The sequence below is a fragment of the Shewanella sp. 38A_GOM-205m genome, assembly GCF_000518445.1.
GTDB classification, from domain to species: Bacteria; Pseudomonadota; Gammaproteobacteria; order Enterobacterales; family Shewanellaceae; genus Shewanella; species Shewanella algae.
The window spans coordinates 1-100,274 of record NZ_JADP01000019.1 but is presented as its reverse complement, the minus strand read 5'-3'; the positions used below and the strand labels follow the sequence as shown (position 1 = coordinate 100,274).

The 100,274-nt window shown below is 52.7% G+C and carries 92 protein-coding genes, 1 rRNA gene and 2 pseudogenes; 42 read left to right on the top strand and 53 right to left on the bottom strand.

Features of this window, described 5'->3' with window-relative positions:
* Positions 1–221, bottom strand: a 16S ribosomal RNA gene (locus N512_RS0112920); the annotation flags it as partial.
* A 530-nt stretch (positions 222–751) separates the two neighbouring features.
* On the opposite strand from N512_RS0112920, the gene N512_RS0112915 reads away from it, so the two are divergent.
* Positions 752–1,201, top strand: coding sequence for an RNA recognition motif domain-containing protein (locus N512_RS0112915; RefSeq protein ID WP_025010662.1), 450 nt, complete (start codon positions 752–754; stop codon positions 1,199–1,201).
* Between the two features lie 5 nt (positions 1,202–1,206).
* Here N512_RS0112915 and murI read toward each other — a convergent pair whose 3' ends face one another.
* A complete protein-coding gene (murI, locus tag N512_RS0112910) occupies positions 1,207–2,010 on the bottom strand; it encodes a glutamate racemase (RefSeq protein ID WP_028780601.1) in 804 nt (267 codons plus the stop codon).
* Between the two features lie 165 nt (positions 2,011–2,175).
* Here murI and trmA point away from each other — a divergent pair, with 165 nt between their 5' ends.
* Positions 2,176–3,279 carry a tRNA (uridine(54)-C5)-methyltransferase TrmA gene (trmA, locus tag N512_RS0112905; RefSeq protein ID WP_028780600.1) on the top strand — a complete coding sequence of 368 codons (1,104 nt, stop codon included), beginning with the start codon at positions 2,176–2,178 and terminating at the stop codon, positions 3,277–3,279.
* Positions 3,280–3,508: 229 nt separating this feature from the next.
* Positions 3,509–3,847, top strand: a pseudogene (locus N512_RS24830) (transposase); the annotation flags it as partial.
* Here N512_RS24830 and fabR read toward each other — a convergent pair.
* A complete protein-coding gene (gene fabR / locus N512_RS0112900) occupies positions 3,787–4,401 on the bottom strand; it encodes an HTH-type transcriptional repressor FabR (RefSeq protein ID WP_025010659.1) in 615 nt (204 codons plus the stop codon). The pseudogene N512_RS24830 and the gene fabR sit on opposite strands and share 61 nt — an antisense overlap.
* A gap of 143 nt (positions 4,402–4,544) precedes the next feature.
* On the opposite strand from fabR, the gene N512_RS0112895 reads away from it, so the two are divergent.
* The 3 genes from N512_RS0112895 to mnmH all read left to right on the top strand — a co-directional run bounded on the left by N512_RS0112895 (position 4,545) and on the right by mnmH (position 7,939).
* Positions 4,545–5,651 carry an acyl-CoA desaturase gene (locus tag N512_RS0112895; protein ID WP_025889498.1) on the top strand — a complete coding sequence of 369 codons (1,107 nt, stop codon included), beginning with the start codon at positions 4,545–4,547 and terminating at the stop codon, positions 5,649–5,651.
* A gap of 132 nt (positions 5,652–5,783) precedes the next feature.
* Complete coding sequence (gene selD / locus N512_RS0112890; RefSeq protein ID WP_028780599.1) at positions 5,784–6,827, top strand: selenide, water dikinase SelD; 1,044 nt, start codon at positions 5,784–5,786, stop codon at positions 6,825–6,827.
* A complete protein-coding gene (gene mnmH / locus N512_RS0112885; RefSeq protein WP_028780598.1) occupies positions 6,824–7,939 on the top strand; it encodes a tRNA 2-selenouridine(34) synthase MnmH in 1,116 nt (371 codons plus the stop codon). The genes selD and mnmH overlap by 4 nt, the downstream gene beginning before the upstream one ends.
* 67 nt (positions 7,940–8,006) lie before the next feature.
* On the opposite strand, the gene N512_RS0112880 is transcribed toward mnmH, so the two are convergent.
* The 17 genes from N512_RS0112880 to gspC form a co-directional block, all read right to left on the bottom strand.
* On the bottom strand, positions 8,007–9,878 hold the full coding sequence (locus N512_RS0112880; protein ID WP_028780597.1) for an MFS transporter: 1,872 nt from the start codon (positions 9,876–9,878) through the stop codon (positions 8,007–8,009).
* Complete coding sequence (locus tag N512_RS0112875) at positions 9,869–10,483, bottom strand: TetR/AcrR family transcriptional regulator (protein WP_028780596.1); 615 nt, start codon at positions 10,481–10,483, stop codon at positions 9,869–9,871. Before N512_RS0112875 ends, N512_RS0112880 begins: the two co-directional genes overlap by 10 nt.
* 325 nt (positions 10,484–10,808) lie before the next feature.
* The gene (locus tag N512_RS0112870; protein ID WP_028780595.1) at positions 10,809–11,246 is read right to left on the bottom strand and encodes a GNAT family N-acetyltransferase; all 438 of its coding nucleotides are present in this window, start codon (positions 11,244–11,246) and stop codon (positions 10,809–10,811) included.
* Between the two features lie 4 nt (positions 11,247–11,250).
* Positions 11,251–12,063, bottom strand: a complete 813-nt coding sequence (gene cysQ / locus N512_RS0112865; RefSeq protein WP_025889493.1) for a 3'(2'),5'-bisphosphate nucleotidase CysQ — start codon at positions 12,061–12,063, stop codon at positions 11,251–11,253.
* Positions 12,064–12,124: 61 nt separating this feature from the next.
* Complete coding sequence (nudE, locus tag N512_RS0112860) at positions 12,125–12,688, bottom strand: ADP compounds hydrolase NudE (protein ID WP_025010652.1); 564 nt, start codon at positions 12,686–12,688, stop codon at positions 12,125–12,127.
* A gap of 215 nt (positions 12,689–12,903) precedes the next feature.
* Complete coding sequence (locus tag N512_RS0112855; RefSeq protein WP_028780594.1) at positions 12,904–13,665, bottom strand: type II secretion system protein N; 762 nt, start codon at positions 13,663–13,665, stop codon at positions 12,904–12,906.
* A 9-nt stretch (positions 13,666–13,674) separates the two neighbouring features.
* Positions 13,675–14,154 (bottom strand): type II secretion system protein M, encoded by a 480-nt coding sequence (locus tag N512_RS0112850; RefSeq protein ID WP_028780593.1) that lies wholly within the window; start codon positions 14,152–14,154, stop codon positions 13,675–13,677.
* Positions 14,155–15,345: a type II secretion system protein GspL gene (gene gspL, locus N512_RS0112845; protein ID WP_028780592.1), complete on the bottom strand. Its 1,191-nt coding sequence runs from the start codon at positions 15,343–15,345 to the stop codon at positions 14,155–14,157. It lies immediately after the preceding gene.
* A gap of 48 nt (positions 15,346–15,393) precedes the next feature.
* Positions 15,394–16,386: a type II secretion system minor pseudopilin GspK gene (gene gspK, locus N512_RS0112840; protein ID WP_028780591.1), complete on the bottom strand. Its 993-nt coding sequence runs from the start codon at positions 16,384–16,386 to the stop codon at positions 15,394–15,396.
* Complete coding sequence (gene gspJ, locus N512_RS0112835; protein WP_028780590.1) at positions 16,386–17,123, bottom strand: type II secretion system minor pseudopilin GspJ; 738 nt, start codon at positions 17,121–17,123, stop codon at positions 16,386–16,388. The genes gspK and gspJ overlap by 1 nt, the downstream gene beginning before the upstream one ends.
* On the bottom strand, positions 17,104–17,487 hold the full coding sequence (gene gspI / locus N512_RS0112830; RefSeq protein ID WP_037467875.1) for a type II secretion system minor pseudopilin GspI: 384 nt from the start codon (positions 17,485–17,487) through the stop codon (positions 17,104–17,106). Before gspI ends, gspJ begins: the two co-directional genes overlap by 20 nt.
* Positions 17,474–18,049, bottom strand: coding sequence for a type II secretion system minor pseudopilin GspH (gspH, locus tag N512_RS0112825; RefSeq protein ID WP_051472800.1), 576 nt, complete (start codon positions 18,047–18,049; stop codon positions 17,474–17,476). Before gspH ends, gspI begins: the two co-directional genes overlap by 14 nt.
* Position 18,050: 1 nt before the next feature.
* Positions 18,051–18,485: a type II secretion system major pseudopilin GspG gene (gspG, locus tag N512_RS0112820; RefSeq protein WP_025010647.1), complete on the bottom strand. Its 435-nt coding sequence runs from the start codon at positions 18,483–18,485 to the stop codon at positions 18,051–18,053.
* A 49-nt stretch (positions 18,486–18,534) separates the two neighbouring features.
* Positions 18,535–19,758: a type II secretion system inner membrane protein GspF gene (gspF, locus tag N512_RS0112815; RefSeq protein WP_028780588.1), complete on the bottom strand. Its 1,224-nt coding sequence runs from the start codon at positions 19,756–19,758 to the stop codon at positions 18,535–18,537.
* A gap of 3 nt (positions 19,759–19,761) precedes the next feature.
* Positions 19,762–21,327: a type II secretion system ATPase GspE gene (gene gspE / locus N512_RS0112810; protein WP_025889487.1), complete on the bottom strand. Its 1,566-nt coding sequence runs from the start codon at positions 21,325–21,327 to the stop codon at positions 19,762–19,764.
* Positions 21,320–23,443 carry a type II secretion system secretin GspD gene (gene gspD, locus N512_RS0112805; RefSeq protein WP_028780587.1) on the bottom strand — a complete coding sequence of 708 codons (2,124 nt, stop codon included), beginning with the start codon at positions 23,441–23,443 and terminating at the stop codon, positions 21,320–21,322. Before gspD ends, gspE begins: the two co-directional genes overlap by 8 nt.
* 25 nt (positions 23,444–23,468) lie before the next feature.
* The gene (gene gspC / locus N512_RS0112800) at positions 23,469–24,383 is read right to left on the bottom strand and encodes a type II secretion system protein GspC (protein ID WP_025010644.1); all 915 of its coding nucleotides are present in this window, start codon (positions 24,381–24,383) and stop codon (positions 23,469–23,471) included.
* A 258-nt stretch (positions 24,384–24,641) separates the two neighbouring features.
* Here gspC and hslR point away from each other — a divergent pair, with 258 nt between their 5' ends.
* The 21 genes from hslR to N512_RS0112695 all read left to right on the top strand — a co-directional run bounded on the left by hslR (position 24,642) and on the right by N512_RS0112695 (position 45,585).
* Positions 24,642–25,040, top strand: coding sequence for a ribosome-associated heat shock protein Hsp15 (hslR, locus tag N512_RS0112795; protein WP_028780586.1), 399 nt, complete (start codon positions 24,642–24,644; stop codon positions 25,038–25,040).
* Positions 25,041–25,059: 19 nt separating this feature from the next.
* Positions 25,060–25,923 (top strand): Hsp33 family molecular chaperone HslO, encoded by an 864-nt coding sequence (gene hslO, locus N512_RS0112790; protein ID WP_028780585.1) that lies wholly within the window; start codon positions 25,060–25,062, stop codon positions 25,921–25,923.
* A 166-nt stretch (positions 25,924–26,089) separates the two neighbouring features.
* Positions 26,090–27,631 (top strand): phosphoenolpyruvate carboxykinase, encoded by a 1,542-nt coding sequence (locus tag N512_RS0112785; protein ID WP_028780584.1) that lies wholly within the window; start codon positions 26,090–26,092, stop codon positions 27,629–27,631.
* 362 nt (positions 27,632–27,993) lie between these two features.
* Complete coding sequence (locus N512_RS0112780) at positions 27,994–28,290, top strand: Flp family type IVb pilin (protein ID WP_025010640.1); 297 nt, start codon at positions 27,994–27,996, stop codon at positions 28,288–28,290.
* A 70-nt stretch (positions 28,291–28,360) separates the two neighbouring features.
* A complete protein-coding gene (locus tag N512_RS0112775) occupies positions 28,361–28,663 on the top strand; it encodes a Flp family type IVb pilin (RefSeq protein WP_025010639.1) in 303 nt (100 codons plus the stop codon).
* A gap of 38 nt (positions 28,664–28,701) precedes the next feature.
* The gene (locus tag N512_RS0112770) at positions 28,702–30,087 is read left to right on the top strand and encodes a Tad domain-containing protein (RefSeq protein WP_037474985.1); all 1,386 of its coding nucleotides are present in this window, start codon (positions 28,702–28,704) and stop codon (positions 30,085–30,087) included.
* Positions 30,087–30,935, top strand: coding sequence for a hypothetical protein (locus tag N512_RS0112765; RefSeq protein ID WP_028780582.1), 849 nt, complete (start codon positions 30,087–30,089; stop codon positions 30,933–30,935). The genes N512_RS0112770 and N512_RS0112765 overlap by 1 nt, the downstream gene beginning before the upstream one ends.
* A gap of 2 nt (positions 30,936–30,937) precedes the next feature.
* On the top strand, positions 30,938–31,594 hold the full coding sequence (locus N512_RS0112760) for a hypothetical protein (RefSeq protein WP_028780581.1): 657 nt from the start codon (positions 30,938–30,940) through the stop codon (positions 31,592–31,594).
* A gap of 1 nt (position 31,595) precedes the next feature.
* Positions 31,596–31,787, top strand: a complete 192-nt coding sequence (locus tag N512_RS0112755) for a hypothetical protein (RefSeq protein ID WP_025010636.1) — start codon at positions 31,596–31,598, stop codon at positions 31,785–31,787.
* 14 nt (positions 31,788–31,801) lie between these two features.
* Positions 31,802–32,710: a Flp pilus assembly protein CpaB gene (gene cpaB / locus N512_RS0112750; protein WP_028780580.1), complete on the top strand. Its 909-nt coding sequence runs from the start codon at positions 31,802–31,804 to the stop codon at positions 32,708–32,710.
* Positions 32,707–34,008 carry a type II and III secretion system protein family protein gene (locus tag N512_RS0112745; protein WP_028780579.1) on the top strand — a complete coding sequence of 434 codons (1,302 nt, stop codon included), beginning with the start codon at positions 32,707–32,709 and terminating at the stop codon, positions 34,006–34,008. Before cpaB ends, N512_RS0112745 begins: the two co-directional genes overlap by 4 nt.
* Positions 34,009–34,017: 9 nt before the next feature.
* Positions 34,018–35,724 (top strand): ATPase, T2SS/T4P/T4SS family, encoded by a 1,707-nt coding sequence (locus N512_RS0112740; RefSeq protein WP_025010633.1) that lies wholly within the window; start codon positions 34,018–34,020, stop codon positions 35,722–35,724.
* Positions 35,717–36,568 (top strand): type II secretion system F family protein, encoded by an 852-nt coding sequence (locus tag N512_RS0112735; RefSeq protein WP_028780578.1) that lies wholly within the window; start codon positions 35,717–35,719, stop codon positions 36,566–36,568. The genes N512_RS0112740 and N512_RS0112735 overlap by 8 nt, the downstream gene beginning before the upstream one ends.
* 14 nt (positions 36,569–36,582) lie before the next feature.
* On the top strand, positions 36,583–37,446 hold the full coding sequence (locus tag N512_RS0112730; RefSeq protein ID WP_025010631.1) for a type II secretion system F family protein: 864 nt from the start codon (positions 36,583–36,585) through the stop codon (positions 37,444–37,446).
* Positions 37,447–37,448: 2 nt separating this feature from the next.
* A complete protein-coding gene (locus tag N512_RS22995) occupies positions 37,449–37,796 on the top strand; it encodes a DUF192 domain-containing protein (RefSeq protein WP_037437059.1) in 348 nt (115 codons plus the stop codon).
* Entirely contained in the window at positions 37,781–38,248 is a 468-nt protein-coding gene (locus tag N512_RS0112720; protein WP_025010629.1) for a tetratricopeptide repeat protein, read from the top strand. Before N512_RS22995 ends, N512_RS0112720 begins: the two co-directional genes overlap by 16 nt.
* Positions 38,245–38,925: a TadE family protein gene (locus tag N512_RS0112715; protein ID WP_028780577.1), complete on the top strand. Its 681-nt coding sequence runs from the start codon at positions 38,245–38,247 to the stop codon at positions 38,923–38,925. Before N512_RS0112720 ends, N512_RS0112715 begins: the two co-directional genes overlap by 4 nt.
* A 24-nt stretch (positions 38,926–38,949) precedes the next feature.
* Complete coding sequence (locus N512_RS0112710) at positions 38,950–42,984, top strand: IPT/TIG domain-containing protein (RefSeq protein ID WP_028780576.1); 4,035 nt, start codon at positions 38,950–38,952, stop codon at positions 42,982–42,984.
* A gap of 49 nt (positions 42,985–43,033) precedes the next feature.
* Positions 43,034–43,447, top strand: coding sequence for a hypothetical protein (locus tag N512_RS0112705; protein WP_025010627.1), 414 nt, complete (start codon positions 43,034–43,036; stop codon positions 43,445–43,447).
* 36 nt (positions 43,448–43,483) lie between these two features.
* Positions 43,484–45,223 carry a hypothetical protein gene (locus N512_RS0112700; protein ID WP_028780575.1) on the top strand — a complete coding sequence of 580 codons (1,740 nt, stop codon included), beginning with the start codon at positions 43,484–43,486 and terminating at the stop codon, positions 45,221–45,223.
* Between the two features lie 20 nt (positions 45,224–45,243).
* Entirely contained in the window at positions 45,244–45,585 is a 342-nt protein-coding gene (locus N512_RS0112695; protein ID WP_028780574.1) for a DUF5713 family protein, read from the top strand.
* A gap of 62 nt (positions 45,586–45,647) precedes the next feature.
* Here N512_RS0112695 and urdA read toward each other — a convergent pair whose 3' ends face one another.
* The 5 genes from urdA to N512_RS0112670 form a co-directional block, all read right to left on the bottom strand.
* The gene (gene urdA, locus N512_RS0112690; protein WP_025010623.1) at positions 45,648–47,402 is read right to left on the bottom strand and encodes a urocanate reductase; all 1,755 of its coding nucleotides are present in this window, start codon (positions 47,400–47,402) and stop codon (positions 45,648–45,650) included.
* Positions 47,403–47,444: 42 nt separating this feature from the next.
* Positions 47,445–48,209: an outer membrane protein OmpK gene (locus tag N512_RS0112685; protein ID WP_028780573.1), complete on the bottom strand. Its 765-nt coding sequence runs from the start codon at positions 48,207–48,209 to the stop codon at positions 47,445–47,447.
* Between the two features lie 278 nt (positions 48,210–48,487).
* The gene (locus N512_RS0112680; protein WP_028780572.1) at positions 48,488–49,699 is read right to left on the bottom strand and encodes a sensor histidine kinase; all 1,212 of its coding nucleotides are present in this window, start codon (positions 49,697–49,699) and stop codon (positions 48,488–48,490) included.
* Positions 49,700–49,701: 2 nt separating this feature from the next.
* Positions 49,702–50,364: a response regulator transcription factor gene (locus N512_RS0112675; protein WP_025010621.1), complete on the bottom strand. Its 663-nt coding sequence runs from the start codon at positions 50,362–50,364 to the stop codon at positions 49,702–49,704.
* A 1-nt stretch (position 50,365) separates the two neighbouring features.
* Positions 50,366–51,106, bottom strand: coding sequence for a helix-turn-helix transcriptional regulator (locus tag N512_RS0112670; RefSeq protein WP_037474981.1), 741 nt, complete (start codon positions 51,104–51,106; stop codon positions 50,366–50,368).
* A gap of 343 nt (positions 51,107–51,449) precedes the next feature.
* Here N512_RS0112670 and N512_RS0112665 point away from each other — a divergent pair, with 343 nt between their 5' ends.
* Entirely contained in the window at positions 51,450–52,145 is a 696-nt protein-coding gene (locus N512_RS0112665; protein WP_028780570.1) for a hypothetical protein, read from the top strand.
* 67 nt (positions 52,146–52,212) lie between these two features.
* Here N512_RS0112665 and N512_RS0112660 read toward each other — a convergent pair whose 3' ends face one another.
* Complete coding sequence (locus N512_RS0112660; RefSeq protein ID WP_028780569.1) at positions 52,213–53,865, bottom strand: HAL/PAL/TAL family ammonia-lyase; 1,653 nt, start codon at positions 53,863–53,865, stop codon at positions 52,213–52,215.
* A gap of 443 nt (positions 53,866–54,308) precedes the next feature.
* Here N512_RS0112660 and N512_RS0112655 point away from each other — a divergent pair, with 443 nt between their 5' ends.
* Complete coding sequence (locus tag N512_RS0112655) at positions 54,309–56,129, top strand: M14 family metallopeptidase (protein WP_028780568.1); 1,821 nt, start codon at positions 54,309–54,311, stop codon at positions 56,127–56,129.
* Between the two features lie 32 nt (positions 56,130–56,161).
* Positions 56,162–56,578 (top strand): GFA family protein, encoded by a 417-nt coding sequence (locus N512_RS0112650; RefSeq protein ID WP_028780567.1) that lies wholly within the window; start codon positions 56,162–56,164, stop codon positions 56,576–56,578.
* Between the two features lie 75 nt (positions 56,579–56,653).
* On the opposite strand, the gene N512_RS0112645 is transcribed toward N512_RS0112650, so the two are convergent.
* From N512_RS0112645 to N512_RS0112575, 14 genes are all read right to left on the bottom strand, one after another.
* Positions 56,654–57,991 carry a coproporphyrinogen III oxidase family protein gene (locus tag N512_RS0112645; RefSeq protein ID WP_028780566.1) on the bottom strand — a complete coding sequence of 446 codons (1,338 nt, stop codon included), beginning with the start codon at positions 57,989–57,991 and terminating at the stop codon, positions 56,654–56,656.
* Positions 57,992–58,248: 257 nt separating this feature from the next.
* Positions 58,249–59,835 (bottom strand): methyl-accepting chemotaxis protein, encoded by a 1,587-nt coding sequence (locus N512_RS0112640; protein WP_028780565.1) that lies wholly within the window; start codon positions 59,833–59,835, stop codon positions 58,249–58,251.
* Between the two features lie 428 nt (positions 59,836–60,263).
* Positions 60,264–61,244, bottom strand: a complete 981-nt coding sequence (locus N512_RS0112630; RefSeq protein WP_028780564.1) for a formate dehydrogenase subunit gamma — start codon at positions 61,242–61,244, stop codon at positions 60,264–60,266.
* Positions 61,245–61,297: 53 nt separating this feature from the next.
* Complete coding sequence (gene fdh3B / locus N512_RS0112625; protein ID WP_025010615.1) at positions 61,298–61,867, bottom strand: formate dehydrogenase FDH3 subunit beta; 570 nt, start codon at positions 61,865–61,867, stop codon at positions 61,298–61,300.
* Between the two features lie 29 nt (positions 61,868–61,896).
* Positions 61,897–64,749: a molybdopterin-dependent oxidoreductase gene (locus tag N512_RS0112620; protein WP_025889567.1), complete on the bottom strand. Its 2,853-nt coding sequence runs from the start codon at positions 64,747–64,749 to the stop codon at positions 61,897–61,899.
* Positions 64,750–64,767: 18 nt separating this feature from the next.
* A complete protein-coding gene (locus N512_RS0112615; RefSeq protein WP_025010614.1) occupies positions 64,768–64,965 on the bottom strand; it encodes a twin-arginine translocation signal domain-containing protein in 198 nt (65 codons plus the stop codon).
* Between the two features lie 371 nt (positions 64,966–65,336).
* Positions 65,337–66,335, bottom strand: a complete 999-nt coding sequence (locus N512_RS0112610) for a formate dehydrogenase subunit gamma (protein WP_028780563.1) — start codon at positions 66,333–66,335, stop codon at positions 65,337–65,339.
* Between the two features lie 45 nt (positions 66,336–66,380).
* A complete protein-coding gene (gene fdh3B, locus N512_RS0112605; protein WP_025010613.1) occupies positions 66,381–66,977 on the bottom strand; it encodes a formate dehydrogenase FDH3 subunit beta in 597 nt (198 codons plus the stop codon).
* 27 nt (positions 66,978–67,004) lie between these two features.
* Positions 67,005–69,854, bottom strand: a complete 2,850-nt coding sequence (locus N512_RS0112600) for a molybdopterin-dependent oxidoreductase (RefSeq protein WP_028780562.1) — start codon at positions 69,852–69,854, stop codon at positions 67,005–67,007.
* 18 nt (positions 69,855–69,872) lie between these two features.
* The gene (locus N512_RS0112595; protein WP_025010612.1) at positions 69,873–70,070 is read right to left on the bottom strand and encodes a twin-arginine translocation signal domain-containing protein; all 198 of its coding nucleotides are present in this window, start codon (positions 70,068–70,070) and stop codon (positions 69,873–69,875) included.
* Between the two features lie 75 nt (positions 70,071–70,145).
* Positions 70,146–70,802 carry a TorD/DmsD family molecular chaperone gene (locus N512_RS0112590; RefSeq protein WP_025889566.1) on the bottom strand — a complete coding sequence of 219 codons (657 nt, stop codon included), beginning with the start codon at positions 70,800–70,802 and terminating at the stop codon, positions 70,146–70,148.
* Between the two features lie 10 nt (positions 70,803–70,812).
* The gene (locus tag N512_RS0112585) at positions 70,813–72,477 is read right to left on the bottom strand and encodes a 4Fe-4S binding protein (RefSeq protein ID WP_025889565.1); all 1,665 of its coding nucleotides are present in this window, start codon (positions 72,475–72,477) and stop codon (positions 70,813–70,815) included.
* Between the two features lie 150 nt (positions 72,478–72,627).
* On the bottom strand, positions 72,628–73,254 hold the full coding sequence (locus N512_RS0112580) for a DUF3306 domain-containing protein (protein ID WP_028780560.1): 627 nt from the start codon (positions 73,252–73,254) through the stop codon (positions 72,628–72,630).
* Positions 73,254–73,712: a DUF3305 domain-containing protein gene (locus N512_RS0112575; RefSeq protein WP_025010609.1), complete on the bottom strand. Its 459-nt coding sequence runs from the start codon at positions 73,710–73,712 to the stop codon at positions 73,254–73,256. The genes N512_RS0112580 and N512_RS0112575 overlap by 1 nt, the downstream gene beginning before the upstream one ends.
* Positions 73,713–73,990: 278 nt before the next feature.
* On the opposite strand from N512_RS0112575, the gene N512_RS0112570 reads away from it, so the two are divergent.
* Positions 73,991–74,821, top strand: a complete 831-nt coding sequence (locus tag N512_RS0112570; protein WP_037474977.1) for a formate dehydrogenase accessory sulfurtransferase FdhD — start codon at positions 73,991–73,993, stop codon at positions 74,819–74,821.
* Between the two features lie 24 nt (positions 74,822–74,845).
* Positions 74,846–75,751, top strand: a complete 906-nt coding sequence (locus tag N512_RS0112565) for a helix-turn-helix transcriptional regulator (RefSeq protein WP_025010607.1) — start codon at positions 74,846–74,848, stop codon at positions 75,749–75,751.
* 42 nt (positions 75,752–75,793) lie between these two features.
* Here the strand turns inward: N512_RS0112565 and rlmF are convergent, their stop codons facing one another.
* Together rlmF and N512_RS0112555 are read right to left on the bottom strand one after the other, a co-directional pair.
* The gene (rlmF, locus tag N512_RS22990) at positions 75,794–76,873 is read right to left on the bottom strand and encodes a 23S rRNA (adenine(1618)-N(6))-methyltransferase RlmF (protein WP_081737164.1); all 1,080 of its coding nucleotides are present in this window, start codon (positions 76,871–76,873) and stop codon (positions 75,794–75,796) included.
* The gene (locus tag N512_RS0112555; protein WP_025010605.1) at positions 76,866–77,273 is read right to left on the bottom strand and encodes a flagellar basal body-associated protein FliL; all 408 of its coding nucleotides are present in this window, start codon (positions 77,271–77,273) and stop codon (positions 76,866–76,868) included. Before N512_RS0112555 ends, rlmF begins: the two co-directional genes overlap by 8 nt.
* 105 nt (positions 77,274–77,378) lie before the next feature.
* Here N512_RS0112555 and N512_RS0112550 point away from each other — a divergent pair, with 105 nt between their 5' ends.
* A complete protein-coding gene (locus N512_RS0112550) occupies positions 77,379–77,957 on the top strand; it encodes a chorismate--pyruvate lyase family protein (protein WP_028780558.1) in 579 nt (192 codons plus the stop codon).
* 62 nt (positions 77,958–78,019) lie between these two features.
* Here N512_RS0112550 and N512_RS0112545 read toward each other — a convergent pair whose 3' ends face one another.
* The 4 genes from N512_RS0112545 to N512_RS0112530 form a co-directional block, all read right to left on the bottom strand.
* Positions 78,020–80,839 carry an immune inhibitor A domain-containing protein gene (locus tag N512_RS0112545; protein WP_028780557.1) on the bottom strand — a complete coding sequence of 940 codons (2,820 nt, stop codon included), beginning with the start codon at positions 80,837–80,839 and terminating at the stop codon, positions 78,020–78,022.
* Positions 80,836–81,123, bottom strand: a complete 288-nt coding sequence (locus tag N512_RS24380) for a hypothetical protein (RefSeq protein ID WP_156029207.1) — start codon at positions 81,121–81,123, stop codon at positions 80,836–80,838. The genes N512_RS0112545 and N512_RS24380 overlap by 4 nt, the downstream gene beginning before the upstream one ends.
* Before the next feature lie 99 nt (positions 81,124–81,222).
* A complete protein-coding gene (locus N512_RS22980; protein ID WP_037474974.1) occupies positions 81,223–83,352 on the bottom strand; it encodes an MGH1-like glycoside hydrolase domain-containing protein in 2,130 nt (709 codons plus the stop codon).
* Positions 83,353–83,385: 33 nt separating this feature from the next.
* Entirely contained in the window at positions 83,386–83,973 is a 588-nt protein-coding gene (locus N512_RS0112530) for a YhgN family NAAT transporter (RefSeq protein ID WP_028780556.1), read from the bottom strand.
* A 186-nt stretch (positions 83,974–84,159) separates the two neighbouring features.
* Between N512_RS0112530 and N512_RS0112525 the strand changes: the two genes are divergently transcribed.
* Both N512_RS0112525 and N512_RS0112520 read left to right on the top strand, forming a co-directional pair.
* Positions 84,160–85,794, top strand: a complete 1,635-nt coding sequence (locus N512_RS0112525; protein WP_028780555.1) for a hypothetical protein — start codon at positions 84,160–84,162, stop codon at positions 85,792–85,794.
* Positions 85,795–85,872: 78 nt separating this feature from the next.
* Positions 85,873–86,652 carry an NRDE family protein gene (locus N512_RS0112520; RefSeq protein WP_028780554.1) on the top strand — a complete coding sequence of 260 codons (780 nt, stop codon included), beginning with the start codon at positions 85,873–85,875 and terminating at the stop codon, positions 86,650–86,652.
* On the opposite strand, the gene N512_RS0112515 is transcribed toward N512_RS0112520, so the two are convergent.
* The gene (locus N512_RS0112515) at positions 86,615–87,184 is read right to left on the bottom strand and encodes a Tll0287-like domain-containing protein (protein WP_028780553.1); all 570 of its coding nucleotides are present in this window, start codon (positions 87,182–87,184) and stop codon (positions 86,615–86,617) included. The genes N512_RS0112520 and N512_RS0112515 overlap by 38 nt on opposite strands.
* 62 nt (positions 87,185–87,246) lie before the next feature.
* A complete protein-coding gene (locus N512_RS0112510; RefSeq protein ID WP_025010598.1) occupies positions 87,247–87,672 on the bottom strand; it encodes a YybH family protein in 426 nt (141 codons plus the stop codon).
* Between the two features lie 446 nt (positions 87,673–88,118).
* Here N512_RS0112510 and N512_RS0112505 point away from each other — a divergent pair, with 446 nt between their 5' ends.
* Together N512_RS0112505 and N512_RS0112500 are read left to right on the top strand one after the other, a co-directional pair.
* Positions 88,119–88,676 (top strand): lysophospholipid acyltransferase family protein, encoded by a 558-nt coding sequence (locus N512_RS0112505; RefSeq protein WP_025889547.1) that lies wholly within the window; start codon positions 88,119–88,121, stop codon positions 88,674–88,676.
* Between the two features lie 64 nt (positions 88,677–88,740).
* Positions 88,741–89,361: a LysE family translocator gene (locus N512_RS0112500; protein ID WP_028780552.1), complete on the top strand. Its 621-nt coding sequence runs from the start codon at positions 88,741–88,743 to the stop codon at positions 89,359–89,361.
* Between the two features lie 30 nt (positions 89,362–89,391).
* Here the strand turns inward: N512_RS0112500 and N512_RS0112495 are convergent, their stop codons facing one another.
* Together N512_RS0112495 and N512_RS0112490 are read right to left on the bottom strand one after the other, a co-directional pair.
* Positions 89,392–90,672: a mechanosensitive ion channel family protein gene (locus N512_RS0112495; protein ID WP_025889546.1), complete on the bottom strand. Its 1,281-nt coding sequence runs from the start codon at positions 90,670–90,672 to the stop codon at positions 89,392–89,394.
* 129 nt (positions 90,673–90,801) lie between these two features.
* A complete protein-coding gene (locus tag N512_RS0112490) occupies positions 90,802–91,236 on the bottom strand; it encodes a hypothetical protein (RefSeq protein ID WP_028780551.1) in 435 nt (144 codons plus the stop codon).
* Positions 91,237–91,747: 511 nt separating this feature from the next.
* Here N512_RS0112490 and N512_RS0112480 point away from each other — a divergent pair.
* Positions 91,748–92,431: a DUF3157 family protein gene (locus tag N512_RS0112480; RefSeq protein WP_037474971.1), complete on the top strand. Its 684-nt coding sequence runs from the start codon at positions 91,748–91,750 to the stop codon at positions 92,429–92,431.
* Positions 92,432–92,560: 129 nt separating this feature from the next.
* Here N512_RS0112480 and hutH read toward each other — a convergent pair whose 3' ends face one another.
* Genes hutH through hutC form a run of 3 tightly spaced genes read right to left on the bottom strand, consistent with a single transcriptional unit; the run spans position 92,561 to position 96,542 of the window.
* Positions 92,561–94,102, bottom strand: coding sequence for a histidine ammonia-lyase (gene hutH, locus N512_RS0112475; RefSeq protein WP_028780549.1), 1,542 nt, complete (start codon positions 94,100–94,102; stop codon positions 92,561–92,563).
* Complete coding sequence (gene hutU / locus N512_RS0112470) at positions 94,102–95,772, bottom strand: urocanate hydratase (protein ID WP_028780548.1); 1,671 nt, start codon at positions 95,770–95,772, stop codon at positions 94,102–94,104. Before hutU ends, hutH begins: the two co-directional genes overlap by 1 nt.
* A 47-nt stretch (positions 95,773–95,819) precedes the next feature.
* Positions 95,820–96,542: a histidine utilization repressor gene (gene hutC / locus N512_RS0112465; RefSeq protein WP_028780547.1), complete on the bottom strand. Its 723-nt coding sequence runs from the start codon at positions 96,540–96,542 to the stop codon at positions 95,820–95,822.
* A 146-nt stretch (positions 96,543–96,688) separates the two neighbouring features.
* On the opposite strand from hutC, the gene hutI reads away from it, so the two are divergent.
* The 4 genes and pseudogenes from hutI to N512_RS0112445 form a co-directional block, all read left to right on the top strand.
* The gene (gene hutI / locus N512_RS0112460) at positions 96,689–97,915 is read left to right on the top strand and encodes an imidazolonepropionase (protein WP_028780546.1); all 1,227 of its coding nucleotides are present in this window, start codon (positions 96,689–96,691) and stop codon (positions 97,913–97,915) included.
* Between the two features lie 373 nt (positions 97,916–98,288).
* Positions 98,289–99,077 carry a hypothetical protein gene (locus N512_RS0112455; RefSeq protein WP_028780545.1) on the top strand — a complete coding sequence of 263 codons (789 nt, stop codon included), beginning with the start codon at positions 98,289–98,291 and terminating at the stop codon, positions 99,075–99,077.
* 132 nt (positions 99,078–99,209) lie between these two features.
* Complete coding sequence (locus N512_RS0112450) at positions 99,210–99,782, top strand: hypothetical protein (protein WP_156029201.1); 573 nt, start codon at positions 99,210–99,212, stop codon at positions 99,780–99,782.
* Between the two features lie 248 nt (positions 99,783–100,030).
* Positions 100,031–100,274 (top strand): annotated as a pseudogene (locus tag N512_RS0112445) (IS110 family transposase); the annotation flags it as partial.

The following is a 100,274-nucleotide window of genomic DNA, read 5'->3' as shown; positions in this document are numbered from 1 at the left end:
GCAAGGCCCGAAGGTCCCCTGCTTTCCCCCGTAGGGCGTATGCGGTATTAGCAGTCGTTTCCAACTGTTATCCCCCACAAATGGGCAAATTCCCAGGCATTACTCACCCGTCCGCCGCTCGTCATCTTCAAAAGCAAGCTTTTGAAATGTTACCGCTCGACTTGCATGTGTTAGGCCTGCCGCCAGCGTTCAATCTGAGCCATGATCAAACTCTTCAATTAAAGTTTTGGTTGAACCCGAAGGTTCTGCTCAATGAATTCTGTTCGTATGAACACTCTTCATCGAGTTAAATCGTTTGTCGATTTCTCAATGCCTGTGAGTGTCCACACAGATTGCTTGATAGATTGTTAAAGAGCAGGACCGCGATGGAGCCCATCGGGTCAGGGCTGCGTATTCTACGCTTTCCCTTAAGTTCGTCAAGAAGTTTTTTATCACTATTTTGACGCCAACCTTGGATTATCTGGGAGTTAACTTCCATCGTCCCGGTCAGTGGATGCGCATTATAGGGAGGCCAGCCGATAGCGCAAGTGCTTTTTGACAGCTTCGGCGCCAAGCGTCCACCTTTTAACCGTAGCGGCTATTTACTGGTCTTTTCCCATTAAAAACTTGCTTTAAAGGCCCTGCTTATGTTGAAAAATGAGAGCAAAGGTCATTTTTTCGGCATCAGTCTGGTTTAAAGGTAAATAATTCATTACCATGGTTGCCGCTGTTAACAGTAATTTATCAATTCTTCTTCACAGAGAACATTTTTATGCAAAAGTCATTTTTGATTGTGCTGGGCATCGCCATTCTGGGCGCGCTTGCGATATACCAGCTCATGCCTCAACTGCCTGCATTTTTGGCCTTCCCTGTTGGCGCACTCCTTGCCGCTGCAGTTTATGCCTTCACATCCAGCCCAAGTCAGGTTCAAGCTAAAACACAAGAAGCTTACAATGGCCCAACCATGACTCTCTATGTAGGTAATCTGCCTTATAGAGCTCACGATACTGAAGTTAAGTCATTGTTTGAGGAATATGGCCCGGTGAATTCGGTTCGCTTGGTCAGAGATCGCAAGACCGGCAGACGTAAAGGATTTGGTTTTGTGGAAATGTCAGAGTCCGGCGCTCAAAAAGCGATGACCAAATTGAATGACTTCATCTTTCAGGAGCGCACCCTGAAAGTTCGTGAAGCTAAATCACAAGATTCAGATAAGCAGGAATAATAGTTCTATGTCATCACGCTGGTCGAGGCCTTGGCCGTTTGAGTAAAACCATACTCGGCCAGCGTTGATTTCAATCCTTCGGTAATTTTCTCACTGGTGTAAAAGGCCCACTCACTATCTGCTTGTTGTGAGGCAGTCGGCTCCTGCTGATATTGCAGCAGACTCTTTACCCGTTTCGCTATCGCCTCGCCGGAGTCCAATAGTTCAATATCATCACCCAGTATTTGTTGTAGCTCAGGCTTCAGCATAGGGAAGTGCGTACAACCAAGCACAAGCACATCCAGTTCACTGTAAATAACAGGTTGCAGTAACTTCTTTATTGCTGCGACATCTATAGCCAGCCCAGCTGCCTTGGCCTCCGCAAGCAGCACCAGTTCAGAACAGCCAAAGAGCTCTACCTGGCAATCACAGGCAAAGTGGTTGATCAACTCTTTGGTGTAAGCCCTTTTGACCGTGCCAGGTGTGGCCAACAAACCTATATGCTTGCGTTTGGAGATGGCTGCCGCCGGTTTAATAGCCGGGACAACACCTACAACCGGGATTGTTAGCTGAGCTCTCAACTCGGGAAGTACCAAGGTACTGGCTGTATTACAGGCAATGACCACTATCGCGGCATCTATCTGCTTGGCCATGGTCACAACCAAATCCACGCATCCGCTTATCAACTCGGCTTCCGCCAACTCGCCATAAGGCAAGCGCGCGTTATCAAACAGATAGCAATACTGTCTCTGTGGTAATAGCTTGCGGATCTCCCCAAGCACAGACAAGCCACCTATGCCTGAGTCAAAAACCAGTATGGGTCGCGACAAATTGAGCCTCTAAGCGATATACAAAGGGTGTCGTGGCTTGAAGCCACAACGGCGGATGAAACGCTATTTTTTCATAGCTTGGACAAAAGCACAAAGGTGCGAAACTGGACATCAGCGCCACGTAGTATAATATTTGCGCCCCGTTTGAAGCCAAGAGTGAATATTATGAATTTAGAAGCAATGGACCCAAGTCAATATGATGCGCAGCTGGAACAAAAGCGCCTCAAACTGGAACAGGCCTTTGCCCGCTTCACTCCACCGGCACTCGAAGTGTTTCCCTCAGCGCAGCAACACTACCGCATGAGAGCAGAATTTCGGGTTTGGCATGACGGGGAAGATCTCTACTACTATATGTTTGACCAACAGCAAAAAGCCAAGGTTCGTTGCGATCAGTTTCTGCCCGCCAGCGCTTTAATCAATCAGATGATGCCCGCATTGATGGCCGAGCTGCGCCCCAACAGCATACTGAGACACAAGCTGTTTCAAGTAGACTTCCTCTCTACTCTGTCTGGCGAGATTTTGGTGTCACTGCTGTATCACAAGCAGTTGGATGATAACTGGCTCGATGAAGCCAAGGCGTTGAAACAGAGACTCGGGAAAGCGTTCAAGGTCGACATCATAGGTCGAGCCCGCAAGCAAAAGTTTGTGTTGGACAGAGATTTCGTCATCGAACGTCTGCAAGTCAACCAGCAGGAATACATCTATAAACAAGTGGAAAACAGCTTCACCCAGCCCAATGCCCAAGTGGCAACCAAGATGTTGGAGTGGGCGATAGACTGTACCCGTCACAGTAGTGGCGATCTGCTTGAGCTTTATTGTGGCAACGGTAACTTCTCCATCGCCCTGGCACAAAACTTCAACAAGGTGCTGGCAACCGAGTTAGCTAAACCCTCGGTCGATTCCGCTCAATACAATATTGAGCAAAATGGCACAGAGAACCTGCAGATCATTCGTATGTCGGCCGAAGAGTTTACCCAGGCCATGACGGGGGAGCGTAGCTTCAGGCGTCTGGAAGGAATTGACCTCAAGAGTTACGACTGCAACACCATCTTTGTTGATCCACCGCGAGCCGGCCTAGATCCCGATACTGTCAATCTGGTGCAGGGCTATGAGTCCATCCTCTATATTTCCTGCAACCCGCAAACCCTGGCCGACAATCTCGAACAGTTGAGTCACACTCACGAGATCAAACGCTTTGCCCTGTTTGATCAGTTCCCTTATACCGACCACATGGAAGCGGGCGTATTGCTTTCCAGGAAAAGCCTATAGATTAGGATGAGACTGGTGTAGCAAGCCCAATAAGACACTAACCGATAGGATAAAAGACTCCAGAACCTGCAAAGCTACTAGCAAAACGGCTTTGCTGGCGCTGCATAAGCGTCACCTTCCAGTTCTCCTCTCCTTTTTAACTGCAGTTAAATAGGGGAGGACTACCAAAGCAACTCAAAGAGATGTGGGACAGCACAGATGAAGCTGACGCCTAGCTCAATGGAACCTCTGGCGGCAACAAGTCAGAAAGAGCGGTATCAGGCCGTTACTCCAATTTGGCCAGTGTCTTAAAAACCATCTTCATGGCATAGTTGCTTCTGCGGCTCATCCGTTACACACCTGCCAACTGGAAGGTATGAACAACAAATCAAACTACGGAAGCGAATGGGCTATGGCTACCGGGATACCGAATACTCCTTTCTGGAAGTCAGAGTGGCATTCCCCAGAGATCCGCGATGAACCAAACAAAAGGGCCCCGAAAGGCCCTTTTGTTTTGGCAAATGTTTATCAGCGGCTATCACGCTTTTGCTGCAACGCTTCTGCGCCCGTTGCCACCATTCGCAGCTGAGTCACCAGTCGGTCGGCCAGAATCTTGCGATCGGCACGTTTCATATCCAGGGCGGCGGCGCCGGCATTGAACACCAGAGTCACCAATGCCTCGGCCTGTGCCCTGGCCAACTCAGGGCTGCGGCCGGCGGTGTCCTCGGTGTAGTGTGCCAGTTCCGAGATAAAGTGTTCAATCTCCCGCGCCACAGCGGCACGAAAGGCGGCCGAGGTGCCCGAGCGTTCATGCAGCAGGATCCTGAATACGTTGGGGTTGGATTCCAGTACTTCCATAAAGGTGTCGACCGAGATGCGGATAACACTGCCGCCGGCTTCGGCGCGCTGACGTCCCTTACGCATCATCTGTCTCAGCGTCAGGCCACCTTCATCGACCATGGTCAGCCCCAGTTCATTCATATCCTTGAAATGACGGTAAAAAGAGGTTGGCGCTATATTGGCTTCCCTGGCCACTTCCCTAAGACTCAGGCTGGAAAAACTGCGCTCGGCACTCAGTTGATTGAATGCTGCATCCACCAAGGCGCGGCGGGTTTTCTCTTTCTGCTGTGCTCTGATACCCATCTTTATTCCATTCACTGGATCTGTTGCGCAAATAATACAGGCTTTACTCAATAATCACATCCTCGGCTGGTGTCACTGTGATTGTGCTCCAATAGCAACTTAGCGTACACTTGTTAGCTTAAAGCGTTTTGGAAGTCATCATAATGAAAAAACCTCCCCTCATCTGGACCAACCTGATCCTCTTCCTGCTGACGTTTGCCGGTGCCTGTATTCTGGTGCCTTGGCGAGGCATCAGCCATGGCTTTGAGCTCAGCGAGTGGCTCACCTTCGTACTGTTGGCCTTCGCCAGTGGTTTGTCTATCACCGCCGGTTACCATAGGCTGTGGTCACATAAGGCTTATAAGGCTCACCCGGCCGTGCGTTTCCTGTTTGCCTTGGGCGGTGCGCTGGCGTTGCAGAACAGTGCGTTGCATTGGGCTTCGGATCACCGTATCCATCACAAGCATGTGGATGACAATGACAAGGATCCCTACTCAGCGAACATGGGTTTCTGGTACAGCCATATTGGTTGGATGCTCAGGGAATATCAGGCACAACGTTATCACGACTATAACAACGTCAGAGATCTGCAAAACGATGCCATAGTCATGTGGCAGCATAAGCATTATCTGCTGCTGGCGCTATTGATGAATGTGGGCCTCCCCGCTCTGCTTGGTTGGTTGAACGGCGATATCCTGTCGATGTTGCTGCTGGCTGGGCTGCTCCGCTTGGTGGTAGTGCATCACTGCACCTTTTTTATCAACTCGTTGGCGCATATCTGGGGTAAGCAACCCTATACAGACCGTAACACCGCCCGAGACAACGGTGTGCTGGCACTGTTTACTTATGGTGAGGGTTACCATAACTTCCACCATATCTTTGAAAACGATTACCGCAATGGTATCCACTGGTGGCATTACGACCCCACCAAGTGGTTGATCCGTTTCCTGTCCTGGTTTGGCCTGACCAAAGACCTGCGCAAGAGCCCTCAGGAGCGCATCGAAGCCGCCAAACTGCAGATGCAACTCAAGCGCGCCCAGAATAAGGTGGCCCATCTGCCCAATTGCGAGGAAATCCTGGAAAAGCTGCAGGCAGAATACGAGGAATTGAAGAGCCACTTGCTGGCCTACTTTGAAGCCAAGAAGGCACTGCTTGAGGCCCGCAAGCAGCAGTTGGCGGATAAGCATCTGCTGTCTCAGGTGGCGGAAATGCGTTTACGTTTTCGCGCCCAACGAAAACAATGGCGCCAACTGCGAGCCAGCATAGCCTAAAACCTTGTCATAGCCTCCCAAGGCCTGGCGATCGGCTTAACAGAATTTACCTGAGTTGTGAAACGGTCGGCTTGTACTGCGGCCGTTTCTGTTTATGATCAGGGGTTATTTCAATCACTCAGGGACCCGGCTATGTCAAATCAGTCAGTAAAACTCACGGAATACAGCCACGGCGCAGGTTGCGGTTGCAAGATTTCTCCCAAAGTCCTCAGCACCATTTTGGCGTCTCAACTGCCGGACTTTAAAGATCCCCGCCTGTTGGTCGGCAACCAGAGCCGGGATGATGCGGCCGTGTATCAGTTGGATGATCACACGGGCATTATCAGCACCACAGACTTCTTTATGCCGATAGTCGATGACCCTTTCACTTTCGGCCGTATCGCAGCCACCAATGCCATCAGCGATATCTATGCCATGGGCGGCAAGCCTATTATGGCAATTGCCATTCTGGGCTGGCCGGTGAACAAGCTGTCACCCGAGATTGCCCAGCAGGTAGTGGATGGCGGACGCCAAGCCTGCATGGATGCCGGGATCATGCTGGCCGGAGGCCATAGCATAGACGCGCCTGAGCCTATTTTCGGCCTGGCAGTCACAGGCACAGTGGCGCTGGAGCACCTCAAGCAGAACGATACCGCCAAGGCAGGTGACAAACTCTATCTCACCAAGCCTCTGGGAATTGGCATACTGACCACGGCACAAAAGCAGAAGAAGCTGGCGCCACAGGATGTCAATATTGCCCCCGAAGCCATGTGCCAACTCAATAAGATAGGTGCCGAAGTCGCCAAGATAAGCGCGGTTCACGCCATGACAGACGTGACGGGCTTTGGTCTGGCAGGCCACCTGCTGGAAATGTGTCAGGGTTCCAACCTCAAGGCCAGCATAGATACCGCCAAACTGCCGTTGCTGGAAAAAGCCTCCGAGTATCTGGCTATGGGCTGTATCCCGGGCGGCACCCACAGAAACTTTGACAGCTACGGTGAGCATCTCCCCGAGGTTTCCGAGCAACAAAAAGCCTTACTGTGCGATCCGCAAACCAGCGGCGGCTTACTTATCGCTGTCGGCGCCGAGGGGGAGGCAGAACTGCAGCAACTGCTGACCAGCCAAGGGCTGGAGCTACACTGCATAGGTGCGCTAGACTGCCGCGACGACAGTCAGCAGTGGGTGGAGCTTATATGAGTCGACAGATAATCGCGCCTGCAGAGTACCGTGAGATCTTCCTATCCGATCGTCCCCTGGTCGATCTGCGGGCGCCGGTTGAGTTTGCCAAGGGTGCCTTTCCTGCCAGCACCAACCTGCCATTGATGAACGACAGCGAAAGGCAGAAGGTGGGCACCTGTTATAAAGAGCATGGACAGGCTGCCGCCATAGAGCTCGGCCATTCGCTGGTCAAAGGTAAGATCAAGGCCGCACGTATTCAAGCCTGGCTGGATTTCTTCAGCGCCCACCCTGGTGCCAACCTCTACTGTTTTCGGGGTGGTCTGAGATCTCAGCTGACCCAGCAATGGATCCGCGAGGCCGGTCTTGAAGTGCCCTATATTCAGGGCGGCTACAAGGCGATGCGCCAATACCTTATCGATACCATAGATAACACCCCGCAGCAGCAACAGCTGTTGATCCTCAGCGGTATTACCGGCTCTGGCAAGACAGAGTTTATTCTCAGTCGCAGCGAGTCAGTGGATCTTGAGGGCACTGCCAATCACAGAGGGTCGAGCTTTGGCAAAAATGTCACGCCACAGCCCAGTCAGATCAATTTTGAAAACAGCTTGGCTCGGGAACTGTTGCGGCATCAAGAGAGGCAAGAGTCCTGCCTGCTGCTGGAAGATGAAAGCTTCCTGATTGGCCGCCGCGCCATACCCAAAGTCTTCTTCAGTGCCATGCAACAGGCGCTGGTATTGGTGTTGGAAGAGCCACTGGAGGCCAGACTCCCTCGCCTTCTGGATGAGTATGTGCACAAGATGCAGCGAGGTTTTGAACAGCATTATGGCGCCGAAGAAGGCATGGCGGCGTTCGGCGCCTATCTGCGTCAGAGTGTCGAGGGCATACGTAAGCGCCTTGGGCACCAGCAAACTGATCAACTGTTGCAGTTGGTCGACTCAGGCTTGCAGACCCAGCTGCAGCGCAACACTACAGAGCAACATCTGGAGTGGATCTCACTGCTGCTGGAGAAGTATTACGATCCCATGTATCAGTACCAGCTGGAGAAAAAGGCCGAGCGGATCATCTTCCGCGGTGACCGTCAGGCCATTCATCAGTGGCTGGATGAGAGGCGGTCAAACCGCTCCGAATGAATTCAAAAGCAAGAGAGATTCAATCCGAAGAGCCCGGCAACTGCCGGGCTCTTTCGTTGACATTACCTCAGCTGTCGGGTTTGGCCAGCAGATCGGCTACCCGCTGCTGCAGTGAGTGACGGCTCTCTTCTGCGCCGGGTACCTGAGATGCGATATTGACCTTAAGCCTTGACCAGAAACGTCTCGGTCGGGTCGTCAGGGCATGTCCATCTTTGTGGCTAAAGAAAGATCCCCACAAACCTTTGAGCGCCATAGGCACCACAGGCACAGGATCCTTTGCCAGTATCTGTTCGATACCGGGCCGAAACTCATGCAACTCACCATCGGGAGACAACCTGCCCTCAGGGAAAATACACACCAACTCTTCGTTGGCCAGCGCCTGGTGGATACGCTCGAAGGCCCGGGTATAGGTATCAATGCACTTTTTCGGTGAGCAGATAGGGATCACCCCGGCGTGGCGGAACAGATACTTGAGCAAGGGCATTTCACTTATGCTCTTGTCCATCACAAAACGCACCGGACGAGTGGATGCTCCCAGCAGCACCAAGGCATCGACGTAACTGACATGGTTACACACCAGCACGGCGGCTCCCTGCTTGGGAATGTTTTCCCGGCCTTCCACCTTGAGACGATACAACAAGTGGCTCAGCAGGTAACTGATAAACCTCAGCGTAAACTCAGGCACCTGGCTATAGACATACAAAGCCACCACGGCGTTGAATATCGCCAACAGAGTAAATAACTGAGGAATCGATAGGCCGACCAGCTCCAGCAATATTATCGACAATATCGCCGAGCACACCATAAACAGGGCATTGACTATATTATTGGCGGCTATGGCCTGGGCACATTCACCGGGGGCCGAACGCGACTGAATAAAGGCATACAGAGGCACAATAAACAGGCCGCCACTGACCCCCACCATAAACAGTGCGAACATCAGCCTGAAGTGTTCACTGCGGCCGACAAACTCGGCTATGTCGTAGAGATATCCCGCCGGCAGTTGGCTATAGTCAGGAATGGCCCACAGCAGATCCAGGCCAAAGAAGGTTAACCCTGCTACCCCGAAAGGCAGCAACCCCAGCTCTACATGACCAAAGGAGAAGCGTTCGCAGACAAAGGAGCCGACCGCAATACCTATGGAAAACAGCGCCAACAGCAGCGACACCACAGTGGCGTCCGAGTGCAGCGAGCCTCTGGCAAAATTGGGGAACTGGGTCAGGTAGGTGGCACCCAAAAACCAGAACCAGCTGATCGCCAGAATCGCCATCCAGATTGACGGCGTTTGCCGTACCCGCTTGATACTGGCCAAAGTACCGGACAGGGGGGCAAAGCGTACCTTGTCTATCGGCAACGGCGCCGGCAGTGATGGAATCGCCCGGCTGGAGAGGAAACCGGCCAAGGCCAGCATACATACAGTTATCGCCGCCCACATCAGGCCGTTGTCACTGGTTACCAGCAGCCCGGCACTCAGGGTGCCTATCAAAATAGACAGGAAGGTGCCCATTTCCACCCAGGCATTACCGGTTACCAACTCATCCTCTCTAAGCGCCTGCGGCAGCAGCGAGTATTTTACCGGACCAAAGTAGGCCGATTGGGTGCCGGTAAGAAACAACAGCAGCAACATCAACAGATAGCTTTGCGCCATAATCGCCGCGGCGGCGCAGGACATGATGATAAGCTCCAGCAGCTTTAACCTGCGGATCATCAGCGCCTTGTCCATATTGTCTGCCACCATGCCCGCATGGGCGGAAAACAGAAAGAAAGGCAGGATGAAGATCCCCGCCGCCAGATTAACAAACAGATCGACACTCATCGGCAGGTTATCGACCTGGCTGTAGGTCACCAGCAACAGCAACACATTCTTGTAGATGTTGTCGTTGAGCGCCCCCAAACATTGAGTGGCAAAATAGGGTAAAAATCGTTTGCTCAGGAACATGCTCCCTCCTCCTGTTGCATTGCCGTCCACCACAAGTGCACCTGAAATGTCAGTAACTGCAACCAAGAAGCCTGACTGAAAAGCTTATCGTCCAGCGCCAGGCCGGTCAGCCCATGGATACTGCTCCAGAAGCTGCGACTGGCGAGTGCCAGCTTGGATGAGGACAAGTTTGGCAACAAGTCACCGAGTTGCTGCTCGAGTAAGCCTATCAGCTCGGCAATCAACTGTTGTTGCGATTCGGGCAGAGGTTCTTCCGGCCCCAGATGTAAGGCAAACACCAAGCGAAATGCCTGTGGTTGGATATGGGCAAACTCAGCATAGGCCTTACCTAACGCCAACAGCTGCTGCTCACCGGATGTGAATGTTTGTTGGCACACCAACTGCATTTGCTCAAGCAGACGCCCCAAGACCCTGGCGGATACACTCAAGAGCAGATAGTTATAGCTACCAAAGAGGTTGATTAGGGTACTGGGGGCATAGCCCACTTGGGAGGCGATCCGCCTAAGACTCAGGCTGGTATATTCCTCCTGCGTCAACAACTGTTCAACGGCATCCAGTGCCATGAGGCGGATCTCTTGATGACTGTGTTCCTTGCGTCTTGCCATAGTGTCCATTCCTGAGAAGAGATGGCAGCAGACTAACAGCCTCCAAAATAAAAAACAATGTTCACAATATGATATTTTTTAGACACCCGTGCTGAATACCATTAATTAACCTTGGAAAATATCTTCAAAAAAAGCTAACGAAAATCGGGCGATCAGCCTCTGGAGCACAAGAGCCCCAAGCGTATCAGGGCTCCGGCACGAAGGCGCACTGTGCAAAACAAGCAGGAAATGGATTCAAAGGTTTGGGAATATGGCTTTATATTGAATCGAAGGGCGTTTTCAACCACGGCCCAGGCGTGTTCACTCAAACCACAAGTGCCAGCGCCTATTGACCTTGCCAGCGCAGCAGCAACCTGTGCTCACCGACGCCAAAATAGTCGGCTTCCATCCCCAGGTTTTCAAACCCCATGCGGCTGTAGAGATGGCGGGCGGGATTATCCGGCGCTACCGTCAGTAACAGTTCATCGACACCATGGCGGCAGTCTTCCAGGCACGTACTGAGCAAGCTCTTGCCTATCCCTTGGCCCTGCTGCGCAGGAGACACCGCCAGTGACAGCAACCAGTGTCGCCCCGGCTGTTCAGCGCTCACCCGCAGCAGATAACCGGCCAGTTTCCCGTCGACAAAGGCCCCCAGAAAACCTGTGGGCCAGGCATCCAGTGCTTGACGGAAGAAGAAGTCCGGGTAGCAGTGCTCACCGAAGGTTGCCAACTCCAAGGCCAATACGGCATCCAGATCGGCTCTGGATATTGGTCTTATCTGCATCCGATTAATCTCCGGCCAGTATCTTGTCCCACTCGAGGTTAGGGGAGCCGACCACGATAAAGTTGGGGTTTTCCAGCGATTCGCGCTCGTTGTAGGTCAAGGGCTGCAGCTCGGTATCCATCAACTGGCCACCGGCTTCTTCTATGATAATCTGCGCCGCACCTGTGTCCCATTCACCCGTGGGGCCCACCCGCACATAGCAATCTGCCCTGCCCTCTGCAACCAGGCAGCTCTTGAGTGCCGCACCGCCGAGCACCACGAGTTCACAATGCTTGGGTTGGTTGAACAGCTTGAGCACAGACTGAGGGTCCTGACGCCGACTGACCGCCAGGCGCAACGAATTGTCCTGCTCTTTCGGCAACTGCTTACTGTGAATTCTCAGCTCTGCCTGGAGGGTACGTTTGTAAGCGCCAAGACCTGCTATGGCGTAGTAACATACTTCAGTCATGGGCACATAAACCACACCCATGATGGGGCGGTTATGCTCAACCAGGGCAATGATGACCGAGAAGTCGCCGCTGCCGGCGATGAACTCTCCGGTACCATCCAAGGGATCTACCAGCCAGTAGCGGCGCCACTGGCTACGCTCAGAGAGGGGAATATCGGCAGCTTCCTCGGACAAAACCGGGATCTCCGGGGTCAGCGCCTTTAAGCTGCTGCAGATAATCTCATGGGCCGCGATGTCGGCCGAAGTGACAGGGGTGTTGTCTTCCTTGGTTTCCTTGCGGAAACTGCCTTGTTGGTAGATCTGGCGAATTTTCTGTCCCGCTTCCGTTGCAATGACAATAACGTGATCTATCAACTCTTCTGGCTTCATAACTACTCCAAACGCCTTCCATCGGATAAGCAAAAGTCAGTGGCCGGGTGTGGCCAATTTTTTAGGGTGACTCAGTCAGTTTCAGCTGTTTCATCGCCAAAAACAAGGCGCTGACGCTGCGTCCTTCTGAAAAATCATTCATATCCAGCAGTTCTTGCCAACGCTCCAGGGGCCAAGGAACCAGTTCTATCGGTTCAGGCTCATCGCCTTCCAGGCGACTCTCGTAGAGATCTTCGGCCAGGAAAATCTGCATCTTACTGGCGAAATACCCGGGAGCCAGGCTTAACTCTTTCAGTTTAGTCAGTTTGCGGGCGCCATAGCCTATCTCTTCCTGCAATTCACGGTTGGCGGCTTCGGCGGCTGTCTCTCCCGGGTCGATCAGTCCCTTGGGGAATCCCAGCTCATAGTTATGGGTACCCGCGGCATACTCGCTGCCCAGCAGTAACCATTCACCATTGAGAACCGGCACCACCATCACGGCGCCGCGGCTGGCGCCTTTCATCCGTTCGTAGTGGCGTTCCTCTTGATTGGAGAAACGCAGATGTACCTGTTCTATTTGAAACAGACGACTGCGGGCAACAACTTCGGTGTGCAATATTTCCGGCTTCTTCTGCCGCTCTGTCATAGAGGCCTCTGACGCTGACAAACTGAAAATGTGACTCAGGCTACAATGTTATACCAATTCACACGAAATAACAGAGCCGCAGAGTTTGTCTGGGCGGTGGGAATTTTCAGATTAGCCGACTTGGATGCAAGCGCTGGCGGGTTACCGCAGGGGTTTTAAATGGGAAAGCTCAACTGAACAAACGGCAGCCGAGAGAAACCCGGCTGCCAGCCTCTTTAAAGGCCCGGGATCTTGCCGTTGTAATTGATAGGGAAATATCCCTGAGCATCTCGCTTGCCCAGAAATGGCAAAGCTTTTTTCAGATCTTCAGACTGAGCCTGAGTCTCACGAATGCGGGCCTTGACCTCAAGTTGTTCATTGGCCTTGAGTAGCAAGGTGCCGGCCACGCCTATGGCGTTTTTCTCTTCATCGGTCGCCAGTTGCACCTGACCGGCAACACACTGCAGGCCGAGTTCTATGTCTCCCAAAGGATACTGGCCAAACTGATTCCTGATGCCGACCCGGTTGAGAAAGACTTTGCCGCTGAGCGCCTCACACCAAGGCTGGCCCTGCACCAGAGTGTCCAGCAACACTGAGAGTTCACCGCTTACCTGAGTACTAAATGGCAGACGACTGCCGGCCATTAAAAACTCGGCCGGAGCTTCAAAACGCAGCTTCTCGGCGCTGATACCGCCGGTAGCCAAGGTGACTTGCCCCTTGGCATTGACGGCACTGGCGCGGCTGCCCAGTTGGAAATCCAGTTTGGCTCTGCCGGTCAGCAGCGCCCAGGGGCTGAGCTCCCAACTCAGTTGCTCCAACTGACGTTGCTGCAACTTAATCACATCGATACTGCCACTCCAGATGGTGCCGCTGACACCGCCAAGCTGCAAATTGGCCGGCAGCGGGGCCAGCGAAACCGCCAAGCGTGCAGGGAAGAGTGCCAGCATAAACACCAGGTAGATCAGCACACAGAGTATTATTTTACTAATCAGTTTCAAGACAACACCTTACGACTGAGACAACTGGATTCGTCTGACTTTCACCATGCCAGGGCTATCACCTTCGGCCAGATCCAGGCTATCCAGCGACAAGCCTTGTTTCTGTACCAGATCACCAAGATAGGAGATCAGGCTATCGAAGGGCACTTCATCCATCCAGATCTGGATCTGTTTACCCTGCGGTGCCATGCGGGTGATCTCCAGGTCATAGCTGGCGGCGCTCTGGGTCACCACAGTACTGAGACTCCCCTTGAGAGCCGGTCTATTACCGCTCTGTTTGATACCGGCAATCTTATTGGCCGTCTGTTTCACAAAGCTGAGCATCTGGGTCTGAGCATTGAGGCTATTCTGCGCCTTCTGCTCGGCATTACTTATCGGTGTCCAGATCCCCCAGTAAAGGATGCCAACAGCCACTATCACCGCCATGGCAGCGATCAGCTGTTGCTCCCTCTGTGCCAGTGATTCCCACCAGTTACGCAAATTTTCCATTTATTTGCTCCTTAGGGTCAGGGTACTGGTGACCGCATTTTCAGTACTGTTCATCGCCCCGCCCTCGAGACGGAATTTACGCCCGGCCAGCTCTTTAAACTGTTCTATCTGGGCATAGCTCTTGGCCGTCACCTGCATACGAATTTCACTGCGTCCGGCATCAAACCTCAGGCTGTTGGGCTTGAGATCCGGCACTTGTTTGAAGGCACCTTCGAGCCCATCCAGCATGGCAAAGAACTCACCACCCGAACCACTGCCCTGCAGGGTTCTGAGTTGAGATTCCAGCTGCGAGCGCAAGTTAACTATCCGCGAACTGCCGGGAACCACCTGACGATAAATACTTTCGCTCTGGGCCCTCAGTTCATCGGCCTCTGTCTGCATCTGATGTATGTTCAGCCCCTTGTTGACCAGACCAAGCAGCAGGGCAATGGCGGCGACGATAGCCACCCGCTTCCAAAGCAGCAGGTGCTTGCTGTATTCACGCTTGGGAACATAGGGGCCGGACAGCAGATTGATAGGCGACTTGTGTAGCCCCTTAGCCAACACCAGCATGGGCATCTCCAGTGGCATCTGCCGACACTCAAGCTCTGGCCATTGAAATTCGGTATAGCAGGCCAGACTCGGCGCCGTTTGCTGCTCTTCGAGCAACCCGGGCAGCAAGGGCTGCAGCCAGTCTTTGGGCATACTCATACCCATGCCTTCGCCGGTACGCAACAGCAGCTGATCTTCATAGGCCATCAGGGCCCAGTCACAGTCTTCCCGTTCCAGTGCCAGACAATCCGGCACCATTTTACGCACCTTGAGCCCGGCCTCATCCAACCAGGAGAGCCAGTTTTGCATCTGCTCATGAGCAACCACAGCCACACTCAGGCTCTCGCCATCGCGGGGACCAACCACAAAGTGCAGTTCATCAACATTTTGGGCCAGGGTGTCTTCAAGCAGGAAAGGCAGCGCCTTGAGAGCCTGGCGTTGCCCCTTCTCCGGCAGATTAACCGAAGTGAGCTGAAGGGCACTGGCCGGCACCAGTACGTCGACCGGGCGATTACCGGCTCGCTGCGCCAGAGTCTCCAGTGACCGCGCATCAGCCAGCTCTCCCGAGGCAATAATCTCCTGTTCCTGCTCAGACCATACGACCCAGGCGCAGGGCGAGCCCAGGTTTTTGCCTAAACGGATAAATAAGCGTTCACTCACTATTATTCTCCACAATCCCTGGCCTTGGTGGCTTAGGGGCTTGTCCTGTTATTCTTGTCCGCCATATTGCCGGGTCAACACTTCGAGCTGATTACCACCCACTATGTGCAGCATGCTCTCCAATCGGAACAGGGCATCATCCACCCTGGCCTTGGCCTCCAGTTTGAAAAACTTACTGTCGACCACGAAACTGGACTTAAGCTGATCATTCTTACTGGCAATAGTGGTCAGCGATCCCAGCGCCCAGAAATCTTCTATCTTGTCGAAGCCCCCCGCAGGGCGCTGGTTAATAATACTTTCGGCCTCGCCTACCGAGATTTGATTTTCCAGCATTCCCGCCAGCAGCGCTGCCTGCTCGACCTTGATGGTGTTGACGTTCAGCAACTGTCGGTCATTTCCCGGTATGGCGCAAACATAGGGCCTTAAAATGCGATAAGTCTCTTGGTTAAAGCCAAAAACGGCCCGTAACTCACTGCGGTGACTCATTAAGGTATTGGCCGCCCGATAAGGAACCACCCTTGCTTCATACTCGGCATCTTCGGCACCGAAGGGCGAGGCTATCGAGTCCTCGTCCAGATAATCTTTCAAGGTATGGGTCAGACGCTCGGCGCCGAACTCATCCATCCCCAAGGATTCCAACAATCCCTTGAACTGTCTGGCGGCCAGCGGCATCTTTTGCGGCTGACCATCTGCCGCCTCTTTGCTGCTGACACTCAAGGCATTGAGGTTAAAGCAGCTGCGAAGGTCGGAAATGGTGCCACCAATCTCGCCGTTCTCCGCCGGGAAAACCACATCCGCCATGGCCCAGTATTGCTGCAGATGCACCCGACCTTCCGAGTCATCCAAATCCTGCTTCAATACCTTACGCGCCAACTCTTCAGCCGAAATAGCGTACCAATAAGCCTGGTCATACTGCGCCAGATTCAAGGTTCTGCGCACCGACAACTGGTTGCGCCCGGAGATACTGGTAGCCAGCACGGCCACTATCGCCACTATCAGCAATACCACTATCAGGGCGACGCCTCTTTGCTTGCCTCCCATCAGAACTCCTCCTTGCCTTGGCCTGAGTTATTGCCGCCCTGGCCGTCGGAGTCCTGCTTGTCGTCGTTCTGATTGCCGTTGTTGTCACCCTTGTTGGTGTCGCCACCATTGTCGTCCTGTTTGTCGACCGCAGGTGCCCCAACAGGCAACAGGAATTTGCGGGTGATAATACCTCTGTCCTCTGTCTCTATCTCTATGGCGATCGCCTTGGGCAATTTGGTGGCCTCAACCTTGCGTTGCCACTTGTCCTCGACAAAAAACGCGTATTTGACCGATAACACCTTGTCCATCAATACGGTTTTAATCGGTTCGGCACCAAACTCCGGCTCGGGATAAGGGTAGTACCAACGCTCTAGCCGCCCCTCCTGCACTACATAGGCCACAGACTGCAGACTACCTCTTGGCAGCAAGCCACCCGGATTGAGCCACCCCAGGCGGAAAAACACCAGCGCCTCGGACTCAGAGTCCAGAATATCTGTACCGGTCTGAAACACTGTGCTGCCACGGCCGCCTTCCAACAGCCTGGGAGTACGGGCAACCATCTGCCCCAGATCCCGCTCCAACACCCCAAAGCCCTGCTGCAGGTACTTGAGCTGCTTTGAAAAGTCGCGGGTGACCTCGTCATTTTTCAGCACAGTTTGCAATACGGCGTTGGCCGCCAGGCCCAGCATGGCGAAGATCGCTATGGCGATCAGCATCTCCAGCAGGGTAAAACCGCTATTCCTGCTTGAGTACATACGAATTCACCTGAGCGATGATCCGCCCGAATCTGTCATCATCACTGACACTGATACGGATCATCCGAAAATTATCATCTGTGGTCTTGACCACTTCTTTGCGCCAATACCAGGTTTGGCCGGCCAGTTCACTGCGACCATCTTTACGGCCAAGGGCCGGAAAACCCTTTTCCAACCTGGCATCTACCATCTGGTTATCTGCTACCCACTGCGCCAGGGTGCGTTCTTCCAGTATCGGCATATTGGCAATCTGATCGCCTATGCTTTTGGTAATTGCCACGGCCGCAATAGCAAACACAGCCAAGGCGACTATGACTTCCAGCAGCGTCATCCCCTTTTGCCGGGCAGGTTTATTCAAAATCATCGAACCTCCCCAGTTTGAGGCGACCCAGGCTATCCCCGCTGACCAGTACCTCGACGGTTTCGCCTTGGCTATCACGGGCGATAAAGCTCAGCTCGAAAGCGGTCATCTCGCCACTTGGCAACAGCATGATCTGCGGCTCGGGAAATTTCTTTTTGTCCGCGTCCGATTCCTCAATAAAGGGCTCGTCGAACCAGGAGTCATGCTCTTCATCTTCCTGCACCAAAGGCAGGCCTTCGAGCTCGACCGACAGGCTGATGCCTTCCGGCAACTGCTTTTCGGCCAGCAGTCTGTCCTGTTCCAGCGGTTGCCATTTGTTCTCTTTAAACAGCACAAAGTGGTACTTATCCTTGTCCACCACTATGCCGATAAACTGACCACTGAGCACAGTTTCATCCAGCACTGTCTCGGTAGCCGCCATAAACCTCTGCGCCTCACGGGTTAACTGCTGCTTGGGGCCACTGTTACCCATGGTCATGGTCACAGCCGTAGCTGCCAGCCCCATCAGCAGCACCACCAACATCACTTCCAGCAGGGTAAAACCCCGTGAGTGCCTGATTTGCATCTTATTGGAAGTCTTGCAGATTCCAGTTGCCTATGTCGTCTTCTGTGCCGGGTTGGCCATCAGGGCCTGAGCTGAAGACGTCGATCTTGCCGTGTTCGCCCGGGCTCATCAGCAGATAAGGGTTGCCCCAGGGATCCATAGGCAAGCGCTTAACGTAACCGCCGTCACGATAGTTGCGTGGCTCAGGAGAAATGTTGGGCTTCTCGACCAGAGCTTCCAGCCCCTGTTCGGTTGTGGGGTACACGCTGTTGTCCAGCTTGTACATATCCAGCTGGTTTTCCAGTGCGACTATGTCAGACACCGCCTTTTGCTGGTCGGCCTTGTCCTTGTTACCCATCAGATTGGGCACCACCATGGAGGCCAGGATCCCCAGGATCACTATCACTACCATCACTTCCAGCAGGGTAAAACCTTTCTGTCTGTTGTTGCTTTGCATTAACTTACTTCCTCCTAAAAAACCTCAAATGGCTGCGGTGAAATGAGACTCAGCCACTAATCATATTGTTGAGCGCCAATATCGGTTGCAAAATCGCCAGAACAATAAACAACACTATCCCGGCCATACTCACCACCAACATGGGTTCAAACACCCCCAAGGCGATATTGACGTTGGACTCGAACTCCCTGTCCTGGTTATCTGCGGCGCGCTCAAGCATCTGCTCCAGCTCACCACTCTTCTCGCCCGAGGCTATCATATACAACATCATGGGCGGGAACAGCTTGGTATTAGTCAGTGCCGCCCCCAGACTGGTTCCCTCACGCACTCTGGCCGTGGCCTCTTCCACCGCCTGACGCACCCGCACATTCAACAAGACCTCACTGGCAATCCGCATGCCATCGAGCAGCGGCACTGAACTGGCACTGAGGATACTCAAGGTTCGGGCAAAGCGTGACGTATTCAGCCCCTTGCTGACCTTGCCCACCACAGGCAAACGCAGCAACAGCTTGTGATACTTGAGTTTGAAGGCGGGCTTGGTAAGCATCTTCTGAAACAGCAGCGCCAGCAATACTATGGCCCCAAGGACGAACAAGCCGTAATGTTGAACAAAGTCAGAAGCGGCGATCAAAAACTGAGTGGTACCGGGTAACTCCTGGCCCATATGTTCAAATTGGCCAACCACCTTGGGCACCACGGCCGCCAGCAGCACGGCGATAACGCCGATAGCCACTGTGGTCAGCACTATGGGGTAGATCATCGCCTGGGTCAGCTTGGTCTTGAGTTGTTGGCGCCGCTCCGTGTAGTCCGCCAGGCGATTGAGTACGATTTCCAGATGGCCGGACTTTTCTCCCGAGGCCACCATGGCGCGGTAGAGATCATCAAATACATGGGGAAACTCGGCCATGGAGTCGGCCAGAGAATAGCCTTCCACCACTCGCGAGCGTACCGCCATCACCATGGAGGCGAGACGGTCTTTTTCGCACTGTTGGCCTACGGCCTTGAGGGCCTCTTCCACCGGCAAACCAGCGGCGACCAGAGTCGCTATCTGGCGGGTGATCAGCGCCAATTCGGCCACGGAGATCTTCTTGCGCCGGGCCAACCAGCTGCCACTGCTGGCCTTGGCTTCCTTTTCGGTAACCGGGGCGATATCCAACGGCATCAGCTTCTGCTCACGCAGCTGACTGCGGGCCTGTCTGGCGGTATCGGCTTCGATAACCCCTTTGACCTGCTTACCGGCTTGATTGAGCGCCTTGTACTCGAATGCCGCCATGAATTACTCCTCGCGGGTCACGCGCAGCACTTCTTCCAGGGTAGTGATCCCCGCCAGCACCTTGACCATGCCGTCATGGCGAATGCTGGGGCTGTGCTGACGAATATATTTTTCAATCGCCAGTTCGCCACGGCCGCCGTGAATGAGTTCGCGGACGTTGTCGTCCACCAGCAGCAGTTCATGGATCCCGGTACGACCACGATAGCCGTTATGGCCACAGCTCTTGCAGCCCTTGGCGCGATAGATCACCGCTTCCTCATCGCCTATGCCCAGGAGTTCACGTTCGCGGGCATCCGGGGCATGGGCTTCCTTACATTCGTTGCATAGAGTTCGCACCAGGCGCTGGGCCAACACCCCCAGCAGACTGGAAGACACCAGGAAAGGCTCAACGCCCATGTCCTGCAAACGGGTAATGGCGCCGGAAGCCGTGTTGGTGTGCAAGGTAGAGATCACCAGGTGGCCTGTGAGTGAGGCCTGCACCGCAATCTGGGCTGTTTCCAGGTCACGGATTTCCCCTATCATCACCACATCAGGATCCTGACGCAGAATGGCCCGCAATCCGCGGGCAAAGGTCATGTCCACCTTGGTGTTGACCTGGGTCTGGCCTATGCCTTCCAGTTCGTATTCTATCGGGTCTTCAACTGTGAGTATGTTGATGTCGTTGTGATTGATTTCGGTTAGACCGGCATAGAGGGTAGTACTCTTGCCCGAACCCGTAGGGCCGGTAACCAGAATAATGCCGTGAGGTTTACGGATCAGCTCATCAAACTGGCGGCGGATGCTGTCTTTCATCCCCAGCTGTGCCAAGTCCAGATTACCGGCGTTCTTGTCCAGCAGACGCAGTACGACCCGCTCGCCGTGGCTCGATGGCATGGTCGATACCCGCACATCCACGGCGCGGCCACCGATACGCAGTGAGATCCGGCCATCCTGCGGCACCCGCTTCTCGGCGATATCCAAACGGGCCATGACCTTGATCCGCGATACCAGGAGTGAGGAAAGCTTTCGGTTCGGCTTGAGCACTTCCTTGAGCACGCCATCGACCCGGAAACGCACCACCAGCTGCTTCTCGTAGGTTTCAATATGAATATCCGAAGCCTCTTCTTTGATGGCTTCAGACAATAAGGCGTTGATCAGCTTGATGATAGGTGCATCATCTTCCCCTTCCAGCAGATCTTCGGTCTGCGGCATCTCTTCTGCCAGGGTAAAGAGATCCATCTCATTGCCTATGTCTTCCATCAGCTGCTGCGCCTCGGAAGAGTTACTCTGATAGGCTTGGGTCAGGTAGCGCTCAAACTCATTGGCTTCCAGTTTGTGCAGCGGTAACTCCTGACCGGCATAACGACGCACCTCAAACAGCACAGACAAAGGTGTTGCCTGGGTGTAATACAGAGTCAGCCGTTCATCTTGGTCTTTGCTGAGCACTAGGTTGTATCTGTGGGCAAAGGCAAACGGCAGCCGCTCACGGCTGTTTGAATGAAACAGTTCGTCACTCTCGGCCTCGGCGACCAGCGCCAGCTCACTGGAAACCTGAGCCAGCTCTTCTGTTGGCGGCTGGACTTCACTCATCGGCTTCGCCCTGTTTGTTCTCATCCAATGTCTTCAGGGTGGAGTCCGTCTTGCGCATCTTGGTATCCAGCCCCTTACCTTGCTTATAGCGCTCGAGGATCTCATTGACCTCGGGTGGCAGATACTCTTCCTGGCTCCATTCTTCCAACATAGGCACATTGGTGTTTGGCATCAGGTTAATGCCGCGCTTCTGCTGCTCGAGCTGCAAGGCACGGAAGTAGTTGTACTTACGGCCGGCAATGCCTTCCATGGTGACACCGTCACGGATAATGGTCGGCTTGATAAACACCATCAGGTTCTTTTTCTTCTTGCCGCTGCTGGACGATTTGAACAGGTGTCCCAAAATTGGAATATCACCCAGGAAAGGCACTTTCTGTACGCTCTCCTGCACCTCTTCATTGATCAGTCCACCCAGCACCACGATTTGGCCCGAGTCGGCCATCACAGTAGTGGTCAGGCGGCGGGTGGCAAAGGTCACGTCCACATTGGTCTTGCCGTTGATGCCGGACACTTCCTGCTCAATGGTGAGCTTAACCGCGTTGCCTTCGTTGATCTGTGGCACCACCTTGAGCTTGACCCCGACTTCCTTACGTTCAACGGTTTGGAACGGGTTACTGTTGCCATTGGTAGAATTTTGCGCACCTGTGAGGATAGGTACTTCGTCACCGACAATGAAGGAGGCTTCCTGGTTATCCAGGGTGGTAATAGAAGGCGTCGCCAACACGTTGGAGTTGGTATCGCTGGACACAGCCTGCACCAGAGCGCCAAAGTCGCCCATGGTCACGCCCCAGGCCATACCGTTCACCTTACCGAGTGCCTGAGCCAACAGGGTGATATCACCCTTGGTGTCAGGGTTGTCAGTACAGGTCATGTTATCACCCGAACCGGTACAGGTCTGGGAAGCCTTCTGATCCTGCGCCGCCCAGATACCCGCACCAATTTCACCTATGGTGGGGCCAAGGTTATTGAATTGAGTACCACCACCGGCCTCGGTGGCCCACTGAATGCCGAAGCCAACGTCATCCCCTTCGGCCACCTCGACTATGATGGCTTCCACCAGTACCTGGGCGCGGCGGATATCCAACTGGTTGATCACACTCTCAAGGGTGCGCATCTGATCCGGCTCGGCGCTGATCACCAAAGCATTGGTGTCTTCATGGGCCATGATATTGATTTCGTTGCGGCGTTTGCCTCCGGCGCTGCCGGGGGCTGGTGCGGCACCATCTTTACCTTCCAGTTTTTGGGCAAAGCCGGTCAGCACCTCCACCAGGTCTTCGGCCTTGGCATAACGCAGATAACGCACCTTGGTGTTACCCGTGCTGGCCTGCTCGGCGTCGAGACGATGAATAAGTTCCACCACCCGCTGACGGCTGCGTTCATCGCCACTGACCACCACGGCGTTGATACGCTCGTCGGCCACCACTTTGGGCGCCTGGCCCGGCAGTTGTGCCTGGTTGGCACTGGCGCGATAGAGGGTATCTATAATACGTACCATTTCACCGGCAGAGGCGTATTCCAAAGGCACCACCTGCACTTCGGTGTCACCCTGTTTGTCCACCCGGCGTACAATCTCCACCAGCTTGTTGACCACATTGGCGCGGCCGGTGATCATCAAAACGTTGGAAGGATCATAGTTGACCACGTTGCCGCCACCGGCGTTGTCATTGAGCTGACGCAGCAAAGGCGCCAGCTGTTTGGCTTCTGTGTTGTACAGCGCAACAATGCGGGTCACCATCTCATCGCCAAGTCCCGGGGTATTGTCATCGGCAACCCGAATGGAAGAGGTCTTGGCGTCTTTGTCTTTAATTACCTTGATGACATTGTTTTCCAGCTCGACCACGGCATAACCGTAGACCTGCAACACGTTGAGGAAGAACTGGTAATACTGCTCATCGTTGAGCATGTCATAGCTGCGGACATTGATTTTGCCGCGAATAGTAGGATCGACAATGATGGTCTTATTGAGGTTCTTACCAACTATATTGATAAACTCCTGAATATCAGTGCCTTTAAAGTTCGCCGCATATTGCTCAGACCAAGCGCTTTGTTGGGTCAGCAAGGCCGCTGTGGCTACCAGACCAGCGATAAGCTTGGTTCGAATCCGTTTGTTGTTCATTATTGTACTTTCCCCTAAACCTGCTTTATTGCGGCAAACTGAACATGATTTCAACCAACTGACCTTCGCGCTCTACCATCACAGAGACCTCGGTCAGATCCGGCAGCTGGCCCATCACCTCCAGCGCCTGGCTCATATCAGTTAAATCATAACCATTGATGGATTTTGCCAGGTCATTGGGCTGGAACCCGGCATCCTTGAATAATCCGGCATCTTTACCCGGGTTGAGTCTGTACCCTTGTACTTCACCATCCTTTTGTACCGGAGAGATCGCCAAGTAATCGGTAATCTTGCTGGGATCGGCCAGCAACTCATCGCGGGAGGCCACCAACTCGCGGCCAATATCGGCATCACGGCGGTCAACCTTGGTCACATCACCACCGCTGCGGGCCTGTTGCAGTTGGGCGTTGGCTTGTGACTGAGTGGTATATTGCAGGCCGTCGAGCATCAGAGTCTCGTAACGGCCGGCATTGGTAATAATGATGCGGTCGGCATACACCTCTTTCAGCGATGCAGAGGTCCCCTTGATCTTGTCGCCCAGGCTGTAGGTTTCCTGACTGCCTTGAGACTCGATGATAGCCAGGCCTTTCTGCTCGGCACTGGATGCCACCACCCCGGTCAACAAAATCGACAGTGAAGTTTTTGGGGCATCTGTGATCATTTCGGCGGCTGGCTCAGACTTGGGCTTGGTGCTGCTGGCATCTTTCTTGCCGAATAGTGCCAAGCCGTTGATAGTGCCGATATCGACATTCTGGGATTGGGTGCCAGAAACCGGGGTTGGTGTCCAGTTGGCTGTCGGTTTACCTGTTGGGATCAGCTTCCAGCTGATCTGTGCCATCAAATACAGAACCAACAGCATCAGTAGCCAAAACACGGCAGAGCTGGCGGGTTTTTGCGGTATGCTGCCCGTCTTGGCGATAATCTTATCCAATAAATCCATATTTTCCGGACCCTCTAATCAGGTCTCTGTTCTGATTATGATAGTGATTGAACCCTTCGCCATGCTAACCCACACTCTTGTTTGCAACAAGACCATAACAGGGAGTAGATTGGCGAAAATTGTACGATTATGCTACCTTTGCGCGCCTGGAAAGGGTGTGAAGCGCTCCACTGTTTAACCCCGTATCGACGGCTTGGACAAGGGATTTATCCCCGAGTTGTGAGCTCATCCCCTTTTTCATTTATGACAGGAGTATCCATGGCCAATAGCAATGACAACGCCGAGGCGATCCGGCTCGATAAATGGCTCTGGGCAGCGCGTTTTTACAAGACCCGCGCCTTGGCCAAAGAGATGATCAACGGCGGTAAAGTACATTACAACGGCCAAAGGACCAAATCCAGCAAACTGGCAGAAGTCGGTGCGCGCATTAAGTTACGCCAGGGATATGACGAAAAAGAGATCGTCATAAAAAAAGTTTCCGGTGTCCGTCAGGGGGCGGTTATCGCCCAGAGCCTGTACGAAGAAACACCGCAGAGCATACAAAAGCGGGAAAGTAATGCAGAAGCCAGAAGGCTCAACATACTGCATAATCCGGCGCCCGATACCAAGCCGGACAAGAAACAGCGGCGGCAAATCATCCGCTTCCGCGAGACCTGAATTAACAGTGAGAAACCCAATGAACCAAGATACTCTCCATCGCTATCTGTTTGATAACGCCGATGTAAGGGGTGAACTGGCCCAGCTCAGTGATAGCTACCGCCAGATAGTTAACACCCACGATTACCCGGAGCGCCTTAAGGTACTGCTGGGTGAATTGCTGGCCGCCACCTCGTTGCTGACAGCCACCCTGAAATTTGAAGGAGATATCAGTGTGCAACTCCAGGGTCAGGGCGGCCCCGTGTCACTGGCAGTGATCAATGGTAACAACCGTCAGGAATTGAGGGGCATTGCCCGTTGGCAGGGCGAGATTGCCGCCGATACGCCACTGGAACAGCTCTTTGGTCAAGGCTATATGGTTATCACCCTTACCCCGACAGAGGGCGAGCGTTACCAGGGCGTCGTGGCTCTGGATAAGCCCAGCATCGCCGAATGTCTGGAGAGCTACTTTGCCCAATCTGAGCAATTGCCCACTGGCATCTGGTTATTTGCCGATGGCGAACATGCCGCCGGTATGCTGCTGCAAGTATTGCCGAGTGAGCAGAGTGAAAATACCGAGTTTGAACACCTGACTCAGCTGACTGCGACTATTAAGGCCGAAGAACTGTTCAGCCTGCCGGCCACCGAAGTCTTGCATCGCCTCTACCATCAGGAGCAGGTGCGGCTGTTCGATCCGGTGAGCGTCAGCTTCAAGTGTACCTGCTCCCGTGAGCGCAGCGCTGCAGCCATCCGCACCCTGGCAAAAGAAGAGATAGACGCCATCATCCAGGAAAAAGGCCTGGTGGAGATGGGCTGTGAATACTGCAACAGCCACTATCGCTTCGACGCTATCGATATCGAAGCCATCTTCGCCAACGCTCAGGCACCGGATACTCCCCAATAATGGGGCGATAAATCTGTCGTTTTTCAAGAGGGCGAGTGATCGCCCTCTTTTTTTCACCATTTTCCAGATCTTGCTCACACTTCAGCCAGCGCTTAAGTTACAATCGCGCCAACCCGGCAGCAGACCGGGACCATACCAGACCTCACAATAGATGGAGACCTTACCTATGGCGGCAGAAGCAAACCGCATCCAACTCAATCTCAACAGTGCCCAACTGGTCGAGCAGGCTATTCTGCGCGGCGAAGGCACTCTGACAGCCAACGGCGCCCTGGTGGCTCAGACCGGCGAGCGCACCGGCCGTTCACCCGCCGACCGTTTTATTGTCAAGGAGCCGGGTACCGAGGCCGATATCGAGTGGGGCGCGGTCAACCAAGCGTTTGAACCTCAAAAATTTGCTGCCCTATGGGAAAGGGTCGAGGCCTATCTGGCCGACAAGCAAGTATTTGTCTCTGAGCTGGAAGTCGGCGCCGACGCCGATCACTACCTGCCTATCAGAGTCACGACTGAATACGCTTGGCATCAATTGTTTGCCCGTAACCTGTTTATCGTGCCAGAGCACTATAACCAGAGCCACAAACCCGAGTGGCAGATTATCAATGCCCCAGGCTTTGTCTGCTCACCCGAGCGCGATGGCACCAACTCAGACGGCACAGTCATCATCAACTTCGCCGAGCGTAAGGTACTGCTGGCCGGTATGCGCTATGCCGGTGAAATGAAAAAATCCATGTTCTCGGTACAGAACTTCCTGCTGCCGGCCAAAGACGTACTGCCGATGCACTGCTCGGCCAACGTCGGTAAAGATGGTGACACTACCCTCTTCTTCGGTCTCTCAGGCACAGGCAAGACCACACTGTCTGCCGATCCCAAGCGCTTCCTTATCGGTGATGACGAGCACGGCTGGGCCGAAGGCGGCGTCTTCAATATTGAAGGTGGCTGTTATGCCAAGTGTATCGATCTCAGCCAGAAAAATGAGCCGGTGATCTGGGATGCCATTCGCTTCGGTACTGTGCTGGAGAACGTGGTGCTGGACGAGCAGCGCGTGCCCGACTACAAGGATGCCAGCCTGACCGAAAACACCCGCGCCGCTTACCCACTGGAGCACATCGCCCAGCGCAAGGAGGACAACCGTGGCAACGAGCCGCACGCCGTGGTGTTCCTCACCTGTGACGTTTCCGGTGTCCTGCCTCCGGTAGCCAAACTCAGCAAGGAGCAGGCGGCCTATCACTTCCTCTCAGGTTATACCGCCAAGGTGGGCTCCACCGAAGTAGGCTCAACCGCCGCGATTCAGTCAACCTTCTCCACCTGTTTCGGTGCCCCCTTCTTCCCTCGCCCTGCCGGGGTATACGCCGAACTGCTGATGAAGCGTATCCAAGCCTTCGGCAGCCAGGTTTACCTGGTGAACACAGGCTGGACCGGTGGCCCTTACGGCGTGGGTAAGCGTTTCGACATTCCTGTCACCCGCGCCATTGTTGATGCCATCGTCAGCGGTGAACTCAAAGAAGTGCCGACCGAACATATCGAGCAGTTGAACCTGGATATCCCGGTTGCCGTCCCCGGCGTCGACAGCACGCTGCTGAACCCTGTCAACACTTGGGCCGATAAGGAAGAATATGCCAAGTACGCCAAGCAGCTGGCAGAATCCTTCCAGAGCAACTTCGCCAAGTATCAGGTATCTGATGCCATCAAGGCCGCTGGTCCTAAAGCCTGATAACGACAGTTGATGATGAAAACGGCTCCATTAAGGAGCCGTTTTCTTTTCCGAGAATTATATGTTCAATACCAAACCTAAGAGCCACAATACATTAATCGTTTCATCATCCATTAGGCATTAACTTAGTATCAGCATAAGTTGAGTTATCAAGTTAATCAGCCTGTCTTATTACTGTCATATATATACTTTAAGTTGCTCACTCCTGATTAATCATTAAACAATTCCCATATAAAAATAAGGGTATAACCAGTTACCGTACGACGATACAAATATACACTTTTGGGTAATTGTTATGACTAATATGTAACGGGAAAATTACGCGACAATTTTGTCTCAAGCAAATGCATCAAGGAGTGATAATGTACAAGGGTAAAATTCGCGGTCAAGGTATGACCGAATATATCATTATAGTAGCGCTTATTGCTGTCTCCGCCATTGGCGTATACAGCTTCTTCGGTAAAACCATTCGAAATCAAGTGGCTGGTCTGGCAACAGAGATGTCCGGTGTTGATTCGTCAGCTCAGATTGGTGCTGCCAAAACTGCTGCGGGGACAACCTCTACTGTTGCCAACGGTGATTATAACTTGGGTAACTATAACGCTGCTGCAAATAAGGCTGCGGCTGGTGGTTCTTCTGGTGGTTCAGGCGGTAATTAATACCTCTCTTACTTATAAAATGGGGAATACGTCTGGTGATTCCCCTTCTCATTCGTTAAAGGATTAACTCATGGCATCTAATAAACAGATGGGCCAAGGGATGACGGAATATATCATCATAGTGGCTCTGATCGCGATTACTGCAATTGGCGTATACAGTTTTTTTGGCAAAACAATACGCAACCAAGTCGCCGGACTTTCAAGTGAAGTTTCGGGGCAAGACTCCTCTGGACAAATATCCAATGCCAAGACAGCTGCCGACGATGCCAGCAATACAGCCGATAGCAACTACAACCTGAGCAACTATAACGAAGGGGCCAATAAGGCTGCCGGTGGTTCAGGTCAAGGCGGTGGCGACAGCGGAATCGACTAAACCAACACCAAGACCAGAGAGCAGGCAGGAGCAAAGGAATGATGCCTTCCCGTCAACAGGGGCAAGCCATGATAATGTCATTGATTCTTATGGCATTTGCACTAATGGTAATCCTCTTTAGTTTCAATGTGTCCCAACTGAATATCAAGGGCACTAAATTACAAAATACCGCGGATAATACAGCCTACAGTGTTGCCACTCTTGCTGCCAGGGACATGAATTTCAAGGCGTACACCAATAGAGCTGCGGTTGCCAATCAGGTCGCAGTAGCCCAACTCGTTGGCCTTTCATCTTGGTTCAATATGGCTGAAGTATTTTCACAGAATGCTTGCCGGGTATTGTGTGCAGTTCCCTACGTTGGCCAAGTGGTCAACGGTATCGCGCAAGTGGTAAAGGGGCTGAATCAAGGTGTGCAGCCTGCCATCAAAGTACTGGTCAATGTAGAAAATACCGTACTTAAAGCCATAAGTATCGCTCAGCAATCCATGCACTATGCAGGGGTAACGGCAGCGTTCGATAGCGCTGGCGATATAGTCAAAGCCAATGATCCAAATGCTCGTATGGATTTGATGCAAAACCCGCTATTGATACAAGATCTAAAGAATGTATGGGTAGACTTTCAAACTCTTCAAAAAAGACAAAACAGAAATAAGGGTGGCAGTCAGTATAAGGACTTTATAGGTGTCACTCTTAAATCCCGAGATCCTTTCAGCAACAAACGCACCTACAAACTGCCTTTCCCTTGGTCATTCCACTTTTTTCCGATCAAAGCCAAGACTTATAAAGCCGGCGGCAGCGAGCTTGTCAGCAACGGGAATCGTCCAGAATCATGGACATCCATGGATACCTTGAGTGTGCACTTTTCCAAGTTCAGATGTAAACGTTGGCGCTGCAAATGGCGTACCAGAGAAATTCCTGCCGGTTGGGGTGGAACCGTGTCCGACAATAGAGCCATTCTCAGCAGGTTGAACGATAGAACTTACTGGGGAAGCAGCAGAGGACATAATAGAAGCGCATCCAACTTTGCAGCCGCCGATCAAGTGACCCGTGGCAGCTATGATGGCGTACAACCTTTTTATTCCCTGTCGAATTCCGCAAAAGGGAAAAGTGAAACCAGCAATATTCTGGTCGTGGTATCCAAAAAACAAGACAAAGTGAGAACCAGCAACAGCGTACCTCTCGGAGGGGACATGGTTGACCCTGCGACCAATGAAAAAATGCTGGGTGACAGAATGACCGCATTGGCCGCGGCACAAGTCTACTACTCGCGGCCGAGAGATCTGATGAAATCAGGTTCTGCCTGGGCCAGAAAAGATAGTAAGCATGAGTACGGCAACCTCTATAACCCATTCTGGCAAGTGCGCCTGAGCCAATCTACTCAAGGGGAGAGGGCCGCAGTTCAGGCTCTGACAAGGTTACTCTAATGCAGTTCATTCATCGACAACGGGGCCAGGCCCTGGCTGAATCAATCATAGGGATGAGCTTTGTGATAATCCCATTGCTACTGTTGCTACCTTTCGTCTCAAAAATAACCGGGGTCCAACACAGGGCTAATCAGGCGGCTCAATATGCTGCTTGGGAACGCACGGTATGGAAGGAACAGGCACCGTCACGCATGGTCACTGGCAAGGGAATTTTCCTGGCAAAAAAAACGGAACAACAGTTATCAGCCCAACTACCATGGCGCTTTTATCAAGGAAAAGGCCAGGTAATAGATAGTCGTCCACCTAAGCAATGGAACTGGGAACAGAATGTTCACCCCTTGCTGAAACACCAGACTCGCCATGATGGTTCTCTATCTGGCTTGATCAAGGATAAGGGGGAAGGAAAGAACCGTCTAAGCTTCACCGAGCCGAGCTCCAAGATACCAGGTACGGTGAACTCTTTGATAGGCAAAGCACTTGGGGTGCTGGCCTATACCGGCTTCTCCCTTGAGCAAGATCAGTTCTACCACACTCGCGTGGAAACTGACCTGGTACAGATGCACCTCGAGCCATTCGACAGTATGCAGCTGACTTATAAGGGCAACAGCGCCTTACTCGCCTCAGGATGGAATGCAGCTGGCCCTGAGCATCTGCGTCGTAGAGCCGAACGCCTGGTACCAACCAACTACGCAGATGTCAGTTGGGTGAGAACCGCCCAAAAGGTTGCCAGCTTCATTCCCTTTGGTAAAGAACTGCACCCCAACTCCCTGAAGCTGGGCCATGTGGAAACTGAAGTACTGCCTGCCAACCGTCTTTGTAATTATGGTTCTAAAGGATGTGGAGGTTAACTATGAAACAACTCCTTTTGGGCTGTTGGTTTCTCAGCCTTCCTCTGCTGGCAACTGAATGGCCTGAAATACAGTTTCCCGATTCCGCCACGGTGGAAGTGGTAGCTGAAGAAATGGTTTATCAAGGCACTCCCATGGCAACTTGGGTGATGCGGGATAAAAGCAATCAGATGATGACCGCAGCCTTCTTCAAACGCCAATGGCAGGGCAAAAGTGAACGCTTTGATGAACAGATGTTTGGCCAGGATTACATCATCAATAGCTTGCAACCACCTTTCCTGTTAACGGCCCGAATAAGGAAAGACTTTGATGGTGTTCTAGCTTACATAGGCATAAGTAAAGATCCCGGTAGCCCAGTCCATAGTAAGTTGGCATTTCCAATGCCGAGCGGTAGCACTGTGTTGTCTGATGTCAGTTCAAAGGATCTCTTCAAGAGTGGCCGAACCTTGGTTTTCAACAGCAACCGCACACTGGCAGATACCTTCCATTACTACCAACGTCACTTTCAACGTCAGGGTTGGAGCGAAGTTGGTACCTATCTGGATAGCGAAATCGGCACCCTGATGCTCACCCAGGGAAGCAACACTCTGGACATTAGCATAAACCGAAAAAATGGCTTGGTTTACGTGGTCGCTAACCAAGTTATGGAAGGGATTTAAGGTGTTAAACAAAAACCAAAAAGGACAAGCAAGCTTTGAGTATCTCGTGGTGTGCGGTGCCTTGGTCGCCGCACTCTTGACCCCAATAGAATCTCAAGGCGACCAGAATGTGGTCGAGCTGTGCCTGGAGGCTCTCAGAGCTTGGTATACCGCATTCGCCTATGCCAAATCACTGCCTGCATTACCTCTTTAGTATTGAGACAAAAGATGAAACTGAAATCGATAGACTTTAACTGGATCCTGCTGCTGGTTGCCATCGCCTTGGGTGGTGTCGCAGCCTTTGCAACCAAATCATATTTCGAGCAGCGGGAAGCCGAGCTCAGAGCTGAACTCAGTGACAGTGATGTCGTGATGGCTGACGTGCTTGTAGCCAATCAACCTCTTGAAAAAGGTATGATCATTTCTGAGCAGAATATGACCGTACGGCAAATACGAGCCGATATAGTCCCCTTGGAGGCCTACCATCCCAGTCAATTCGGTGAGGTGGTCGGCAAGATGCTATTACACCCGATGGCTCCCGGCAGACCCCTGCTTACTGCTTATGTACCCGGTCATGGTGTCAGTAAATTTTCCGACATGCTTGATGAAGGCCAACGTGCAGTGACTATCGAGATTGATGTCATTAACTCAACGGCCGGAATGTTGGTTCCATCTGATCATATCGATCTATTGTTGGCGTATGACGAACCGCTGGGTGACAACAACAACAATCGCAAGAAGTTACAGCTACTTCTGGAAGACGTCACTGTATTGGCAACCGGCAGACGCAGCCAGGAAGTACCTGATGAACTGGCAGACACCCTATTTGAAGATCCCGCCTCCTACAATACTGTGACCTTGGCTTTATCCGTGGATGATGCAGCCAGGGTGTCCTTGGCCCGCAACAAAGGTTCATTTGTCACTCTATTGCGTAATCAACAGGAAACTTTGCCACTGGAGTTTGCTTCCCTGTATCAGGATGAAATATTTGAAAAATCAGCTTCTGACAATAGTCGCCTGGTAGAGATTATTGTCGGTGGCGGCGGCGTTCAAACCCAATATCAAGAATACCCAAATCCAGATGCAGCCGAGCCTAAGCTGCAAATCACCCAACAAGAGACAAGAACCGCATTATGAGAAGTTTCATCCTCTTTCTGGCAGCCTTGCTGTTGCCATGGCAGACCTTTGCCCATAACAACCCTCCTCTCTCGCTTTATGTCGGCGCAGTGGAGCTCTATAAGGTCAACAATGTTGAACGCGTTGTGGTCGGAAATGGTGCAATTCTCAGTGCCAAAGTCATTGATGATAAAGGAGTATTGTTAATAGGTGAGTCTGAAGGTGTCTCAGACCTTCAGCTGTGGCAAAAAAATGGGAAACTCATCAAGCGCAGTGTCACTGTTTATGCCAAAAACCAACTGACCAGCATCCAGAATATCCAGCACCTACTGGCTTCTTTCCCCAAGCTAAGCGTGACTCAATCCAATGAGCTACTGGTCGTTCAGGGAGAAGTCGATGAGAAACATAAAGGCGTCGTTGAAAAAATACTGGCCAGTCACCCAAACCTGATTTCACTTGTTGAGTTCAAACAATATGCCCCGGACATGGTTCCCATGGTGAAAATGCAGGTGCAGATAGTCGAGTTCAATAAATCTCGTCTTAACAACATTGGTATTCAATGGGATTCAGTTATGTCAGGCCCAGCCTTTGGTGCAGCTAAAGCCTTTACTGCCAACCCCATTTTCAGTGTGACATCTCCTGGCAATTATGTCGGCACCATCAGTGAGGCTATTTCAGACAGCATTGGTGTTCTGGATACCAGAGGATGGAGTTATTTCGGCATAGTTACCGGAATTGGATCCAAGATTCAGTTGATGGCCGAAAAGGGGGATGCCCGCATGCTGGCGCAACCCAACCTCACCACTCGAAGTGGTGAGGCTGCCAGCTTCCTGGCCGGAGGCGAGTTCCCCATTCCTATGACCTCAGCCCTGGGCGTCGTCACCGTAGAATTCAAGGAATATGGGATCAAGTTGGATATCGAACCTGAGGTGGACGAACATCAAAACATCATTAGCCGAGTGCGAGCCGAAGTCAGTGCGATTGACCCTTCAGTTGCTATTGATGATGTTCCCGGCCTACTCACCCGTAAAGCAGAGTCCGTAATCAACGTCAAAAACAAAGAAACCATGGTGATTTCAGGGCTGGTCAACAGCGAAATGTCAAAGTCCGTTTCCCGTTTTCCACTGCTTGGTGATATTCCCATCCTGGGAGAACTATTCAAGTCACGTAATTTTAGGGAAAACAAGACCGAACTGGTTATTTTCGTTACCCCTACAATAGTTTATCCGGGTCATGAAGAGCACGAAGCACAGTTGGCCCGGGGTAAAGAACTGGCGGCAGAAGCTGACCAGCTAGAAGCCTTCTACATCCTGGACTAGGAGCGGTATATGTTCAGTATTATGGTGAGCACCAATAAAGGTACCCGGGTCGGTGAGTTTCAATGTATTCATTCCCAGTGCCAAATAGGCAAAGATCCAGACAACCTTATCGTCTTGAGAGGATTCAAAGTTTCACGCTTGCACGCCACGCTCATACAGGATGAAGAAGGCATCTTCGTGGAAGACAACAAGAGCCGCACCGGTATCAGGGTGAATGACGAAAAGCGGCAGCGTTTCGGTCCACTCAAAACAACAGACAGGATACAGGTAGGGGATTATCAGCTTCGCGTGATTAATCAAGATCCCGAATACCAGTTCGACAATAAAGATTCGTCAGCAGAATGCCCACCGGAGAATCCTGCTGACAAGCAGGTTGCAGACGTTGAAAGCACTAGGAACATGAAACCACTGGCTATGACCAATGCCAAGCTGGATCATATTCAATTCAGAAATGAGTGGCGCCGACGGGTACACAGAGAACTGCTGAAACAGATGGATCTTCGCAGGGTCAACGTCAACGAGATGAGCGACCAGGAGCTACGCCAGCAGAGTGAGTCTCTTATCCAGCAAATCATTAGCCAAATGCAGCTTCCTGCAGAGATTGAAGTCAACTCTCTAATAGAAGAAGTTCTGGATGAAACCATAGGGCTTGGCCCCTTGGAAGGCTTGGTTGCAGACCCTGAAGTGTCTGAAATCATGGTTAATAGTCATGATCAGATCTTTTATGAAAAAGCCGGCCAGCTGTTTCTTTCAGACGTTGCCTTTTCAGATGATCAGGCCGTATTGGGCGCCATAGAGCGAATAGTTACACCAATAGGCAGACGCATAGATGAAAGCTCACCCATGGTGGATGCGCGTCTTAAAGATGGTTCCCGGGTTAATGCAGTAATACCACCTTTGGCTCTTAAAGGCCCATGCATCACCATACGTAAATTTATGCAGCAGCGACTGAACTGTAGTGATCTGGTGCGCTTTGGTTCTATGAGTCAGGCAATGGCTGACTTTCTGGAGATTGCGGTTAAGCAGAAGCGAAATGTCGTTATCTCTGGTGGTACAGGTTCAGGGAAAACAACCCTGTTGAATGTTCTCTCCAACTTTATTCCGGAAAGCGAACGCATTATCACAGTTGAAGATGCCGCCGAGTTGCAACTCTATCAACCAAATCTGGTTTCACTGGAAGCTCGTCCAGCCAACCAGGAAGGTAAAGGCGCCATAGAGATCCGTGATCTGGTCAAAAACTGTCTTCGGATGCGTCCTGACAGAGTCGTTATCGGTGAATGCCGTGGAGGTGAGGCACTGGACATGCTTCAGGCCATGAATACGGGGCATGACGGCTCGCTGACTACAGCCCACTCAAACTCACCACGAGACTGTATCTCAAGGCTGGAAGTCATGGTGATGATGGCTGGCATGGAATTACCGGTACAGGCCATTCGTGAACAGATATCTTCAGCCGTCAATATCATAGTCCAGCAATCACGTTTCGCCGATGGTTCTCGTCGCGTTACCAGCATTTGCGAGGTTACCGGCATTGAAGGCTCCATAGTGCAACTCTCGGAGATATTCCGTTTTCAACAGACGGGTTTCAACGAGCACGGCAAAGTACAGGGTTACTATACGGCAACCGGTTCTGTCCCGGAGTTTTATGAGCGCTTAAGGCAACAAGGTATCAAGGTCAAACTGGATATTTTTGAGCGGGAGTCTCGCCATGAGTAGTCCGTTGTTCATCATAGGTTGCATTGGTATCAGTGCGGTGCTGCTGGTGTGGTCATTGAGGCACCTGTCGTCTAATTGGGCCAGAGAATATCAGGACAAATTCACCACATCAGCCAGTACAAACCTTGCCGATATGTTCATGTTCATCGAACCGCAGCAACTGTTTTTGATGAACATTATTACTTTGGTATCAGTGCCATTTCTAGTTTGGTTGCTGTTTGGTTCTTTGATACTGGGTATTGTCATCAGCATAATATTGGCTCTGCTGCCACGCTTTGCATATCGCTATCTACGTAAGCGTCGCCAACGTAAGTTTGTCGAACAGTTGCCTGATGCACTTAATATGATCGCCTCTTCAATGCAGTCCGGCGCCAATACCACCTCAGCCATTGAATTTATGGCTGAGGAAATGGATGCCCCCATACGGCAGGAATTTCAGTTGTTTCTGCGGGAGCAACGCTTGGGGGTAGAGTTCAATACCGCTCTGAACAACATGTATGCTCGAATTCCTGAACCCGAATTTCAGTTAGTGATTGCTGGTATGCAAATATCCCGAGAAGTAGGGGGAAACCTGGCTGAAGTACTGTCAAGGCTGTCCAGTACACTGCGAAAAAAGCTGGAGATGGAAGGCAAGATAGACGCGCTAACATCACAAGGTAAGCTTCAGGGATTAGTGATGACCTTGCTACCAGTGTTTATCGGGGTAGTACTCAATCACATGGAGCCGGATGCCATGGGACGCATTTTTACCGAGCCCTTGGGCTGGCTCACCATCGCAGTCGTCGTATTGATGCTGTTCTGCGGTTACATATCCATTCGTAAGATAGTCACTATCGATGTGTAGTAGGAGCCGCAATCATGATTAATCTGATCATCCTCTGCTACGCCTGTGCTTTGGGCTTCACCATTATCAGTTGCGCAAGGATTTATCGCCGGGTTCCTCCCGATAACAGGGAGTTCATGGATCCGCTTTCACCAGGGTTAAAAATAATTTGGCCACTGGTGCAAGTATTGGCTTTCTACATCAGTGAGAAGCTCAGTGTCGACTATCTGGAACGGGTTTCCAAGAAACTACAGATATCCGGCCTGTCATACATCATGAGTGCCGAGCAATACTTCGCCATCAGGATCCTCAGCACGCTATTTGCAGTGGGACTGATGCTGGCAGCAACCGCGATGCTGGGAGAGGTCAACAGCCGCTACCTGCTCTTTGCTGCCATTGTTGGCTATTTCCTCCCCGTGATGACACTGAACGATCTGCGTAAGAAGCGTCAGCTAGACATTGTTAAAGTGCTACCTGTGTATCTGGACTATCTGACCATGTCCATCGAAGCCGGTTTGAATATGACTGGTGCGCTGACCCAAGCGGTTGAACGCGGTCCAGAAGGGCCTTTAAAAATTGAAATTGAAAAGGTTATCCGCGATATGCGCGCCGGGATGTCCAGAGCTCAGTCTTTTAGGAATATGGCCGAACGGGTACAAATAACCGAAATCAACAGCTTGGTAAGTGCCTTGGCTCAAGCAGAAAGAACCGGAGCAAGCCTGGGTAAAACACTTAGAATTCAAGCAGACCAGCGCCGAGTAGAACGTTTCCAACGTGCCGAAAAGAAAGCCCTGGAGGCTCCAGTAAAGCTGGTATTCCCACTCATAGTGTTCATCTTCCCTGTCACCTTCATGATTCTTCTTTTCCCGATAGTTATGAAGTTTATGTACGAGCTATGAAGATGGAAACCAAGACACTTATTACAGCCTCAGGCTATGAATTAGGGCAAGTGTTTCTGGCCAACAATCCCTGGCTGCGTCTAAGAGGGTTACTGGGAAGGCCAAAATTAACACCTTCTCAGGGAATGTTAATCAGCCCCTGCAGCTCGGTACACACTATAGGAATGCGTTATCCGCTGGACATAGTGTATCTGGACGCCCAGCACACAGTCCTCAAAGTGGTTTCCGAACTCAAACCCTGGCGCAGCAGTTTTTGCCATGGCGCCCATCACACACTTGAGCTGGTAAATGGAACAGCAGCCAAGGCCCAAATCCATGAAGGAGAAACACTCAGATGGAAAAGTTCCTAATCACGCTTATGTGCACCCTGATGTTGATTATGCAAGGGTGCGCTTCTCAGACACAGCACCAGGGCAATCAGGCTATCATGGAGATACAAGCCAGAGCTGAACATGCCTACAAACTGGCGATGATGGATCAGGCCGAAAGTCTGTACCTCGAAGTGTTGAGATCTGTTCCCAATTACGCTCCCGGTTGGTTTCGTCTGGGCAACATCTATACCCGAACCGGACGTCAAGATGCTGCCATAGCGGCCTATCAACGTTGCATTGAGCTTGAGCCAGACAATCAAAAAGCTTGGTATAACATGAGCCTGGTACGCTTGAAACAATCTGCTCAGGTATTGGAAATAGCCCAACAGCATGGTGACACTAGTTCTGTGGTTCATAGGCAAATAAAAGCGTTGCTCCAAGCCATCTACGAACTGCAACGTGAACCCAGCCCGGAGCAGGCCGCGAGATGAAACGGTTAACATCGCAAACAGGCCAAGCGATGATGGAGTTTAACCTCGCTCTGCCCTTTCTGATGCCACTGGTATTGGTTGCCATGATGTTGCTCGTTCAATGGGGATTTATCTATTCCGCCAAGAGCACCTTGGATGCTGCAACTGTCAAAGCCGTGCGCTCAGGAGCCCTCAATCACGGTAGTTTGAGTGCCATACGTAAAGGGCTGAGCGAAGGTATGATGCCCCTTTACAATCAGGATCCCAGCCTGACAGGTACCTTAGGAGCGTTAGCCAAAGCCAGGATTGCGGTGACAACCCAAGCCAAGATAACCATTCTCAGCCCGGATAAGAAGGTCTTCGATCGCTTTAAAGTAAGGTCTACCTACCAGGGCAAGAGTCTCTATGAAATCCCCAACAATAACCTTATGTACCGTAATCCGGCGTTACAAAACCTTGGGAATAACCGACAACTGAACATCCAGGATGCGAATCTTCTACAAATAGAAGTTCGCTGGTGCCAAAAGTTAATCGTTCCCTTTGCCAACTATGTACTCAGAGAGATTGTCAGTTCGCCACTATACATGCCCAGCAAGGAGCAACTGGAGTGCAACCTGCTCAGCCGAGCTACCGGGGATATTTATCTTGCTATGGTCTCTGATGGCCTTATGCGTATGCAAACTCCTTTCAGGATGTAACCAACACTTATAGGGAAGTAAATCATGTCCAAAAAAACTTACCTGGCTCTGCTGATAGCCGGGATAATGCTGACCGGTGGTTGTAATGGTGAGCTAGAGCCAGATGAAGGCCCGGGTCAGGAAGTTCCAACTGACCCAACAGATCCAACCGACCCGACGGATCCAACTGACCCAGACCCGGTTGACCCACCCAGCCATGAAGGTAGCTGGGAAATACGTGATGAGGACAATGACGGTATTCTGGATGAGAGGGATGATTACCCTTTTGATCCAACAAAACATCAATTTCCTCAAATTATTGAGCAAGAACCCAACGATAACCCCTCAATCGCAACCCAGGCAGGAATGGCTCCCCCATTTACGGTGCGAGGAGCCATTTCTCAAAAATCAGACAATGGCGATCTGTTTTCCTTTGAAGGAGAAGCCGGTCAATTCTACACCTTGATGCTCAGCTATGAGGATCCGGATTTCAAACCCAATATCTACTTTTCTGATGCTCAGGGTAATGCACTCAACTTTGGTGAGTTGGAAATAGATCCTGTGCTCAAGAAAGTCGCTATCAGCGTTGAAATTCTTAAAGATGGCCTTTATCACATTGGCATCAACGATATTAACTTTGATGGCCGTCCTAGCTTCAGCTACAGCGCCCGTATTTTTGCTGATCGTGACAGTGATGGAGTTTATGACCAGCAAGAACTGGCATTGGGCATGGATCCAGAGAGTGATGACTCAGACCAAGATGGTATACCCGATACTCTGGAGTATCTGTATGGTTTAGCAGCCGATGACTTTGATCCAGATGGCGATGGTATTCCCAACTGGTATGACACAGATAGTGATGGTGATGGCCTGAGTGATGGATTTGAGGGTGGCGCCGATGCAGACGGCGATGGTCAGGGTAACTTCCTCGATTTGGATTCCGATGGCAATGGCATCGCTGATGCCATTGAGGCCGGCGACAATCCCAAGCACCCTTTGGACAGAGATCTTGATGGAGTCCCTGATTTTCTGGACTTGGACGATGACAATGATGGCGTCCTGGATATCAATGATCAGGACAGGCTGACCGCCGTCAGTATCAGCTCCGTAGCTATCCTGGGGCAGGCCTATACAGTCCATGACGATACCAAAGTCAGGTTTTTCCGCGAAGGCGATACACTGAACGTAGAATTGGATTCTCCCATATCTGCCGGTCAACACTTTTTGGTTATCACCCGGGAAGGCTTACCTCCAATCAACTTACCTTTAACTCAAGCCTCAGGTCTTATCACTACAGTACTGCCCAAAGGTGCCAGTGAAGTTTTTGTCTCTGATGGTGCTCTGCGCACCAATGCGAGAGCCTTGAAACTTCAGCCTGCAGGCACCCCGGTTATCAGCACAGCCGGCGCAGTGATGCTTGACGAAAACGCCCAAGTGACTCTCTATGGTGACAGCCTAAATGGCAATATCACAGTGACAGCCAATGGAATACCTTTGGAGGTCATTTCAAATACAGCCCATTCTGCGAGAGTGAACGTCCCAACAGGACTTGTCGACGGTACGCTGCAAATCAACAACGCTCAGGGACAGAGCAACCAAGTACAATACTATGTACTCAAAGAAGCAGAAGTTACCCTCACCTCTGTAGGCGGTGTTGATCCCTTAGGTGTACGTGTAGAAACACTGCTGAATACCACAACGACACTGGATTATAACGGTCGGGCAAACATTAAAGTCTTTAAGAATCGGCTGACTCCTGTCACAGCCTTTGTTCCTACTGCAGATAATAGTCAGGGATATGTTTATCTAAACAGTTACTTGTTACCAGGCGAACAACAACTGACATTGGATATAAACAGTACGACTTTTAAGTACGTGCTGGACTTTATTGGCGTTGACAAGATCCCACAGGCTTCGTTGGTTAATTTTCGCGACACCATAGTGACTTATCCTGAGTTCATAGAACTGCAGGAACACTTCGCTGGCATGCTGCAAAGTTCTCCAATGGCACTGGAGCAATTATCTCAAGCAACAAACCTGTTGCTAATAAGCAACAGCAACAAGATATATCAGCGCTATAGTCAGAACCAGGTTGGCAAGACAGCCAAAACCCAGTCATTCAATGCTTCTCCAATGGCTATGGCCATGGTCAAGAGAGCTTCAGCAACCGGAAGCATTAAACCAAACATCACCAATTATGGTACGGCTTACTTTGACTATAGTCTTGCGGCCACTAACTTCCTCGATAATTGGCTACCGTCGGACCCAAGCTGTCCCAATAACAGCGAGATCACCAAAGAACAGAAAAACAAACTCCAGTACGATGGCTGCTCAGAGCTGCAAAATCGTACCCGGCTTTATTTGAGTACCATGATTATCCCTCTGGGTGAAAATGGACAGTATGATGAGTCCAAGCTGGATAGTCCGCTGCGCAAGCACGCTCAATCAGCTTGGGATGGCAATATAATAGGACCGCAATCTGGAACATACTTTGGTCTGGAGTTTTGGTCCAAAGATCAGTACTACAATGTTTGTCCCTATCAAGATTGCCTTTACCAAGTTCTCGCTCCGGGTGTAGATACTCCTTTGGGGCCTTCACCATTTAGCTTTCGTAATCAGTCTGCCTATGATGAGGCCAACCTCAAAGCTCGCCAATACTTGGCAATTCGCACCGTCATAGACGGTATCTTGCTTAAGTTTTTTGACCTTATTTTAATCGGGGTAGGTTATGAACCGGCAGGATTCGACCCCGTGGTCATCACCAAGTTAGTGATCCAGTACTCACCCAAGCTGATAGAGGAAACTGAAAAACTTTATAAGGATGACAATGTTACTGGAACCGACCTTGCCAACTTCCTGGAACAGCTTGCGATAGAATTCTATAAAAATGAAATAGAAGTCTTCTACGATCCTGCCAATAGAGGCAAATTGGGCCCCATCACTACAGCAGTGCTGCAAAGTATGGGAGTAAAGCCCGAAGACCTGGCAGCCTTGGCTGCCGGAGCCGCGTTACGCAAATGGGCTCCTTTTATTGGCCAAATGGAAGCGATAAAAACTGGCGCCCAGGTAGCAGACATACTGATCGACCAGCTCAAGACCATTACAGATATGGTCGGCGTACCGGTGAAGTCTGACTTTACCCTCACTTGGGGGATGCAAATTGTCGACATAGACCCTGCCATTATGAAAGCAGAGCCTATAGACAAGCCGTTGTCTATCATCGGCACAGGGTTTGGCATTAACGAACGTTGGTATTGGTTTGATGAAGAACCCTTAACCGAACTGAAAGATGAGGGCAACAATGCTTATGAAGAGCGTGAATATGAATCTGTCTCCGAGGATGGCACTCTGCTGAAAATAAGCGTTCCAGGCTCTATGTTGAAAAACGCTGTCGGTCCTATCGCCGTTGCTGTTGAACACAGAGGGCAGCGCGCTGAGTCACCTGTAAAAATCAAGATTGGTGATGGCCTTGAGATCATACGTTTGAAAGCAAGTAGCGGCCAACCCGGTGACTTAGTCGTCATCGAAGGCTTGGGATTCAGCCAAACCAAAGCTGATAATAGAGTCACATTCGCCGGTAAGAATGGTGAACGTATCGTTGCCTTTATCAACAAGGTCGAGCCAGGGAAACTAACGGTGAAAGTCCCCAATAATGTTGTCTCGGGTAATGTCACTGTGGAAGTAGATAACGAGCTCAGCAATGGACTCAAGTTTGAAGTCCCCCATCTACTGGAAATCACTTTCGGTGATAACGGCAACTTCAACGACGATATCTTTAAACTGGTTGTCGATGATAAAGTACTGACCGATGGCAGTAGCCCGCAACGCCAGGTTGGCCCCTTATCAATACCGCTTACCTCAGGCACCCACACAGTAAAACTGGTAGGGATCCGGGCTGAAGATGAGATAGGCACCTATTACATCCAGTTTGAAGGCGATGTTCTCTCTGTCTCGGGGGATGAATTGGAAGGCCGTGACCTATTGAAAGATAGCGTCAAACAATTCCAGGTCGAAGTCGGAACTCCCCAACAGAAGGCTCGTAGTCAATATCAGCCGTTGCGCAATCTGCAGCAGGAATAAAATCAAGGGAAGAGCCGTAAGGCTCTTCCCTGTTTCAAGGAGTTGAACAATGAAAATTCCATTTGCATATCTTTCACTTGGAGTAACCCTTTTCACGCTGCCAGTGGCGGCCAAACCAAATGAGAAGCTGACTCAACAGTGCTTGGATAGTTTTGAAATCATCAAAAACCAGGATGTACAAGCCTTTGTGGCACTAATGCCCTACGAAGCGAGTGCCAAGGAACAAGAGCATGCGGCCCAAATACTGGCCCGTTCACACAAGCGTTGGTATCAAGATAAGACTCTCGGCACCATTACTCCCCAAGATGTGAGTTACAGCGAACCCAGCAAAAGCAAGCAACAGAAAGGTGCGCTTCAGGAAGCGCGGGTTAAGCTACTGATAGAAGGAGAAAACTACCGTTCTTCTGTCAGCTGCAAATTTCTCCAAACCGATAAAGGCTGGTTTCTTTCCAAGTTGCCTTAACCCGTTTTGACGAACTTAACTCAAGGATGAATCAATATGCGTAAACTTTCCCTCCTGTCGGTAGCACTCAGTGCTACGCTGCTCTCTGCCTGTGGCGGCTCCGATTCAGATGACAATCAACCACCTGTTACGACTGATATTAGTGTTCAGGGCCAGGTTAGTTATTTGGGTGCTGTGCCGGGGGCCGATGTCTGCGCCGATCTCAATCGTAACCTGTCTTGCGATGCTGATGAGCCCACAACAACTACCGACAACGATGGCAAGTATCAGCTCGATTGGCGCAGCGATGACCCAACGCCCGACTATTATCTGCTGGCCAGCTGGTTACCGCAGGCCAGTGACAATACCTCAGCCAAACAGCAACACAACAAGCAGAGTGTCGCTGCCCAAACAGCTAATGACGGCAGTCTGGTACTCTTTGCCCTGAACCAGCATACGGGTGCCATCAACCTAGTGACCCATTTGGAATTCAGTCGTTTACAGCAGATGTTGCAAGCGGGCATTGGTGACGCCCAGCGTGATAACCTGCTTCAGGAACTCAGGCAGCTATATTCCCAGCTGTTCGCCCCGGAGAGCGAGAACCCTTACCAGCTTGCTGCAGATGTCACAGCAGCGCCGGCCTTTGTCGAGGCATTTTGGTTACTGCAGCACATTCACGCTTTGACTGAAGCTCAGATAGAAAAGCTACTCGGTGAAGGCAATCATGAGGCCATTCTGGCGGCCGAGCAGACCCTCGCCATGACCCTGAATGAGCTGCGACAGTTGATCGCCGCCAGTGGTCAAACAGCAGCGACATTCCTGGCCACAGATCCCCAAGAGGTGCGTAACAAGGTAAACAACGCCATGGTTGCCCTGGGTTACCTGGAACCTCTTGATGACAAAACCATGAACGACAATGATTGGGTGATAGTACTCAATGGCTTGATGGAAGATGATGAGCAAGCTCATCTGCTTGATCTGGGGCTGACTGGCGGATCGGAGGTGTTCACCCTGCAATATGGCGCTCCCTCCAAGTTTCTGACCGGAAGTGTCAACCAAGGCAAGGTCCTGGCCCAGGATGTCACTCTGGGAGATGAGGTCGCCAACGAGTGCTGGAATACTCAAATGGAGCGCTGGATAAATGCCGATCGCAAGGATCAGGGCTATAACTCAAGCGCGCCGGTTATCGAAGGCAATCAACTACATACCTTCTATGATGGTACTCAGGTACCAATCACTATGCAGGTGGATAAGTACCAGGCCGGCGCCGAAGACTGGCAAACCTTGCTGGCAGGTACCCCGGCCGCGCTGCAGTTGGCCAAGCTAGAATGGCCTGGGCAGGTTTACCGCATCTGGACGGCGCAGCAAGCCGATGTAATGTGCCGGAATGAAGAGTTTGTTTCCTGGGAGATGCCGGTTGCCAACGCCGAAGATCTCGACTCCAGGGCGCTGATTACCCTCTTCTGGCCTATAGCAACAGAGGATGAAATTACCCTGGATGGCGAGCAGCGTTTCACGCTGAACTTTGGCGATACCCCTGAAAGCTACGAGTGGCAGCTAATCCAAAGCCCGAGTGGTGCGCCTTTGTTGCAGATCACAGAGCTGCTGGACAATCCAGAGCTGGCCGACAAGGTTCTACCCAGCCAATATCTGATCCAAGGTGACCAACTCATTGAAGTGAATATTTACCGCGCCTTTGATTTCGATGCCGGCAGGCAGCAATTGCGACTCACCTACGAGCAAAGCTTCAGCGATTCCCTGTATCAACATCTGAAACAACTGGCGCAGGCCAATTGAGCAAGTAATGAGGAAGACTAATGTCTGTTACCAACCCCGTCATCCAGCAGCGGCAATTGTTGGCGCCTATGTATCTGGACGGCTATTTTCCGGATTTTCTGGTCGATAAACTCAAAGACGTATTGCTGCAACTGTGCAGCGAGATAGAAGCCCTTAAGCCCGAGGATGAAGGCGCCTTGCTGCAACTGACTCACGCCGCTACCCTGGCCATCAATGAGCTGCAAGATGAGTTTGAAGCCAACGGCAGTGAACTGGAGACAGTCGCCCGGGATTGCATCGCCGATGAGTTTTACATCATCAGCCGTGCTTATGGCTTCGATAGTCTGGATATCGAACAAGCCATCTCCCCCAGAGATTGGTGATAAAAAAACGGCCCTTGCGGGCCGTTTTTGTTTTCAGGGGAGATTATGAGTAGCTCGAAGGCTTAGTTGGCGGCAGCCTGCTGACCGGCGATACGGCCAAAGACAATGATGTCTGTATAGGCGTTGCCACCCAGGCGGTTGGTACCGTGAGTCAAACCTGTCACTTCACCGGCGGCAAACAGACCTGGGATCACCTTGCCTTGTTCATTCAGTACGTGGGTCTTGGTATCTGTTACCAGACCACCCATGGTGTGGTGTACCGATGGCGTGGCTTTCAGGATCCAGTATGGGCCCTTGCTCAAGTCCACCAGCCCGGCTCTGTGATTGAAGGCTTCATCCTTACCGGTTTTCGCATAGTGGTTCACATCTTTGATGGTCTTCTTGAGGTTTTCCAGCGGAATGTTGAACACCTTGGCGGCTTCTTCAATGCTGTTCACTTCATACATCAGACCACGGCTGGTGAAGTCTTTGTATTCACCTTGGTGCATACCAATGGTACCGGCCACATCGTCGATGTCCTTGTTCCACAGCACATAGGTGTAACGACCGGGTTGTTCCAGAATCGCATGGGAGATCACATCGCGACGTTCCAGCTCTTCCACAAAGCGCTCACCGTTTTGGTTAACCAGAATCGCACCGAAGAAACGGGAGTCGGCGATCAGGGCAATGGCGCCAGTCTCTGGGTTACAGATAGGATAGGTTTGGATATAGCCCAGGTTGCGGGTGTCGGCGTGGATCTTCTCACCCATGACAATACCGTCACCTGTGCCACCTGCAATACCCGTAGTACCGTAACGCTCATCCAGCTCTGGGTTGTATTGCTTACGCATGGCCACGTTGGCAGAGAAACCACCGGTAGCGACAACAACACCGCGCTTGGCATGATAAGTGATCTTCTTGCCGTTTTTGGTCGCTTCAACACCGACGACCCGACCATTGTTGTCCATCAGCAGACGCTCGGCGGTAGTGTTGGTGTGAATAGGCAGACCGACTTCTTCGGCCTTCTTGGCAAATTTGCCAATCACTTCGGCACCCGTGTGTCCTTTGGGGATCAGGGCGCGCTTGACGCTGTGACCACCAAACTGGAACAGCTGGTTGGGGTAGTACTCAACCTTGACATAGTCACGCAGCCATTCTGCGGCATCGACGGCATTGTCTACCATCACCTTGACCATCTCAGGATCACCCTTGAAGTCGCCCCCTTTGAGTGTGTCCTGGATAAATAGCTCTTTGGAGTCGGTAATTCCCATGCTCTTCTGTACCCAGCTACCGGCTACGTTCATCTCGGCGCCGGAGATCAGCGAGTTACCACCTATGATAGGCATCTTTTCGATGATGACGGCAGAAGCACCGGCTTCCATGGCCTCCAGACCGGCACTAAAACCGGCACCACCTGAACCTATCACAACCACATCATAGGTGTATTCGGCCGGAGTCAGGGCTTCACCATGCTTGGCGGTGGCCGTTGCGGCCACCAGAGTCACACCTGCGGCTTCAACACTGGCAGCCACGGCTTTTTTGAGGGCATTGGAAGTCACGGTCGCACCGGAAACCCCGTCAACATCTACAGAGTTGTTGTCTATGATGGCCTGTTTCACATCTTTGAATGCGGCGGCGGCCAACACAGGGTTTTCTTTCTGCTTCAGCACATCGATAGCCACAATACGGCCATCCTGAATGCTGGTTTCTACCTGGATCTCACCATGCTTGCCCTGGGCAGTCCCCTGACTCTTGATGATCTCATGGGTCACCTGACAGCCGGTAATCACCACGGCAGTGGATACGGCCACGCCCAAAACGGATTTGTTCAACTGCATATTCAGTTCCTGTCGATTAAAAAAGGGAGCCTGGCTCCATTGTTAAAACTGGTATCCAAAAGCCAACCCATACTCGATACCGTCGTTGTACTGTGCACCCCAACTGTCGTACTGAGTCAGGTGCAACTTGCCGTAGAAGGCATCGGTAAATTGGGTCTGCCAACCCAGAATGATCTGGTGCCCATAGCTGTCGTAACTGAACAGCTTTTGGTGGTCTTCATCCCTGTCTATCTGCGCTTCGTAGTTGACGGACAAGTTGTGCTTCAATCCGGCAAAACTCAGCGGGTATTTGGCATTGAGCACCAGGGCATAACCTGAAATGTCATTGAAGTTCTCATCTGTTGGTGAGAAATGACCAAAGGTATAGTTAAAACCAACCCCGTAGTTCAGCGCCAAATCGCCAAACTTACTGTTGTGCGTAACCCCCAGATACAGGTTGTCTTCGACCAGAGTCTCACTGGCAGAGATAAAGTTCTGGGCCCAAAAGTTAAAACCGCTTTCACCCAGCTTATGCTCTATGATTGCCAATGATTTTAAAGTGGTTTTACCATCTTCATTCTTCTGGTTTTCCGCGACTTCACCCGGGTTTTCCAGCTTGATATTGGCGAAATAACTGCCCCAATCGGCCAAACCCAAATGATTCAGCTTGAGAAAGGGTTGGTTAAAGACGCCAGGGTTATCATCCTTGGCATCACTGGTATAAAACTTATAACCAAGATCCAGACTTGTTTTGGTTACATCGGCCTGCACATTGGCAGAAAATGCCATAGCCAGTGCCACCCCACTCAACAACCATTTTGAGCTCATAATATTTCCTCAGACAAATACAATGCCAAGTAATTGAAAACTTTAAACACATGAATTGGACGAGAAAATAATAATTAATTGCCACCAATAGCAGCTGTGATCTTGGTCGATTACAATCCTTAAAAAAATAAACTCTGTGGTTTAAGGAAGTAGATAACAGGAGACCATAAGTTAAGTGAAAATTCCGTCAAACAAATTAAAAAGAGACAGACCAAGCCATCTCTTTTTAAAATATTAATAGCCAATCTATAAATATAAGCCTAAGCTCACACTTTCCTTTAATCTGTAATTTCTATCTCGGCAATAAACATCTGCGGTGGCCGATATTCCTTGAACTGCCAACCCAGCTGTTTCGCCAGTCGCTTGACCAACATTAGCCCCAGACCAAAACCTCCCATGCCATCCTGTAAGCTTGAGTTGCTGACTCGGATGCACTTGCCCCGCTGCTCCACCTTGACTTCGCCGGTGCCATGCTCGAGCGCATTGCGCAGCAGATTATTGAGCATGATGCACAGAGGCTCTTTCAGCACCAGTAGTTGGGTATCGTCACAATCCAATTGAATAACCCCCTGCTTGCCCTGAGCGTGCTCCTGCTCAGTTGCCAGCTGCCGCAACAACTCGGCCGGAGTCAAGCGCTGTTTTTCCAGCCGAGTGCTGCTCTTGTTGGTGAGCCACAACAGGGTTTCTATGATGGACTTCATCTGCGCCGTCGCCTGGCTGGCAGCCAGTACTGGCCCGGTCAACTTGCCCTTTTGCAAGGTGAGCAGCTCAAAGGATGACTGGCAGATAGCCACAGGAGTGCGCAGCTCGTGGCTGGCAAAGCGCAGGAAGTTGAGTTCCCTCTGCTGGGCCTTTTGTAGCTGCTGCAGCGAAGTATTGAGCGCATCCACTATCGATTGCAGCTCGGCATAGCCTTGTTTGGGAAAACTGAAGCCATTCATGCTTTGCCAGTCGTGTTGCTTGATCGCCTGACTGATTTTGTGCACCGGGGTGATCACTTGCTTTTGCATATGAAACGCCAGGCTGGCCACCACCCCGAAGGTCATCACTATCAGCAGTAAAATGGCGGTCATGTTCTTGGGTGCAAAGACAAGATCATGGGTGGCATCATAATGCAGCCACAGATACAGCGGCTGGCCTGAAGCCGTGTAATGCACACTCAGGGCATCGATATAGGGACCATCAAGATGCTGATAACGAATACCCGTTTCTGCAGTGGGAGGCTGAAAGTCATTGATGGCTTTGATCTTATCCGGTACCCGCTGCCAGTCGGCAAACACGCTGATGTTGTCGGTATCCAGCTCTGTGCTGCCCTGAAGGAACACCGCTTCAGCCGCCTGCCCTGCGTTACGCAGGGTGATCTCATGCATGGAAAACATGCCGGTGCACATCATGCAAAGGGGGATGATGCTATTGATGGCCAGAGTGACCGCCAGAAAAATAAGCCCGTAAATTTGATAGCTGCGCTTGAGGCTGAACTTGGGCATCATCTTCAGTCACTCCTCAGGCAGAGTCCTACCCCGCGAATGGTGTGGATCAGTTGACTGTCGAACGGCTTATCCACCACCCGCCGCAACAGATGCAAGTGGCTGCGCAGGCTGTCGCTGTCAGGTGGGCAGTCGGGCCAGAGCATACGCTCTATCTCTTCCCGCTCCACGGTTTCCGGGCTGCGGCGAGCCAGCAAGGCCAGTATCTGCCAGCCGGTGCGGCTCAGGGACAACAACTGCCCTTGGCGATAGGCCTCGTGTTTGCCAAAGTCCATCTCCAGCTCACCCAGTTGTAATCTTGGTGGTGCCGGACGGCGCTGAGCCACGACTCTTAGACGGGCCACCAGCTCCTCCATGGCGAAGGGTTTGATCAGATAATCATCGGCGCCAGCATCGAAGCCGCTCAACCTGTCATCCAAACCGCTGCGGGCGGTCAGCATGATCACCGGCGTGGTCATACACTGGGCCTTCCAGCCCTGGCATGCTCGAACACCGTCCCCGTCGGGCAAGTTGAGATCCAGCACCACCACATCGAAATGCTGCTGTCTCAGCAGTTCATTGGCCTGAGCCAGGGTTTCGGCATAGTCACATTCAATGCCTTTTATCGCCAGGTACTGAATAATATTGTTTGCCAACAGACGATTATCTTCGACCAGCAGAATTAACATGTCAGATCAACTCAAATTGATGGGCCAGATGGATCAGATTTGCCCTGTTGCTGGCACCCAGTTTCTTGCGCATTGACTCCATATGGTATTCAACCCCACGAACACTAATGTGCAGTCGATCAGAGATCTCATGATTTTGTAGTCCGGTTGCGGCCATTCGCAGCACTTTTCTGGCATTGGCCTTGAAGATCCGGCTCTGCAGAAAGGGGTTGAACCTCTGTCTGTCATGTTCAAACAGCAGACTTTGCACCAAGATCAAGGTCTGCTGTACCCGTTCCGGATCCGGCTCGGGACAGCCCGATGCCAGCAATATGAAACGACCAAACCAGGTCGGGTTGGCATAGCTGGGGACAGGAAAGCTCAGAACAGTGTCGTAACCATGTTTGGCAAACAGAGTTTTTACCGGGTCGTGCTCTTGCCAGCGATACCGCCAGGCTTTATCTGCGCTTAAAGACTCGGCAAAGTTACTGTCGCTGCGGGCAAAATGTTCCAGATAGTACTGTTGCAGGGTCGCTATCCTACCGGAGGAAGCCAGTGAGGCTATTGGCCTGCGCAGCCACACAGGGGCGAACAAGCCTTGATTTTCCGGGTGTTCCAAATACTCCCTGGCATTGCTTGGCAGCCCCTGAAACCAGAACCCCTGGAACCCCAGCCTGGCGATCAGCGGGCCGACGGTTTGCAGTACTTGTCTGAAACTGCTCTGTGCTTCCGTGAGTGCAGCCTGATTCAATACTGTACTCATGCGATTACTCCTCAAGAATAAGAATCAAAGCCAACATAACTCAGGCTACGAATTGAACAAAGATAGTTGAAACAGATATTTAGAATAGGCTGCAAAAATGTAACCCCATGTAAAAACTACGGAGTTTTTGACGTTATTTTCACGTCACCTCCACTATGCTGATAAGGCCAGCTTCGAGCCGCTGTTTATAGCGCATGCCTGCCGCCAATGGCAGCGATAGTGGCCTCAAGCTCACTGAATCCCTGTCTGTTTGCTGTTGAATTTTCGAGCAATGAAACCGTTGACCCTGAAAGCCAAGGCTGTTAATTATATTCGTACTCAGTAAAGTATAAGGATATACAAGATGAACAAATGGATATTATTAGCATGCTTTTCAGCAGGTTATACTTCATCTGCCGCAATCGCAGAACCTGTCTCGGGTACGCTGCAACGCATTGAAGCCCATGCGGAATATTTTGGCTTTCAAGATCCGCAAGCCTACCTTCACTTCTCCGCCGAACTAAACCGGCTGATGGCCGGTGACAAGACACTGGGCGAGCCGATACTGTCTTCAACCACTTACAGCCAAACTCTGGGGGCCGGAATGGCCTTCTCGGCTCTTTCCAGTCAGCAACGAAGCGAACTCAGGGAGCTGGTTCAGGCGCGTAGAGCCAATATGGCCAAGAGCCTGGGGGTGAGCGAAGCGGCGCTGCAACAGAGGGTTGCGCAATATGCTGCCTATTCACGGCTGAATGCCAGGCTGCATGAGATCCCCATTGCCAAGGTAGTTCAAAACGCCTCACTCAGTGACAGCCCCAGACATCTGGAACTCAGTACAGAACAGCTGGCTGAATTGGGAGAGCCAGACTCACCGATAGCCCAGTTGGCCATTACTCAACTGGCGGCGCAGGCAGGTGTGCCCCAATTCACTCCGTTCGTGGTGCACTTCAGCGCCCGCGGTTCAGAGCAGAGATTTATCTACAATGACTTCTCCGGAGCCTGGAGCATTTCCGCCGAGACGGTGTGTCCAAGCCGCGAATGTGGCTCGAAAACCCAGTGAGCAAAGGCTATTCCCGATTCCCTAAACAAAGAGCCCCGGTGGTTAATCCTACCGGGGCTTGGTTTCCTTAGAACTTCATCAGGAACTGAGTCGAGGCCTCGACATCCGGGGTAAACAACCTGTCCTTGTCGTAGTAAGCCACCTGTTTGCGCAGCGCTTTTAACAGTTGCTCATTCTGGGGTGACAACTGCCTGTGGTTCACTTTCTTCTGCAGATCCATCGCCTGGGCCACCTGCATCAGCTCAAAACCATAGATGCGTGCCACGCCATCCACCACCTTGCTGAGGTTCTTGCCGGCCTGGAAGTAGTTGCTGAAGTTATCCTCGATACCGCCTTGGTTGGCTATACCATAGAAGGACACGGGATTGGCCGCATGGGCTATCTCGACAAACAGGGCGGTGAAGCCATTCTGCAGGGTGTAGAAAGCCTGACCATTGGCATCATCAGGGTCGACCAAGGCTCTTGGCAAACCCGTGAAGTAAGGGTCAATCAACTTGATCTGGCGATTACTGGAGTATTTGCCCAACTGCGCCATGGCATTGATAAAGGCTTCGGTCTGGGACGCCAATTGGATGGTATCGAAGTTGGCTGAGGAGTTAATCGCCCCAGATACCGGCCCTTGGGTAAAATACTGTGCCACTTGAGGGGCATCGGCGTAACGTCCGGGTTTGGCATTGATGTAAACCGTAGGATTATCATCAGAGCTGTTAATCTGAATATTCACCAAGGTTTCCAACTGCTGCAGCTGCGACATGGCATGGGCCACAGGCCAGTGAGCACCGCGATAGGATAGCGCATCCTGCAACGGCCGCTTCTCGTCACGCTGGAATAGATATCCACCCTCCAGATTGGCCAAAATCTCTTGACCTACCTTCTCGACATTCGGCATAGGTCTGGCCGCCAAGGTATGAGGCAACAGAGGGCTGATATTGCCGTTGATCCCCTCAAGGGCCGCGGCAATGAGTCTGGGAGAGAATTGAATGATCTGGCGGGCATCACCAATGGCGTTGACCACCTGTGCCGTTGCCAGGGCGTTGTTGGACAGAATCGAGAGTGAGTCCTTGCCAAAGGGCACCAGCGGCTTGATCCTGGCTTGCTTCATCGCCTTGGCGGCAGACATCCGCTGACCTTTGTAGAACACATCCCACTCGCCCATCATGGCGGCGCCTATGTGTGAGGCCAACAGGATATCACTCAACCCCACAGAGCCATCTTCCGGCACAACGGGGATAATGTCTTCGTTGATAAACTCCTGGTAGATGCGGGCCACGTCCGGCTGCACACCCACATGACCCGTGGCTATCTGATTCAGGCGAATCGTCATCGCCATTTTCACGGTTTCCGGCGCTATGGGTTGGCCACTGGCCGCCGAGTGGGTAAACAGCATATTGCGGTTAAAGTCTTCCGACAGTTTGCGAGCTTCGGCGCTCAGGGAACCGTCTTTACCAAATACCGGGGTATCCTTGTTCTTGCCCACCCCAACGGTGAGCCCGTATACGGGCGTGCCTTTACGGGCAGAATCTATCAGGAGTTCATGGCTTGCATGAATTGTCTTTTGCGCTTCTTTGCTGAGAGCCACCTGCACTTGTTTATCTTTCAGCTGCAGTAGCTGCTCTATCTTGAGTGACTGACCATCCAGGGTAATCACCTCTGCCGCAGAAGCGCACCCCAGGGGTAAAGCCACTGCCGAAACTATCAATATATTGGATAAGCCTCTCATCAACACTGTTCTCCAAGAATAAAACGACTTAATCAGAACTTATTAATGTGAACGCCAAAAGCACTATTGATAATTTAAATGGCTGCCACATTAAAGCACTACTTTACTTATATAAGTTATTTATCCAGCAGCTAATAAAAACTGGTATAAATATAAAATTATTTTTTAATTAGCTCAGTTAAGAAATTACAACACAGAAAATAACTTAAGAAGCGAGATTGGGTATTTATTCAGACTGGATTGCAAATATGTAAATTACTGCACTTGAGTGCCGTTTTTTGACATTACTTTGACAAAACAAAATTTAGGGAGGTGCAGTTTGCTTTCATTGCTATAACCACAACAGAAAGGGAGAGTCACTCCGGGTGACTTGCAGGGCTCGACAAATTGGTGAAAGATAGAGCGCTTCAACAATAACAATTATCCTGTATCCGGAGCCTTTCATGCGCATGCTGTCCCTGCTCTGGCTCGCTGTCGCGACGTTACCCGGCGCCGCACTTGCCGAACCAGCCACCCAAGCCAACACCTATATCAATGATGCCATTTTGCCGCCGCTCAAACCCTGGAGTGGTGCCAGCGAGGCCTTAATGCGTCCAGTCGACGACGGCTGGGCCACGCCTTTTGAGCAATCCGGCGGTATTGAAAGCCCAAGTTATCAGCAGACCTTTGCCTGGCTGGATAGACTGATGACCCAAAGCAACAAGCTTAACAAGGTCAGCCTGGGCAAGAGCCCCCAGGGCCGGGATATATGGATGATAGTGGCCAGCGCTGAAGGTGCTGCCACCCCGGCACAGCTGAGACGCAACCACAAGCCCAATGTTCTGGTGCAAGCCGGGATCCACTCGGGTGAAATTGACGGCAAAGATGCCGGCATGATGTTATTGCGGGATATCATAGTCGGCGACAAGGCCGAGTTGTTGGAACAGGTCAACCTGCTGTTTGTACCGATTTTCAGTGTCGATGCGCACGAGCGCTCCAGCCAAAGCAACCGGGTTAATCAACGTGGCCCACTGAACATGGGCTGGCGAACCACCAGCCAAAACATCAACCTCAATCGTGACTACGCCAAGGCCGACAGCATGGAGATGCAACACATGCTGACCGCCATCAACGACTGGCAGCCGCAGCTGTATATTGATGTGCATGTCACCGACGGTATCGACTACCAATATGATGTGACCTTTGGTTACAACCTGTCTCAGGGGCTGAGCCCCGCCGGCTACAACTGGCTGCAGCAGGAATATCGCCCGGCGATAGAACAGGCGCTGACCCAGGCAGGTCATATCCCGGGGCCTCTGGTCTTCGCCTTGGACAATACCGATTTGAGCAAGGGCATGTCACTGTGGAATGCCTCGGCCCGCTACTCCAACGGTTACGGCGATGCCAGACACCTGCCGACCATATTGATTGAAAACCACAGCCTCAAGCCGTTTCGGCAACGGGTACTGGGCACTTATGTGATGCTGGAGCAAACCCTCAAGACTGTGGGGGCCAAAGCGACCAAGCTGCGCGCAGCGATAGAGAAAGACAAGTACCGCTATCCACGGCTGGTGACCCTGACCTGGAAGTCACAAAAGCAGGAGCAGGGCTGGGATTTCAAAGGCATAGACTATCAACTGGAACAGAGCCCTATTTCGGGCAAACAAGTGGTGCGCTGGACCGGCGAGCCCAAGCTTTATCCCAACCTGCCGGTAATAGGCAACACAGAGGCGGATATCCGGGTCAGCCGCCCGGCCGCTTACTATATTCCGCCCCAGTGGCAAGAGGTGATTGCCAAGCTATCGCTGCACGGCATTCGTATGAGCCGCCTGGAGCAACCTCAAACACTGAAGCTGCAACAGTATCGCCTCAGCGAACCCCAGTTTGCCGCCAGTGACTATGAAGGCCACCAGAGAGTCAGTGCCAAAGCCAAACTGGAAAAGGTTGAACTCACCTTACCCGCCGGTACCGTCAAAATAAGCACTGAGCAGCCGCTTGGCGATCTGGCGATGATACTGCTGGAACCACAATCGCCCGACTCACTGCTACAGTGGGGCCTGTTCAACACCATATTCACCCGTACCGAGTATATTGAGGACTACGCGGTTGAACCTTTGGCACAACAGATGCTGGCCAACTCCAAAGCGCTCCAGGCCGAATTTGACCAGGCGCTCAAAGACCCGGCCTTTGCCGCCGATGCCAAGGCCAGGTTACGTTGGTTCTACGAGCGCAGCCCTTATTATGACAAGGCTTACCAGGCTTATCCCGTCTATCGCGCCAGATAGGCCCTGATAATAAACTATCCAGGAGTCGAGCGATGAAGCAGCAGGATGAGTTACAGGGAGGCTGCCTGTGCGGCGCCATACGTTATCGCCTCGAGGGTGAACCGTTCGATGTCGACCACTGTTACTGCAGTCAATGCCGTAAGAGCACAGGGGCGGTGGTGGGCAGTTGGATGGACGTCAAACTGGAGCAACTCACTTGGCAGGGTGAAGCCGTGCGGGAATATGCCTCTTCGGCCAAGATCCGCCGCGGCTTTTGCCCAAACTGTGGCACCAGCCTGAGTTATCGCAGTCTCGACTATCCAGAATTTATCAGCTTGAGTATTGCTTCTTTGGATGACCCAGACAGGGTGGCACCCAGATATCATATCTACTGCGCCAACAAACCCGCCTGGCTGGAGATTAGCGACGACTGCCCCCGTTATCCCGCTAATATCAGTCAAGGCGACTAGCCGTCGGCAGAAGCGTTATTGCGCAATAAAAAATCCGCCCTGTGGCGGATTTTTTGTCATTCATTGAACCAAAGATTACATATCACAAGGCTTCAGCGGCTTACGCAGCTGCGCCCGGACATTATCCATACCGGCATAAAACTCTTTCATCATCAGCAGGCCCATCATCTTGCCGTTGTCTGTAATGATCAGCTCATCCGGGTTGCTGGGATCATTCTTGATGGCGCCAATCAGCTTCATCGAGTTCATCTCTTTGAACAGGGCCGTGTCCAGATTAACGCCGAAGGTGTCGCGGAAATATTTGCGCGACAGACGACCGGAGAACATCCCCAGCAGGAAACGATACTGCATCACATCTTTCTTGCTGTACTGCTTTTGCTGCTCAACACCCATCTTGCCGCTGGCGATCCGCTCCTGATACTTGCGCAGCGAGAAAGTATTCACATGCAGGGTATCGTTGAGGAAACTGAATGAGCCTGAACCCACACCCAAGTATTCGTCGTAATCGATAACGTACTCGTCAAAGCCCTCATCGTTGGCCTTACCAAAGGCCCAGGCCGACAACTGGTTGTACTGGCCATTGAGAGTATTGAGGATCATCCGGTACTGGTTGGCCATATCGGCCTGAGGCGCAGCCAGTTTCCCTTTGACGCTCTTGCGGGTCTGGTGGGTGATCATCAGGGGATAAGTGGTGATCTGACGCGGATCCAGTCTGGAAGCCATATCCAAGTCATGCTGGATCACTTCGTCTGTCTGACCGCGGAAACCGAAGATCAAATCGACATTGATAATAGGAAACAGCTCTTTGGCAGCCATGATCTTGTCGAATGTTTGCTGGCCGGTGCCAAACTTTTCCAACCTGTCTGTCATCTTGAGGATGTCATCATTAAAGCTCTGCACCCCGATGGACATGCGGTCAACCAATCCCTTGAGCTGTTTAAAGCCGGGGCTGTCAAGGTGTTGGGGATCCGATTCACAGGAGACTTCCTTGATGGAAGGGAACAGGGTCTTGGCATACTCGATGGTTCGCGCCAGTTCATCTTCCAGCACGGTCGTAGTGCCACCGCCTATGTACATGGACTCGAAGTCATAGCCCAACTGCTTGACCATATCCATCTCTTTACGCAGCGCCACAAAATAGGCACGAGCCTTGTCTTCCTTGAACAGGAAGCGGTGGAAGGTACAGTAAGAGCAAAGCGTGTGGCAGAAAGGCACATGGGCATAGAGCATGTATTTCTTGCCCTCTACCGGAGCCGGCATCACATCAGCAGAAATAGTGTCCAGCCTCAGGTTCTTGTCAACATAGTACTGCATCACCCGCTCCATGGCCCCCAGCATCCAGTTGGGTACTGTGATATTGGCTTGGTATGGAGTGACCAGTTGGCGATCGAGAGTTTGGATAATTGATGACATAAGGCTTCCTGTTAGTTTTGCTAATCCTTAGATACCACAAACAGTTAGGTGATTTCCAAGGTACTGCCAGCTGTTTGTAGACTACCTCCTGCACAGGAGTCAAAACGTGAACTGGCTAGAAGTTAACAATACCTATCAGTATCGAGAGTGGCGTTTTGTTAAGCAGATCATGTTTTAGCATTAACGGATGAAAAATCAACCTTTCGAGGGGTGCCTTTACACCAGGCAGCAAAAAGGGGTCCGCAGACCCCTTATTTTCAGCTGAGCTTAAACTGTCTGACCACGCTGGAGAGCTGATCTTTGGCAGCGGCCAGTGCCGCAGTGCTGCTGAGTGTCGACTTGCCACTCTGATTTAGCTCTTCCACCATTTCGCGAATGACACTGAGGTTGCGGGTAATCTCTTCAGAAACCGAGCTCTGCTCTTCGGCAGCCGTGGCTATCTGGCTACTGAGGCCATTGATATCAAATACATGCTCGGTCAACCCCTGCAAACTTTCGGCCACCAGAGTCGTGGTATCGGCCGTTGCCTGGCAGCTCTGGCGGGTACGATTCATGGCATTCACCGCCGAATCTGCTCCCTGACGCAGCTGTTCCAACATATTGTTGATCTCTGAAGTGCTGGCCTGGGTGCGTGCCGCCAACGCCCTGACTTCGTCTGCCACCACAGCAAAGCCACGTCCCTGCTCACCGGCTCGGGCCGCTTCGATGGCCGCATTCAGCGCCAGCAGGTTGGTTTGTTCGGCAATCTCACCTATCACATCCAGCACACCGGCAATTCTACGGGTGCTTTCATCCATCTCGGCAATGGTCTGGGAGGCACTGTCGACTTCGCTGACCAGCGCCATCACATTGTTGGAAGCCTGTTCGACCGCCTGACGGGACTCATCCCCTTGAGCTCTGGCCTTATCGGTCAACTGTGCGGCGGAGGCAGCATCGTTGGCAACCCCTTGAGCGGTAGCGCTCATCTCTTCAACCGCGGTGACTACCTGGTCGGTTTCCAAGGCGTGGGCCTGCAATGCGGCCGAGTTGGACTCAGACTGCACATTGAGCTCACCGACCTGCTGCGCCATATGTTCCGAGGCTTGGGCGATTTCACGGATCATGACTTGTAATCTGTCGCTGAGCTGATCCAGATCGGCCGCCAGAGTGCAGAGTTCATTCTTGCCCTGGATCCCTATCTTGTGGGTCAGGTCCCCGACCGCCAGCTTGGCGACAGATTGTTGGATCCGGCTGACAATGGCCACCAGATGGCGGCTCATAAGGAGTGCCATCAGCAAGGAAGCCACTATGGCAAACAGGATCAGACCGAGCAGAATAGCTTCGGCATTATCCACCTCGGAAACCGTCATCTGCCCCAATTCCTGGTTACGCTCGGTTATCTGCGCCACCAGCAGATTGATCTCGGCACTCACCTCAGGGCCCAGATCTCGTCTTACCGGAGTGAGAACCGGCTCTGTGCCGGTTCGCTCGGCCAGCGCCAGCTCATCGAAGTAGAGACGGGTGTATCTGTCGATTCCGGGTTTGAGAACGGCGATTCGCGCACCACCATTCTTCATAAAGGCTGTGTCGAATTTACTCAGGCGGGCTATCAGGTCATGCACTCTGTCTTGATGCTGGCGTACCCCTTGAGTGTTGTGTACCAGGGAAGCCAGTCGCAGTTGATAGAACTCTTCACGGATCCCGGCGAAAGTCTCGGTCAGATTGTTGTTGTTCACCAGACGTTCGCTGACGTCATTGAGTTGGAAAAAAGCACGATAAGCAAAGATGCCGATCACTATCAGTAGCACACTGGACAGCAAAGACGGCAGCATGGATAACACACTGGTTCTGGTATTGTTGATCATGATGGTATCTGATTGAATGAAGAAAAAGACGCGTAACTTTGTTACGTTTGTAGAACCATTTTACATATTGGTGATTAAATAAGCAATCCATCATGATGTCATTAAAAATTGAAATAACTATTAATAAACATGATGTTGTTTTATTTGAATTGCATTTTTTACACTTTAACAGTCAAATCGTTAACTATTTAATGGATCAAATCAGAAATTTTGTTACAAAAACAGTTAAACAGCAGAAGAATTAGGCTAAGGATTAAAATAATTTAATGATTAAAAACAGTTAATTAATGCCAATCACTAAAGAAAATGGCACTTTGACCACCTATTTATAGGTATAAGTGCCATAAATAAAATAATCACCGCTTTATTTTTCATTATTGATAAAAAAACCGTGTCGACTGACACGGCTTTTTTGCAAAGGGCTGGCCTCAGTCTCTGTATTTCAGAGTACCGTTGGCCTTAATCTCGTCATACCACAGGTTGTGGTGTTGAGTTGCCCAGTTTTCATCACAGTAACCGGAAACCATACACTCCATACCACCTTCAGACATAACAGTTGCCATGAAGATATGCACTATGGAGAAGGCACAGATGATGATGGCACTGATTGAGTGCAACACCAGAGCTATCAGGCTCAGGGTACGGCTGGGTTCAAACAGGTTGGGGAACAGCAGCAGCATGCCTGAGGCAGAGATGATCAGTCCAAAGAAGGCAAAGGCCCAGAACCACATCTTCTCACCGGCGTTGGCAAAGCCGGCATCAGGGTGTTTGCCCTTGAAAGGACCGAAGTTGATGTACCCGCCCACGACCATGAACCACTTGACGTCATACATCTTGGGTAACTGGTTCTTGGCCCACAACAGAGTCATCAGCGCCCAGCCGAACATGAAGGGAATCGCCATCACGTCGTGCACTTGCTTGGCACCATTGACCATGGATGCCCAGAAGCCTTCACCCAGATAAGGCTGGAAGAAGAAACGCCCGGCCAACAGCACCAAGCCGGTGAGGATCAGCAGCAAGCAGGGAATCGCCCCCAGCCAGTGAATGCTCACATCAAACTTGGACCAGCGATGTACCATCTTGCCGGAGAAACCATGGTGCAGTTTGGAAATACCATTAACCATGATAAACAGGGCAAAAATGATGATCATGCCGAACAGGGCCAGCATCAACCCGGGGGCCAGCCAGTCGCTGCGCAGTTCCAGTACCCGCAGATCATAGGTGTTGATCGGCTGGTTGTGGAACTGGCTCTGGGACGTGGTGTAACCCGTTGTCCCATCCTTGAGTTGTGCCCAGATCTGGGCGTCGCTCGCTTGTGGTTCCACAGGTGCATCGGCACCATTGGCAAAGCAAACCGCACTGAACAAGAGCGCAATAGCCAAGCCTATGTGTTTGAACCATTTGTTCATATTAACCTCTCTCACCGACCCGGTAGTACCGGGTCGGATATTCGTGCCGTCTGTTACTTCCAGGCGCCGTTTTCGGCACCGCGATAAGCCACACGCTCGCGGTAGATGCCGGAAACCACTTCCGCATCACCGGCCAGCAGGGCCTTGGTTGCACAGAGTTCGGCACACATAGGCAGCTTGCCTTCTGCAATACGGTTGGCACCGTATTTCTGACGCTCGGCATCCGAATGGTTTTCTTCAGGACCACCGGCACAGAAGGTACATTTGTCCATCTTGCCGCGGGAGCCGAAGGCACCTGATTTCGGGAACTGAGGTGCGCCGAATGGGCAAGCATAGAGACAGTAACCACAACCGATACAGGTATCTTTGTTGTGCAGCACTATGCCGTCTTCGGTGCGGTAGAAGCAGTTGGCAGGACACACGGCCATACAAGGCGCGTCGCTGCAATGCATACAAGCCACAGAGATAGAGGCCTCGCCGGGCTGACCATCTTTGATGGTCACTACACGGCGACGTTGGATACCCCACTCGAGAGCGGAGTCGTTTTCGTTTTTACAAGCGGTGACACAGCCATTACATTCAATGCAGCGCTTGGTATCACACAGAAATTTCATTGTAGCCATAGTGGCAATTCTCCTCGCTTAAGCTGCACTTATGCTTTGACGATCTGACAAAGCGACGCCTTGGTTTCCTGCATCTGAGTCACTGGGTCATAACCATAGGTCAGCGCAGTGTTACAGGATTCACCCAATACGTAAGGCACTGTGCCTTCCGGATAGTTGGGTTCCAGGCTCTCGCCGTGCATGATCCCGGCAAAGTGGTAAGGCATCCAGGTCACACCTGGTTTAACCCTTGGGGTCACCATGGCTTGAACCAGAATTCGGCCGCCTTCGGCGCCTTCCAGCCATACCTTCTCACCGTCACGGATACCGCGGTCGGCAGCATCACCAGGGTTGATCTCAACGAACATCTCCTGCTGCAGCTCGGCCAGCCATGGGTTGGAACGTGATTCTTCACCACCACCCTCGTATTCCACAAGACGACCGGAAGTCAGTACCAGTGGGTACTTGCCACTGACATCTTTCTCCTGGATAGACTTGTACAGAGTCGGCAGACGATGTACCTGCATGTCGTCATAAGTTGGGTACTTGGCTACCAGATCGCGACGGGCTGTGTACAGCGGCTCGCGGTGTACTGGCACCTGATCAGGGAAGGTCCACACGATACAACGGGCCTTGGCGTTACCGAATGGGATACAACCGTGCTTGATGGCAACCCGGACAATACCGCCTGAAAGGTCGGTCTTCCAGTTCTTGCCTTCGGCTTCGGCTTTCTCTTCAGCAGTCAGCTCGTCCCACCAGCCCAATTGCTTGAGCAGCTTGTCGGAGAACTCAGGATAACCGTCCTGGATTTCAGCACCTTTGGAGAAGGAGCCTTCGGCCAGCAGGTTCTTACCTTGATATTCCACACCGTAACGGGCACGGAAGTTACCGCCACCGTCTTTGACGTGCTTGCTTGTGTTATAGAGGATCTGGGTACCTGGATGCTTCATCTCAGGTGTACCCCAACATGGCCAAGGCAGACCATAGGTTTCGCCCTTGCATGGGCCACCTTCGGCTTCCAGAGTCTTGTTGGAGAAAGTGCCCCAGTTCATGGTGTGTTGCTTCAAACGCTCAGGGCTTTGGCCGGACATACCGATAGTCCACATACCGCGGTTGATTTCGCGAGTGATGTCTTCGATCAGAGGCAGACCATTCTCTTTCTTGATACGCTTGGTGTACTGCTCGGCGAAGCCCAGTTTCTGTGCCAGACGATACATGATTTCGATATCTGTCTTGGACTCAAACAGCGGCTCGATAACCTGCTCACGCCATTGGATAGAACGGCCTGAGTTGGAGATGGAACCACGGGTCTCAAACTGAGTCGCGGCAGGCAGCAGGTAGACGCCATCCTTACGACGGTGCATAACACCGGCCATAGTTGGGAATGGGTCAACAACAACGACTGTATCCATCTTGTCCAGTGCGTCACGCACGTCACGCTGACGGGTTTCAGTGTTGACAGACTGACCCCAGAAGAAGGCCAGACGCACGTTGTCTTTCTGTGCCAGCTTCTGCTTGTCTTCCAACACACCGTCGTGCCAACGGGAACAAGGAATACCCGGAGTCGTCATAGGTTCGCGGCCCAGGTAGGTACCCTGGTCGAAGCGGCTCTTCATCCACTCCATATCCAGATCCCATACGTGGGTCCAGTGTTGCCATGCCGCAGAGGTCAGGCCGTAGTAACCTGGCAGGTTATCGAACAGCAGACCCAGGTCGGTAGCGCCCTGTACGTTATCGTGACCACGGAAGATGTTGGTACCACCACCGGAAACACCCATGTTACCCAGAGCCAACTGCAGGATACAGTAAGCACGGGTGTTGGCATTACCTACGTGGTGCTGGGTACCACCCATACACCAAACCACAGTGCCTGGACGGTTATCGGCCATCATCTTGGCGGCCTGGTACAGGTACTCTTCGCTACAGCCAGTGATGTTGGCCACTTCTTTAGGTGGGAACTTCTTGGCTTCTGCACGGATGGTTTCCATCTCGAACACACGTTCTTTGATGAAAGTCTTGTCTTCCCAGCCGTTTTCGAAGATATGCCACAACATACCGTAGATAAACGGAATGTCGGTACCCGGACGGATAGAGCAATGCAGATCGGCATGAGCCGCGGTGCGGGAGAAACGTGGATCAACCACGATCAGCTTGGCATTGTTCTTCTCTTTGGCGATCAGAATGTGCTGCATGGAAACAGGGTGTGCTTCTGCAGGGTTGGCACCAATGAAGAAGATGGCGCGGGCATTCTGAATGTCGTTGAAAGAGTTGGTTTGCGCACCATAGCCCCAGGTGTTGGCCACACCGGCTACAGTGGTAGAGTGACAAATACGGGCAGAGTGGTCGACGTTGTTGGTACCCCACATGGCGGCCAGCTTACGATACATGTAGCAGCCTTCGTTGGAGAACTTGGCACTACCCATAAAGTAAACAGAATCCGGACCCGATTCCTGGCGGATCTTCAGCATCTTGTCACCAACTTCGTTGATGGCCTGATCCCAGCTGATACGCTTCCACTTACCGCCTTCAAGCTTCATTGGATACTTGAGACGCTTCTCACCATGGCCGTGCTCGCGCAGTGCAGCACCTTTGGCACAGTGACCACCGGCGTTGAATGGGTGATCGAAGGCAGGCTCCTGACCAGTCCAAACACCGTTTTGTACTTCGGCATACAGACCACAACCTACGGCACAGGCACTACAAATAGTACGCTTGACTTCGATAGGCGCATCATGAGGTACATCTTTGGCTTCGGCACGACGCATCATGCCGGCACCCAGCATAGAGGCGGCAGCGATACCACCGGCAGTAATACCGGCATTCTTCATAAACTGACGACGGCTGATCCCCAGTTTTGGTTTGTCAGCCTTAGGGGCGACATTGGATGTGCGAGTTAACTTCATCGCTTGAGATCTCCTGGATTAGCTACGCAGGCTGTTGTAATAGCTGCGGATATGCGCTGTTTCGTGATAGCCCTTTTTTGCGGACTTCGCTTCAACAGGCTCATTGGCCTGAGCGGCGCTCACCCCTGTAGCAGCAATCGCGGCACCCGCGGCACTGCCTATGGTGATAGCCTTCAGCAGGGATCTGCGGTTCAGATCTGGCTTCTGGTCTTTCATCTTCGCTCCTGATAATTTTCACCCGCGTTGCGGGTGACACGACTCTCTTTTGTGCACTCCAGCCCTTTAACAACTCAAGCTGCACTCATGTACAAAAAAGGTAAAAATTCCGTTACGTATGAATAGAGTCCTTCTATAAGCGTGGGCAATATAAGGCTTTGCAACTGGATGGATTTTGATCTGGGACAGTTTGAATGTAAGCCCCATGGGAACGGCTGTTCAAAGCGTTAACTGCTTCAAACTTTCAATAAAAGGAAAATAGCGAAAGTATCAGTGACGCGCGGATTTTGAAGTAAACAATGTTAAAAAACAGATCATAAAAAAACACCCCGGCAGGCCGGGGTGTTTGCAGTCTTTAATCAGGTCGGGGCTCAATTATCTCGATATTTGAGCGTACCGTTGGCCTTGATTTCGTCATACCAGACATTGTGATGCTGCATCGCCCAGTTCTCATCACAGTAACCGGACTTCATACACTCCATACCGCCCTCAGACAGTACGGTTGCCATCCAGATATGCACTATGGTGAAGGCGATAATGAGCGTGGCACTGACACCATGCACCAACAACGCCGCCATTGAGGCTTCACGGGGCAAATCCAGGTTGGGCAGCACCATCATGATGCCGGAAATGCTGATAAACAGACCGAAAATGGCCAGGGTCCAGAACCACATCTTCTCACCGGCGTTGGCAAAACCCGAATCCGGGTGCTTACCCTTGAAGGGGCCGAAGTTGATGTAGCCACCCACCAGCATGAACCACTTGAGGTCATAGCTCTTGAACAGCTGATCCGGCATCCATTTCACCACCAGTACCGCCCAGGAGGCGATGAACAGTGGCCCGACCCAATCGTGGATCGTCTTGGAGCCATAGATCAGTGCCGCCCAAATATCGCCACTGACATAGGGTTGCAGCACATGCTTGCCCAACATGATATTGAGCCCGGTGAAGATCAGGATAAGACAGCTGATTGCCACTACCCAGTGGATGATCAGGTCCGCCTTACTCCAACGGAACACCAACTTGCCGGAAAAACCGTGGTGCAGCTTGGATGGTCCATTCACCAGGTAAAAGAGCACGAACGCCCCAAACACGCCGACTACGGCAATCGCCATAATGGGTGTCAGGTACTGATTGCGCAGCTCCTTGCCCTGATTACCGGCCACGTTGATCAGCACGCCGGTTTCAACCCCCTTGGCAGTGGTATAGCCGGATTCACCGGATTTTACCGCGCGCCAAAGATCGGCCTCACTGGTTTGCGCCTGTTGCTGGCTCGACTGTTCATCGGCGGCCATGGCTGTGGAAGCAAACCCCAGCCCGGCAACCAATACCAGCAGAGCGAACAGACTGCGCAGTGATTTGATTAACATAGTCACTCCTCGTCAGGGTGGGCCTTAGCCCACCCCCGCTCTGTCTCAGTTGATCTCACCGGTCTTGGGATTGTAGCCCCAAATCACATTGGGGTTACCCCTGGCGGCCATCCGCTCACGATAGATGTTGGATACCACTTCCGCGTCACCGGCCAGCAGTGCCTTGGTGGAGCAAAGCTCGGCACACATAGGCAACTTACCTTCGGCGATACGGTTGGCACCGTACTTCTTACGCTCGGCTTCAGAGAAGTTTTCCTCTGGACCACCGGCACAGAAAGTACACTTATCCATCTTGCCGCGACTGCCGAAGGCGGTCTTTTTCGGGAACTGAGGCGCCCCGAAAGGACAGGCATAGAAGCAGTAGCCACAACCGATACAGGTATCTTTGTTGTGCAGCACTATGCCATCGTCAGTGCGGTAGAAGCAGTCTGCAGGACAAACAGCCATACAAGGCGCGTCGGTACAATGCATACAGGCAACTGAAATCGACGCTTCACCGGGCTGACCATCATTGATGGTCACCACGCGGCGACGCTGGATACCCCACTCGAGCGCGGAGTCGTTTTCATTTTTACAGGCTGTGACGCAACCGTTACACTCGATGCAGCGCTTGGTGTCACATAAGAATTTCATGACTGCCATAATGGCTTATCTCCTCATCAAGTACGGTTAGGCTTTGGTGATCTGGCACAGGCTGGATTTGGTTTCCTGCATCTGTGTCACCACATCATAGCCGTAAGTCAGAACCGTGTTGGCCGATTCACCCTGAACGTAAGGTACAGTACCTTCCGGATAGTTCTTCACCAGGCTCTCGCCTTCGAAGATACCGGCGAAGTGGTACGGCATGAAACATTCACCGTTGATCACCCTTGGCGTTACCATGGCCTTGACCTTGATCTTGGCGCCTTCTGGGCTGTGTACCCAAACATCGTCGCCATCGCGTAGACCGCGGTCGGCTGCATCGCCTGGGCTGATCTCGATAAACATCTCCTGCTGCAACTCGGCCAGCCAGGGGTTGGAACGGGTTTCTTCACCGCCGCCTTCATATTCCACCAGACGACCAGAGGTCAGTGCCAGCGGGAAGTCTTTGGCGAAGTCTTTGTCCTGAATTGACTTGTACAGGGTCGGCAGACGCGCCACCATACGGTCTTCGTAGGTGGGGTACTTGGCGACCAGGTCACGACGAGGCGTGTACAGAGGTTCACGGTGCAACGGAATGTCGTCCGGGAAGTTCCATACGATACAACGGGCCTTGGCGTTACCATAAGGGATACAGCCGTGAGCTATGGCCACACGCTGAATACCACCGGAAATATCGGTTTTCCAGTTTTTGCCTTCGGCGTGTTTCTTCTCTTCTTCGGTCAGGTCATCCCACCAACCCAGCTGCTTGAGCATCTTGTCGGTAAACTCAGGGTAACCATCCTGAATCTCACTGCCTTTGGAGAAGGAACCTTCGGCAAGTATGTTGTTGCCATTGTGCTCAACACCGTAACGGGCACGGAAGTTACCACCGCCGTAGCGGACTTCACGGTCGGTACGATAGAGGATTTGGGTACCTGGATGTTTCATCTCAGGCGTACCCCAACATGGCCATGGCAGACCATAAGTTTCACCCTTGGCTGGGCCGCCGGGTGCTTCGAGGGTATCAAAGTCGAAGGTACCCCAGTTTTCCTGGTGCATCTTCAGACGCTCAGGGCTCTGACCTGTGTAACCTATGGTCCACATACCGCGGTTGAACTCGCGGGTGACATCTTCAACCAGCGGCTCTTCACCGTTGACCTTGATGTGCTTACAGAACTCTTTCTCAACGCCCCACTTCTTGGCCAGCTTGTACATGATCACATGGTCAGGCAGCGACTCGAACAGAGGGTCGATGACCTGAGAACGCCACTGCAGTGAACGGTTGGAAGCTGACACAGAACCATAGGTTTCGAACTGAGTCGCTGCCGGCAGCAGGTAAACGCCATCTTTACGCTGGTGCATAACACCGGCCATGGTTGGGAATGGGTCAACGACTACCACAGTGTCCATCTTGTTCAGTGCTTCACGCACCTCACGGCCACGGGTTTCGGTGTTGACAGACTGACCCCAGAAGAAGGCCAGACGAATATTGTCTTTCTGGGCAATCTTGTTCTTGTCTTCCAACACACCGTCGTGCCAGCGGGAACAAGGGATACCGGCTGAAGTCTGTGGCTTCTGGCCCAGATACTCGCCTTGGTCGAAACGGCTGCTGACCCAGGCAGGATCCAGATCCCACACATTGCTCCAGTGCGCCCAGGCGCCGGAAGTCAGACCATAGTAACCAGGCAGGTTATCGAACAGCAGACCAAAGTCAGTGGCGCCCTGTACGTTGTCGTGACCACGGAAGATGTTGGTACCGCCACCGGAAACACCCATGTTGCCCAGAGCCAACTGCAGGATACAGTAAGCACGGGTATTGGCGTTACCCACGTGGTGCTGAGTACCACCCATACACCAAACGATAGTGCCGGGCTTGTGCTCGGCCATCATCTTGGCGACGCGACGCATCTGAGCTTCACCGACACCGGCAACATGCTCAACCTCGGTAGGGTTGTACTTCTTCACCTCTTCGCGGATACGTTCCATACCGTACACACGCTGATCGATAAAGCTCTGATCTTCCCAGCCATTTTCGAAGATATGCCACAGCAAACCGTAGATGAAAGGAATGTCGGTACCGGGACGGATATGCACGTACTCGTCAGACTTGGCTGCAGTACGGGTGAAACGTGGATCAACCACTATGACTTTGGCACCGCGCTCTTTACCTACCAGAATGTGTTGCATCGCCACAGGGTGAGCTTCACTGGGGTTGGAGCCGATAAACAGCATGCACTTGGCATTGTGCATATCGTTGAAGGAGTTGGTTTGCGCACCATAGCCCCAGGTGTTGGCCACACCGGCTACAGTGGTAGAGTGACAAATACGCGCAGAGTGGTCGACGTTGTTGGTGCCCCACATGGCTGCGAGTTTGCGGTACAGGTAAGACTGCTCGTTGGAGAACTTGGCACTACCCATGAAGTACACAGAGTCAGGGCCGGATTCTTCGCGGATCTTCAGCATCTTGTCGCCGACTTCATTGATAGCCTGCTCCCAGCTGAGACGCTTCCACTTACCGCCTTCGAGTTTCATTGGATACTTGAGACGTTTCTCACCATGGCCGTGCTCACGCAGTGACGCGCCCTTGGCACAGTGACCACCACGGTTGAATGGATGGTCCACGGCAGGCTCCTGCCCGGTCCAAACACCGTTTTGCACTTCGGCGTAGATACCACAACCTACTGAGCAGTGAGAGCAGATAGTACGCTTCACTTCAGTGGGTGCATCGTGAGGAACATCTTTGGCTTCGGCTTTACGCATCATTCCTGCGCCCAGCATAGATGCTGCGGCAATCCCACCGGTAGCCAAACCGGCAGACTTAAGGAACTGACGACGATTCAGACCCAGAGCGGGCTTTTCAGCCACCGCGACCTGGTCTGTTTTGCGGGTTAATCGCATCACACACTCTCCTTATCGTTATTTGTTACGCAGTGAGGCGTAATAATTGCGCACATGGTCAGTCTCACGGTAGCCCTCACCCTTTGGCACTTCTGGTGCTTCAGGCTTGGCCGCCAAGGCTTGACCACTGACAGTCGCAACCGCGCCTGCCGCACTGCCGATCGCCAATGCCTTGAGCAGTTGACGACGACCCATGTCGGAAGCTTGCTTCTTCATAGTGTCTCCTCGTGTTGAAGGTAGACGGGGGAAACTCCCCCGCATGCTTTAGCCCGTGTTGCCACGGGCAAATTCTCAGGCCAACTCGCTGGCCTTGGGCTGGATCTGTACCGCCGGGGTTTCCACCACGGGAGTGCTCAGCACCAGCTGTTCAAACTCATTGATTTCGGTTTCAAAGAAGGCCCGGCCGAGTTGTGCCACCACGGCGTAAAACGCGGCGGAGGGACAACGGGACAAGGTATCGAAGAAACGTATGATCCAGCTGCCGATATGGCGGCGGTAGAAGGCCAGTTGCTGATGGGCCGGAGCCTCCAGCAGCAATACGCTCATCACCTCGCACAAGGCAGCAACATGATCTTCCGGCTCCTTGACGTTTTCTTCGCGCTCGAAGCCCAGCTGCATCAGATCCTGACGCAGCAAAGCCAAGGGCTTGTCCATCAGCGAACCTGTCATAAACCAGCTGCCATAGGGCAGGATTTCCCCCGAGCCCACGCCGAGGAAGATGTTGAAATACTCATCTTCCAACTGATTACTGTCGAACTGGACGGCCGCCAACTTGAGCGCCAACCAGGCCTTGGTCATATCACTGTCGTCATTGGCGTCGACTTCGAGGTCGCCAAGAAAACTCAGCAATTCCGGGCTGGGGTGGCGCCTCAGCAGCGCCGCCAGCAGCTGATAGATATCTGCTCTAAGCTGATCGTTTTCTGATACTTCTCTTACTGTTTCGGTCATAGCGGATCTCTTATCTCAGTTGCTTTTCCGGATCCTGGAGTATGTCTTCAAACATATCCTTAACCCGGCAATCACCACACATCTTCAAACGCTCAATGTTGGCACTGAAGGCGCTGTGGCTTCCGACCATATCCAGCATCCGGTGCACCATAGACTGGGTCGCGAACGGCGCTCCACAACGAATACATTCGAACGGAGCTTCTTCTTTCAGGATCCGGCGCTGCTGCCGTGCAGCCTTATCCAGATTGACCTGAGGAGTCAGGCTGATCACCTTCTCCGGACAGGCGGCCTCACACAGACCACACTGCACACAATCCTGCTCGACAAAATACAGTGCCGGAGTGTCGCCACCGTCGGTCAGCGCCTGGGTAGGACAGGTTGCGACACAAGACATACACAAGGTGCATTTGTCGGCATTGATATTCACCAGGCCATAAGGAACATTACCCATGGCCAGTTGGGTATCAACATTGGCTGCCTGCTCATTGAGGTGATCGATAGCGGCATACAGCTGGGTGCGCTTGTTACCCTCAGTGATCGCCGCTGGCACTATCACAGGCCAGTCCAGACTTACATCCAGTATAGGCCAGAGATTGGCAAGCTCGGCTTCGTCGATAACCCGAATCCTTTGTGGCTGCCCCATCTCATCCAAAATGGCATTGGCCAATCCCAGTTCACCCTTGAGCATCTGAGTCAGAGTCGGTGCTGTGGCACTGGTGTTGAGGATCAACACCTGGCGCGCCCCCCAGGCCAAAGAAGCCATCCAATGATCCATGCTGGCAACCGTGACTTCTTCAAGTGCTACCGGCAGAACCTCGCCCGGCAACTCGTCGTTGATCAGGGCGCCGCCCTGTCCCATGTCATGGAACAGCACCACAGGCGCGGTTTGGGCCTGCTCGCGGAAGCGGGAAATCAACTTGTTCAGGTATGAATGCAGTGCCTGAGGGGTTGGCTGGTCGTAGGCAATGGCCCCGGTTGGACAGGCATTGGTACAACTGCCGGCGCCGTGGCACAGATAGGGGTCTATCTCAATCTGCTTGGCCACGCTCTTGATAGCATCGGCCGGACAGAAGTTGAGGCAGCGGTTACAACCATTATTACCGTTGCGATTATGGGCACAGAGATCGGCGTTGACCTTGACATAGCGCGGCTTGTCAAACTGGCCGATCATCTGGGGCAGCTCTTGCAAGGCTTCGGCCAGTTTCTGCGGGTCCTGACCCACATAGAAATAGCCGGGTGGCAGCATTTCCAGCTGAATTTGCGGCTCGCGGCTCAGGTCGAGGATCAGGTCAAAATGCGGCTTGCGCAGTGCAACCACACTGAGCTCGGCGGCGCCATTGTCATGTTCGACACTCACCTGGAATTGACCGAGGAAGCCTTTGATACCAATCAGCTTGTTGTAGTAGCTCTCGACATCTTCGGCGGCAGCCATTACGGCTTCGAGATGGGCCTCTTCCTGGCTGGTGATAGGCTCGTTGGCCAAGATCACTCTACCGGCCATGGCAGACAGTTTGTCTGCCGCCAGCCGAGCCAGATCCTCGGGGCCTATTACCAGGACATTCCCCTCTGTGGTGTAACTTACGGTCGGCGGGATCAGGTTTTGCAGAATCTGAGTCTGCTGGCTGACCTCACGACGCACCTGCCGCAGCGCTTGCTGGGCGGGATTATTGCTCACACTATTGTTCACTTTGCGTTCCTGAACAGTTTATGGCGGTGGCCGTATTCTTTATCTTGCTGCTTTTATTATTGATTTACAGCTTGCTATAGCCTGAACACAGCAATTCACATACCAAAATTATGGGCATTAAAGGCTGTTAAACTGACGTCAAACAACCGGCTTATGAGTTTCGGCCACTGCATCTGTGGCATTTTGGGCCTCTGCAGTCACATCCCCGTCCAAATTGTCCGTTGGCGACTGTGGCGCAGATTGCTCGGCCAACTGTGACATGTCGACCTCGGCATCCCCTTGGGAAGCATCGGTTTCGGCCAGGGCTTCTTCTGCCTCTTCCGGCTCCTCTTTTTCCAGTACGTGACGGAAAACTTTCTTGGCTAATTCAGCCGAAGCTTCAGCGGTTAGCTTGGGTTGGTTGCTGTAATCGAGTGCGTACTCGAGTAAGCCGTCGATTTCGTTGAAGTGAGGTTGTTTCCACAGGGTACGCAGGGCAGCGGTCTTGACTGCCGGGTCGACATTCTTGGCCATAAAGCTGGCGAAACTGCCGCCAACCTCGATACCGCTGGGGTCGGGCAAGTCTTCGGCAGTCAGCAATTTTTCTTCCTGCGACTCAGTCTCTGGCAGAGTTTCGAGCGCGGCCTGAGTTTCCGGCTCTGTCTCTGCAACAACTTCCGCTTGGGGAGGAACGTCTTGCAGCGGTTCATCGATAGGGGTTTCACCGTCCTGTACTTGTTGCTTACGCAGTGCCCAGCGGCTGAGGAATCCACTCTTTTCGGCCATCAGTGCCTCCGAATGTTGTCTTCGGCCAATTCCTTGCGGCGGTTAACATGTTTACGTCTGTGGGCGGTGATTTCCACTTCACCGTGGCGGGTTATGAAGGCTTCAATCCAGCAGGCAATCGCCTCCGGCATCGGCATATTCAGTACTGGGGTATCCCCTTCGAGACAACCGGCTGCGACATTTTGGTCGGCGGAGATGGCGGCTGGGATCCAGTTGCCCTCGACATCTTCGTCGCAAACTATGTAAAGCATGGGATTGTCCATATCCAGATTAAGGCGGTAACTGGCACGCTCATCACGAAACAACTCCAGCAGGACCAGCTTGGCTCCCGGCGGCGCCTCATGGGTGGCGGGCACGATTTGGTCCAGCTCCCAGCTGATGGATGTCCAACGACCGACCTGTTTCTCCACTTTTTTCAGTGAAACGTACATGGGCCATACGCTTTCGGAATGTTGCATACTGACTCTCCCTCCCGATGGGATTATTTTCGGGCATAAGTAAGATCCCCAAGACTTTGCAATTTTAGTGCCAGTTGCCATTTGAGAAATAAGTTTGAACTTGATCATCTATTTAAGGCTAAAAATAGGACATTTTGTCCAATATGCAATCTGGTTTGGGACATTCATGACCTGAGTGCCGTCGGCGCTTGCTGCGGATCACGCATTTTGCAGCCTGAATCCTGTGACGGTATAAATATTGCTATGCTGTGGCCCATGCTCTCTGTGAAGGTTCGATAATGACCAGTGCCAAACCCCAATTGATCAAGACCAATACCCAGGTGCCTTTGACCATTGCCGTGACTGCGGTCGATGAAAATGGCCAACTGCAGGAGAAGTATGTCGCGTGTGAAAGACCGCTGACTGTCTACCTCAACTGGCGACCGATAGTCACCCTGATGACCTTGGGTGCAAGAGCCGAGGCCCTGGCACTGGGTTACCTGAAGAATCAAGGCTTTATCAATGATGTATCGCAACTGGAATCTGTGATTGTCGACTGGGACGTGGCTTCCGCTGCCGTGATCACCCGTGAGCAGACTGAGGATCTGGACGCCAAGCTGGCCGACAAGACAGTTACCACGGGCTGTGGCCAGGGCACTGTCTTCGGCGGCTTTATGGAAGGATTGGACGACATAGTCCTGCCGCAACCGAAACTGAAGCAGAGCATGCTCTACTCCCTGTTGAAAAACATCAGTGAATACAACCAAACCTACAAGAATGCCGGCGCAGTTCACGGCTGTGGTCTGTGTGAAGCGGATAAGATAAAGTCCTTTGTCGAAGATGTTGGCCGCCACAATGCGGTGGATACCCTGGCCGGTGAGATGTGGCTGGAGCAGGACAGAGGCGACAACAAGATTTTTTACACCACGGGGCGGCTCACCTCCGAGATGGTTATCAAGGTCGCCAAGATGGGGATCCCCGTGCTCTTGTCCCGCAGTGGTGTCACCCAAATGGGCCTGGAACTGGCACAAAAGCTGGGGATCACCATGGTCGCCCGCGCTAAAGGGCGCCATTTCCTGGTGTACAATGGTGCCGACAATATCGAGTTTGATGCCAGCAATCCACGCTGATACCCAAGATACCAAGGAGATGTGATGACGGAGCCCAGCGAACTTGTCTATATGAGCGCCAAGCAGGTGGCCGAGTATCTGGACCTCAACGAAAAGAAGGTCTATGCCATGGCCAACGAGCGTATGCTGCCGGCGACCAAAATCACAGGTAAATGGCTGTTTCCAAAAATATTAATCGACCGTTGGATCATGGACTCCTGCCACAGTGGCATGTTAACCGACCGACTGTTGATCACCGGCAGTGATGACCCCTTGCTGTCGATGCAGGTGGCCAGGTTGATGGCCCAGGTAGGCAGTCGAGAACTGATCAGCTACAGCGCCACAGGTTCCCGCCTGGGGCTGGAGCTCTTGTCCAAGGGCTACGCCGATGTCTGTACCTTGCATTGGGGCAGTTTAGAGGAGCGCAATATCCGTCATACGGCGTTGCTGAAGGGGTATCCCAACCACCAGCAATGGATCATGGTTCACGGCTATAACCGCCAGCAGGGGCTGATTGTGCGGCCGGATATGCACCACAGGTGTCAGGAAGAAAGCAAGGTACTGCAACTCTCCTGGCGTTGGGTTACCCGCCAAGGCGGCGCCGGTAGCCAGCAACATCTGGAACATTGGCTGTTGAAACAAGGCGCCAAGCTTGAGCAGCTCAACTCAGTACTCACCGCCTTCAGTGAGCGGGAACTGGCGGGTTATATTGCCCGAGGCGATGCCGATATAGGTTTCGGCTGTCAGGCTGTCGCCATGGAAAGCGGCCTGAGCTTTGTGCCCTTGGTGACTGAGTCTTTCGACTTTGTCATGCCACAGGGGATCTACTTCCGCCGCCAGTTGCAGCAACTGTTCAAGATGCTCGGCGGCAGCCACACCCGGCAGATGGCCGCCCTACTCGGCGGCTATGACCTCACCGACTGTGGTCAGTTGCTTTGGAGTCCGGAGTAACTCAGATTTTCAATCCACTTTGAGGTCTGCCAGCGGCGGGCCTCAAGCCTTGAACTTCCACCATTGGAGTCTGGCGGCGGCATCAAAGAAACTCCAGGCCAACACCCGGGTCTGCTTATTGCCCTGCTGCATCTCCAGTATCTTGACCTCTTTGGCGCCAAGTTGCTTTAACGCCTGCTGACAGGGTTTGAGGTTGTCACCCTTGGACACCAGCGAAGAAAACCACAGCACTTGTCCGCCATAGTCGCGGCTTTCGTGAATCATCCGCAGCAGGAACCCCTGCTCACCACCATCGCACCAAAGCTCGGCCTGACAACCGCCGAAGTTCAGCTTGTGCTCCTGACGCTGATGTTGCTCACCGCGACTTGCCGCCAAATTGCGCTGTTTGCGTTCACTGCCGCTAAGGGCATCGGCGGCCGAGGCATGAAACGGCGGGTTACAGAGGCTGAAATCAAAACACTCCCCGGTCTGCAAAAGACCATGAAATATCTGTTCCGGTTCGGGCTGTAGCCGCAGTTCAATGGCGCTGGCCAGCTTGGAATTGTGCTGTAAAACGCCGGCGACATTATCCAGCGCCACGGGGTTGATATCGGCCCCGACAAACTGCCAGCCATAGACACTTGAACCAAGCAAGGGGTAGACGCCGTTGGCTCCCGTACCTATATCCAGGCCGCGAATACGCCGGCCTTGGGGGATTTTACCGCCTTCGGCCAGCAGGTCGGCGATATGATGCAGATAGTCCACCCGCCCGGGGATGGGCGGGCACAGATAGCCCTCGGGCAACTGCCAACCCTGGATATGATAATGGTGCTGCAACAAGGCGGCATTGAGGGCCAAGACAGCTTGCGGCTCGGCAAAGGGAATAGAAACCTGGCCATAGTCTGTGGTGATAAGGTGAGGCGCAAGCGCAGGAAAACTGGCGACCAGGGCGGCAAAATCATAGCCCTGGCGGTGCAGGTTGCGCGAATGGAGGCCCTTGTCCTTGGCTTTTCCACCCGTTTTAACCGAGGTTTTGCCGACCGTCGTCTCTTGGGTCTTTTTCTTTACTCTTGTCCTAACCTTTATCTCGGCCCTGGCCTTGCCTTTCGAGGCGTTGAGCCGATGCTTTTTGACCTCAGTCATACAGGTATTTGGTAAACAGCAGATTCACCACCAGCGCCCGACCGGTTTCCTGCTCCAGCAAACGATTGACTGTGTCGTAACACTCACGGCGGATCTCTTCTCTGCCGGTAAGCGACTTGACCCTGTCCTCGGGTTGGTTACCGAGAATCTCCACTATCGCGGCCCGCAGCAGGGGATCATGGTGTTGCAAGGCCACCAGGTCCTGGGGATCTTTCACCATAAGCTCAACACTGATGCGCACAAACCCCAACTTCTTGCGGTTGGAGATATAGTTGGTCACTATTTCAGGCTCAAAGCCATAGTAAGCATAAGTATCTTCGGCGGGCTTTTCATCGGCCGCCATCACAGGCTGCAACATGCCTGCCAGCATAAAAAACAACAGTGTCAAAACGCGTTTCATATTGAGTATCAAGCTCCCGTGACTTGTGCCGACGCCCCTTGCGATCTATCTGCCTGTGGGCAAGCGTGATAGACTCCCGGGTTGTAATATTGTACCGGGTATCCGATGAGTGTGACCAGTTTAAGCTTTCCTTATGGTGAATCAATTCAGTGGTTTTCGCCAGAGCAATCACAGCAACTTCCCGCAGCGCCATTGCACGATTGGCTGCTGGCGACAGGCAGTCTCACCCAGAGACTCAAGAGCTGCTGTCATCATTTTGAGGTCAGACTGCTCGGCGAAGCCATGCTGCCCACCGCGGCTCAAGAGTGGCAGGGTAAGGAACATAAAGCCATCTGGATCAGGGAAGTATTGCTCTGCCTGGACGGTACACCCTGGGTCTTTGGCCGCACCCTGATCCCGGCAAAGCTGCTGGAGCAACAGCAGAGACTGGGCAAGTTGGGCACCCGCCCACTGGGAGAGTTGTTGTTCGGCGATATCGGCTTTGAACCCGGCGCCATAGAAGTCGCCAGTTTCGACAGCCAATCCAGGATTGCCTCCCTCGCCGATTCACTGTCACAACCCACCACTGAGGCAATATGGGGCAGAAGACGTTATTTTCACTTCCAGGAGCAACAGCTGATTGTCGGTGAAATTTTCCTGCCAGCGGCGGTTGCCGCCATTAACCAAGGCCCACTAGCCCCCTAATCAAACAAAGCCTTTACTGAACTCCCCAAAACATAAGGGACACCAAAGCGTCCCTTATTCTGTCAACGCCTGCGCCGCCAGGCGATTAGCGCCAGCCCCAATAGGCTCAGGCCACCGAGACTGCCACCACCACCGCCGGAACTGCTTTGTGTCGTATTGGGCACAACCGGGTTGGAGACCACCAAGGTGCGACTATTACTGCTCTGATTATTCTGTGAGTCAGTCACAACCAAGCGCACACTGTAGCTGCCCGCCGCACTGTAGGTATGCGAGGGAGAAGCAACTGTGCTGCTCTGGCCATCACCAAAGTCCCACTGATAACTGAGTTCTCCGCTGCCACCGCGGCTGAGGTTATTGAACTGCACGGTTAAACCTGTACCACTGATATCGAACAGCGCCGACAGAGGAATGCTGACAGTCAGTTGCAAGCTGGTCACGGTCTGCCGGTTATTGGCGTCTGTCACCGTCAGTGTGACTGTGTAGGTGCCGGACTCACTGTAGCTGTATTGAGGCGTCGCTTGAGTACTGCCAACGCCGCCGACACCAAAGTCCCACTGATAAGTGTAAGGTGCAGTACCGCCACTGAGATTGGCGCTGAAACTGACATCGCCACCTTCCTGCTGGGCCGAAATGCTGGCGCTGAGCTCTGTGCCGTTGCTGTCGCCGCGTTTACTCACCAACAGCTGCGCCTGGCTGCTGTCTTGCTCCTGGGTCAAAAGCTGCACCATAAGACCCAGCTTGGGCAGCACCAGGCCAGCCTGGGGCTTGAGTGGTGCGCTATAGTCATCGCTGTCATCAAACAGACTATTGTTGCCAAGATGGGTATCACCGAAGAAAGCCGACTGTGGATAGAGACTGAAGCCGGCATCACGGACCTGCACCTCAGAGTCCCGGTTACCTATCAGGTTTTGATCCGCATCTACCACCCCAATGAGGCCGTATCCAGGATGCTCAGCCACCTTGTTGTCGCTGTAGGCCAAGTTTTCATACCAAACCAAGAGCCCTGGCTCATAGCTATCCTGCTGCAGTCCGGCATCAACGCCCTGATAGTTGCGCAGTTGCAGCAGATAACGCCGCGGCGCGCCCGGGCGAGTATCGTCGGTGCGAACAAAACCGGAAAGCACCACAGTCTCCAGAGCCGTCTCGGCATCATCGCTGTAGACCAGATTGCCGTCACTCTCAAGACGTATATCATCGACAGCAAAGCCATAGCCACCGACTGCCTCATCGGTACGATACACCAGGCTTATCTGCTTGCTCATACCGGCATAGGCGCTGAGATCAAAGCTTATCTCCTGCCAGCCCTGTTCCCCCTCACCACCGGACAAGGCCGCCGAGTCACCACTGATAATATTGGCGGCATTGTTGATGCTGTTGCTGCTCTTGGTATGGCTTCCCGCCAATGGCACCCCATCCACCAGCAGCTGCACATAGTCGTAGTCCTGCTCTATCTGCCAATGGGCCTTCATCTTCAGGGTCAAACTGGTACTCATGGGTAGTTGCAGCTCGAACGACAATGCATTGTTGAGCTGATCGCCCTGATTCGAATAGTACTGGTATTGCCCCTGATAGGCAGGGGTAAAGGCGATGGAATCAGACGGCAGCTTGATGGCCAACTGGTTTACGCCACTGCTATTGGCATGCTCCAACGTCACTTGAGTACCGTTGCTATCCAGCGCCTGATAATCCAGGGATTGTTCGTTGACCCAGCGGCCCTTGTATCTGTCCTGCAGGAATGAGCGGGCATAGGGGCTGAAACCACTTGGCTGCGAGCCTCTCGGAGAACCTGCCCAGCTGCCGCCTGACATCAGAGACCAGAGGCCCACAGGTGAACCGTCGCTGGCTTCGGTACTGGTGTCATACTCATCCGGTAAACCGAGGTCGTGACCAAACTCATGGGTACAGACACCGGTTCCGGCATCCAGCGGCTGAATGGTGTAACCGAACAGACGCATATTGCTGCCCGGGATAGCCTGACCATATTGACCTGGCGCCGAGGGAACAAAGAATCTGTGTGACCAGATGGCATCATCACCGAGCACGCCGCCACCGGCCTCTTCACCTATGCTGGAATGGAAGATCATCACATGATCCAAAATCCCATCGGGTTCATCCAGGTTGCCGTCACCGTCGATATCATATGGATCTTCAATATCATACTGCGCCAGCTCATCGGCGCTCATGGTAGCAACTGCAGCCGCGACCGCCTCTTCCACCAATTCGGTGGCAGCCTTGTCGTCATTGTTGTTATTCGGGTCGTTGGCACCATAGTAGGCGGCATTCTGGCTGGCTCTGAACCAACCTTTCACATCACCGTTGAAGAAAAAGCTCTGGCCGGAAACCGCTTGATAGTACTGATAGGCTGAGGGCAGTGTTTGCCCCTGGGGCCCAGGGAAACCCGCATCGGAAAACAATAGACTACGGTAATGGGCTACCGAGTAGTTGGCGTAATACATCTCGGTATCGCCTGGACTCAGGCGATTGGCGTTATAGGGCAAGTCGGGAAAATCCACCAGCACGGCCAACACCTTGACCCGCTTGGTTACATCGGTATCGGCCACCCGCGACTGTGCCCGCATTAACTTGCTTTGACGCAGGCTATTACTTCGTGCCTGTTGCAGCAGTTGCTGTTCTCTGGCCTTGAGCACTTGTGCGGCCTTGCTGCCTGCACCAGTAGATTTGGCCGTATAAGACGCCAGCGCCTGCTGCCGTTCCTCTTCAGAGGCCTCGGCATCGAGTTCACCGCGTTTCACCAGCCAATAGAGGATCTGCTCTTTATTGATCACTCCGGGATCCGCCGGAGCCGTAGCGGCTAAAACATTCGTTGCCCCAAATAGGCAAGATGCCCCCAAGGCCAGTGCCAGTAACGACTTCAAACTCATGACTTGGGCTCCTTAATACATTTTTCAAACTTCTGATTGCGCTGCTGGATATATTCAGAGACCTTGGCTTCGGCCTCTTGCTCACTCATTTGCGGAGTGATGATGTTGCGCTCTATCAGACTGGTTTTAATTTTAGCCCGATTTACTACAGGTGCCCCACTGCCACAAGGCAACAAAGGTTTAACCTCTCGGTTTCCTTCCTGAACGACGTCGGTTCCCGTGCCGTCCCCGGCCTGACAGGCACCCAGAAACAAACAGATAGCAAGAGTTGATGGCAGTCGCACCGGTCGCACCTTATCGTTAACAGAGATAGTACAGAAGATTAACAGCAGCACATGAGATTGCACAGCAGAAAGTTGCGACCAATTCGCCTCATTCAGGGATTATTCAGCCTCAGACAACAAACCTTCACTATAAAGCAACAACAAGACCGAAGCTGACCAGCTGAAGTTGGTGCAATGCAGTCCTTCACCACTGAGCGGATGGTAGTTTTCCCGTATCGGCAGATCCCGGCTATCGGCGGCAGTGGCCGCCAGCAAACGCCGCGACATTGCACTTGCCTGTTGCCGGTAACCGTAATGCTGCAACCCCTTGATGGCAAAGAAGGCCTGATCCAGCCATACCGGCCCACGCCAATATCTGTCGGGGGCAAACTCTGGGCTGTCGCGGCTCACGGTCGGAAACGGCACCTGGGTGCCGAAGCTTTCTGGCCTAAGTTGCCGCTTTATCAGCGCTTCGGCCTGCTCAGGCGAAGCGACACTGGCCCACAGCGGGATCCAACCTTCAGTGCCCTTATTGTCGCTGAGCAATCGCCGCTTGCCCTCGGCATCGAAGCGTACATCGTAGAAGAAACCGCTGGCAGGGTCGTAAAACGCCTGCCGAATCGCTTGTCCCAGTCGCTGGGCCTGTTGCCGCAGTTGCATTGCTTCGGCTTCCCGCCCCAGCAGACTGGCCATTTGCGCCAGATACTGCTTATCGGCATAGAGAAATGCATTGAGATCGACACTCTCCTGATTGAGTGAGTAGCCGAGCAAACGCCCCTTGGTATCGCGGTTTTCCAGTACCTGCAGGCTGTTATTGGCATCAAATCTGGGCGCATTGTCCATCCCGGACTCCCAGGCTGCCGCCTGAACGATAGCATCACGATTAAGCGCCCCGGGCTCACCGTGCAACGGATGCAGATTGGCGCCATATTCCGCCAGGCCATTGCCGTCATTATCCCGGTTGCGATACCACCAGGCATGCAGGGCCATCAGTCTTGGGTAAAGCTCGGCGACAAATGCCTTGTCACTGTCCTGAAGGTAGATCTCCCATACGGCCCAGGCCGCTAACGGCGGTTTGCCATTCCGCTCATTCCAGTTGCCGCCGTCACCGCCGCGGGCCGCATCTTGGTTGTAAAACACCGCATCCGGCATGCTGCCGGCATCCTGGGGCCTGACGGGATCCTGCTCATCAAATTGATAGTCAAACATCGCCCGCACATTGGACTTGGCAAGCCAGGGCTCGACTCGCGCCAAGGCCACCGCCTGTTTCCAGCTATCCCAGGCCCAGAGACCATTGAACCATTGGTAGGTGACCGAAGGCGTTACCCCGTGGTGACGCAGGGCCCCGGCCGGGCTGCGCCAGTTATGTGCCAGGGTGCTGATGGCCCTGGCCGCCATGCGCTTTTGCCCCAAGTCACCATCGGCTAACTTGGCCAGACGCCAACCCCAGCGACTATGGTTGCGCTCGGCGCTCTGCAACAACTTAGGCCACTGCAGCGGCTTTGCCTCAGCTGCGGTGTGAAAATATTGTTGGGCACTGAGAAAACTGCGCCGCTCAGAGGGGGCCAGGTTCAGCACTTCAGAACTGGCTCGGTACCCCCGAGCCCCCCGCTCTTCCAGGAAGGTGGGTTCACGGAAGCTTATGCGGAATTTGGCATCATCGAGCAGCAGCGACCAGGTTTTTCTCAGTGGCCGAAACTGCCACTCCAGTTGATTGGTCGCAAAATGTCTGCCGGCAATCCAGGGCTTGCCTACCGCCTTGTCGAAGGGCTCTCCCTGCCACTGCAATTGCCACTGACCGGCTTGGGAGCCGGTATTTTCCAGCACAGTCTCAATCAGAGAGCTGCGTTCATCGGCAAAATAGAGCCTGGTGCTGAGGCTGAGATCTTGCCAGCGATATTCCTGATACAAGCCATCCGGGCGACTGAACAGGCGTCTCTCCGCTTCGGCAAAATTCTTCGCTTGCCCTGTGCTCAACTCCAATACGCTGAGGTGCTGCAAGCTGGACGCCAGATGCAGGCTGTATTCCTGGGCGATGATCAAGGGGCCGGTGAAGCTGCCATAAAATGCAGGATCATCCGGCAGGTGGTATCCATGCCAGGCGCCCATATCCATGTAGACAGCGGGGATCTTCAGATTCCCGGCGACATCCCGCTCCTGTGCTTGTTGCGGCGTGCCTTGATAGGGCAAGAGATTGTCATAATCTCCGGCGGCCAGACTCAAAGCACAGATCAGGGCACAACTAAGCACTTCTACCTCCGACTCAACAAAACGGTTAACAACTCAGGGATTCAAATATCGGGAGACGCCATCGAGGAACATCTGCACCGAAATCATCACCAGCACCATACCCATCAAGCGCTCGACCGCCGTGAGCCCCTTGTCACCCAACACCCGGGTAAATAGCTTATAGAACATAAGGATAACCACACTGGCGCCCCAAGCCGCTACCAGGGCTATGGTCCAGTCCGTCATACGGCTGCTATCCGTATGGGCCAGCAGTATCAGCGCCGCCAGAATCGAAGGGCCCGCCATCAAGGGAATCGCCATCGGCACAATGAAAGGCTCTTCACCGGCGGCCAGGCCCACCACCCCACCGGGTTGGGGGAAGATCATCCTGATGGCTATCAGAAACAGGATAATGCCACCGGCAATACTGACCGATTCTGACTTGAGGTTGAGGAAACTCAGGATGGCTTCACCGGCGTAAAGAAACAACAGCATGATCAACAAGGCAAAAATTAGCTCTCTGATCAGCACTCGGCGGCGTTTTTTGGGCTCTATATGACGCAATATAGAGGCAAAGATAGGCAAGTTGCCCAAGGGATCCATAATGAGAAACAGCATTACGGCAGCCGACAGAGTATCCATAAATATCCATTCACCAACAAAACAACATAGAGTCGACTATTGTATAACTTTTTGGTCACCGGCAGTGGACTTTTATCCTTGGTCTCGGGTGGAAAATCCTTCAAGGTAAATTCCAGGTAACAGCACTGCTCATTTGCGCAGCTGCTGGTATACTATGGCGTTCTCTAAACTTCAGCCGTGAAATTCATGCTCTATCTCGTCGCCAGTTGTATCGCCCTGCTCCTGGGTCCACTGTTTTATCGCTACTTCTCTTCAGGAAGCGGTTTGCAGAAGGGTCTGGACGGCTTTATTTTTGTTTCCCTCGGCGGCCTGGTACTGATCCATATCCTGCCGGAACTGCTGGAACACGGCGGCATACTGGCGATCATCTTCGTAATCCTCGGCCTTTGGGGCCCGAGTGCCAGTGAGAAGTTGTTTCATCGCTATTCAGAGATCACCCATAACCTGACCCTCACGCTCGGGATAGGCGGCTTGTTGCTGCACACCATCACAGATGGTGGCGCCATGGTGCTGGCACAACAGGAAGGCAACTCCAGCCTGTTGGCGCTTGGGGTAATCATGCACAGACTGCCTGTGGGCCTGGCGATTTGGTGGTTACTCAAACCCCAGGTCGGCACCCGTTGGGCCAGCCTGGTTTTGTTGGCCATGATGGCGCTGACTTCTGTGGGCTACTTCGCCGGTGAGCAGCTGCTCAGCCATCTGAGCCTGGATAATACCGTTTACCTGCAAGCCTTTGTCACAGGTTCTATTTTGCATGTGGTGCTGCATCAGCCCCATGGCCATGGGCAGCAGACCCCAAGCAGCAAATATGAATACCATGCCGGCATAGGCAGCCTGCTGGGGATAGGCCTGCTGGCATTGCTGCTGATGATGGATTCCGGCGGCCACCAACACGCTCATCATGACCACAGCACAGATCAACTGCTGCACTGGCTGTTGTTACTGGCCCCGGTATTGCTGGCGGCCTACGCCCTGGCCAGCATACGTTTTGCCGCGGGGCTGTCACCTACTCAAGCCTCGCTACCGGGGCGCTGGCTGCAACGCCTCGCCGGCCCCGAAGCCTTGTTGCTGACCTTGGTACTGCTGGGCTGGCAGTTTGCCCTGCTGCAAGCACTCGCTCTTGTCGCGTTGGGACTGTTTTTGAGCCGTGCCCACGTCGAATTGACCGATCCCCACGCCAAGGTGCCGCAGTCGCCCTGGCATTTCGGTTTCACCCATCTGGTGGATAGAAGCGCGCCCTGGATCTTGCTCAGTCTGATCCTCGCCAATCTGATAGGCCATCCGTCAGTGCCGCTGTCGCATCCGGTGGCGCAAGTGCTGGTGCTGGCCTTGCTGTTTCTGCCGCTGCGTTTCTGTAATCTGGGCGCCGCCGTGTTGGCTATGTCGCTGGCCTACAGTGGCTGGAGCCCCTTGGCAGTAGCCTTGACCCTGATAGCCGCACCTGTGCTTAACCTGTCACAACTCAAGTTGATGAGCTGGAGCCAACGGCTCGGTATGTTGTTGCTGTTACTCATTTTGCTTAGCGGCATTGCCTGGTGGCAACCACAGTGGCGTGAGCTGGGCGATCTGCCGAAAGAGATAAGCTACCCGGCGCTGACGCTGCTGTGTCTGCTCTACTCCAGCAGCTTGCTGCGTCAGGGGCCACGTAAGTTTTTACGGGGGATGTGGCTGGCCAAAGGCCACAGCCATGATCATGGCTCGGGACAACACAATGACTCAGGCCACAACCATGGTTCACATAGCCACGGTTCGAGCAGCCATGACTCACACGGCCATGCTCACCATAATGGCCACAAGCATCAAGACAAAGGCTCTCACTGATTTAACCCTGTCAATGGGCGCCTTTGTTGGCTAACTTGTGGGATAAGCCCGCATTTAGACCAGGCATAAGGACAGCCCATGTGCATTCTGTTTCTGGCGCTGGATCAGCACCCGGATTATCCGCTGATCCTCTGCGCCAACCGCGATGAGTTTCATCACAGGCCCACGGCCCCGGCACACTTTTGGCCACCACAGCAGCAACTGCTGGCGGGTAAGGATCTGCAGGCAGGGGGTACCTGGCTTGGCTGTAATCGCCTGGGAACTGTGGCCGGCCTCACCAATATCCGTCAGCCGATCACTCAGCCGGATGGTATGCGCAGCCGCGGGGAGTTGGTACTCAAGGCGCTAGATAGCCAAACGCCAATAGAGCCGCAATGGCTCAGCGAGCACAGCGACAACTATAATCCTTTCAATTTGGTTTTCGGCCAGGGCAAGCACTTTTGGTGTTATCACAGCCTGGATAAGTCATTGCGACGCTTGAACAGGGGCTTTCACGCCATCAGCAATGGTGCCTTGGATGATATCTGGCCCAAGATGGCCCGCGGCGAGCAGGCGTTGGAGCGATTGATAAGCCAATCGGCCAAGCCGGATATAGATAAGCTGCTGGCAATAATGCGTGATGAGACCCCGGCGCCGGACACCAGCCTGCCAACCACAGGTGTCAGCCTGGAATGGGAGCGGCGTCTGTCGTCCATCTATATTCGCCACCCGGAATACGGCACCCGGGCCACCAGCCTGATATTCCTTTCCCGCGAGGGTCAGCTGAACTTTTACGAAGCCAGGTATGATGGCAAAGGGCGGCAATTGGGGTTGGAGCAGTTCAGTTTTGCGCTGACAAACGCGGAGCCACTATGCTGATGGCGCCGCGGATCTGCCCCGGCTGATAACCTCTGGCGCTGTCATTCGGGTAGTGCTCATCCAATGCGGTTTTGACCTCGGGCGCCAATTGGCTGCCATGACAGGTGAGGCAAAGCGGTGCTACGCCCTGGGCCTTCATAAAACGCAGCTGTGACTCTGTCTGGGCAACCTGGCTCAGAGTCTGCGGGTCTTCACCAGCTGCGGCCCGCGTATCAAATGACAGCAAAACCTGTCGCTGCCAAGCCTCCGGCTCGGCCGCCGGATTACGGGGTTTCAGACTGACACGTTTCACCTGCCAACCACTCTCGGCCGAGAGCTGGCGGGCAATTTCCGGCGCCTTATGGGAACAAACCTCGATGGCTGCCACCGGGCCACCTTCGGCCAGAGCTTGCTGCAGTTGCGGCTTGAGTGTTTGGGCAAAGCGCTTGGCCAGCGCGGCTGCCTCGGTTTTAAATTCTGCCGTTGCCGGCTCGGCTATGGCTTGATTCACCAAGGCGAAAGCCAGCAAGGCGATAAGTGTAGGTTTCAACATAGGGCGCTCCATTAGATTTTTTTAATAGAAAGATATTAGATAAATCTAATTCCCTATGCAAGTCATGATGAGTGATCGTGAGTGATTACCCATTGGTCGTCTTTCTTCTCCAGCAACAGGGTAAAGACCCCGGATGGACTATCCTTTTGCCTGAGCAAGACCCAACGACCGGCCACCAAGGCAGAATAGTTACTCAACATCTGCACATCCTTGAGCTCCAACTTGAGCTGGCCCATAGTCGCGCGATCCGGATAGCTGCGCTTATAGGCGGCCAGCATCTTGTCCCAGCCATATCTGAACTCGCCTTTGGAGACAAATCTCAGCTTGGGATCGTGCCAGTAGCCCAACATATAGGCATTGATGTCGCCTTGATTCCAGGCTTGTTGCTGACGATTGAGCAACTCGGTAATTTCATCTGTCGGTACCGCTTTGGCCGGGGCGATCGCAAGCAGCAGTACAGACAGGAGCCCAAAGATTAATTTTTTCATACTCCCTCCTTTGCACCTCCCTGAACAAGCCCCGGAAACTGTGTCGCCACAATCACTGGGCTTCTATGTATGATACTAACCTATCTGTTTGGGAAGTGCTTCTTGCAAAGGACCAGGGCCATTTGCTGCGAACCATGCCTTGCATCCAGTCCTATAAGCCGACGCAGAGCACATATGAGATTCGTTCGCATCTTACCTTGTACGATAGGGAAAGATCTGGGTAAATCATCGTCTTGGTATGATGTGGACGGCCAGGCTGTGTTCAGGAAGAAGAACCCAGGCTTGCACAAACGGGATAATGCTGAAATCATGTTTTCCCTCGGCCACTGCTTAAGTGAAGGTATACATTGTTAACCCAATGAAAGTCTTCGCCAAGCACAGGACTGACGTCTCCCTGACCACTTTTGGACTATACCTTTAATCAACCCAAGGTTTGGCATCTCTCTATGTTTAAAAAAATCTGCCAATGGCTGCTTTCTCTGTTCGGCTGGCAAATTCGCGGACAACTGCCCGACTCCCCGCAATATCTGGTGATAGTGGCCCCCCACACCAGTAACTGGGATTTTATTCTCGGTGTGCTCGCCCGTGGGGCTCTGGCGGCCAAGATCCACTTTCTCGGCAAGCATCAACTCTTCATTCCTCCCTGGGGCTGGTTTTTCAGAGCCATAGGCGGCAGCCCGGTAGACAGACGCAAGAACAATAATCTGGTCGATGCGGTCAGCGAGTTGTATCGTCAGGATCCCAACTTCAAGCTGGCGCTGGCACCGGAAGGCACCCGCAGCCCGGTGAAACGTTGGAAGACAGGCTTCTACCATATCGCCTCCAAGGCAGGGGTACCGATTGTGGCCGTGGGGTTGGACTTCAGCCAGAAGGCGGTAGTGATAAATCAGCCTTTGATACCGAGTGCGGACATGCAGCAAGACATGGATCAGCTTATCGCCTTCTATCGCGGTATTCGCGGCCGCTTCCCCAAAACAATTCCGGACTATTCAGCGGACAAGTGAGTCTTGTTCGGCAGGCGTCACCGGACTATAGTGACGCTTACCCGGAAACTTTGTATACAAAATTATGGATCACCAGACCTTCCTGCTGTACCTGTTTGCGATCTTACTGATAGCCATCTCCCCCGGCCCGATCGCCATGTTATCTATCTCTCACGGGATCCATTTTGGTAAACGCCGCAGTCTGGCCACGGCCTTGGGGAGTGTCAGTGCGGCCTTGCTGTTGATGTTGGCTTCCATCGCCGGACTGAGCGCCCTGCTGCATGCCAGCGAATACGGCTTTACCCTGCTCAAATGGTGCGGTGCCGCTTACCTTATGTATCTGGGGATTAAACTGCTGCTCACCAAGCCCCATGCGGCCGAGCAAAGTGTCGGCCCCAAGGGACGTGGCCATCCTTTCAGTCTGTTTCGTCAGGCATTTCTGGTGGGGATCAGCAACCCCAAGGATCTGCTGTTTTTCGCCGCCCTGTTTCCGCAGTTTATCGATGTAAGCGCACCCCAGGGACCTCAGTTGGCAGTATTGGCTTCCACCTGGGCCTTGGTAGACTTCAGCTTTGTGATGATTTACGCCTCTATGGCCAGTGTGCTGGCCTCATGGCTTAAGCGCAGCCAACGGCTGCATTGGTTGGATCGCGTCAGTGGCGGGGTGTTTGTCACCCTCGCCACTGTATTGGCCGTTAAAGATTAAGGAAGGGCTTTAGGGAAGGTGTAAATAAGCCTAAGTGGGTTTATTTGCACCGGCTCCATTATCTTTTAAGCTGCGAATATCATTGCCGGTTGGGCCCTGGAAAGCACGCAGATCGAATTGTGGCAAGATGGCAAAGATATGATCGAAGATATCTGACTGAATATCTTCATAATATGCCCAGCGGGTATCATTGGTGAAGATATATAACTCGATCGGCAGACCTTCGGTGGTGGGTGCCAACTGCCGCACCATCAGGGTCATCTCCTTATGCACCTTGTCGTGGTGCTTGAGATACTCCAGCAGATAGGCTCTGAAGGTCCCCACATTGGTCAGCCTGCGGCCATTGACCGGCATTTCGATATCCGACACCTTGGCATTACATTCAGTGATCTCATGGATCTTCTTCGGCAGGTACTCTTTCAACAGGTTAATCTTCTCCAGCTTCTTCCTGTCCTCTTCGGTCAGAAAACGTATGCTGTTGATATCTATGTTGACCGAGCGCTTGATTCGGCGGCCGCCGGACTCAGACATACCACGCCAGTTGCGGAAGGCGTCTGATACCAGCGCATAGGCCGGGATCATTGTGATGGTTTTGTCCCAGTTGCGAACCTTGACCGTAGTCAGCGACACCTCTTCCACCGCGCCATCGGCGCCGTATTTATCCATCTGGATCCAATCGCCGGTGCTGACCATGCGGTTAGCCGCCAGCTGAATACCGGCAACAAACCCCAAAATGGTGTCTTTGAACACCAACATCACCAAACCTGTGGCGACACCCAAGCCGCTGAGGAAGTAGACAGGAGACTGGTTGGCAAGCACAGAGATGGAAATAATGATGGCAACGAAGAACAGGAACAGCTTTATCAACTGCACAAAGCTCTTCACCGGTAGACGACGGCTAATCAGCTTAACATCCGCCACCTCGTTTACCGCATCCAATGCCGAATAGGCGGCGCGGATCAGCAAGACGACCAGCCAGACACTCAGCAGCCTGTCGACCAGACTGGCCAGCAGTTTATGATCTGTCAGTGCTATGGGGATCAGCAGGTTGAGCACCAGTGCCGGCACCAGCATGGCCAGCTTTTCCAACACTCTGTGGCGCATAAAGATGTCGTCCCAGGTGACCTTGGAACGTTGAATCACCAGGTTCATCGCCCGCACCACACCGCGACGAACAATGAAATAAGCCAGTCCCGCCAACAACAGGCAGGCAAGCACCATGAGCGAAGTGGACAAACCGTCGGCTGGCTGGCTATCGATACCCAGCTGCGATAACCAGTGTGACAGTTCGAATCTCAAGTCTTTGTCCAAGTTATCCAAAATTAACCTCTCAGAGAAAATTCACTCATCCCGACTCAAACCTGAGTCAGGTTGCAGAGTAACATACAGGTGTTAACTTTGGCTGAACAGTCGATCCCGTCCGCACAGGAAAACGTGCGCTCAATCACCTTTTAGGGCGAGCACCACTTCGGCACCCAATGGCTGCTGGAAGTGCTCCAGGTGATCTATGGGAAGCCCGGAAATCAATAACTCTCTGTGATTGTGCCAGTCGAGCTTCAACTCATCGTGGCGACCGGATACCACCAGCAAACTCGGAAAATGCTCACCCGACTCAAGATCAATCAAGTCCAGATGGCTCTGCCAATGTCCGTGCCCGTGCAGGCTGCAGTTGGAAAAACTGATGTCGGCCTGCCAATCTTTATCCGGCGACCAACTACTCAGCAGTATCGATTCCTGACAGTGCTCGCTATGGTCAGGTAGTGTGCCCACCCAACCTGCCACATGAAACAGACTCCATGAGGCCAGCAACAGGTAAAAGCATCCCCCGCCAAATTGCAGAGCCTTCGACAACCAGGCCTTGGTATTCGACGGCATACCCTCTCCAAACTATCAAATAGACTAAGAGTGGGATCATATAGGGGGGTATGCTGTAAGTAAACGCTGACCAAAGAGTTACAAACCTGGCGATTGTTTCATTGAATGGTTTAATTCACCACAAAGCCGGGTGGATGTGTCATAGGACTCTCTACCGCAGCCAAAGCATAAGAGATCATAATGCCCTTACCCTTCAGGCATACCCAGAGCCAAAGTCGCCGACAAGAAAATTCTGACACCCTTTGCAGTCAAGGCTGACACATTAGCGGGCAACAACCTCACCTTATTGCTAAGGACTGGGTCATTTGCTGCGAACCAAGCCTGGTATCCAAGCCGGTAAGCCAACGCAGAGCACACATGGGGCTTGTTCGCACCTTCCCCAAGCACAGGCACTCGAACATACAACCCCGGCTTGCTGTATGCCAAGCAACCAAGTTTGTGTTTTTCGTCATTGCCAGCCCAGGTTAGCCCGGTTATTGTTGACGCAGGATTCAGCCAAGCGAATTTTTTCATGTCGAAACAAAATCTTTTCAAACCCAGCTTTGCCGTCAGCGCCCTGGCACTGATACTGAGCTCAAGCTTTGCCATCGCCGAGCCGGCTCAGGTGGCCGAAGTCACTCTTGAAAACGGTGCCAGAGTCATACTCAAAGATGACTTCACCTGGGAGTATGTGCTCACGGAGGCGGTGATCAGCGCCACCGAACCCGAAACGACCACTGAAGAAGTGGTTGCCGAGATGCCGAATACGGCCGCCCATACCACAGCCGCCACAGCGGCAGCAGTGGAAATGGCCGCCAAACCAGAGCCAAGCAAAGCCGCCGTGGTCGAACAGCTGACCCAGAGCGCCATGACCACTCCCGGACTGCTCGGCAAGACAGCCAGAGAAGGGATCAGCGTTTCGCTGCAGCAAGTGCAGTGGCAAGGCGACAAACTGGGCCTGACCTTCGAGCTTGACAGCAACAGCAGTGAAGATATGGTCGAAGTCCTGATCAGTGCCAGCTTCTATAACGATCAAGGGCGCAAGATGAAAGAAGAGGAGCTGCAGGTCTGGCGTGCCATCAAACGTATGCCGGAAACCTATCTGCGCAAGGGCCAGCAGCGGCAATCCTCGGTGATCTGGGTTGAAGGAGTAGATAAAAACCAGTGGCAGAAGCAGTTGCTGAATCTGAAGATCACAGAATTGGATACCTGGTAACGCCAGCCTCTAGGCATTGTGTTAATTTGATAAACAAAGAGCGCCAAATGGCGCTCTTTGTGTTTCTTATACGGACTCTTGTACCGTCAGATGCCAAAGGGTCTGCAGGCCCTTTCGGCGCGTCCCGGCTCAGAGGCTGCTTGGCAGCAGCTCCTTTGGCAGATAGGCATTATAGCGCCCACTCGCCAGCAGCTCAGTGGCCTTGCTGATATCCGGACCGAAGTACCTGTCCTTGTCATAGAAGGCAACCCGCTCGCGCAGTTCAGCCTTGGCCTTGGCTACCGCCGGGCTTGGCTGCAGCGGCGAGCGGAAATCCAGCCCTTGGGCCGCGGCCAGCAGTTCCACTGCCAGCACTCCGCGGGTGTTTTCCGCCATATCCCTGAGCCTGCGGGCGGCAAAGGTCGCCATGGAAACATGATCTTCCTGGTTGGCCGAGGTCGGCAAGCTGTCGACAGAGGCCGGATGAGCAAAGGTCTTGTTTTCACTGGCCAGTGCCGCGGCTGTCACCTGGGCAATCATAAAGCCCGAGTTAACCCCACCGTTTTCCACCAAGAATGGCGGCAGCTTGGAAAGATTGGAATCGATCAGCAGCGCAATGCGGCGCTCACTGATGGCCCCCAGCTCGGCAATGGCCAGCGCCAGATTATCCGCCGCCATGGCCACGGGTTCGGCATGGAAGTTACCGCCTGAGATGATCTCGCCGGTATCTTCAAACACCAGCGGGTTATCTGTCACGCCGTTGGCTTCAATTTCCAGCACTTCGGCCGCCTGACGGATCTGCGTCAGGCAAGCGCCCATCACCTGTGGCTGACAGCGCAGGGAGTAAGGGTCCTGCACCTTTTCACAATTGGCGTGTGACTCGGCAATCTCAGAGCCGCTCCCCAGCAGATGACGGAATACTGCCGCCGAGTCTATCTGGCCCTTTTGACCGCGCACCGCATGAATTCTCGGGTCGAACGGGCTGCGACTGCCCATGGCCGCCTCGACACTCATGGCGCCGACCACAGAGCCGGCGGCAAACAGGTCCTCGGCGTGGAACAAGCCTTCCAGTGCCAACGCCGTCGATGCCTGGGTGCCGTTGAGCAGGGCCAGGCCCTCTTTGGCGGCCAATTCAATCGGTTTCAGCCCGGCGATGCTCAAGCCCTCGATGGCGGGCATGATACGCCCCTGATAACGCACTTCGCCCTCGCCTATGATCGGCAAACACATGTGCGACAGCGGCGCCAAGTCGCCCGAGGCCCCCACTGAGCCCTTCTCGGGTACGCAAGGATAGACACCGGCATTGACCAGGGCGATCAGGAAGTTGATCACCTCGAGACGGATCCCGGAAAAACCGCGGGACAGCGAGTTGATCTTCAACACAATCATCAGCCGCACGGTTTCATCCCGCATCAATTGGCCGGTACCGGCGGCGTGGGACAACACGATAGAGCGCTGCAGCAGTTCCAGATCCGCCGGGGCAATCTTGGTGTTGGCCAACAGGCCAAAGCCGGTGTTGATGCCGTAAACCGTGCGGCCCTCATCCAATACTTTTTGCACCACGGCGGCGCTGCTGTTGATAGCTGCCAGCGATTCCGGATGCAATTGCAGCTGGGTTGGCGCGCGGCTGATGCTGCGCAGTTCAGACAGTGTCAGGCTTCCCGGTGTCAGAGTGATTTGAGTGGTCATCATCAGTCCTCCAACATAGGCAGATCCAGGCCCTGCTCTTTGGCACAGTGCTTGGCAATCTCATAGCCGGCATCGGCATGACGCATCACGCCCGTGGCCGGATCGTTCCACAATACCCGGGATACCCGCTTGGCGGCGGCATCGCTGCCGTCACAGAGGATCACTACCCCGGAGTGCTGACTGAAGCCCATGCCGACACCCCCACCATGGTGCAGCGACACCCAGGTGGCGCCACCGGCGGTATTGAGCAGCGCATTGAGCAGCGGCCAGTCGGAGACGGCATCCGAGCCGTCGAGCATGGATTCGGTTTCCCGGTTGGGACTGGCCACAGAGCCAGAATCCAGATGATCTCGGCCTATGACCACAGGCGCCGACAGCTCGCCGTTTTTCACCATTTCGTTGAAGGCCAGCGCCAGACGGGCGCGATCTTTGAGGCCAACCCAGCAGATACGGGCCGGCAGCCCCTGGAAGGCGATACGTTCACGAGCCATATCCAGCCAGTTGTGCAGGTGTGGGTCGTCCGGGATCAGCTCTTTCACCTTCTGATCTGTCTTGTAGATATCCTCAGGGTCACCACTGAGCGCCGCCCAGCGGAACGGGCCAATGCCTTCACAGAACAGCGGCCTGATATAGGCGGGAACAAAACCGGGGAAATCGAAGGCGTTGGCCACGCCTTCGTCAAACGCCATCTGGCGGATGTTATTTCCATAGTCCAGCGTCGCGGCGCCGCGGCTTTGCAGCGCCAACATGGCCTGAACCTGCACTGCCATGGAAGCCTTGGCGGCCTTGACCACAGCGGCCTCGTCTTTGAGGCGCATCTCCTTGGCCTGCTCCAGCGTCCAGCCCTGAGGCAGATAGCCATTCAGCGGATCGTGCGCCGAAGTTTGGTCTGTCACCACATCCGGAGTAATACCGCGCTCAACCAGCTCACTGAAGATATCGGCGGCATTGCCCAGCAAACCGACGGAAACCTGCTTGCCCTCGGCCTTGGCGACTTCCAGCATCGCCAGTGCCTCGTCCAGGCTATGGGCCTTCTTGTCCAGATAACGGGTACGCAGACGAAAATCGATACGGGTCTCATCCACTTCACAGGCCAGCACAGAGAAACCGGCCATGGTACCGGCCAGAGGCTGGGCACCGCCCATACCGCCCAGGCCACCGGTCAGGATCCAGCGGCCCTTGGCTTCACCGTCGAAATGCTGCTTGGCCACGGCCACAAAGGTTTCGTAGGTACCCTGGACTATGCCTTGGGTGCCTATGTAGATCCAGGAGCCGGCAGTCATCTGGCCGTACATAGCCAGTCCTTGCTTGTCCAACTCGTTGAAGTGTTCCCAATTGGCCCAGTGGGGTACCAGGTTGGAGTTGGCGATCAGCACCCTGGGGGCATCGCTATGGGTCTTGAATACTCCCACCGGCTTGCCGGATTGCACCAGCAAGGTTTCATCCTCTTCCAGACGCTTGAGCACCTCGACGATTTTGTCGAAGCACTGCCAATCGCGGGCGGCGCGACCTATGCCGCCGTAAACCACCAGATCCTCGGGGCGCTCGGCCACATCCGGATGCAGGTTGTTCATCAGCATTCTGAGCGGCGCTTCGGTCTGCCAGCTCTTGCAGTTCAGAGTGGTGCCGGTCGGCGCAATGATTTTGCGCGCCGGATCATGTCTCTTATCCATAAACTTCCATTCCTCTGTTGCTTGTCTTGTGGTTTATTTTGTTGTTTTTATTTAGGTTTATGTTCGCCTCTGAAGGTCAAATGCCCTCCGAGACGGAAGCGGCTGCCTGGATGGATCAGCCGGGCAAAACTCACCACCCCCTGGCGTGACCAGGTGCGGCGCAGTATCTGTAAACAGGGCTCGCTGGCGGGAATCGCCAAGCGGGCGCGTATCTGTTCATTGGCGACTATCGCCTCTATGGTGTGGCGTGCCTCGGTCAAAGGCGCCACCTGCGACAGATATTCATGAGGGGTCTGCAAATTGAAATCCTGCTGCAGATAGTCGGGGATTAACTGGGGATTCACGAAACGCTCTTCGAGCTGTAGCGGCAACCCCTCTTCACAGTGCACCAGCACCGAGTAAAACACCCGGCTGCCGGTCTCCAGCCCCAAGGCGATGGCGATAGGCGCCAGGGCCTCTATGGCGGTCAGCTCCAACACCTGCACGCTGTAACCATGGCCGCGGGCCTTGATCTCATCGGCGATATTACGGATAGACAACATGGATGACTGCGACTTGAACTCGGCCACAAAGGTACCCAGCCCCTGACTGCGCTCCAGCACGCCGTTGTCCACCAGCTCGGTCAAGGCCCTTCTGGCCGTCATCCGGCTGCACTCAAACAGCTCCGCCAGTTGGTTTTCGGAAGGCACCCTGGAGTGCTCCACCCATTCGCCTGACTCAATGCGGTCTGAGATGTACTGTTTAATGCGGGCGAACTTGGCTGTGCTCATCGAATCGACTCTGTGTTGGTTTCAATCTGCTGAAAAACTCGGCTATAATCCTAGCTTGTATATACAAGTAAATACAAGTTAGCTCACAAAATCACGGCAGTTGCCGCCACCGCGGCCGGCTTTAAGGCAAACAACAAGGAGCAAGCATGTCCTGGGATCAGGTTTGGATAGATATCAATATTGCCACTATGGACCCTTCTGTATCAGAGGCTTATGGCGCCATCACCGACGCGGCCCTGGCAGTAAAAGATGGCAAAATAGCCTGGATTGGCAAGCGCAGCGAACTGCCTGCCTTCGACGTGCTGGCAACTCCGGTTTACAAAGGCAAAGGCGGCTGGCTGACGCCCGGGTTGATAGATGCCCATACCCATCTGGTGTTTGCCGGTAACCGCGCCAACGAGTTCGAGCTGCGTCTCAAGGGCGCCAGCTATGAAGAAATCGCCCGTGCCGGTGGCGGCATTATCAGCACAGTCAAGGCCTGCCGTGAGGCCAGCGAGGCCGAACTGTTCGACGAGGCTCGCCGCCGCCTCAACGCCCTGGCCAAGGAAGGGGTTACTACGGTGGAGATAAAGTCGGGCTACGGGCTGGAAACCGCCACCGAACTCAAGTTGCTCAGGGTCGCCCGCGAGCTGGGCAAACACCACCATGTGGATGTGGTCACCACCTTCCTGGGCGCCCACGCCTTCCCACCAGAATATCAAGGCCGGGAGCAGGAATATGTGCAACTGGTAATCGAGGAGATGCTGCCTCAGATATTGGCGGAAGATCTCGCCGATGCAGTGGATGTGTTTTGTGAAAATATCGCCTTCGACCTGCAGCAGACAGAAGTCATTCTCAGCGCCGCCAAGGCCAAAGGGCTGGATATCAAATTGCACGCCGAGCAGCTCTCCAACATGGGCGGCTCAATACTGGCCGCCCGTCTGGGGGCCAAGTCTGTGGATCATATCGAGTATCTGGATGAAGCCGGGGTCGAGGCCCTGGCCGAGAGCGGCACCTGCGCCACCTTGTTGCCCGGCGCCTTTTACTTCTTGCGGGAAACCCAGATGCCACCGATAGCCTTGTTGCGCCAATATCAGGTGCCCATGGTGCTGGCCAGCGACTTCAACCCAGGGACTTCCCCCATCTGCTCAACCCTGTTGATGCTCAACCTGGGCTGCACCCTGTTCCGCCTGACGCCGGAAGAAGCCTTGGCCGGTGTCACCCGCAACGCCGCCCGCGCTCTGGGCCGCGAACAGCGCATAGGCATGCTGCGTCAGGGAATGGATGCCGACTTCTGCCTGTGGCGGATCTCAACTCCAGCGGAACTCGCCTACAGCTACGGCGTGAATCCGTTGGTGGATGTCATCAAGGGGGGCAAACTTATTCATCAATAAGTTTGGCAAGTGATTGGATGGCAGGTCACCGACCTGCTGTCGGCTTGCGCGCCGACATCCCAGCGCCAGGGAATAGCTGCACAGCTTTGACTCATCAGTTTTAACTGGATTAGCATGGATCCAATCTGTCAGTTTCGTTTCCTTGACGTGACCATATCTGACAGATTGGCCTAAATTGGTTAGCATGATCAAATGACTCTGCTTACCGAGCAGCCAGAAAAGTATGATCTAGTAGTTGGAGGGCTTAGAGATTGGCAATCTGATATGCATGCTAACTGTGGCCCTTAAATCGCATAACAAGACTCAGTGTTAGCCCGCAAAGCATCGCGGACAGGGACTGTTTCTCCAGTGTGCGTCGATAGAGTATAAAATAATGCAATCAACAGACGATAATTATGTTAATCACCAAATATTCGAAGAACTGAACTATTACGCACAGTTTTACGAAAATCTTTCTGATGCAGTGATGGGGTTCATCACTATTGGAACAACTTCAATAATTAATATGGACACATATGTTTTCATGTCGATGAAAGGCACAATTGAGTCAATAAGATTAGTATTAAAAGAAGGAAAGATGAATGATGCTTATGCTCTTCTAAGAAAATACTATGACTCAGTTATGGTTAATGCATATACCAATTTATATATAAATGATAATGTAGGGCGTTCCGGTTACTACATTACAGAAATAAATGACTGGCTACATGGTAGAAAACCATTACCGAGAATGCCTAAGATGTCTAAATACCTTGATAGCTCGGCGTCTTTATCTGATCTAAATTCATTACTCAAAATTGATAAACGATATGACGGTATCAGAGAGCGTTGTAATGATAATATGCATTATAATTTTTTTGCATTACTGATGCTCAATGACGGTGAAGTTTATATGGATGAGCGTCTCCATCATTTAGACCAACTCAGGGTAGATGTCCGTGACGTGTTTATTTTAAATATGTCATACATACTGACAATAAATGAGAGCTATATGATGTCATCAGATTATGTGGATCACTTAGAAGTAGGTATGACCCCGCCTGAAGGTTCACAATATTGGGTTGCTCCATTTATACAAGACATGGCGTCCGATGTTCTTTTACAGGAACGTCCAGATATATTTAAGTTACTAAAAAGCCAGACATGCATGGAGCTAGATTGAGAAATCACCTAGCAAAGAGCCCCATTGCGAGCTTTCTGCCAGAAAATTTTTGGTCGAAAGCTTATACGTGTTGACCAAATGTCAATAATAGTTCACTTTGTGTACACTGTGAAAATCATTGGGGAATTTGGCATGGAGCCGATATCTATTGCAACTAGTTTTGCAACCATTGTTGGATTACTTTGTAATTTTAAAGGCGAGAACTCTGGAAGGGAATTGTCTGAGTTTATTGGTTGGTTAAAAGAAAGACATCACATTGATGTGGTTTCTGGTATTGAACACAATCGAGTATTAGGTAATGAGATCCAAGCCCTTTTGCTTTTAAACCATCAAGATCTACTTGAACGATTAGATTCATTAGATCAAATATTAGCCTCGGTCGCGATTAATATTGATTGTTTTGCTAATCTTGCCACAACGATTCGTCCAGACAGTATTTTTTCAGAACAAGCTATTTCTATCATTAAGCAGTTCAGTGAGTCTGGTGCTAGAGAATGTTGGGAGTCTAGTCAATTGGGAAGTATGACTCCAAGTCTCATATTAATAGATGGCGCAGGCCAACTTGTGATAAAAGAACCTAGGTTCCTAGAAGATGATCTTAAAACTCTGGTGGAGTTTGGCATTCTTCGATTAGATTTCGGCAGTAAAGGAACCAGAAAATTCATAATAACGAGAAAAGCTGTCCAGCTTGCAGAATTAAGCTAATGTCTAAATAAGTGTTCCTAATTGTGCTACACCCTGCTGAAAGCCTTATTTGGCTTGAGTTTATACGCATACACTCGGAAAGCCCTGTACTACAAGGCTCCTTGCTAAAGGATGCTAAACTAAGCACGATGATGACTAATGAGGCCAGTGACCTACATTTAGGAACTAATGAAATGGACACCTCCCCACAAAGACTTCAGTGAGCCATGCTGTAAGTGCAAACCAACAGCAATATGAAGAGGTGTCCCATGGAACAAATTATCGGAATTGATCTGGCAAAGCGAGTTTTTCAGGTGAATATCGTATCTGCGCAGGGTGAGAAGAAAGCGAATAAAATGATCACCCGTGAAAAATTGACGGCGTTTATTGTTCAGCAGCCTCCGTCCCGTATTGTGATGGAAGCGTGCGGCAGTGCAAATTACTGGTCACGCCAGTTCAGGCAATACGGACATGAAGTTAAACAAATCAGTCCACAGTATGTTGCCCCCTTCA

What these genes read in the sequence shown, in the direction of transcription:
- N512_RS0112915 (WP_025010662.1), top strand. Translation starts at nt 752, where the DNA reads ATGCAAAAGTCATTTTTGATTGTGCTGGGCATCGCCATTCTGGGCGCG.
- trmA (WP_028780600.1), top strand. Translation starts at nt 2,176, where the DNA reads ATGAATTTAGAAGCAATGGACCCAAGTCAATATGATGCGCAGCTGGAA.
- fabR (WP_025010659.1), bottom strand. Translation starts at nt 4,401, where the DNA reads ATGGGTATCAGAGCACAGCAGAAAGAGAAAACCCGCCGCGCCTTGGTG.
- N512_RS0112895 (WP_025889498.1), top strand. Translation starts at nt 4,545, where the DNA reads ATGAAAAAACCTCCCCTCATCTGGACCAACCTGATCCTCTTCCTGCTG.
- selD (WP_028780599.1), top strand. Translation starts at nt 5,784, where the DNA reads ATGTCAAATCAGTCAGTAAAACTCACGGAATACAGCCACGGCGCAGGT.
- mnmH (WP_028780598.1), top strand. Translation starts at nt 6,824, where the DNA reads ATGAGTCGACAGATAATCGCGCCTGCAGAGTACCGTGAGATCTTCCTA.
- N512_RS0112880 (WP_028780597.1), bottom strand. Translation starts at nt 9,878, where the DNA reads ATGTTCCTGAGCAAACGATTTTTACCCTATTTTGCCACTCAATGTTTG.
- N512_RS0112875 (WP_028780596.1), bottom strand. Translation starts at nt 10,483, where the DNA reads ATGGCAAGACGCAAGGAACACAGTCATCAAGAGATCCGCCTCATGGCA.
- N512_RS0112870 (WP_028780595.1), bottom strand. Translation starts at nt 11,246, where the DNA reads ATGCAGATAAGACCAATATCCAGAGCCGATCTGGATGCCGTATTGGCC.
- cysQ (WP_025889493.1), bottom strand. Translation starts at nt 12,063, where the DNA reads ATGAAGCCAGAAGAGTTGATAGATCACGTTATTGTCATTGCAACGGAA.
- nudE (WP_025010652.1), bottom strand. Translation starts at nt 12,688, where the DNA reads ATGACAGAGCGGCAGAAGAAGCCGGAAATATTGCACACCGAAGTTGTT.
- N512_RS0112850 (WP_028780593.1), bottom strand. Translation starts at nt 14,154, where the DNA reads ATGGAAAATTTGCGTAACTGGTGGGAATCACTGGCACAGAGGGAGCAA.
- gspK (WP_028780591.1), bottom strand. Translation starts at nt 16,386, where the DNA reads ATGGGAGGCAAGCAAAGAGGCGTCGCCCTGATAGTGGTATTGCTGATA.
- gspJ (WP_028780590.1), bottom strand. Translation starts at nt 17,123, where the DNA reads ATGTACTCAAGCAGGAATAGCGGTTTTACCCTGCTGGAGATGCTGATC.
- gspI (WP_037467875.1), bottom strand. Translation starts at nt 17,487, where the DNA reads ATGATTTTGAATAAACCTGCCCGGCAAAAGGGGATGACGCTGCTGGAA.
- gspH (WP_051472800.1), bottom strand. Translation starts at nt 18,049, where the DNA reads ATGCAAATCAGGCACTCACGGGGTTTTACCCTGCTGGAAGTGATGTTG.
- gspG (WP_025010647.1), bottom strand. Translation starts at nt 18,485, where the DNA reads ATGCAAAGCAACAACAGACAGAAAGGTTTTACCCTGCTGGAAGTGATG.
- gspF (WP_028780588.1), bottom strand. Translation starts at nt 19,758, where the DNA reads ATGGCGGCATTCGAGTACAAGGCGCTCAATCAAGCCGGTAAGCAGGTC.
- gspE (WP_025889487.1), bottom strand. Translation starts at nt 21,327, where the DNA reads ATGAGTGAAGTCCAGCCGCCAACAGAAGAGCTGGCTCAGGTTTCCAGT.
- gspD (WP_028780587.1), bottom strand. Translation starts at nt 23,443, where the DNA reads ATGAACAACAAACGGATTCGAACCAAGCTTATCGCTGGTCTGGTAGCC.
- gspC (WP_025010644.1), bottom strand. Translation starts at nt 24,383, where the DNA reads ATGGATTTATTGGATAAGATTATCGCCAAGACGGGCAGCATACCGCAA.
- hslR (WP_028780586.1), top strand. Translation starts at nt 24,642, where the DNA reads ATGGCCAATAGCAATGACAACGCCGAGGCGATCCGGCTCGATAAATGG.
- hslO (WP_028780585.1), top strand. Translation starts at nt 25,060, where the DNA reads ATGAACCAAGATACTCTCCATCGCTATCTGTTTGATAACGCCGATGTA.
- N512_RS0112785 (WP_028780584.1), top strand. Translation starts at nt 26,090, where the DNA reads ATGGCGGCAGAAGCAAACCGCATCCAACTCAATCTCAACAGTGCCCAA.
- N512_RS0112780 (WP_025010640.1), top strand. Translation starts at nt 27,994, where the DNA reads ATGTACAAGGGTAAAATTCGCGGTCAAGGTATGACCGAATATATCATT.
- N512_RS0112775 (WP_025010639.1), top strand. Translation starts at nt 28,361, where the DNA reads ATGGCATCTAATAAACAGATGGGCCAAGGGATGACGGAATATATCATC.
- N512_RS0112770 (WP_037474985.1), top strand. Translation starts at nt 28,702, where the DNA reads ATGATGCCTTCCCGTCAACAGGGGCAAGCCATGATAATGTCATTGATT.
- N512_RS0112765 (WP_028780582.1), top strand. Translation starts at nt 30,087, where the DNA reads ATGCAGTTCATTCATCGACAACGGGGCCAGGCCCTGGCTGAATCAATC.
- N512_RS0112760 (WP_028780581.1), top strand. Translation starts at nt 30,938, where the DNA reads ATGAAACAACTCCTTTTGGGCTGTTGGTTTCTCAGCCTTCCTCTGCTG.
- cpaB (WP_028780580.1), top strand. Translation starts at nt 31,802, where the DNA reads ATGAAACTGAAATCGATAGACTTTAACTGGATCCTGCTGCTGGTTGCC.
- N512_RS0112745 (WP_028780579.1), top strand. Translation starts at nt 32,707, where the DNA reads ATGAGAAGTTTCATCCTCTTTCTGGCAGCCTTGCTGTTGCCATGGCAG.
- N512_RS0112740 (WP_025010633.1), top strand. Translation starts at nt 34,018, where the DNA reads ATGTTCAGTATTATGGTGAGCACCAATAAAGGTACCCGGGTCGGTGAG.
- N512_RS0112735 (WP_028780578.1), top strand. Translation starts at nt 35,717, where the DNA reads ATGAGTAGTCCGTTGTTCATCATAGGTTGCATTGGTATCAGTGCGGTG.
- N512_RS0112730 (WP_025010631.1), top strand. Translation starts at nt 36,583, where the DNA reads ATGATTAATCTGATCATCCTCTGCTACGCCTGTGCTTTGGGCTTCACC.
- N512_RS22995 (WP_037437059.1), top strand. Translation starts at nt 37,449, where the DNA reads ATGGAAACCAAGACACTTATTACAGCCTCAGGCTATGAATTAGGGCAA.
- N512_RS0112720 (WP_025010629.1), top strand. Translation starts at nt 37,781, where the DNA reads ATGGAAAAGTTCCTAATCACGCTTATGTGCACCCTGATGTTGATTATG.
- N512_RS0112715 (WP_028780577.1), top strand. Translation starts at nt 38,245, where the DNA reads ATGAAACGGTTAACATCGCAAACAGGCCAAGCGATGATGGAGTTTAAC.
- N512_RS0112710 (WP_028780576.1), top strand. Translation starts at nt 38,950, where the DNA reads ATGTCCAAAAAAACTTACCTGGCTCTGCTGATAGCCGGGATAATGCTG.
- N512_RS0112705 (WP_025010627.1), top strand. Translation starts at nt 43,034, where the DNA reads ATGAAAATTCCATTTGCATATCTTTCACTTGGAGTAACCCTTTTCACG.
- N512_RS0112700 (WP_028780575.1), top strand. Translation starts at nt 43,484, where the DNA reads ATGCGTAAACTTTCCCTCCTGTCGGTAGCACTCAGTGCTACGCTGCTC.
- N512_RS0112695 (WP_028780574.1), top strand. Translation starts at nt 45,244, where the DNA reads ATGTCTGTTACCAACCCCGTCATCCAGCAGCGGCAATTGTTGGCGCCT.
- urdA (WP_025010623.1), bottom strand. Translation starts at nt 47,402, where the DNA reads ATGCAGTTGAACAAATCCGTTTTGGGCGTGGCCGTATCCACTGCCGTG.
- N512_RS0112685 (WP_028780573.1), bottom strand. Translation starts at nt 48,209, where the DNA reads ATGAGCTCAAAATGGTTGTTGAGTGGGGTGGCACTGGCTATGGCATTT.
- N512_RS0112680 (WP_028780572.1), bottom strand. Translation starts at nt 49,699, where the DNA reads ATGATGCCCAAGTTCAGCCTCAAGCGCAGCTATCAAATTTACGGGCTT.
- N512_RS0112675 (WP_025010621.1), bottom strand. Translation starts at nt 50,364, where the DNA reads ATGTTAATTCTGCTGGTCGAAGATAATCGTCTGTTGGCAAACAATATT.
- N512_RS0112670 (WP_037474981.1), bottom strand. Translation starts at nt 51,106, where the DNA reads ATGAGTACAGTATTGAATCAGGCTGCACTCACGGAAGCACAGAGCAGT.
- N512_RS0112665 (WP_028780570.1), top strand. Translation starts at nt 51,450, where the DNA reads ATGAACAAATGGATATTATTAGCATGCTTTTCAGCAGGTTATACTTCA.
- N512_RS0112660 (WP_028780569.1), bottom strand. Translation starts at nt 53,865, where the DNA reads ATGAGAGGCTTATCCAATATATTGATAGTTTCGGCAGTGGCTTTACCC.
- N512_RS0112655 (WP_028780568.1), top strand. Translation starts at nt 54,309, where the DNA reads ATGCGCATGCTGTCCCTGCTCTGGCTCGCTGTCGCGACGTTACCCGGC.
- N512_RS0112650 (WP_028780567.1), top strand. Translation starts at nt 56,162, where the DNA reads ATGAAGCAGCAGGATGAGTTACAGGGAGGCTGCCTGTGCGGCGCCATA.
- N512_RS0112645 (WP_028780566.1), bottom strand. Translation starts at nt 57,991, where the DNA reads ATGTCATCAATTATCCAAACTCTCGATCGCCAACTGGTCACTCCATAC.
- N512_RS0112640 (WP_028780565.1), bottom strand. Translation starts at nt 59,835, where the DNA reads ATGATCAACAATACCAGAACCAGTGTGTTATCCATGCTGCCGTCTTTG.
- N512_RS0112630 (WP_028780564.1), bottom strand. Translation starts at nt 61,244, where the DNA reads ATGAACAAATGGTTCAAACACATAGGCTTGGCTATTGCGCTCTTGTTC.
- fdh3B (WP_025010615.1), bottom strand. Translation starts at nt 61,867, where the DNA reads ATGGCTACAATGAAATTTCTGTGTGATACCAAGCGCTGCATTGAATGT.
- N512_RS0112620 (WP_025889567.1), bottom strand. Translation starts at nt 64,749, where the DNA reads ATGAAGTTAACTCGCACATCCAATGTCGCCCCTAAGGCTGACAAACCA.
- N512_RS0112615 (WP_025010614.1), bottom strand. Translation starts at nt 64,965, where the DNA reads ATGAAAGACCAGAAGCCAGATCTGAACCGCAGATCCCTGCTGAAGGCT.
- N512_RS0112610 (WP_028780563.1), bottom strand. Translation starts at nt 66,335, where the DNA reads ATGTTAATCAAATCACTGCGCAGTCTGTTCGCTCTGCTGGTATTGGTT.
- fdh3B (WP_025010613.1), bottom strand. Translation starts at nt 66,977, where the DNA reads ATGGCAGTCATGAAATTCTTATGTGACACCAAGCGCTGCATCGAGTGT.
- N512_RS0112600 (WP_028780562.1), bottom strand. Translation starts at nt 69,854, where the DNA reads ATGCGATTAACCCGCAAAACAGACCAGGTCGCGGTGGCTGAAAAGCCC.
- N512_RS0112595 (WP_025010612.1), bottom strand. Translation starts at nt 70,070, where the DNA reads ATGAAGAAGCAAGCTTCCGACATGGGTCGTCGTCAACTGCTCAAGGCA.
- N512_RS0112590 (WP_025889566.1), bottom strand. Translation starts at nt 70,802, where the DNA reads ATGACCGAAACAGTAAGAGAAGTATCAGAAAACGATCAGCTTAGAGCA.
- N512_RS0112580 (WP_028780560.1), bottom strand. Translation starts at nt 73,254, where the DNA reads ATGGCCGAAAAGAGTGGATTCCTCAGCCGCTGGGCACTGCGTAAGCAA.
- N512_RS0112575 (WP_025010609.1), bottom strand. Translation starts at nt 73,712, where the DNA reads ATGCAACATTCCGAAAGCGTATGGCCCATGTACGTTTCACTGAAAAAA.
- N512_RS0112570 (WP_037474977.1), top strand. Translation starts at nt 73,991, where the DNA reads ATGACCAGTGCCAAACCCCAATTGATCAAGACCAATACCCAGGTGCCT.
- N512_RS0112565 (WP_025010607.1), top strand. Translation starts at nt 74,846, where the DNA reads ATGACGGAGCCCAGCGAACTTGTCTATATGAGCGCCAAGCAGGTGGCC.
- rlmF (WP_081737164.1), bottom strand. Translation starts at nt 76,873, where the DNA reads ATGACTGAGGTCAAAAAGCATCGGCTCAACGCCTCGAAAGGCAAGGCC.
- N512_RS0112555 (WP_025010605.1), bottom strand. Translation starts at nt 77,273, where the DNA reads ATGAAACGCGTTTTGACACTGTTGTTTTTTATGCTGGCAGGCATGTTG.
- N512_RS0112550 (WP_028780558.1), top strand. Translation starts at nt 77,379, where the DNA reads ATGAGTGTGACCAGTTTAAGCTTTCCTTATGGTGAATCAATTCAGTGG.
- N512_RS0112545 (WP_028780557.1), bottom strand. Translation starts at nt 80,839, where the DNA reads ATGAGTTTGAAGTCGTTACTGGCACTGGCCTTGGGGGCATCTTGCCTA.
- N512_RS0112530 (WP_028780556.1), bottom strand. Translation starts at nt 83,973, where the DNA reads ATGGATACTCTGTCGGCTGCCGTAATGCTGTTTCTCATTATGGATCCC.
- N512_RS0112525 (WP_028780555.1), top strand. Translation starts at nt 84,160, where the DNA reads ATGCTCTATCTCGTCGCCAGTTGTATCGCCCTGCTCCTGGGTCCACTG.
- N512_RS0112520 (WP_028780554.1), top strand. Translation starts at nt 85,873, where the DNA reads ATGTGCATTCTGTTTCTGGCGCTGGATCAGCACCCGGATTATCCGCTG.
- N512_RS0112515 (WP_028780553.1), bottom strand. Translation starts at nt 87,184, where the DNA reads ATGTTGAAACCTACACTTATCGCCTTGCTGGCTTTCGCCTTGGTGAAT.
- N512_RS0112510 (WP_025010598.1), bottom strand. Translation starts at nt 87,672, where the DNA reads ATGAAAAAATTAATCTTTGGGCTCCTGTCTGTACTGCTGCTTGCGATC.
- N512_RS0112505 (WP_025889547.1), top strand. Translation starts at nt 88,119, where the DNA reads ATGTTTAAAAAAATCTGCCAATGGCTGCTTTCTCTGTTCGGCTGGCAA.
- N512_RS0112500 (WP_028780552.1), top strand. Translation starts at nt 88,741, where the DNA reads ATGGATCACCAGACCTTCCTGCTGTACCTGTTTGCGATCTTACTGATA.
- N512_RS0112490 (WP_028780551.1), bottom strand. Translation starts at nt 91,236, where the DNA reads ATGCCGTCGAATACCAAGGCCTGGTTGTCGAAGGCTCTGCAATTTGGC.
- N512_RS0112480 (WP_037474971.1), top strand. Translation starts at nt 91,748, where the DNA reads ATGTCGAAACAAAATCTTTTCAAACCCAGCTTTGCCGTCAGCGCCCTG.
- hutH (WP_028780549.1), bottom strand. Translation starts at nt 94,102, where the DNA reads ATGATGACCACTCAAATCACTCTGACACCGGGAAGCCTGACACTGTCT.
- hutU (WP_028780548.1), bottom strand. Translation starts at nt 95,772, where the DNA reads ATGGATAAGAGACATGATCCGGCGCGCAAAATCATTGCGCCGACCGGC.
- hutC (WP_028780547.1), bottom strand. Translation starts at nt 96,542, where the DNA reads ATGAGCACAGCCAAGTTCGCCCGCATTAAACAGTACATCTCAGACCGC.
- hutI (WP_028780546.1), top strand. Translation starts at nt 96,689, where the DNA reads ATGTCCTGGGATCAGGTTTGGATAGATATCAATATTGCCACTATGGAC.
- N512_RS0112455 (WP_028780545.1), top strand. Translation starts at nt 98,289, where the DNA reads ATGCAATCAACAGACGATAATTATGTTAATCACCAAATATTCGAAGAA.
- N512_RS0112450 (WP_156029201.1), top strand. Translation starts at nt 99,210, where the DNA reads ATGGAGCCGATATCTATTGCAACTAGTTTTGCAACCATTGTTGGATTA.